The sequence below is a fragment of the Micromonospora sp. NPDC003197 genome (assembly GCF_053590565.1).
On the sequence record NZ_JBSFTE010000004.1, the window covers coordinates 230,687 to 333,063 of the forward strand.

Sequence of the window (102,377 nt, forward strand, 5' to 3'; positions counted from 1 at the left end):
GGAGCCGAACAGCGTCAGTGTCTATGTCAACAGCGTCACCGTACGGCTGCAGATAATCCACGCCGAGACCGGCTACGTTGGGCGCGTCACCCGTACGTTCAGCCGTGATGCCGACGGCTTTCTCTACGTCGAGCACAACTCGCTCAGGCTCTACGCGCAAGCGCAGGGGCAGGGCTTCGCCAGCCGGTTCAACCGTTTCCTGGAGGACTGGTACCGCTACTCCGGGGTTAGTCACATCGAGGTGCACGCCGCCGGGGAAATCGGCGGCTACGCCTGGGCCCGGGCCGGCTTCGACTGGGCACCGAACACGGAACACCGGGCCAACGCCATACTCGGCGAGCTCCGGGGCGAGGTCGGCATCCTCGACTCCGATGCCGCGCTCGTGGAACGCTGGCTGGCCGGCGACCATAGCGCCGACATCGGCCACCTCCGCCAAAAGTACGGAATCGACGATCCGCAGGCGCTGGCCACCGAGTTGCGTCGGCAGCAGGCGGAGGGGCAGCAGATCCTCGACCAGGCAGCCAACAACACGTTTGGCAGCACCAACTACCCGACGCCGAACGAGATCGCTCGAGCGGGTTGGAACGGCCAGACTGGACGGGACGCCAGTTGGGTCGGCAAACGGGCACTACTCGGCTCCGACTGGAAGGGTGTCAAGCCGATCAGCGATGGTGGGCCGCTGCATCCGCGCAGCGAGCACCCGCCGCCCGCCACACAGGACGGCCCGGTCGACGGGCACCACCTCCAGCGCCCCGACGACGGGACCGGTCACACGCACACAGCCAGCCCGATCGCGGGTACGGATTCCGTTTCTAAGGGCCAGCCCGCACACCAGCCTGGACCCCGGGAGCTACGCAGCGTAGCTGATGTGCTCCTTCAGGCCGTTGGCCAGGAGCCGAGCATCAGCCGGGTAGTGGATGAGGCCGCCGCCGCCGTTGGTGGTGTGGCGGAGTCGCGACCGGGACGGCCCGAGGCTGAGGGCAGGGTACGTAGCCGGGTGCGTTACTCGGTCGAGTTGTCGTCGGGAACTTACGTCGATGGTGTGCGTCGCACCTTAGAGGGCCTGATTGACCAGGGTTACCGGCCGATTCGGCTGAACAACGGGTGGGGCTCGGGTCGTGTGGGTGGGGTGGTCAGTCACTGGCGTGATCCGGGTACAGGTCAGGAGTTCCAGGTCCGGGTCGACACACCGGAGAGCCGGGCGGCGCATGACGCCGTACGAAATTGGCTGGAGGCACGTCGGTCCGGTGCTGATCAGGGTCGGTTGCAGGAGCTGTTCGACCACCGGCAGGACGCGTTGTCGCGGGTACGGACCCCGGAGGGCGCCGAGGGAATCCGGCTGCCCGAGGCGCACCGGGCTCCCGATCAGTCGTCGCCGGAAAGCACCGATGCGGCTCAACCGACCCATGACGAGCCGACAGCCTGGAGTGACGAACGGTTCGAACAACTGCCGTTGATAACCGGCACCCAAGCGATCCAGGCGGTTCGCGACTTCATGATGCGGACCCGTTCCGGGTTGGACTTCACCGGTGATCCGCAGATGCTGCAGTACTCGGAGGCGTTGCATCCGGAAGACGGCGTGGTCAAGATTGCCCTGCATGGGTTGCGTAACGGTCAGGTGATAGTTGGCCGCTATCGGATGTCGGCTGAGAATTTTGCACGTGGCCTCGCCGATCTTGATCAGCGTGGCCGGATCAACCTCGGCAACCGAAGAATCAAGCTGATTTCCTGTTATTCGGGTGCGGGGGACTATTCGCCAGCGGCGACGGTGGCGCGGATCCTGGGCCGGGAGGTTACCGGGGCCACCGAGAAGATGTGGACCTATCTCGACGGCACGGAGGTGGTGGCCAGGCCGGATCGGTTCAACGGGCGGGCACCGATGGTGTCGACGGATGGAGCGGAGCTGACGTTCGGTCCGGATGGCCGGGAGATCAGCAGCAGGCCAGCTGGTTTGCAGATGTATGTGGACCGTAAGGGCCGGCTGCATGTTTGGGGTGATCACTGGAAGAGTTACCGGACCCCGGATGGTCGGTTGCATCTGCACGAGGATCGGCCGCACACCTTCCGGGAGCCGGTCAACCATCGGTTGCATCATGAGTTGTTGGACCAGCCCGGCACCTACCGTGCCGAGTCGGACTTCTCGTTGCGCTCCGCGGAGACGCATCGGCTTATTGCTGACCCGTTGCTGCATCGGTCGCGGGAGGTGGAGCACACTGCGGTGGAGGGATCGCCCGAGACCCATCAGTCGCGGCAGTCGCCGGATGAGGTGACGCGGGCGGTCCAGCGGGCCGATGCGGCGCGGGCGGCGGTTGCCGACTTCCACGCCACGACGCTTCGGCCGTTGATGGACTCCTTGGGGATCTCCGAGCTGGAGGCCGTGCAAGGGTCCAATCTGGAGCAGACACTGGCGCAGCTCCGGGCTACGCACGCCGACGATCCGGTGATGTTGCAACGTATCCAGGAGCTGGACAATGCGGCGGCCGAGCACACCCGGTTGAACGGTGTCGTGCGGTCGGCGACCGCGGATGTACTACGGGCGGCGGCAGTGCATCTGTTGGTCGACCGGTTCGGGCTGCACGGTGACGAGGTCGCGGCCGGTAGGTCGGGGCAGGGCGTCCGGCGGGATAGTGAGTTCGCGGCGGCCGGGTTTGACCAGGCCAGTCACCGGTTCGTGATCGTGGAGACCGACCAGCTCGGCGGCTCCCGGCATCTGTTGCAGAACGGGAGCCTCGCTGAGCGGGGCACCCCGCAACATGTCCGGGATGTGTTGGAGACCAGCACACGATTGCACGATCAGTTGCGGCGGAATCAGCAGCTGTGGGACGAACTGCATCGGGCGTTGGCCCGGGGGGACCTGAAGGTGGAGTTCCACCGGGTCGAGGTCGACACCAGCAGCGGGCAGGTGTCGATCACGACGCGGCAGGCCGACCTGACCGGGTTGGATCTGACCGGGGTGGCGGACCGCCTGCCGCAGCCGTCGGGGGCGGCTGATCCGGCGCTCGGACAACGGCTGTATGAGTCGATGCAGCGATTGGCCGCGGTTTTCGATGGCTCCTCCGGGCATCACGGCGGGATCAACCAGGTGACCGTCATAGATGAACACGTGGTCGAGGTTCGGCCGGGCCGGGGCCAGCCGTACCGGGTCGATATCGGCACGATTGCGGACAGCGACACGCCAGCGATGATCGCTCGGGGTGATGATGGTGTGTACCGGGTGACGTTCGTGGCGAGTCAGCTCGACAATCTCGACGCGGCGACGTTGGACCTGGAGGTGGCACGAGCGCTCGGACATGTCCAGGGTGAGGTGCGGGCCACTACCAGCGGCCGGTTCGAACGGCTGCGGAACAGGCGTGGTGGCCGGTTGAACAGCGTGAATGCGTTGGTCAACGAGCCAAACCCGCGACGGCGACTACGCCTGAGTCACGCTGACATCGTGAGCCTGGGCGAGTTGGACGCGCTGGCCCAGCTGTATACGACGGAGACTCGTACACGGCGGGCGGAGATCGAGGACGTGCTGGCCCGGCTGCGTGCGGGGGCGGATGGTACGCAGCGGGCGGAGATCGAGACCGAGCTGGCCCGGCTGCGTGCGGGGGCGGATGGTACGCAGCGGGCGGAGATCGAGACCGAGCTGGCCCGGCTGCGTGCGGAGGTGGATGGTACGCAGCGGGCGGAGATCGAGACCAAGCTGGCCCGGCTGTATGCGAAGGTGGATAGTCCGCAGCAGGCCGCGATCAAGGACGAGGTGCGGACGTTCATCGAGTCCCGGGGCTTGCGTGACGGGGTGCCGGGTGCGGACGTACGCGCCGAGCTGGCCCGGCGGCATCTGTCCGAGCCGGCCAGCAAGCTGCTCGACGACCAGCGGCAGTGGTGGCACGACTCCGACCTAGTGGTCGCCGGAACCTGGAAACAACTGGAGTCTCCGCTGTCCGTCGATGCGGTGGTGGAGCTGCTGCTGGTGCCGGCTCGCACCACCATTTTTAGGGTTACCCCGAAGAATTGGGCTGACACCGGCCGGCTGTCGTTCACCTTTGAGGTGCAGTCTGGCACGGTGCCGGATGGGCAGGTGGTCGAGTTCCGGGGGGGTGGCAAGGAGCGGCATTTCGTCCTAGTGGTGGACCGGGCCTCGTTCGATCTGGCGGAGCCGGGTTCGGATCGGGAGCCGGCAGCCGCCGAGACCAGGTTTCGGGAACAGCTCGAAGCGGCCCTTAACGAGCTGATCGAGACGCACCATGCCCGGCCGGGTGAGGTGCGGTTCCGGCCGATTGACCGGCTGACGGCGAATGCCCCCACTATGGCGGAGGGCCTCACCTCGCTTGCGGTGGCTGTGGCGTTGGGTTTGCCGCAGCTGGCGACCCGGCGGAGTACCGTCTCATTGTTCGAGCTACTGACGAACAACCCGCTGTTGTGGCATGCCACCGTGGACAAGTTGGATGCCAAAAACAACCGCGCGTTGTCCCAGTTGCCGGACCAGACCGGGATTGCCGAGGGTGAGCTTCAGAAACTGATCGATGACAGCTATGCCCTGCTCGCGATGCTGGCCACAACGCTGGGTGACCCGTCGGCGGCCGAGCGGACGAAGTATCCCGATCCGGAGACGACGCCGGACACGCAGGCGGTTCCAGAGGCGAAGGCTCGGGTGATCCGTGATCAGGTCCGTTACCGGATCAGCGAGATCAACCGGCTTCTCGGCACTGAGCCGATCGAGTTTCTCAAGAGGGTCGTGCTGGTCAAGGGTGACTATTACACCCTCCGCGGTAAGCCGTACGAGATGTTCGAAGGTAACCTCTACGAGCCGTTCGACGGTGACCGGTACAAACTGGCGATGTACGGCGACGCCCCCAACGCTGTCTTGTACGTCGAGGTAGCCCACACGGCGGATCCGAACAAGATCGAGATTGAGTTCACCGACGAGCGGATCACCCTCAAGGTGTCGCCGGACCTTGACACGGCCACGATGGGTACCGCCGTGCGGGACGCGCTGACCAAGGTAGCAGAACGTGAGCACGAAATCACCCGGCACGAGGCTGGTTTTCAAGGACATCTGGGGAAGGCGCTTCAAGGCGAAGCCCCATCAGCTGCGCCGGTGTACCGTTTCGCTAACGTCGCAAATGACGGTTCGGGCACGATGCAGGTGCCGGCCGCGGCGGCGAAGGCGCTGGTGCAGGCGCTGGTCGACCGGTTCGGCGGGCTGCGCGAAGAGGAACTCCGAGACCTGATTGAGCGGTACGACCTGGAGCACTGGGGTCGGTTGACCGCAGCGCAACGGCGTAACGTCGCCGGCCAGATCCTTGAGCTGATGACCATCGGGGACAACCTGGTCCGCGCGGCTCTCGACCGGCTCGACGGCATACCGCACACGCCTACTCCGACACCACCGGCCGTGGCAGCTGGCCACGACGGAGCGGTCAGGGCGGTCGAGGAAAGCATCAACCGGTTGAACAACGGGCACGAGAGCACCTTCGTCGAACTTGACCGGGTCCTTGACGCCGACGGCAACCTCGTCGAAATGGTCTACCACTCAGAGCAGCCGGGCCGGGGCTACGACGTCGAGATGCGGTTCCGGTTCGACTCGGGCGAAGACAGCCGCCCGATCGTTCCCGACACCGACAGGATCGGTTGGGGCCGGTTCACCTTTGTCGTGAACATGGACGCCGACGCGACCCAGATCGTCGACGCCCTGACCCACATCGGGGACAACATTCTGTTCAACCGGGAGAATCGGCTACCCACCCGTCGCCGAATCCAGGAAGATCTGCTGCCGATGCTGGCCCAGGGCGGGACTGCGGTCGGCATCGGCCTCGCCATGGCGTCGATCACCTACGGCATAGTCGCCGGGGTCGCCGCACTCGGATACCTAACTACCCGCGAGGTGGCCCGGATCTTTAAGCTATACGAGAACGACCGAAAACTCATCCTAAAGCTGCACGAGGCTAAGCCGGGCACCGTTCCTGCCAAAGTCCTACGGGATCAGGGCGAGCAGCAGCGGCAACACGTCGAGGAACTCGAAGAGCGGGCCAGGCGAATACAGGAAGAAATGGCCGTCGATCCTCGTACGGCCCGCCTGATTGAAGAACTGCAGGAGTTGGACGGCAATCTGCCGACCGCCGACTCGGACCTGCTGCCTGAGATCGACCGGCAGGTGGCCGCCTTCACCGATCTGCCACGTGGCGGGCAGATCGTCCGTGTGGCCAGCACCGAACACACCTTCCGCCTCTTCTTCAAGGGCGCGCACAACCGCCCGGAGGAGTTGACCTTTGAGATCGGTACCCGCCTGGCTGATGATGGCGCCCCGGTCACCGCGTACCGGGTCGACTCCAACGTGACCTACGCGCTGCGGGTCGACCCGACCCAGACCCCGGACCAGATCGCCGATGCCGTCCAGAGATGGGCCCACCAGGAGATCCACCGCATCTCCCAACAACCCACCGGACTGCCGAGCGCCAAGGCCCGCTGGCTGGCCTTCGGCCGCGACGCGGTCGGCCAAGTCCTGGCCTCTGGCGTTGCACTGACTGCTGCCTCTGTGTTAACCGACGGAGCATTGTGGCCGCTTGTCGCCGGGCAGCTAGCGTTCAGTATCGCCAAAGTCGTTGCCACCGGCTCCAAGGAAGTGTCCAACATTTCCTTCGACGGGAATGAGGCAGTTACCTCACAAAACCGCAGCGAACTCATCAAGGAGGGCATCAGCACGGCAGGTCAGGAGCACCTAGCGGTCCTCCGAGCCGATACCGAAGCGCTAACAAAACGTACCCTGTGGGCGTCCGCCCGACTGCAGCACCTGGAACAGATCGCCGCCAACCTACCGCCAGCCGAACGGCCCACCGAGTTCCAGCATGGCCCCAGAATGCTGCCGGGCAATCCTGTCTCCTGGGGCGACGACGGACCCGCCTCAGCGAACGAAGATGCGAGTTCCGGCCCGGTCGGCGATCGGGCCGGACCGGACGCGGCTACCGACGATACCGGTACGTCGACCGCGGCAACCGGAACCGAGCAACCGGACGGGCACTTCGACAACAAGCTTGAAGAAAACCTGTCGGCCGAGCTGAACGCTGCCGAGGAGCTCGGTGTGCGGCCGATCAGCCCGACCGATCCCGGATTCGACTACCTCGTCAACGACGGCCCGGTGAAATGGGCGGTGCTAGCGGACGGAACCCTGCTCGTGCAGCCACACGACGTCTACCAGCAAGAAATCTCCCATGCTGTGCTCGGCCGAGGAGGATCGGTGCTGGCCGCCGGCACCGCAGACATCGTCGGGGATGCGGCAAGCGGATACCTCGGGTTACGGATCGACAATCACACCGGGCACTTCCGGCCATCTGCCGAGAGCCTTCGGGTCGGTGTCACCGCATTCCGGGACTTCGGCATCGAATTCTTGCCCGAGACACAAGAAACCCTCCAAGGGCAGGGGATAGCGGAAATGGTGCAGACCCCGCAGGAACTGCGGAGCGCACTGGCTGACGTGGACCGGATGACCGATCCGGAAGCCCTGCGACTTCTCACTGCCGGAACATTCGCTGCCCAACGGACCCTGTCAGCCGGAGAGCTGACCTTGGCTGCGGAGTGGACCGCAGCCACCATCGACCTGACCCGTGCGCTGGCGGGCCGAGGCCGCCTCGACCAGTGGGACGCGGTGACGAGAACCATCAACCTGGCTGCGGTCGCACTGCGTCATCTCCGTCAGCAGCAACCGGACAGAGCCCGGCTGCCGGCCGTGCTGTCCGACGCGGCCAGGCTGCTACCGCCGGATCCGACACAGGTGGCCGCGCGGGCTGCCGACTGGCGGCAACTACCCCGAGCCGAGATCCTCGAGCTGCGACGGTTGAAGAACCTGTTGACCGCACTGATCGGTCTCGGACGACACGCCCCTGAGGCGAACCAGCTACTCACTGGTTGGCGCAACGTCCTGCCCCTTCTGCCATAGACCCGCCACATCGGCGGCGAGCCACAGATCAGCGGTCTCCGATGCGCGATGCGCCGTAACATGACGCTGTCATATTCACATGTCGGGCTGTCGAGACTGAACGTCGTGGTGATGGTGTGCAGTTCCGAGTACTAGGCCCACTGGAGATTGTCCAGGACGGACGGCTGGTGCCGGCCGGCGCGCCGAAACAGCAGGCGCTGCTGATTTTGTTCCTGATGCGACCAAACCGGGTCGTCACCGCCGACTGGTTGATCGACGCGCTCTGGGACGGTCACCCACCGGCCAGCGCGGGCATGACGTTACGTAGTTACGTCGCCGGGCTGCGCCGGGCCGTGGACCCGCAGCGCCCGCACCGCGCGCCCAGCCAGATCCTGCGCGGCCACCCCAAGGGGTACGAGTTTCGCGTCGACCCCGACGCGATCGACGCAAACCGGTTCACCCGACTGGAGGAGACGGCCGCCGTCACGCTCGCCGCAGGGGACCCGGTAGCGGCGGAACGCGGCTACGCGACGGCACTGGCATTGTGGCGCGGTGAGGCGCTGGCCGGGGCTGCCGAGCTGAGCGCCATACGGCCGGAGGCGACGCGGCTGACCGAGTTACGGATCAGCGCCGAGGAGGGCCGGTTCACGGCGGCCGTGGCCGCCGGCCGGCATGCGAGCGTGCTGCCGGACCTGCACCAGTTCGTGGCGGCCAACCCGCTACGGGAGGCGGCCAGGGTGCAACTCATGCTCGCGCTGTACCGGTCCGGGCGACAGACCGAGGCGCTGGCCGTCTTCGAAGCGGGACGGCGCATCATGGCCCGGGAGTACGGACTCGATCCCGGTGCCCAGGCCCGCGAACTGCACCGGCTGATCCTCGAACAGGCCGTACCGCCGGCACCGACGTCGACATCATCGGCGGTGTCGAGCGGCAGCAGGACGGAACAACTGGTTGGTCGGCAGACGGAACTGGCGTTACTGGAAGACGCGCTGGCCGAGGCGAGCCATCGTGGTGGCCGGGTGGTCGCCGTGGTGGGCGAGCCGGGAATCGGTAAGACCAGCCTGGCCGCTGCCATCAGCGAACAGGCGACCGCCGACGGTGTCCCGGTGGTGTGGGGCCACTGTCCCAACGTCGGTCAGTCACCGCCGTTCTGGCTGTGGCGACAGGTGGTACGGGAGCTCGCCGCGATGCCGCAGGCAGGCGCTACCGGATCAGCGGCATCCCTGGACGGGTTCGCCACCGGACCGCTGCACGGTCTGGACGGTGTTGCCGACCCCGATCCGGCCGCCCGGTTCCACGCGTACGAGGCTGTCGCGGATCTGGTGCGCACGGTGGCTGACCGGAACGGGCTGTTCATCGTTCTGGACGATCTGCATGCCGCAGATCCCGACTCGTTACTGCTGCTGCGGTTCCTTGCCACCGTCCTGCCGAGCACCCGCGCCCTGGTCCTCGCCACCCTGCGGCCGTACGAGCACCATGTGATGCTGGCGGCGACCGTGGCGGAGCTGGCCCGGGGGCCTGGCTTCACTCAACTGCGGCTGGCGGGGCTCGCCGCCGGGTCAGTCGCCGACCTGGTCCGCCAGCGGACCGGGGTGTTGCCCGAGGATCGACTCGTGGCCCGCCTGGTGACCCGTACCAGCGGAAACCCGTTCTTCATCACCGAATTGCTCCGGTCGGGGGCCGACCCGGCCATCGGGGACCTCCCGCCGAGCATCCGGGACACGGTCCGGCTTCGGCTGGGTGAGCTGCCCGAGTCGGCCCGGAACTGTCTCGACCTGCTCGGCGTGGCAGATCGCCAGTTGGACGCGAACACGATGGTGGCGGTCCTGGAGATGACGGCCGAGCAGGTTACCGACGGGCTGGTGACGGCGTACACGGCGGCGCTGGTCATCGAGGCCGGACCGGCGTCCACCCGGTTCCGCCATCCGCTCTTCGCCGAAGTTACCTACGCCGAGCTGCCCCCGCCGCGCCGAGCCGCGTTGCACGCCCGACTGGCCATGGCGTACGAGCGGGCCGGTGATGTCGCCCCGGCCGAGCTGGCCCACCACTACGGCCAGGCGATCGGGCTCGGCCATGGCCCGGACCATCTGCGATGGTCGCTGGCGGCAGCTGATGACGCGACCCGGCGGTTCGCCTACGAGGATGCGCTCAGTCATCTGGACCGCGCCGCGCTTCAGTTGTCGCCGGGCTCCGCTGGCTCGTCGTCGTCGGCCCGGACCGAACTCGCCGTCCAGCTCCATCGGGCCGCCTTGCTGCAGATGACGGTGGGCATCGGTGCCGACGCGGTCGACGGCGTCTGCTCCCGTGCCCGGGACCTGCTGTCCCTGGTCGGACCGGAGGCGGACATCCGGCCGGCGCTGTGGGCACTGGGCGAGCTGGCGGCCAACCGGGCCGACTACGCGATCTGTGCCGAGTTGGCCGAGCGCTTGATCCGGGCCGAGGACGGCGAAACTGGACCTACCGTCGCGGCCGGCGAATACCTACTGGGCTCGGTCGGCTACTTCGCCGGGACCCTGGCGGCGGCCGACCAGCGGCTCACCTCGGCGATCGACTGGCTGCGGGCTGCCGATCCACGGCTGCTCGGCCAGCAGATCGGCCGCCGCCCCGCGTTGGCGGCGTACAACTTCCGTGCGCTGGTCCGGTCGCTGCGTGGTGACGCCGCCGCTGCCCGGGCGGACATCGCCAACGCCGACCAGCTCGCCGAGGAACTCGGCGACCCGTACGGGCGGGCGAATGCCGCCTTGTACGCCGCCTGGATGGCAATGCAGGAACATGATGTGGACACCGCCCTGGCTGCGGCCCGTCAGTGTCGCGACATCGGCGCGGCCAACGGCATGCCGCACTTCGTGGCGACCGGCACGTTCTTCTTCGAGTGGGCCGCGGCCCGAAGCGGGGACCGTGCGCGGTTGCCCGCGATGCGCGCCGCAGCCGAGGGCATCTACCGTCCCGGGTTGCGAGCCACCCGGACCGTCACCTTCAGTGCGATGGCCGAGGCGTACCTGGCTGCAGGCGAGTTGGCGACCGCGGCGGACCTGGCCGACGAGGGGTTGGCCGTGGCCGACCGGCTGGGGGAGTTCGTCTTCATCGCCGAACTGCATCGGATCCGGGGTATCGCGTGTGGCGATCCCGCCGAGTTGGTTGTCGGTGCCCGGATCGCTGCCGAACAGGGTGCCGGGCTGCTGCTGGCCCGCTTCACCACGCCGGACAACCCACTGACCTGACCTCGGTCTCCACGCGCTCTGCATACCTTCTCCACAGCCGCCTGATGTCGTGGTCACCGTCCTGGGACGGCTGGGCCGTCCCGCTGAGTCGTGATCGTTCCGGGGGGTACCTTCATGCGTCCAGATCAGCCGTCGGGTTACGGAACGGTGCAGGAAGTCGATGTCGTTGTCGTAGGGTGCGGCCCGGTCGGCGCACTGACGGCGAACCTGCTCGGTGCGCGGCGCATGCGTACGTTGGTGGTCGAGCGGGGCAGCGCTCCGCACGGCCAACCTCGGGCGTTCTCCTGCGACGACGAGGCACTGCGCATCTACCAGCAGGCCGGCCTGCTGGACGAGATTCGCGGTGACCTGCACCAGCCGTCGCGGGCAGACTACGTCAACCGGGCCGGCCAGACCTTCGCCACCATCGCCCTGTCCGAGGTCGACTTCGGCTTCGGACACGCGCCGCTGAACTTCTTCGACCAGCCGTTGCTGGAACAGGCGCTCCGCACCGGTCTGGGCCGGTTCGACCACGTCGACCTCGCCCTCGGTACGGAGCTGGTCACCCTGCAACAGGACGACGAGTGGGTGCACCTGGTGTTGCGCGACGTGACCACCGAGCAGTTCCGGCCGGTACGGGCCAGATACGTGCTCGGCTGCGACGGAGCCCGCAGCACCACCCGGTCGGCCGTCCGGATCCCACTGGTGGGGGCCAGCTACGCGGAGCCGTGGCTGGCCGTCTCCGGCGACATCGCTCCGGACGGCGTCCGACTGGGCCACACCGCGTTCGTGTGTGACTGGCAGCGGCCTGCGTTCGTATCGCCCGGAGCCCGGGGCAGTTACCGGATGGAGTTCATGCTGCGTCCCGGTGAAACCGAGGCCGACATGCTCCGACCGGAGACCCTTGCCCGGTTGATCGATCCGTACGTCGACCCGGCCCGGTTCAGCATCACCAGGGCGGTGGTCTACACCTTCCACCACCTTGTCGCACGGCAGTGGCGTCGGGGCCGGGTGTTTCTGCTGGGCGATGCGGCCCACCAGATGCCCCCGTTCCTCGGTCAGGGCCTGTGTAGTGGCCTGCGCGACGCGGCGAACCTGTCCTGGAAGCTCGCGATGGTGCTGTCCGGTGCCGCCGACCCGGCACTGCTCGACACGTACGAGGTGGAACGGCGCCCGCACACGGTGGCGATGGCGCAGACCAGCGTACGGATGGGACGGATTTTCCTGGCTCGTAGCCGCAGCACCGCCTGGCTCCGGGACACCGCGCTGCGGGCCGTCCAGGCGGTGCCCCGGGTGCGTCGATTCATCCGGCACTTCGAGTTCAAGCCGGTACCGGCGTATCAGCGGGGTCTGCTGGCTGGCGGCCGGCGGGACGGTGCGGTGGGGACAATGTTTCCCCAGCCACGGGTCGGTATCCCGGGTTCGGCCGAGCCACAGCTGCTCGACAAGGCGCTCGGCTCCGGTTTCGCGGCGCTCGGAGTTGGTGTGTCATCGGCTGCCCCAGACAACTCCCACTGGCACGGACTGCCAGTACGTTTCGTCGCCGTACACCCGGCCGGCACCCCGCTGGAGAACCTACCCACGCCAGGCGAGTCCGATCGGCGCGTGGACGTCGTCGATGTCGATGGAACGATCGGCAGTTGGCTGCGCGGTCACCGGGCAGACCTGGTGATCCTGCGGCCGGACCGGTTCGTCTTCACCCTCGCGACGGCCGACGATCTCGATCGCGCCGCGCGGGAACTCTCGGCCGCCCTCGCCGCCCCGGCCGGGGTACCCAGTGCCGATTACCGCTCGGAGGAAGAGACGGCTGCGGCAATCGCCTCCGCGACGCACTCGTAGTCCCTGACGAGTGGGCCGACCAAACGTGGTTCGGGCTCGACCGCCGCCACCAACCCGCGCACCAGGTCGCGAATTCGGGCTTCGTGCGATGGCGGACGGGCCCGAGGGTGCCGCCGGTGGTAACTGCGCCAACGTCGCAGGCCAATGTCGACGAGGCGTTCGCGGCCATCCGGTGCGGCGACGGGACATCCCTGACTCCACAGGTCGGCCAACGCTGCCAAAGCGACGGTACGAGCCGGCTCTGCCATCCGGTGGCGGATCATCGTGTCCTAGTGACTCCGTTGCCGCAGGTCGCTCCGGGTTCCATCGACGCGGTCTCCCGGTAGGTTCGGATGAATTCGTCGATCGCCTCGTCATCGACGTCGTTGACTCGGAGCTGGTAGCCCCAGGCCTGCAACGAGATCGGCGACTCCTGTCCCGGGTAGGGGCTGAGCATCAGGTACGTCTGCCCGCGTACCCGCTTGGCGAGCCGCTCCACGTCGGCCGCTGGCAGGCTCGGCAGGTAGGTGATCCACACCGCGCCGTGTTCGAGGCTGTGCACCGCGTTGCCGTCCACGATGGGTGCCGAGTAGACGTCACCGTTGCAGTTCTGCCACATGGAGAAGTGCGGGCCGCCGGCCGGTGGCGTCATCGGGTACCTGGGAGGTAGTGCGACGTGGTCCTGTGCCAACGCCTCCGGGTTCGTCTTGCGATAGTCGATTACCTCAGCCAGGGTGTTTTTGTTTTTGGTCTGCTGGTACCAGAGAAAGCCGCCCACCCCACAGACGAGCAGGGCCAGTACGACGACTCCGGCCACAATCCCGATGATCAGCCCGGTACGCCTGGCCGGTCGAGTTGGCGTCACCGGCCCGCCGGGGTGCGAATAGCCCGGCGGGCCATAGCTGGGCGGCTGGCCGTACCCGGGCGGTGGCGCCCCGTAGCCTGGCGGGTTCCCGTAGTCGGGCGGTGGCGCCCCGTAGCCTGGCGGGTTTTCGTAGCCGGGCTGCGGCGGTAGCGGCCCGGACGTTTGCGGCGGTACCGGTGGTGATCCCGACGGCGAGCCAAATTGCTGCTGCTGGGGCTGTTCCGGGTTGCCCATGTCTACTGTTGCCTCCGGGCCAGGATTGGGAACCCGATCCTACCGAGGGCCATGTACGCACCGCGAGAACGTCCGAGGAGGCCGGAAACCCGAGCCGTACGCCTCATGGCCAAGTGAGATCATTTCGTGGCATGCAGGTTCGGCGGTGTGGGCAGGACGACGGTACTGCGGAAGGCGGGGACGTGGACACCGAGGTCATCCAGCGGCCACCAGCGGAGATCCGGTACGCCGACCAGCTCGCGCGGCTGCGGGAGAGTGACCGGCACGAGCGGCCACCCGGCTGGGCGTTGAGCCTCGACGCGGCGCGTCGGTTCGTGGTGGGGGATGACCAGCTTGGCATCACCAGGAAGTTCGTCGGTGACCCGTCACTGATCGACCGGGCGCTGGTCACGTTGGCGACCAGCCGAGGGCTGATGCTCGTCGGAGAGCCGGGCACCGCCAAGTCACTGCTGTCGGAACTGCTGGCGGCGGCGGTCTGCGGCAGCTCCACCCTGACCATCCAGGGCGGGGCCGCGACGACCGAGGACCAGATCAGATACTCCTGGAACTATGCGCTGCTGGTCGCGGAGGGACCGTCGACTCGGGCACTGGTGCCGGCGCCACTGCTGCGCGGGATGGCCGAAGGCAAGATCGTCCGGTTCGAGGAGATCACCCGATGCCCGCTGGAGGTGCAGGACTGTCTGCTGTCGCCGCTCTCCGATCGGGCGCTGACCGTACCGGAGCTGATCGGACCGGATGCGATGGTCTTCGCTCGCGAAGGGTTCAACGTCATCGCCACGGCGAACACCCGGGATCGGGGCGTCAACGAGATGAGCGCCGCGCTCAAACGCCGGTTCAACTTCGAGACCGTCTTCCCGATCGCGGATCTCACCACCGAGCTCGACCTGGTCGAGGCCGAGGCCCGGTCGTTGCTGGAGCGCTCGGGTGTACGGACCCCGCCGCGTCGCGACGTACTGGAGGTGCTGGTCACCACGTTCCGGGAACTGCGCAGCGGTACGACCGACCGGGGGGACGCCATGGACCGTCTCTCCTCGGTGATGAGTACGGCTGAGGCGGTCTCGGTCGCGCACGCCGTCGGATTGCGTGGTTGGTTCCTGCGTCGGGACGCCGGCAGCGCCGCCGACATCGTCGCCTGTCTCGCCGGCACCGCCGCCAAGGACGATCCGGAGGATCTCGCGAGGCTGCGTCGCTACCTGGAGCAGCAGGCGTCCCGGCGGGACGGCCCGCAGTGGAAGGAATTCCACGAGGCCCGAAACCTGCTGCCCGGCTGATGTCGCCGACCTTCATCGGAGTCCGTCACCACAGTCCAGCGTGTGCCCGTCTCGTTGCCGCCACCATCCGGCGGCTGCGCCCGGCGTACGTGTTGGTCGAGGGGCCGGCCGATGTCAACGACCGGCTCGACGAACTGCTGCTGGGGCATGATCTGCCGATCGCGATCTTCAGCTCGTATCGGGACCGGGACCGGGACCGGGTCCACGCCGCGTGGACGCCGCTGTGCGAGTACTCCCCGGAGTGGGTGGCGCTCACCGTGGGGCGCGAGGTCGGTGCCGAGGTACGCCTCATCGACCTGCCGTCCTGGCACCCGGCGCTGACCGGACGGCGCAACCGGTACGCCGACGCGGAACAGCGGTACGCCGACGCGGTGGATCGGCTCTGTCGGGAGTTCGCCGTCGACAACGTCGACGGACTCTGGGACCACCTGTTCGAGTCCGTCGATCCCGGTGCCGCCGACGACCTGCTCGACGACCTGCTTGACGAGCTCAGCGAGCGGTTGGCCAGCTACTTCGACGTGGTGCGCGGGGACTCCGATGCTGGCCAGGAGGACACCGTACGCGAGGCGTACATGGCGGACTGGGTCGGTGCTGCGGTCGGGGCGGCCGGCGACCGGCCGGTCGTGGTGGTGACCGGTGGATTTCACCGTCCCGCCCTCGTCCGCCTGATTGCGCAACGCCAGTCCGAACAGAAGCTCGCCGAACAGAAGCCCGCCGAGCGGGAGCGGGCCATCACTCCCGCGTCGGGCTGGCCCGAGGTGCCAGGGCTGCCGGCGGATGCGCACGGTGGTAGCTACCTGGTGCCGTACTCGTTTCGGCGGCTGGATTCCTTCGACGGTCACCAAGCTGGGATGCCGTCTCCCGGGTACTACCAGCGGCTGTGGGCGGACGGTCTGGCCGGCGCGGCAGCGGGCACCATCGAAGCAGTGGTCGATCGGTTGCGCGAGCGGCGACAGGTGGTGTCGACCGCTGACCTCATCGTCGCTCGGGCGATGGTGGCCGGCCTGGCCCGGCTGCGCGGGCACTCTGAACCGACCCGGACCGATGTGCTCGACGGCCTGGTCAGCGCCCTGGTAAGTGAGCCGATGGACGTCCCGCCGCCGTGGGCCGGACGGAACTCGCGGACTGGGCAGGGACGATCAGCCGCCGGCACGCATCCCGCCGTGTTGGAGATGGTCACGGTGCTCGGCGGCGACCGGGTCGGCCGGCTGCACCCGGACACCCCGGCACCGCCGCTGGTCCATGACGTTACCGTCGAGCTGGAGCGGCACGGCCTGGCCGACCCCGGCGAGGTACACCTGGACCTGACCGTGGAGCGCGATCGGGTTCGTAGCCGGATCCTGCATCGGTTGCGAGTACTGGCAATCCCCGGATTCGATCATCGATCAGGCCCGAGAACCGGCGTCGACCCGGTGCTCACCGAGCACTGGGTGTGTGCCGCCAGTGCACTGCGGCTGCCGGCCCTGATCGAGGCGGGCGCGTACGGCGCGACGCTGCTCGACGCGGCGGCTGCCGTACTTGAGCAGCGAGCTGGGCAGGTGGGCGGCGTGATCGACGAGCTGGCGTCGGTGCTGTTCGACGCGGCGTTCTGCGGGGTCGGGGAGCTGTCCGCCCGGGTGCTGGGCACGATCACCGCGGCGCTCGGCACGGCCTCGGATGTCGGCCCGCTCGGCCGGGTCCTCGCCATCGTGCTCGACCTCTGGCGTCATGACCGGTTGCTGGGTACGGCGCACAGCCCGACCCTCGGTGCGGTGATCGTCGCGGCGGTTGCCCGGGTGCTGTGGCTGCTGGAAGGGATACCCGGTAAGGCGGCCGGCGCCGACCTGCCTCGGCTCGCGGCCGTTGTCGCCACCAGGGACGCGTTCGTGTACGCCGACACCGCTCTCGGCCTGGACCGGGGTGTGGCGATTGCAGTGATGTCGCGGGTCGCCCGGGACAACGCGGCGCCGCCGGACCTGCGCGGCGCCGGGTTCGGCTTCTGCTGGTCGCTGGGCGGGCCGGACCTGCTGCCGAAGGCGCCGGGGCAGGACGCGGCCCGCATGGTGCGCGGGGTCGCGACGCCGACGCTGCTGGGCGACTGGCTGGCCGGCCTCTTCGCGCTGGCCCGGGAGCGGGTGCTCGCCGGAGAGCACACTGTCCTGGAGATTCTTGACGACATCCTGGCGATGATGGCCGAACATGACTTCCTGCTTGCCCTGCCGGCGTTGCGGCAGGCGTTTGCGTTCTTTCCGCCCCGAGAGCAGGAAATGATCTCGCAGCAGCTCCTGGAGCGGCGGGGGTTGCGCGCCGCTGGTCGGTCGCTGCTGCGCGGCGATATCGGTGATCTCGGTGATGCGATCCTGCGGCGTGGCCGTGCGCTCGAAGCACAGGTCGACACGTTGCTGGCCCGAGACGCGTTGTTGGCCCGAGATGCGTTGCCGGCCCCGGAGGGGTTGCTGGACGGGGAGAGGGGAACACCGGCGTGACTATCGACCCCATGTCGGGCTCCGCGCAGCTGGACCCGACGTTGGAACGCTGGCGGCTGGTGCTCGGCACCGCCGGGCAGTCGTGTCTCGGCGGGCATCCGCTCGGTGCGGACGCCGCAGCCCGCGATGCCGCCCTGGACTGGCTCTACGGCAGAGACGCGGAACTGGCCCGCAGGGACATCCGCGGTGGCGGGGTGGGGCGAGCCGCAGGGGAGCGGGAGACGGCCGACCGGAGTGGCGGCAGCGGACCCTCGGCCCTGACCACCGTGGACTGGCTCGACGAGATCACCCGGCTCTTTCCGAAGGAGACGATCGAACGGCTGGAGCGGGACGCCGTGGAGCGGTACGACATCCACGACGTGGTGACCAATCCGGCCGTCCTCGAACGCATCGCACCGAATCCGACGCTGCTCAAGGCGGTGCTGCGGACCAAGTACCTGATGAGTCCGGACGTGCTGCTCCTGGCTCGGCGTCTGGTCGATGCGGTGGTCAGGGAGCTGATCGAGCGGCTGGCCACCGAGGTGCGCCGATCGTTCGCCGGGGCACGGTCCCGGCGAAGCAGCCGGTTCAAGTTGGCCCGCGACTTCGACCTCCGCCGCACCGTACGCGCCAATCTGGCCCACTATCAGCCGGAGGAGCGCAAGCTCTACGTCCAGACGCCGTACTTCGTCGCCCGCGATGAGCGCCGGCTGCGCCAGTGGCAGATCATCCTGCTGGTCGACCAATCCGGTTCGATGGCCGGATCGGTGATCCATTCGGCAGTGACCGCGGCGTGCCTGTGGGGACTGCCGGGTGTCAAGGTCCATCTCGTCGCCTTCGACACCGGGATCGTCGACCTGACCGCAGACGTGCAGGACCCGGTCGAACTGCTGATGCGGGTGCAACTCGGCGGGGGCACCGATATTGCCCGGGCGGTCGGATACGGCGCGGGTCTGGTCGACAACCCGCGCCGGACGATCGTCGCGCTGATCACGGACTTCTTCGAGGGCGGCGACGCCGGGAAACTGGTGCGCACGGTACGTCACATGGTGGAACAGGGGACGACGGTGCTCGGGCTCGCGGCGCTGGACGAGGAGGCGGAACCGGCCTACGACCGGGACCTGGCCCAGCGGCTCGCCGACGTCGGTGCCCATGTCGGCGCGATGACCCCGGGTCAACTGGCCACCTTCGTCGCGGAGAAGGTGGGACGGTGAGCCGTGCCGACCTGCTGGCGCTGACGCCGGACTCGCTCGCCGCGTTGACCAACCGGGGTCTGGTGAAGCGTGCGACCAGGGAGGTGGAGGACGCCACCGGACCGGCGCTGGAGGTCGGTGCCGACGGCACGGTCAGCGGCGCGTACCCCGATGGGGTCCGGGTCGTGCTGCCCGCCGGAGCAGGTTTGGAGAGCGCCACCTGTACCTGCGCGGCCACCGGTGGCTGCCGGCACATGGTCGCCCTGGTACTGACCTACCAGCGACAGGCCGGCGACGGCCCACCACGGAATGAACCAGCCGGGCCGGGGCAGCCGGCGCCCGTCTCGGCGGCGGCAACCGTCCCGGAGCCGGCAACCGCTTCGGATCCGGCGGTGACGATCTGGTCGCCGGGGGAGTTCACCGACGAGGCGTTGCGGGAGCTGGTCGGTACGCGAGCCTTCGACGCTGCCCGCCGCACCCTGCGGGCCGGGTTCACCGCTCGGGTACGGCGACCGACCCAGGCGGAGCCCGTGCCGTCGGTGGAGTTCGCGGCCTGTTCCATCCGATTCCTGGTACCCCATGAGCTTGCCTACGTGCACAGCGACGCGGCGGACGGAACACGGGACCGGTTCATTCCGCTGGCGGTATGGGCCTTCCAAGCTGCGGACGAGCAGGCACCCGATGCCGAGACGGTGCTGGTCGAGGTTGGCGGGAATCGCACCGGAACGCGAACCCCCTCCGGCCTCGGCCCCGCGCTGGCGCTCACCGAGGAGATCCTGCTCGACGGGATCGTCCACACCGGCACCGCCCAGGCAGCAACGATCGCGCACGTCCGGCGTGACCTGGACACCGCCGGTCTGCGGTGGCCGCTGCTCGCCGTCGACGAACTGGCGGAGCAACTCGACCGGTACCACTCGCGCAGCGCCCGGTACCGCCCCGAGACCGTGGCACAACTGATCGCCGAGCTGCACGCCCGGCACCGGGCCTCGACCGGCCGGGCGTCCCACCCCCCGGCCTGGGTGCTGGGTACGCGGGAGGCAGCGAGTACGACCCTGCGGCAGGTACGCCTGATCAGCCTCGGTTGCCGGGTCACCAACGGCGTGGGGCCGGACGATGAGCGGACAGTGGACGTGTACCTTGTCCATCCGGAGACCGCGTCCGTGCTCGTGCTGCGGCGTACCTGGAAGGTGCCAGACGACCAGCCGCTGACCGGTGCCCAGCTCGGCAACGAACGTATCGGCGGCGGCACACTGAGCCAGCTCGCCGCCGGCAGCGTGATCAGCGCGTCGGCCGTCCGCAGCGCCAGTCGGATGGTGCGGCTGGCCAGCAGCCGGGGATCCAGATCCACGGTCGTTCCATACGATGACGGGTGGGCCGAGCTGCCCTCCGCGCTGCTGGTCCGCGACCTCGCCGAGGAGTGTCGGAGGATGGGTGAACTGCCGCCCCGACTGATCCGGCCTCGGGTGGCGGCCGAGTTCGTCCGTCCGGTGACGATCGGCAAGGTGTGTTCGGTCGGCTATCTTCCCAGCGATCAGCGGCTCACCGCGACCATCGAAGACCCCGCAGGTACGCGCGCCACCATTTCGGCCAGCTACCGATCGGTGTGCCCGGGGGCTCTGGACGCACTCGCGGACGCCCTTGGCGGGGTTCACGGCCGGCCGCGTTACGTCAGCGGGATTCTGCGCCGTACGCGGGGCGAAATTGTCATCGACCCGTTGGCGGTGGCGGTCGACTCGAAGCTGGTCGTCCTCGACCTGGCCCCGGGGAACGGTTTCGGCGCGTTGGACACCGGCGAGTCGATTCAGCGCGCCGACCCGGTCGAGGTGGCGGTCGAGACCGCACTGTCCCTGCTGGCGGAGGCCGCGCATCATGGTCTTCGGCGACTGCCTCCGGCCTTCGCCAGCCGACTCGCCGCCGCATCCACCAACCTGGCCCGATCGGGTCTACCCCGGGCCGGTGCCTGCCTGAATGATCTGGTTGCCGCCCTCGGCCCAGATCCGGGCGGGGCGGCGACAGCTGCCTGGGTCGATGCCCAGATCCGGCTCAGCGTCACCGACGAATGCCTGTGACGCTGAGCCGGATCCGTTGTCCTTCGGGTGCCGCCCGCCGCCGGACCGGTCAGCGCGCCAGGAAGCGCAGGTCGCGTATGACCTCGGAGATACCGATCGGGCCGAGGTCGGCCAACTTGGCACCGTCCTCGGCCTGGTTACGGCCGGCTGCCCCGTCCGGCGAGATGCTGGTCGTCCAGACCCGGACGCGGGTCAGTTTCTGAGCCGCGTCCGGTTCCTGCCAGTGGAAGCCGGGCGAGTACTCGATCTCGACGGTGCGGTCGCCGGGCCAGTCCCGCAGCACCGCGCTGTGGTAGTCGTTCTCGTATCGCCGCCAGCCCTGGGCGGTCAATGCGAACAGTTTCCGCCCCTCGACGCTGGTGCCGACGAAGGAACTCAACTCGGCGTTCGCCTCGGCCTCCGAAAGGTCGATCATCTCGCGGGTGAGTTGGGGAAAGGGTTGGGTGATGGCGTAGTCGGCGAACACCGTGGTCCACGCCGCCCGGTCAGCGGTGAAGTGCCAGGGGTGTACCACCCCCACCGTTGCCGTCGGGTCGAGCGCGAAGGTCTTGTCGTCGATGTCGGCGAGGGTGCGGTCCTCAGCCGCGCGGAACGTGGTGACGACCGTTCCCTGCTCGTCGAAGGTGGCCCACAGCAGCCTATGGGTGAGTTGCCACATCAGCGGGTGCTGGACGAACAGGCGCTGGAACTCCTCTGGGGTCCAGCGGCGGCCCGTGACCATCGCCTCTTCGAGGGCGCGGGTCCGGTCGGTGGCGATGGTTTTGACGTCCTTCTTCAGCTCCGTGAACCGCCGCTGGGCGGCCGATGCCAGCGTCGGGTCGTCGGTGGCCGCTGGTCGGGGGAGGCGGGTGAGACGTTTGCCGTGTTGGTCGGTGATCGTGGGCTGAAGTTGCTCGTCGAGGCTGATGGTGAACCGTCGGGAGCCGTAGTCGAGGGTGGTCCGGGCGTCGGTGTCGAGGCCGAGGTCCGGCACGATCCGATCGGCGAGCTGCGCGGGCTGCAGCCCGCGGGCTTCGGCGGCGGCCTGTATGCGCTGCTCGGCGAAGCGGCGGAAGCCGGCGGTCTTGGCCTTGCGGGACAATCGCTGTAGAGCTGTCAGGGCGACGTCGGTGCCGATCGCGGCGAGTACGTCCATGCCGGTGCGTACGCGCAGGCTGCTGCCGGTCGCCCAGGCGGGGAAGAGTGACGTCAGGGGTGCCACGGTGGTGTCGTCACCGAGCAGGGCCAGGGCCACCATGGCGAGCTGGCTCTTTGCCGGATACTGCGCGGCCTGCCACTGCTCGAAGATCGTCCAGGCAAAGGCGGCGAGGCTGTGTGGCTCGCAGAGCGCGCGTACCTCGGCGATTCCGGGGTGGGGTGCGGCGATTTTCGAGACGGCGAGCAGCGCGCACAACTGGCGTACCGCGTCGGGGGACAGCACCTCGCCGCCCTCTTGTAGCCGCACTGCGGGAAGGGTCGCGATGACCAGCCAGTCCGGCAGGTCGGGAACCCGCATCGGCTTCCCGTCGGGCCGACGTGGGGGGCCGGCCAGCACTGGCAGCATCGCGCCCACCGCGACATCCGGAGTGTTGCCGGTGGGCGAGGTGTCCGCCGAGGGGTCCGCTGCGCTGGCAAGGATGGTCTTCACCCGGGCCTGTGTCGCCGTATCAAGGGTCGGCAGCGTGCTTGCGACCGCCTCCGGATAGGCGAGTACGTGGTTGCGCAGCAACTCCGACACGGTCGGCATGGCATCGGTGTCCACCGCGTCGGCGGACTTCGCCAGCAGCACTCGTAGTGCGAGTTGCGGGTCGCGTTTGGCGGCGGTCAGCAGCGCAGGGCGGAAGTACTTACGTTCGACCCGGTCCACCAGATGGCCGAACGCCTCCTCGGTCGGGATCGCGGCCAGCGCGGCGACCGCCCGTTTCTCGTCGTCGGCGCTGTCGAGATAGTTGTAGTACCGGGTCTGTTCGTGACGGTCCAGCAGGGCTGCCCAGCCCGCGCCGATTCCCGCGCCGCCGCTGGCCACGATCTCCTCGGCCCTGGCCCGCACCTCGGCTGGCAGCGTTGCGGCCGCAGCCGGCAGCAGCCGCGGATCGGCCAGCACCTGAGTGCCCAGCAGATCCGTGTACAGCGCCACCTCCTGCGGATTCGCAATCACCTGACGGTCGTACCGCTGCGTGTACGTCGGCGGCGCTGCTTCGAGCTCGCTGAGTATCCGTAGCGCCCGCACCGGATATCGCGACAGCACTCCGGTTTTCAGGAACGCGCCGGGGCGTACCGATTCCTCACCGAAGATCGCCCGGCACAGCAGTCGAAACGCGTCGTCGGTCGGGATCAGCGAGAGCATACGAACGCCCTCAACCCCCAGCCGTTCGCGACGTTTCCACTTGTCGTCTTCGAGCCGCAGCAGCCTGCGGTAGAACGAGTTGATGAGGATCGGGGCAGCGGCCGGTCCGACCCCGTCCAGGACCGTGCTCACCGGCCCGGCCGACCGGTCGAACCGGTGCATGACGAACGCCATGTCCCGGATGTTGCCGTCGAGTAGTTCGAGGTGGTGGACCGTGCTGGCCGCAAGGAGTAGTAACCCACTCAGATAGTGATAATTGTTTTGGCCGAGGCCTTCGTCGTCCGGATCAGTGGACCAGGCTGCGGCTGCGACGCAATCCTCGTCGACCCATGCCACCTGCGTCGGCACCAGGTAGGACGTCATGATCCGGCCGACCGGCGACGTCCGGTACTCGCCGAGGATTTCGCAGACCCGCTCGTATTCGGCATCGGTCGCCACGGCCAGGTGGGCCCGTACCGCATGGGCCATTGGGAAGAGACTGTTCCGGTCGTCTCCGCGCCACAAGGATTCATAGGTCTTCTCCGGACGAGGGTCGATCGTCCAGAGTGATCTGTCGACGATGAGCCTGGTCATTTCTCCGATGACCCGGGCAGCGAACTCGATCCCGTACCGGGACACCCACACATCAGCGGAACATGTCGGGGTCTCGTAGTCCCTGCCGATGAGCATGGTGGCTACTGCGGCTCCGACCAGGTTCGTCTCGTCGCCAGGATCGTCGAGCTCCCGCCAACTGCGCAGGTAGCGCTGGCCCTCGGCGAGCAGCGCCGGGTCGTACAACACATCGCGATCCGACGCCCTCGCCAGAGCCCTCGAGACCTCGTCTGACCTCAGCCGGGTGCGTAGCCGGACGTCTGCGTCGAGTGGGATGGCTCGCTCCGGTGCCGGGTGCCCACCTCGGCGAGGATCCAGCGCCTTGCGCCACGCATTGGGCAGCACCCAGGCGTCCTCGTCCGGCAGCACGAACTTCGGCATGAACCCTCCCTAATCAATCAACGGCATCCGAAGGCTAGACCACCGGTAGGACAGGGCCAGTCGCGTTCGTGGTCGGTACGTCAGATGGTGATGACCACCTTTGCCCGTGCGTGTTCACCTTCGAGGTATCGGATGGCTTGGGGTACCTCGTGCAGCGGATAGGTCCGGTCGATGACCGGGGTGAGGCGGCCGGCCTCGACGTGGGTGCGGAGCGTGTCGAGGTGTTGCTGGCTGGGCGTTGCGGTGAGTGTGACGATGCGGTGTCGCACGAAGGGAGCCAGTAGCCGCCCGCGCGTGATGAGCCCGACCGGTCCGATGAGGCTGCCGCCGCGGTAGACGCCGCCGCCGGAGAGCACCACCGTCCCGGTCGAGGTCAGCGGCCGTCGGAGCGCGCTGAGAGAGCGGTTGCCGACCAGGTCGAACACCAGGTCGTAGCGGCGGGCGTCGTGACTGAAGTCGTCGCGGGTGTAGTCGAGGACGTGGTCGGCACCGAGGGAGCGGACCAGGTCCACGTTGCGGGTGCTGCACACCGCGCTCACCGTCGCGCCGAGGACCTTGGCCAACTGGACGGCCAGGGTGCCGACGCCGCCGGAGGCACCGTTGATGAGGACACGGTGGCCGGGTGCGACCTGCCCGACGTCGCACAGTCCCATGAGCGCGGTGACACCGGCCAGGGGCAGGGCGGCTGCCTGCTGCGGTGTCAGGTTCGCCGGCTTCGGCGCGATCAGGTTCTCGGGCACGCGCACGTACTCGGCGAATGCGCCGTTGGCATCACCGAGGTCACCGAAGACGGCGTCGCCTGGGCGTACCTGTCGAACGTGGGCACCAACGGCCTCGACCCGGCCGGCGAAGTCGCGGCCACGGATGCGTGCGTGGGGCCGTGACCGACCCATGGCCAGTCGCGCTATCCGAGGATCGCCACGCATGGCATGCCAGTCGTAGGCGTTGAGTGCGGCGGCCTCGACCCGCACCAGCACCTCGTCGACCGAAGGTGTCGGCGTGTCGATGTCCGCGAGCCGGAGCGTTTCCGGCGGACCGTAGTGGTCTTGGACGATTGCTTTCATTTTTCCCTCCCTGGGTGTACGGCGTACACCTCATAGGAAGAAATCTAAGTGTACGCCGTACACCTGTCAATACCGTTATGGTGTCAACCGTTGCCGGAAGACGAGGATGAGATGGCTGAGCAGGCTGAAGTGCTGCGCCGGACGCCGCTGAGCCGGGATCGGATCCTGCACGCCGCCGTCGCGCTCGCCGACGCGGCCGGGATCGAGTCCCTCAGCATGCGCAACCTCGCCCAGGAACTGGGTGTCGTGCCGATGGCCCTCTACAAGCATGTGGCCAACAAGGACGAACTACTCGACGGCATGATCGACGTGGTCGTCGGCGAGATCGATCCGCTCGTGCCCCACGTCGACTGGAAGTACGTGGTCCGTGAGCGCATCCTCTCTGCACGGCAGATGCTGCGACGCCACCCCTGGGCGCCGCTCGCGATCGAGTCGCGGAACATGGCGACGCCGGCCGTCCTGGCCTACCTCGATTCGATGGTCGGGACACTTCGAGCCGGCGGGTTCTCCGCCGATCTGGCCCACCACGTGATGCACGCCATGGGCAGCCGAATCCTGGGCTTCAGTCAGGAGCTGTTCGACGTCTCCCGGCGCGCCGGCCGATCCGGCACGATCCAGCCAGAGCCGCCGGAGGGCCTACCACCGGAAGCCGCAGCCCGGTTTCCGCATCTCGCCGAGATCGCCACGGCAGCGCCCCACGACGACGCATCGGTCGTGGGGCAGGGCTGCGACGACCAGTTCGAGTTCGAGTTCGCGCTGGACCTGCTGCTGGACGGCATCGAACGGCTACAACAGCAGGGCTGGACGTCGTCGCGTCGACCCCGGTGAAGACGGCCAGGACGAGACACTATCCCGGCACCGTGCGGCGGCGCGGGGCACTGGGGTCAAGCTGCCCGGGACGGTAGCTGCTCGTCGTTGAGTTGTTCAGCGAAGTCGAGCCAGCCGCTGGCGCAGGCGCGTGCCACCGCGTGCAGCGAACGCTGGCAGTGGTCAGGGACCGCGTCGGTCATCGGGCCGGAGCGGTCGAGGAAGGCCAGCGTGGTCGACACCAGACGGAGCAGTGCCCGCCCTTGGTCCGTGTAGCGCAGCGCCGGCTCCCGGGTCAACCACTCCAACTGCTCACGAATCCTTGGCACGGCGGTGCGCCCGGCGTCCCCCGTAGCCCACTGTCGTTCCGGGCGCGGCGTCCCGCCGGCCTGGCTCACCAACGCGGGGCTTGTGGCGAGCAGACGCCGCCGTACGTCCAGGGCAGTGCCGACGGAGACACCGGCGCGGCGCGCTACCTCGCGCAGGCTCACGTCCGGCTCCTCGCGCATGATCTGCTCGGCGACGCGGCGTCCCTCCTGGGCGGACAACGGGTGCCGCCGGCCGTCGCGCCCGATCCGGGTGGTCAGCCGCTGCTGGTCGTCGGCCGACTCCTGTCGCAACCGGGCGACCGTACGCGGCGCGACCCCGCACATCGCGGCGATCCAGCGGTCTGAGCAGTGGGGATGCGTGCTGAGAATGCGCCGTACCGCCGCCGCGCGATCCTGCGTGCGCAGCGCCCGGCCGTGAATGGCGTTGAGCCGTACCGCGACGACAAAGGCCTCGTCGTAGCTTCCCTCGAAGTAGACCACGGGCACCTGCCGCTCGCCGTGACTGCGCGCCGCCGCCAGCCGGTGCAACCCGTCCATCACGCGCATCGTGGCCCGGTGCACCACCAGGGGCGGCAGCTCCTCCGGCAGCCCGGCCAGGTGCCGCACGTACGTGGTGTCGATCCCGTCGAGCCGGGGCGACAGCCCTCGCCGTAGCAGATCGATGTCCACCCATTCGACGTCGCTGCGGATGCGCCGGAGTACATCCTCAAGCCTGCTCTCCACCAGCGCGGTGTGCTGCACTGTGCCGTTGGTCATCGCCACCGCCCAGGACACGTCATCCTGCCCTCCGCTGGAATATGGCCATCCGAGAAACCGCGCTGGGCCGGATGGGCGGGCAGAACCTATCTCGATGTCGCCGGGGCTGGGCATAAACGGCGTACAAAGTCTGTACAGACCGCTGTTCGGGAGCCCTCGTCAGGGCGTCCGCAAGCTGGTGCGGGTGTTCGGAGGCGCAGCCCACGAACACCCGCACCACTCGTCGTTCAGTCCGTGATGGACGGCTCCGGCAGCGCGTGCCGGAGGAAGACCGGGCGCTCGGCCGGGGCGGTGGCGGTGGCCAGGCGGGCCCCGCTGACGCCAGCCGCCCAACTCGCCGGCTCATGAACGGTGTACAGCCGCAGCGTGCCGCTGGGGGTACGGGCCAGGTAGGCCACGTTCGGGCCGTTGGCGTTGGTGAAGCTGAACGCGGTCGGGTCCGTGGCGTAGGTCTCGAACGCGTCCTGGGCTGGAATCCAGACACCCCAGGTGCCGCTGCCCTGAGCGGATTCGGCGGCGTAGTGGATGTAACCGTCGGTGCCGCGCACGTAGACCCCGATCCGGCCGGTGACCGGGCTCAGCAACGCGCTGGGCGAGCCCGCTGGCGCGACACCCGTGCCGCCGACCGTCGTCCACGTCCCGGTGAACGTGCCGTCCGTGCCGCGCTCCGTCGCTACGATTCGCCCCTCGGCGTTCCGGGAGAAGATCCGCATTCGGTAGCCCGGCATCACCACCACGGCCGGGGTACCGGTCAGACCGGTCCCGCCGAGGTTGGTCCAGCCCTGCAGGGCACCGTCGACGTATCGGGCCGCCTGTAGCGTGCCGGTGTTGTCCGCGACGATGACCAGCGCGCTGGCGTCGGCCAGCGGCACCGCTACCGGAGTGCCGGTCAGGCCGCTGCCACCGAGCTTGCGCCAGGCGAGCAGGTCCGCGTGCACCGGGTCCTGCCAGCGGGCCCACAGGGCGCCGCCCGCGTCCACGGCGAACACCACCTCACGCTGATTGGAGAGCCGCACGACCGCAGGGCTGGAGGCCATCCGGCCGCCCAGGTCGGTCCAGGCGCTCCAACCAGGACTGCCGGCAGTGGACTGGGTACGCGTCCAGATGTCGCTGTTGATGTTGCGGGAGGTGATCCGGGCCAGATTCTGGGTGTTCTCGGAGAGTCCAGGAACCCCGCTGAACCCCTCGCTGCCGGAGATGGAGGTCATCTGCAGCGAGCTGAAGTTGTCCGGGCTCATCCGTCCGTGCAACAACCGGCCGATGTTGTCGGTGTGGGTGAGCTCGATGCTGTTCGAGGAGGCCTGGGTGACGGCGGCCGGGGCGTGTTGGGCCACCGGCACCGTCGGCCGGGCCGGCACGTGCGATACGGCCAGCGTGCAGGCGTTGGTGACGGCAGCGACGTTGAGGAAGTTGTGCCAGGAGGACCCGATCAGCCGCCCGTTGATGGTCCAGGCGCGGTTGTCCTCGCGGTAGCGGTACTGGTACAGGTTGCCGCTGCCGTTGATGGCGAAGAGGGTGTCACCACCGGCCGAGAAGACGCCCTTGGTGTACACCTGCCAGCCAGTGCCGACGAGTTGCTGGTACTCGATCCAGCGCTGGCTGTCGGGCTCGTAGCGGTAGCGGAAGAGCCGGCCGTCGGTGGCGTCCCGGGCGTACAGCACGCCCGGTCCGGCAGCGACGATCAGGTTGAACCGACCCCAGCCGGTGTCGAGCAGACGGTTGGAGAAGGTCCACGCGCCGGCGACATCGTCGTACCGGTAGGTCCGTAGCCGTCCCTCGGCGTCGATGGCGTAGAAGTCGCCTCGCTCGTCGACAGTGATCTTGTTGCGGGCGGCAGCGGCTGCGAACTGGGTGAAGCCGGTACTGATCCGCTGAGAGGCGCTACCGTTGATCATCTCCCAGTTGCTGCCCATCCAGCGGTAGCGGTGCAGTCCGCTGGAGTTGATGCCGTAGAGCCGTCCATCCGGACCGCCGAGGACGCGCCCATAGGTCTGCCAGCCGTTGCCGATTCCGACGTTGGTCGACCAGCTGGAACTCGCGCTGCCGGGCGCGTTGAGCGGATAGCGCCGGAGTGAACCGCCGCTGGCCACGGCGAAGACCGACGTCTGCGCGACACAGCTCACCGTGTCGACGGCCTGCGCCGGCGCAGGCGCCGGCGCGACCACCGCGACCAGCGCTGCGGCCAGCGCGGCGACCTGCAAGGCCGCCATCCGGCCCCGCCATCGTGATCGTTTCATTGCATACCTTTCCATCGAGCTGGCGTAGTGGGTTGCGGCGCTGGTTCTTTCCGCGAGCGACGAGCCGGTGCACGGTCAACTGGGCAATATCGAGCGGGGCCGTCGCTGGCGTGCCGGGTGGGCGCGGACCTGGCCGCGCCCACCCGTGCGATGTCAGGCCGGTGGGGCGGGGAGGGTGTGCGCGGCGAAGACGCCGCGCGTGGCCGAGGTGGAGGCGGTGTCCCCGGTCCGTTCCGCTGCTGCGGTCGAGCTACGGCTGGCTGTGGCGGCGAGACCCGTCACCGGTTGCCGCTCATAGATCCGACTCGCGTTGTTGGCGTTACGGAACAGGATCAACCACGTCTGTCCGGCGCTGTTGGTCACCGGCACGATCGTCGGATCCGTCGCCGCCGCCTCGAACAGGTCCGGGATCGCTGCGGACCAGTCGTTGAAGACACCCGAACCCTGCGTCGTCTCCCAGGCGAGCATCACCTGACCGGAGGGGCTGCGCGTGACCACCGCCGTACGACCCAGCACCGGGTCCAGCACCGCTGCCGGGGCACCCGCCGACACGTACGAGCCCAGCGACGTCCACGCCGTCGGGAACGTCCCCGCCGCGTCCTGGTACTTCGTCGCGATGGTGCCGTCGAGGGACTGCACGAAGACTCGCATCCGGTAGCCGGGGTAGACCACGACCGCCGGCGCGCTGGTGCCGGTGCCACCCAGGTTCGTCCAGGTGGAGAGGGTGCCGTCGACGTACTCCGCCGTCGCCACCGTCCCGGCGGTGGTGCGCAGGAACAGCCGTACGCCGGTGCGGGTCGCCGCGACGACCGGAGTGCCGACGAAGTCCTGATCGGTCAGCCCCTGCCAGCTGGGGATGGTGCCGGTCTGCTGATACACCCACAGCTTGCCGTCGACGTCGACGGCGAACGCGGCCATGGTTCCGGACGGCAGTCGGGTCACCGCCGGGGCGGCGGTCATCGAACCGCCGAAGTCCGCCCAGGCACTCCACGTCGCCGAACCCACCGCCGTCTGCGTACGCGTCCAGACGTCCGAGTCCGAGTAGTGGGCCGCCACCTGCACCCGGCCGTCACCCAGCACCCCCAGGCTCGGTCGACCGGAGAACGCCTCGTTACCGGAGAGCACGGTCCACTGCACCGAACCGAAGTTGTCCACATCGGTCTGGTGCCCGATCAGCACCCGACCGATGTTGTCCGTGTACGCGTACTCGACCATGCCCAGCGCCGCCCCCGACACCGGTCCGGCCTGCACACCCACCGAGGCCGCGTACGACTGCACCGGCACCGACGGGATCGGGTCGGTGAAGTACCCCTGGATGTCCACGATGATGCGGGCGGCTCCACCCAGGGTGTTCTTGATCCGGATCTGGCCGTTGCTGCCCGGCTTGACGATCATCAGGCCGGCCGCGGTGTACGGCTTACGCACATGCACCTGGCCGGTGTTGGGCTCGGTGTCGCCGGTCGGCCACACCTTGATGCCGCCGGTAGCGCTCGCTCCGGCAACCGTCACGTTGAGCGCCACCCCGGCGACCCCCCGGGTGGGCATGCCGAGCTTGCCGGTGACCTGGAGGTCGACCACACCACCGTTGGCGATCGTGCTTCCGCTGTCGTAGAGCCGGGTCGCCGCGAGGTGGCGGAAGCCGGCCCCCAGGCTGGGGCTGTTGGTGATGTAGCCGTATGGCGCGACGATCAGGTCGACGGCGGCCCCGCTCCGGTTGGTGAACGTGACCTGGCCGGCCGCGGAGAGCGGCAGCGAGACGAGGTGCGAGTGGTGCCCGGTCTCCTCGAAGTTGAGCGCCGAGTGGGCGGGCGCGCCGCCGCCGGCCGGCATCGCGCCGAGCCAGCCGGGTGCGGTCACGTTGACGGCGGCCACGTTGGCCAGCACGGCCGTTGCTGTGGTCGGGACCACGCCACCGGTCAGGGTCACCGTACGGGTGCCGTTCGCGGGGATTTTCGCCTGGGTGGTTCCGGTGCCGTCGCGGGTATCGACCAACTTGTTCTGAGACACCGGAACGAAGCCACCACCGCCACCGACAGCGGAACGGAAGTAACCCTGTGCCGTGGCGATGATGTGGACGTTGCCGACGTCGTTGCGGATGGCGATCCGGCCGTTGCTGCCCGGCTGCACGACCGCGGTGTTGGAGACCTGCTCGCCGGTGAAGTTGTTGAGCATCGAGACCCCGTTCGCGGTGGTGCCGTCGGGGTAGGCCCGCAGGTAGGTGTTTCCCGTGCCGTCCGTCGTCACCAGTCGAATCAGGACCGCGCTGACCCCGGAGGCGGGGACGCCGCCGACACCCAGCACCGGGAAGGTCACCACGCCGCCGGCCCCGACGACGCCGGTGCGCCCGCCGACTCCGGTACGGGTGTCGAGCAGTGCGCCGCCGCTGGGCAGTGGTACGTAGTCGCCACCCAACCCGGCCGCGTCTGCGGCCGCCGGCGACGGGCGCGAGACAGCCACGCCCAACGCCGCCACCAGCAGCACCAGCACGGTCAGCAGCCGAGCCGCCCGTAATCTGTACGTGCCTTCGGTAAACACGTCACTTCCTTTGTCGTAGTCGTTTGGGAGTGGTCATCGGTGCTCACGGTCGGTCTCCGGCGGCAGGACCGGAGGGCGGCCGATGCTCAGCCAACGCCTGGCGGGAGCCAGAGATCCTGGATCTCTGTGAAGAACTCGGTGGCTTTGTCGAAGAACTTCGCGTGGGCTTCTCTCTTCCCCCTGAAGGATTCGAGCTCCCTGCGCAGTTCATCTGGATCCTGGTCCCGCCGCGCAGCGGTGCCGTTGCGCAGGTCGGAACCGGCGTCGTCCAGCTTCGAGTCGTCGCAGTTGCACCTGCCCGGGGGGCGGTGGCCGGTGGTCGACTCCGGCAGGGCGGACGGTCCGTGGATCGGACACCCGGCGTCGGTGTTGTGCACCAGCAGGTCCAGTCCACCGGCGAGCACGTAGAACGTGTGCGTCGTGTCGACGGTGAGGTTGTAGACCCGGGTCCGCTCGGTCCGTTCGCGGGTGGCCAGCACGGTTGCGGTGCCGCCAGCGGAGGTCTGCAACCGTTTGCCGCCGGTCAGGTCATCGGCGTCGACCCAGGTGTTCCGCTCCGGTAGCCAGAACGGGTGGCCCTCGGTGGCGGTGACCGTGGCGCTGGCCGAACCGCCGGTGCCGTCGGTGTCCACCTCGACCTCGACCAGCTCCTTCTGGCCCTCGCCGACGATGACTCCGGTGACCGCGAAGGCTCCGGTGCGGCCGGTGGTGGGGTCGGTGGAGAGCACCTTCTCGCCCACCCTGACCTTGCTGATCGGTTTGGTCGAGCCGTCGGCCATCCGGACCAGCGTGTCGCCGGTGAAGCTGTTGCCGGTGGCGCAGGAGGCGATGTCGGCGACGTCGTCGGTGCGCCTGGCGGTAACCAGCTGCGATCCGCCGCGGACCACGTCGGCGACCTCGTCACCGTGCTTGGCGGCCAGGGTCGCTACCCGTGCCGCGCGGATTGCGCCGCCACCGGCACCACCGAGGGCGTAACCGGCGACGGTCGCCACGGTCCAGGCACACGCTTCCAGGTCACCCTTGCTGACACAGTCGACCAGGTCGGTGATGCCGACGGCGTCGGCGGCGAGGCTCAGCGCGTTCTTCACGTACGGGGCCGCGGCCTGGGCGAAGTCCACCACCGCCTCGGTCGCCTTGGACAACTCCTCGACGACCGTGCCGGCCACCTGTACGGCCGCCTGATAGAGGACCTTCGTCGCCTGGACCGTGTCGGCGACCACGTCCCGGACGGTGGCGACCACCGCGGCTGGGATGTGTGCGGCGGCCGACACCACCGTCTTGATGGCCGACACCACCGGCTTGAGCGCGGCGGCCACCGCCTTGATGGGATTGTGTTTGGCCACGTACTCGATGGCCCGCCGCGCGGTTTCGGTGACCTTCCGCTTCACCTCGTGGATTACCTGCCGAACCTGCTCGGCCTTCTGCTTTGCCCAGCTCCATCCCGCCGAGACGGCACCGGTGACCGTCTTCCACGCCCGGGACGCCTTGTCGGCCACCCAGGCACCGGCGGCTCTGATCTTCTGACCGACCCAGCTGACCGCCGAACTGGCCTTGTTGTAGAGCCACCGGGCACCGGCAGAGATCGCGGAGGCTACCTTCTTGATTCCCGAACCGACCCAGTTGGCTACCTTCTTCATCCCGGACCAGACGGCGCTCGCCCCCGCCTTCAGGCCGTTCCAGGCGGTGCTGGCCACCTTCTTCACTCCGGACCAGGCCTTGGCGGCGGTCTTCTTCACCCCGGACCAGGCGTTGGAGGCGGTCTTCTTGACCTTGTTGACCACGGACTTGCACCAACCGCACGACGGCCAGTACCCGTCCGGGTCGATGTGCGCCAGTGGGTCGCCCGCCGCGTAGGTGTACCGGTTGGCCAGGATCGAGTCGCCGACGCTGTAGTTGACCGTGTCGCGGGAGAGGAACGCGCCGGTGCCGGGCTCGTACCAGCGGGCGCCCATGTCCACCTGACCGGTGGTCGGATCGGTCCAGTCGCCCTGGAAGCCCAGGTCGCCCGTATCGCCCTCGGTGGCGGTGACCTGACCGAAGGGGTCGTACGCCGTCGAGTCGGCGAGTTCGGTCAGCGTTGTGTCCATGGGGTCGATACCGGCCACCACGTCGCCGTGCCCGTCGGTGAGGGCCAGCAGCTGTTGGTTGCCCTCGCCGACGGCGACGACCTCACCGGTCGGCCCCCGCGAGTAGCGGCCGGTGCCGTCGGTGACCACGTCGTCAGCCATGCCGGCGTAACCGAACGAGGTCGTGCCCCGGTTCGCCACCCGGTTGAACGCGTCGTACGTGTAGCTCACCGAACCGGCGGTGGTGAGCCGGTCGAACGCGTCGAAGGCGTACGACTCGGTCAGGCCGGAGCTGGTCCGGGAGGCGAGCGTGCCCCGCGCGGTGTAGGTGTAGGTGTAGTCCGAGTCGGACAGCAGGCGGTTGCGCTCGTCGTAGCTGGCGGTCTTCGTGCCGGCGCGGATCCGGTTGCCGGAGGCGTCCCAGGCGTACGCCACGGTGCCCTGCGGCCCGGTCCACGACACCAGGCGCCCGGCCAGGTCGTAGGCGTAGGTGTGGTTACCGGCCCCAGCCGTCCCGGTGGTCTTCTTGCCGACCAGCTTGTCGTCGACGTCGTAGGCGTAGCTGATGGAGCTGACCGACTGCCCGGTCGAGTTGCGGGTGACGTCGCTGGTGATGCGCGCCAGGTTGTCGTAGGCGAAGGTGCGGGTGCGGCCGGAGCCGTAGTCGATGCTGGTCGGCTGCCCGGTGGCGTCGTAGGTGTAGTTCTGGGTTACGCCGGTGATGCCGTCGCGGATCGCGGTCAGTCGCCTCTTGGTGTACGTGTAGGTGGCGCTGCCGGATGCGTCGGTCCGGTTGGTCAGCTGCCCGTCGGCGTCGTAGCTGAAGTTGGCGGAGCCGGACCGGCCGGCGGAGCTGAGCAGGTTGCCCCGGTCGTCGTAGCGGTACGTGTCGGTGCCGACCGGTGCGGTGGCCTGGACCAGCCGGCCGGCCAGGTCGTAGCCGAGGGAGCGCTCCGGGGTGCCCGCACCGGCCCCGGTTTCGCTGGTCAGCCGGCCCGCCGCGTCGTAGCTGCGGATCCGGGTCACCCCGCCGGGTGAGGTGAGCTTGGTCGGTTGCCCAGAAATGTTGTACGTCAGCGTCCAGGTGCGGTCGGCCGCGTTGGGGTGGGCGGTGGTGGCCGGCTCGATCTGTGACTCCAGCAGCCCCCAACTGTTGTACGTGGAGATGGTGCGGTTACCCCGGCCGTCGGTGTACCGGGTCGGGCTGCCGGCCACGTCGTAGCCGAAGCTGGTGGTGATCGAGGAGTTGGCGGTGGTCGGCTCCACCTGCCGGGTCAGCCGGCCGAGGGCGTCGTACTCGTAGCTGGTGGTCACCCCGCCGGGGCTGACCGCCGAGGTCAGCTTGCCGGCCGCGTCGTAGCCGTAGGTCTGGCTACGCAGGACCGAGCCGTCCGCCGCCAGGTCCGACTCGGCGGTGATCAACCCGAGCAGGTCGTAGTCGATCCGTTCGGTGCGGCCCAGCGCGTCGCTGACGCGTACCTGCCGGCCGGCGGAGTCGTAGCCGTAGCTGGTAACCACCCCGGCGGGGTCGGTCACCCGGGTGAGCTGGCCGAGCGCGTCGTACACGTTGGTGGTGGTGGCACCACTGGGCGACACGACCGAGGTGACGTTGCCATTGTCGTCGTAGCGGTAGCCCGTGGTGAGCGCGCGGACGGTCGGGTACCGCTCCAGCACCGTGGCGGTCACCTGCCGGTCGAGGTCGTCGTAGGTGGCCTCGATCCGGCTTCCGGTGGGGCCGGTCGTCGACAACACTTGACCGGTACGGGTGTAGGTGTACCGGGTCACCGCCCGGTCCGAGGCGCCGGTGGGCTCGTCCCGGCTGACCAGCCGCCCCAGCTGGTCGTACTGATAGCGGGTGGCGTTGCCCCGCGAGTCGACGGTCTCCACCACGTTGCCCGTCGGGTCGTAGCGGGTCGTGGTGTTCGGTTGCAGCGAACCCATCCCGACGGGTGGCCAGTACGTCGGAGCCGTCCGGCTGACCTGGCGACCCAGCCGGTTGTAGGCGTAGCTGGTGACGTTGCCCCGGGCGTCGGCCGTGTGCACCGTCTCGTCGAAGGTGTTGTAGCCGGTGACGGTGGTCGGCGTCACTGTGGTTGGCGCGCCGCCGTTCTCCTCGGCGGCCACCTGTGGGGCGATCACCCTGATCCGGCGGCCCAGTTCGTCGTAGCCGTACCGGATCGTCTGACCGAGCGGGTCGGTGGCCGTGGTCAGCAGCCCACGCTGGTCGTAGCTACTGGTGGTGACCCGGCTGGTGGTGCCGGCGACAACCGTCTGGCGGATCACGTTGCCGCTGTCGTCGTAGCCGTAGTCGACCTGCTCCGGCGTGGTCGACAGGGTCCACGGCACGTTGGACGCCCGGCCGGTGCGCGTCGTCCGGGTCACGTTGCCCATCGCGTCGTACGTGTACGACGTGGTCAGCGCGGCACCACCGGGGTTGACCACGACGGTGGCGACGTTGCCGGCCCGGGTGTACGTCTGCTGGGTCACCGAGGTGCCGTTGGCCGCTGTCTGCCGGGTCCGGTTGCCGGCACCGTCGTAGATGTTCTCCTCCACCACGTAGTCGCGGGTGCTGCCGTCGGTGTTGCGGAAGTTCTTCAGCACGATGCGGTGCAGTTGGTCGTCGCCGTAGTACTGGTATTCCAGCCGCCGGCCCATGGCGTCGGTGTCGCTGGCCATTCGGCCGGCGTAGTCGTACGTGTAGGTGTGCAACACCAGGTAGTCGCCGGTGGTGGGCCCCTCGTCCCCGGTGTACGCCCGCAGTCGGACCTCGGCCATCATGTTGCGCGCGGTGTAGGCGTAGTCGTACCGGTTGCCGTTGGCGTCCACGACGCTGGTCTCGTTGCCGAACCGGTCGTAGTTCTTGGTGGTCTCGTTGCCCTCGGCATCGGTGACCTTGATCGGCCGGTTGTGCTGGTCGTACTCCCAGGAGGTGGTACGGGTGGCGTCGGCGCCGGGTACGTCGGCGACCTCGACCCGGATCACGTTGCCGTCCACGTCGTACGTCGTCGTGGAGCGCTTCTGGTGTGCCTGGCCGGTGACCTTGTCGGTGGTGGCCGGCTCGGTGGTGCTGACCGGTCGGGACAACGCGTCGTAGGTGAAGCTGGTGACCACCCCGGCCGGGTAGGAGTCGGAGATCTCCGTGGTGGTGAGCGTGCGGCCGAGCGCGTCGTAGGTGGAGGTGGTGATCATCCCCGACGGCTGGGTGATCCGGTACAGGTCCCCGTTCTGGTAGTAGGCGTAGCGGGTGATCTTGCCCCGGGCGTCGGTGGTGGTCAGCAGCAGGCCGGCGGGCATGGTGCCTCCGCCGTACGCCGCCTCACCTCCGGTGGTGTAGGTGTGGCTGACGGTGCTGCCGTCCGGGTTGACCTGGGTGGCCAGCTCACCGGATGGGGTGTAGCTGTAGGTGGTGCGGTAGGTGTTGTCGGTGGCGTTGGCCGAGCGGCCGTCCCGCGCCTCGGTCGGCAGGTCGTTACGCGGGTCGAACCGGTCGGTCACGGTGGCCGGATAGGTCGTGTAGCTGGTGTGGCAGACACCAGCGGCCCGGCAGGTCTTCGTCGAGACGACGTTGCCGCGCTCGTCGTGCGTCATCCGCACGGCGTCGCCGTTCTCGTTCGTGACCACGCTCTGGTTGCCACGGTCGTCGTACTCGAAGGTACGGATCGCCATCCCTTCCAGCGGGTGCCGCACGAACACCGGCCCGCCCGCGCCACCCGGGATGACGGTGCAGAACGCCGGGTCCTCCGGGTCGGGGGTGGAACACACCTCGGTCGGTGGCGTCGTGGGGGAGGGGGTGGGCGAGCCGGGCCGGTCCTCCTCCCGGGTCTCCAGACCGAGCGGGGTGCCCGACCGCAGCAGCTGACCGGTGAGCCCGTCGTACTCGTACAGGTGCGGCCGGTTCGCCGGGTCCAGCACCTGCACGCTGCGCCGCAGGTCGGTGTCACCGCCGTACACCAGTGGAGCCCCGACGGTCCAGATACCGCCGTGCCGGTCGGTGTGCGTGGTGACCCGGTCAGCTGCGGTGTCGTACGTGAACTGCGCTGCGATCTTGCCGCTGGGCAGGGTCACCGACGTCAACTGGTTGGTGCCGGTGGCGTACTGGTAGTGCGCGGTGACCGCCGCCTGGCCCAGCGGGTGGGAGTAGACGGCCGCCTCGTCGATCGCACCGGTGAAGTACCGCCGCGCCGTCGTGCCCCAGCCCGGCCAGGATGCCGGCGTGGACGCGTACGCCGCGCCGAGCTGGTTGAAGGTGAGCAGCGAGTGTTCGACCGTCGTGCCGGTACGCTCGGCCACCTTGGCCCCGTCGAGATAGAGCGTCTGGACCCCGCCCATGACCGACAGCACCACGTGGTGCCAGCGCCCGTCGTTGACGGCAGCGGTCGAGGTCAGCGGTGCGATCGTGGGGCCGTTGAACTGGCCGCGAAGCAGGCCGTCGGTGCCCACGTACAGCACCGGCACCCCGGTGGTGGAGGCCTCGCCGAGCGCCTTGTCCTGGTAGCCCAGCAGCGGGCCGCCGCTGCCGGTGGTGCTGGCCTTGAACCAGAGTTCGACCGCGCCGTCGCGCGACTTCTTCACCGCGCCCTTGGGCAGCTCCACCGTCGAGGAGGTGCCGTTGAAGCTGGCCGCGGTGTTGCTGGTGCCGGTCAGCGCACCCGCCGTACCGAGGGTCACCCCCGTGTAGGTGCCGGCATCCTTGCCCAGGTTGACGGCGATCTCACTGCCGGCCGCCGTGCCCTTGGCCTCACCCAGCCGCCAGTACGACTCCGGCTTGGCATCGAGCACGCCGGTGCGGTAGTGCGAACCGGCCGCGTAGCTGTAGCGGGTGCAGGCGTTGCCGGGGGCGCAGACCGAGGTGAGCAGGTCACCGGTGTAGGTGTAGGTCCAGGTCGGTGCCGTGCCGTTGACCGCGTCGGCGGCGACGCTGACCACGTGCGCGCCCGACCAGGTGAAGGTCAGGGACCGTCCGGCGGTGTTGGTCTGGCTGTTGGCAACGTGGGCCCGGGCCAGTTTCCCGTCGGTGGTGCGGTAGGTGAGCACGATCGACCGCAGGGCGGCATCCGTGATCTTCGTCAGTCGGCCGGTCGAGGAGAACTGGTACGTCATCCGCGCCTTGTCGACCAGCGTCCAGATGGTGCCGTTCCAGGTCAACGACGCGGTACGGCCGGACGGGGCGGCGAAGGTGCCGTCCGGGTTCTTACCGAAGCGCACCTGCTGCCCGTCCGGGTAGGTGACGAGCATGTTGCCGGAGCCGTCCGCGTCGGCGACGATCCGCATGTCGTACCGGGTCGACCAGCCGGCACCGAACGTGCTGTCGCGTCGCGGGTCGAGGCTGTTGTAGGTGCGGACCAGGTTCAGCTCGGGACCGACCGTGGTGACCGTGGCATCCATCGCGGTGGTGGAGACGTTGCCGGTCTGGGCGTCGAACTCGCGGTCGTTCGCCGCCGTCGTCGCACCCGCGATCCGTGAGGTGATCTCCGGCTGCGGTACGGCGGTGAGCAGCGTCGAAGACGGTGACGAGACCTCGTTGCCGGCGTCGGAGACGATTACCCGCCACTGGTAGGTCTTGCTCCAGTACAGCCGGCCGGCCGGCACCGTCCATGCGGTCTTGGCCTGGAAGCCGGAGTCGAAGCAGCCGGTGGTGCCACCGGATGCCGTCTGCTCACACACCTCGAACTTGTAGGAGAGCGACGACCCCGGGGGCGCGTCGATGTCCAAGGCGCGGGCCCACAGTTGCGGGGCCAACGTCGACGCGGCGTAGCCGTTCGGCGGGTAGAGCTCCTGCACGACCGGCGGGATGTCGGTGACCTCCAGCACCATTCGGGCGGGTGGCACCTGGTGGTCGGTGAAGACCGCGCCGCCGGTACGCACCATGGTGAAGTCGAGGAAATACCGTCCCGGCGGCAGGGCCTTGATGGTCGCGTCGAGGGTCACCGTGGCGCCACGGGCCACCGGGGCGGTCAGGTTGGCCGCACGCTGCTGGGTCACCGCCGCGCCGGTCTGCGCGTGGTAGGCACGGTAGGCCAGGTAGTAGTTGCCCACCGCCCACGCCTCGGCGCTGCGGTTGGTCACCGTCACGGCGACCCGGCCGTCCTGGTTCTGCAACACCGGCGGGTTCGGCACCGGCTTCGGGATGGCGTACGAGGCGTTGTACGGGCTGTGCGTCACGTACAGCTTCGGCGGGTTGGCCGTCCCGGGGCCGGTGAACCGCTTGCCGCTGAGCGAATCGGTCGAGGCGCGTAGCGACAGACCGTGGTTGGTCTGCTCCCCGTTGACCCAGCGTTGTACCAGCTGAGCACCGGCACCGCCCAGGTCGATCGCCTCGGCCGCGATCGGACAGGCCGACCGGTCCGCGCCGAACTCGACATAGCCGTAGGCAAACGACTTGCTCGCCAGTGCCGCGCCGACCGCCGGGCCGGGGTAGGAGTAGCCGGGGCCAGCCGACCAGGCGGCGGTCACCGGGTGCACGGTCACCGGCCGGGGCCGGCACGAGTTGGAGTCGTAGTTGACCACCTGTAGCTGCGCGCCGTAGATGGTGTGGTAACGCAGCCGGTCCACCAGGCCACCGAACCTGAGGTACGACGCGGCGTTGGCGCCGTCCACCGCGCCGACCAGCAGTTCGCTGCTGCCCGAGGCAGAGCTGGAACCGTGCACGTACATGGCCGAGTCGGCCGCACCGCTGTCGACCGGTAGTTCGACCGTCGGGTCCAGGCGTACCGGGTAGACCCGGGCCGGGTCGCGCAGCCACTTGTCGTCCACCGAGACGCGCAGCGTCGGCTTGCCGCCGATGGTGAGCAGTTGATAGGTGACCGCGGTCGAGGTCACCGGAACGGGGGCGGCGTCGACGACGTAGCCCGGTGGGAAGACGGCGCGCACCGTGCCGGCCGCGTCGGTCAGCACCACCGTGTTGTCGCGCAGTGCCGCAGTCAGCCCGTCGAGGCGCAGCGGGAAGTCGTACACCCGGGGCGTGTCGACGGAGTGCAGTACCAGCGTCTCCTTCAGCGCCCCGGGTCGCGACTCCAACTCAAGGTCCACATTGGGCAGCACGCCACGGTAGGTGACCAGTGCGCCATCGGCCCGCCCGGGCACCGACGCGGCACCGGCCAGCCCGTACGACACGGCCTGCCCGTCAGCGACGGTGAAGCGGGCCAGCGTCGGGGAGTCGGCTTGGGCGGCGAGCCGGACCTGCACCGCATCGGCCGTGTTGCGCCAGCCTGAGCCGGCATCGGCGGTCAACCTCGGGTCGATCGGCGCCCAGGCGCCGCTGGCGGTCCGGTAGTTGATCGGTGCGGTGGAGAAGACGGTGGTCTGGGTGCCGTCGGTGTTGGTGTAGACCTGTCGATGGGCATCCCGCTGCTGCGGCAACTCCTGGCTGCTGGCCGGCTGGTAGCCCCGCGGCTGCGTCGTCAGCGGCTTCTGCTGGCTGGCGGTGTTGGCCGGGACGGTCGGCTGTTGGGGCAGCTTGTGCTGCGGATAGCGCGATTGTTGGGAGGCGGGAATCGTCGTGTTCACGCGTTGCTGCGGAGCCTGGCCCGCGCTCGATGCGCCATCCCACCGCTGCCGAGGTGCGGATTGCGCCCCGGTGCTCCCGTCTCGGGCCGCGCCAGCCGTGGTGGCCGAACTCGCATCCGGAGGTTCCGGCAGCCCTTCCACCCCGTCGGTGGCGACGATGAGCGCCAGCGTCGCGGCCAGCATGGCAGCCATCATCGGCTTCGGCGAGCGGCGCGTACGCCGCAGGCTGCGCAGCAGTTCCGAGGTTTGGCGATCCGATGCGTTCAGGTGGCTGTCCTGCATCCCAAACCTCCGCGGCACGCAAAGTCGTTTTAGGGCATCGCAGCTTGCGATGCCCGCAAATGGATATCGCGTCGGGAGGCGGGGATAGTTGACTATATGAACTTGTTATCCACGATGACTGTTCAACCGCTGCCGGCATGCACCTGAACTACCCGACAACCAGCGGCTGGGATGCCGGTCCGGATGCCAGCCCGCCGGGCACGTCATGGACGTACCCGGCGGGTGAGGGGATGGCGGTCATCGCCTGCCGGTGAGGGTGAAGGCGTCGAGGATGGTCTGCTCGATGGTGTTGCCGTCGGCGTCCGCCGCGCTGGCCCTGATGCTGACCGTGCCAGTGGTCTCCGCCAAGCGCGGGAGCTGGTAGCTCGCGATGTAGTTCCCGCCGCCCTTGGCGGTCGTCGAGAGCCGTTTCCAGGTGACTCCGCCATCGGTGCTGATGGAGAGCGCGACGCTCCGGACTGCCGGTGCGTTGGGCGCGTTGTGGTACGCGGCGACCTTGATCTGGTGTCGGCCGGGAGCGGTGACCGTGTCGGCCAGGTCCGAGTCGACGTCGTACCGCAGGAAGAGGAGCGGGTCGGCGTGGCAGGCGATGCCCGACCCCTCGACGCAGAAGAACCCCTTCGGTGGTTCGTTCCGGGTCGGCGCGGCGGACGTGAAGGTCCATGCCGTCGACGTCTTGCCGCCGCCGCTCTGGGCCGTCAGTCGGTATCGCCGTGCCTCGGCCGGAAGCTCGTAGGTGGCACCCCACACGAGCGAGCTGGCCTGCGGCAGCTTCTGGCCGTCGGCGTACATGTGTAGATTCTCCGGCTCGAAGACGTACGCACCGATCGCCTGGTCCGGGTTGGCCCCGGAGATCAGATAGGTGATCGGGTAGAACGTGTTGCCCTGCCGGCAGAAGGCGCATGCTTCGGTGGACCAGTCACCTTCCCACTTGCCCGGTTGGGACTGGAAGACCCGAGGTGACAGCTCCGGCGCGCCGGGCACGAGGGGCCGTGGCGCCCACCGCGCCGTGGTCGATCCCGCTCGGTCCGTGACGTCGATGGTGCGGGCCGCCGGCTGCGACCCGAAGGGGGTGTAGAACTGGTTCCGTACCAGGTCCGGCGACACCGGGCCGCGATAGGTGGTGAACTGGACGCTGTCGGTGAGGTAGTTGTAGGGGACCCCAGCGGCGACGGTCTCGTTCGGCCGGAAGGCCGAGTAGATCAGGCTGGCCGGCTCCGCCTGCGTGCCCTGGAGCGAGGTGTCGACCTTGGCGAGCTGCCGGTCGGTGACCTCGGTGTGCAGGGAGGCCGGAATCCGTCCCTCGTGGTAGGTGTGCAGTGTGTAGACGTACGGGCTGACCGAGTCGTAGCCGGAGACGTCGATCTTCACCGGGTTGCGGCGCAGCAGGGCACGAAGGCTCTCGGCCTCTGCCGGTGAGACCGTGGCGTACGGGATGTCGGCTACCTCCTCGGTGTTGTACCACCAGTCCGGCTCGACCGGAACCCAGCAGGTCATGGTCGGCCAGGGGCCGCCGGACGAGATCGGCTCGACGAGCACACCCGCGGCACCGGCAGCCCGCGCTCGGGTCAGTTGCCCGTTCCCTATGCGGCACTGCCCACCGGCCGGCTTGTCCGCGTCGATCTGCAGTAGGACGAGCTTGCCCTTGGCGTTGATCCGGGCGAAGTCCGCGTCCCGGCCCAGTCCACCGTCGACCAGTTGGAGGTTCTGCCGGCCGCTGAACCGCACCACCTCGAAGTCGGGACGCTTGTACCATTCCGCCGGCAGCGTGGCCTTGAGCTCGACACGCTTCGGTGCGGTGACGGCCATCGTCAGCATCGGCTTGCCGAGCACCCAGTTCACTCCGAGGTGGAAGGTGCCCACCTTCACCGGGGCGCTGGGAACAGCCCAGAACCTGGAGTTGCCGTACCCGGTGAAGCTGAGCGTGGCTCCGCCCGCACCGTTGGCGAAGGTACGGAAGGTGGTCCGGGAGGCGAGGAACACCTCGGTCGGCCGGGGGGTGCCCACCGTCAACTGCTGCGCGGCGTCGCCGTCGCGGGTGATGGTGGTGTCCCCGGTGACCTCAAACTCCGGCAGTTCCAGGTTGAGGTGCTGCTCGCGCCGGTCGAGCAGGAAGACGGCGTGGCCGCCGGCCTCGTAGGTGCCAGGCGGGACCTCGTACGTCGCCTCGAACGTGGTGCAGGGATCTTCGTCCAGGCAGCGGGCACTGACGGATTCGTACGCGGAGCCGACCGCAGCGCCGGCGACCTGGGCGAGCACGAAACCGCCGACCGGGCAGAGGGTCATCACCCGGGCGCCGCAGGAGTTGGCGTCGGCGTTCTTCCGTTTGAAGATCTGGGTGACCCGGTACTTCGGCTGCCCGGTGTCGGTCTGCGGCGTGGCCTTCACCGAGCGGAGCCCGGTGGGCCAGATCGCCACCGCCTCGCCGCCGAGCTGCGGGGTGGCACCGTCGAACAGGTAGTTGCTGAAGTCGCCCAGCTGGGAGTTGGGCTTGATGGCGGTCCAGAACTCGGCAGCCTGGCGCGGATCGATGCGAAGGTCGACTGTGCCGAGGTCCGGGCGCTTCCCGGCCGTCGTCACACCGGACAGGCGCGAAATCCGCTTGTCGAGACTCGCCGCGTCCAGCCGGTCACCGTATTTGACGGTGACGGCGAAGGAGGTGTCCCCGCCGCGTTCCTGGAGGGCTGCGAGCCAGGCCACATCGAAGATCATCTTATCGATGACGCCGCTGGCGACCAGCGTCTGCGCGTCGCTCGGCAGGGCGTGGATCCGGGTGGCGGTGCCATCGGTGGCAGTGCCGACCTTGACGTCGATCGTCGGGCGGGTGCCGTCGGCTCGGGTCGTCGGGACGGCGGTGACGGTGTATCGGTCGCCCTCCCGAGTCAACGTGACCTCGTCGCCGGTGATCAGTGTGATCGTGTAGGTCGACCTGGTCAGACCGGGGAGCGAGACGGCTCGCAGGCCCTCTTCGGCGGCGGTGGGCCCGGCGGGTGCCGGGACCGGATCCGTCGGCTCATAGGGGCGTGCGGCTGCGGCGCTGGCCGTACCCAGCACGGTCAGGACCGCCGCTGCGGCAGCGAACAGGCGTAGACGATCTCTTCTCCGGGTACGGAGATTTCTGCGTGATCTGGTCACGAATGGCTCCTTGCCTGAGGTGAACTGGCGGGATCGCGGTGCAGGGTGTCGCTTGGCATGTCAGCCACCTGCCCGTACCAGTGACCAGTCCTGGGTCACGATCGCGTCCTTGCGGACCGAGATCGTCGCGGTACCGCTCTGGTATCCGGACGCGGTCGCGGTGAATTCGGTGCGGCCGATCGCGGAGCTGAACACCCAGTACAGGCCGTCGCCGAGGGCCGGGTCCACCGGCGTGGTGACGCCCGTGCCGGACTCCTGTGGCTGCCCGGTACGCGCCACGGTGGCGAAGACCGGCGCACCGGTGTCACGGTCGCTGGCGAACCCGAGGACCAGTCCGCCTTCGTCCGGCCGGCAGGCGCGGGTGCCCACGAACACGTTGTCCACCGCCCACCACCATGCGTTGCGGCCCTGGTAGTGGAACCGGATCCGGACGTCCTTGCGGCCGGCTGCCTGCGGCAGCGCCAGGGTGACCTGCCCGAACGCATGGTTGCTGGTTTGCCGCCACACCGTCTTCCAGGTCCGGCCGCCGTCGGTGCTCACGTCGACGTCGGCCCGCTGGCTGGCGTCGTTCGGGTAGTAGGACGTGTGGAAGGTGAGCTGCGGGGAGGCGTCACCGGACAGGTCGAACACCGGGGAGGTCAGGCTGGTGTCGAACCGCTTTCCGTCGCCGGCCGCCGAGTCGGCGATGGCGAACCTGCCGTCACCGCCTTCGGGTACCGGCCGGTAGCCGGGGTTGTCGAACCGCCAGCTCGGCTTGCCCGAGGTCTGCCAGCCGTTCCGGGTGCCGGTGTCGGTCCAGTCGTTGAAGTCCTCGCCGACGCCACTCAAGCGATAGCCGGGTGCGGTGCAGGTCGACGCGTCGATGGTCAACGCCGCGTCCTGGACGATGTCCGCCTTGTCCAGCTCGAACGTCCGCTGGTCGGCCTGGTATCCGGGGTACTGGGCGGTGACCTGCATCGTGTACGGAGCTGAGCCGGGTAGCCGCACGTGGTACCGGCCGGTCACCGGGTCGGTGAAGATCGGCCCGAGCGGATAGCCGTCGATGACGATCTTCGCGTACAACGGCCAGCCGTGCCCCGATCCGTCGGTGATGGTGCCGCTGACCGCGTACATCGCCTGGGGCACCAGGGTGACGTCGGCCGTCGTGGTCGTTCCCTCGTGTACCTGCGCCTGCGCCGTGCCGGACGCGTAGCCGTACTTCCGTGCGCTGATGGTGTAGCTGCCGATGGGCAGCGCACCCGACTGGTACGCGCCGTTGGCGTCGGCGGTCACCTCGCGGCTGACCGGACCGGTGATCGTGAGGGTGGCACCGGGAACCGGCTTTCCGGTCTCGGTGTCGTTGACGGTGCCGCCCAGTCGACCGGTGATACCCCTCGGTGCCTGCTTCATCAGTGTGAGCGTGTCGAGTCGACCTTCGCCGAAGGCGTTGTTGTCGTCGTCGGTGCCACCACACTGACTGTTCGGGTTGTCCGTGGCCGTGCCGTCGAGCAGGGACTTGGTGCCGTCGACGTCGCCCACCAACGCCGCTGCCGCCGACCAGACCAGGGCGATTGCGCCCGCGACGTGCGGTGTCGCCATCGAGGTGCCGTTCATGGTGGCGTACGCGCTTCCCGGCATGCTGGATCGCACGTTCACGCCGGGCGCGGCGATGTTCGGCTTGATTTCACCGTCCTGACCGGCCCCGCGGGACGAGAAACCGGCGATGGTGTTGTCGACGTCGTACGCGCCAACCGAGTAGTTGATCTTACGGCTGCCCGGCGAGCCACTCGTCTGGCAGGCCGGTCCGTTGTTGCCGTTGGCCCACACGCCGAAGATGCCCGAGGCGGTCCAGGCCAGGCTGATGTCCTCCAGGAACGGGGCGTCCGACGGGGTGGTGGTGCCCCAGGAGTTGTTGATGATGTGCGGCCGCTTGCTGGCATCCGGGTTCTGCCCGCTCAGGTCCGTCGGTTCCAGCAGCCACTGACCAGAGCTGATCAATGCGGCGTCGGTCGGGCAGCAGCCGTTCGCCGTGATCCAGCGGGCCCTGGGGGCCACCCCCACCTGGTTCCCGGCACCGTCGTCGCCGACCATGGTGCCCAGCGTGTGCGTACCGTGTCCGTCGTTGTCACAGGGGGCGTTGCCGCAGGTACCCGCCGCGTCGAACCAGTTGTAGTTGTGGTCGAACACGCCGTCGCCCTTGTTGCCTCGGTACTGCCGCACCAGCGCCGGGTGGTCGAACTGGGCACCGGTGTCGATCGAGGCCACCGTGATGTCCTCGCCGCGTACGTCGAACTGGTTCCACACGTCGTCGGCGTTGATGTTGGCGACGCCCCACTCGACCGGGTCGACCGCCTGTCGGCTGACGCCCTTGGTGACCGCGGGAGGGTCGACCTTGAACGACGGCAGCAGCGAGCTGACCTCGTTCTTGGCAGCCAGTCGCTCGGCGAGGTCCGACCCGCCGGTCACCTTGATCGCGTTCGTCGCCCAGAAACTCTGGTACGCGACACCCGAAGCGGTGAGTTCCTTACGCACCGCCTGTTGGCTGTTGTCGGCGGCCTGCTTCAGTGCCCTGGCCACCGCCGTGCCGCGGGCGTTCCAGTCCTTGATCGCACTGGCCTTGGACAGGTCTGCCTTAGCATCGAAATAGACCCAGAAGTCCACGGGGGACTCCTGGGCGGTCAGCTGGGTCTGGAGCTGTGGACGGATCTTCGCCTCTGCGGCGGCGGATGCCTGCTGATCGGGCCCGGTTGACGGAAGCGCGGCGGCGGCACCGTTGAGGCCGAGCACCGTGGCCACGGCGGCCACCAGTACGGTCGTGATTCTTCGTCTCGATGGATGGGCAGAGCGCATAAGGGATCCTCGTCTGGGAATGCGGTGGGGACTGCGGTCGTGACTGGTCACAGCGGCAGGTACCGGTCGTCGTTCTCGGCGTCGGACGCGTCGACAGGTCCGGCCTCGGGAGGGTCCTCGACGGGCGGGTCCGCAGGGCGAACGGTCTCCGACGACGCCACCTCGGCGTCGTCGGGGTCATCTCGATGCGACATGCCAGCATCGTGGTCAACAGCCGGATGCCCTGCGATCCCTCAGGTGAGTGAAACAACCCGGGTAGCTTGCGGACTCAGTCGCTGGACGCTGTCCCGGGCTCGATCGCTGGACCGGCAGTTGGGCCCGGACGGGCATGGGCGATGCCCATCGCGATCGCTCGCGCCGAGAGCGCCGCCCGCGACGACACCCCGAGCTTGCGCATCGCCGACTTCAGCTGGCTGGCCACCGTGTGGTGGGAACGGTGCAGCGCATCGGCGATCTCCCGGTTCGTCCGCCCTTCGGTGGCGAGGGCGACGACCTCCAGTTCGCGAGGTGACAGATTGGACCCGTAACCCTTCCGGCCGCCACGCCACACGCGGGGCACCACCCGCCCGTGTGCGCGAAGGGTGCGGGCGACCCGGTCCACATCATGGCTCGCCGGCAGCGACGACAACGCGCCCAGGACATCGGTGAGCAGATCCAGCCCGTCAGCGACGGCATCGGCCCGGATCAGGCACCGCGCCTGCCGCTCCCGTGAGAGGGCCGCGTTGTACGGCCGGGGAAGTGCTGCCCAGGCCGTCGCAGCCTGCGCGAACAGGCCGGCGGCCGAGTCGTACTCGCCGCTGGCCTCGGCGAGCAGAGCACGGCAGTCCACCACAGCCGCCTGCGGGGCAGCCGGCAGTTGTCCTCCCCGCAGACCCTGTGCGAACGCGGCCACCAGGTCCTGGGCGTCCGTCACGGCTCCGACGGCGAGCAGGGCCTGGACCCGCGCCGGCACCACGTCGGTGCCCCAGAGCCAGACCCCCTTCTCCGCGATGACATCGCACGGGTCACGGGAAATGTCCAGGGCTTCGTCCAGGCGGCCCGCGCGCAGCCTGATCTGTACCAACGTCGCCACCGCCTCGGCAACGGTGTCCCATGCACCGGCATCCCGCGCACCAGCGACGGCAAGTTCGATCTCCCTGGCGGCCTGGACGAGGTCACCGGCCGCCATGCGGAGCAGGCCGCTGATCATGATGGGCTCGACCCGACTGACCGGATGGAAGTCGGCTTTGTTGGCCAGCGCCGCTGCTCGCTCCGCGAGGCCCTCCCAGGAACCGGTGAACCAGTCGACGTGCAGTTGAGTGGAATCGATGAGATCCCGGATCTTGAACTGTTCGTATTCGACCGCGAGCCGGTGCCCGTTGGTGAGCCAACGGCGGGAATCCGCGTACCGCCCCCACCGCATCGCCGCATCGCCAACGTTGAGGTGGCCGACGGTGACGATCCGACGGTCCCGGGCAGCGTGGGCTGCGGGTGGGATGTACGCGGCCTCCGCCCAGCCGCGCGGGTCACCGAGTTGCAGCAGCGCGGCTGCCCGGCCGGCCGCGACCCGTAGCCGGTCCGACGGCCCCAGCGACCGGGCGAACTCTGCCGCCCGGTCCAGCCAGGTCAGGTGTCGACTGGCTGGTGTGCGTCCGCGCGGCCAGCCGAGCACCATCATGGCGACAGCAGGGGCGGCGCGTCGCCGATCGAGGTGCGGTAGGGCCCGTTCCAACTCGGCGTGTGCCTCGTCGAACTCCTCCATGTCGTTTAGGATTCGGGCGAGCTGGAACCGTAGGTTCGCCGCCACGGTCGCATCGGCTACGCCCCGATCGAGGACCCGGCGTACGGCGGCGGCGAGGTCTCGCAGCCGATCCGATCCGGTGAACGACCCGAACGGCATCTTGTCCACCAGCACGCACATCTGCTCGGCCGGCACGGGGCCGTTGGTCAACACATCGTGCAGAAGTGTGCCCGCTGTCGTCTCGTCTCCGGTCTCCAACGCCACGTCTGCGGAAAGCTCCGCGTACCTGCTCCACCTCTCGCCGTCACCGGCGAGGCGGAAATGGTTGGCAAGCTGCGCCAACGGCCTTGGCGCGACGGTTTCGAGGACGTGCCCGGCCCGTGCGTGCAGCGATCGGCGTTCCCGTTCGGGGATGGCGTCGTAGATGGCCCGACCGGCCAGCACGTGTCGGAAGGACACCCGCAGACCTGTGCGCTGGTGGAGCAGGCGATGGGCGAGGGCCTCGGTCAGACCGGCGTTGAACTCCTCCGCCGGCAGTTCACTGATCTGGAGTAACAGTCCTTCGGAGATGGGGTCGGCGATCACCGAGGCGGCTCGCAACACCGACTGCGTGCGACCGTCGAGGCGACTGGCGTGTTCGAGCACGGTGTCACGTACCGTCGGTGGCACCACGATCTCGTCCAGCGGCAGCCGCTTCCAGCCACGGTCGCGGCGGACGAGATCGCCACGACGGGCCATGAGCCGTACCGACTCCTCGACGGCGAGCGGTAACCCTTCGGTGCGCGCGTGCAGGTGCTGGGCGAACTCGTCGGAGACCTGTTGGTTGGCCAACATCGACGAGGCAAGCGCCGCCGTCTCGGACTGGTCGAGCGGGTCGAGGACGAGCCGGAGTCGCGAGCGGTGCGGCCTGAGGCGTCCCGACAGGCGCAGTAGCCAGGGGTCTCCGATCAGATCCTCTGGGCGGTAGGCGACCACCAGGCTGGGGCCCTGCCCGTCCCGTTCGGCCAGGAACAGCAGGAACTCCCGGGTCGCATCGTCGGACCATTGCGCATCGTCGACGACGAGGAGGTTCACACCCAGTTTGTCGAGCAGCTCGGCGAGCGCCCGGAGTACCCGGTGACGTGAGACGCTGGCGTCCTCGGCCGGCTCAGGAGCCGGCGGAAGATGCTCGGCCCACTCGGGAAAGAGCGGCCGTAGGGCACCAGCCAGGCCGCTGAGGCGCAGATTCGCAACGGTGTCGACACCGGTGGCGAGCACCGCGTCGACGATTGGTCCCAACGTGTATGGCTCCCGAAGGGGCGGACAGACTGTCGTCAGCACGGAATGCGTGGTGCCGGTGGGGGAGGACAGGAACTCGTCCAGGAGCCGGCTCTTGCCGACGCCGGCCTCACCCTCGATCAGCACCAGCGCTGCGGCGTTCGTGAGGACCTGTCCCAGTCGGTCCAGCTCGTCTTCGCGGCCGATCAGGAGCGGCGCCGATATCCCGTCGACGTCTGGTTTTGCCGCACCGGAGCGGGGAGCGTCCTCGTCGACCACCACCGCCCCCAACCGCTCGCCCGTTGGCACATCGCACCGCTGTTAGCGATCATCGTTCAGCCAACAACCAGCAGCAAGCGGTGTCTTGCTCTGCGGCCAGCACCGGCCCCGGAACGAACTCGCAACCGACTACGCTGCGCCGCATGATTCTGTTGGTTCCGGCCAACCCCCTGCGACCGCGCCGTCCGGACGACCACTTCGTTGCTGAGGTGGAAGCCGCTCGTGCGGCCGGGCTAAGCATCGCGTTGATCGACCATGACGCTGTGGTACGCGGTGACGCGGCCCGCGCTGTCGCGGCGGTTCCGCGCGGAGACAGGGCGCTCTACCGCGGCTGGATGTTGAACAGCATGCAGTACGACTCCTTGTAGGGGATCCGCCGTCCTACGTGACTACACCAAGTCGATGAAGCATTACTGGCAGGAGGCGGTATTCATCCCCGACCTCACCGACGCCGCAACCGCGTGGCAGGTGGCCAGCCGATTCCTGGACCTCCGCGCGGACGACTTCACCGGTGGGTTCGTCCTGCGCTGCTTTGAACACTTCACCACCGCGGAGGTACGCACGTGGTGGATTGACGGGAGGTGCGCGATGGTCGGGGCACACCCAGACACCCCCGACGACCTGCCGCCGGCCGATGTCGACCTCACCGAGATCGCGCCGCTGGTCGCCGACCTGGACCTACCGTTCGTGACGGTGGACCTCGCCCACCGGGCCGACGGCCGGTGGCGCGTCATCGAGATGGGTGACGGGCAGGTCAGCGACCGCCCCGTCAGCATCGACCCCGGCACCTTCGTCACCGCACTGCTGGCAGACGTTTGTTGACGGGACTCTGCCCCGTCGTTGGATGCTCGGGAACGACAGGACGAGGCAGGTGCGGGTCGGCTGGGTCTCCGCTCTCCGCACCTGCCAACCGGCCTCGGCCGACGACTCAGACCCGGGTGACGCGTACCGCGTCTGCCACTACGTATCCGGTGGCGTTGGTCCAGCGGCTCACCCCGACCAGGTTACGGTCGCCCGCGGCGAGACTGAAGGTGCCGAGGGAGCGCCAGGCACCGCCGTTGGAACGCTGGTCCACGTTCACCGTCTGGTTCCCGGAGGCGGTGACGATGACGTGCGGGGTCGCGCTGTTGTAGCCCGCGTCGGCCGGGTAGCGCACCTCGACCCGGTAGTTGCCGGCCTGTGGGATGTTCACCTTGAACCACGCCGCGTCGCTGGCGAGCACCGGGTCGGCGAACCGGTAGTCGGCACCGTAGCGCTGGCTGGAGTACGACGACGTACCCCAACTGTCGCTCGCGGTGAAGCGGCCGGCGGTGGCGTTGTCCACGATGGTGCTGTAGCTCGGCGGCGGGGTGCTGGTGAGCCCCAGGTAGTTGGCGATGCCCTGGGCGTGTCCCCGGGCGACGGCGGTGATGAAGTCGGCCCGCTTGAGCAGGTTCGCGTCGGCGAGGGTGTCGATGAACATGTTCTCGGTGAGGATCGCCGGCATGGTGGTCTCGCGCAGCACGTGGAAGTTGGCTGTCTTCTTGCCACGGTCGGTGATCGTGCCGATCGTTCGCATGGCGGACAGGACCTGTGGGTGTGTCGCGTTGTGCAGGTTGACGGTCGCGCTGTCCGCCGACGGGTAGCGGTAGCTCTCGAAGCCGGTGCCGCCACCGGAGTTGATGTGGATGCTCACGAACAGGTTGGCGCCCCAGGAGTTGGCGTCATCCGTGCGATAGGTGAGGCTGCGGGTGAGGTCTGTGGTGCGTGACATCCGGATGTCGACGCCGCTCCAGTTCGCCAGCAGGATGTCGCGGGTCTGCAGGGCGATGGCCAGGGTGAGGTCCTTCTCCTGTAGGCCGTTACCAATGGCACCGGGGTCCGTGCCGCCGTGCCCCGGGTCGAGGTAGAGGCGCGTGTTCGCGGCCATGGCTCGGCCGGCGAGGGAGACCGGCGCCACCATGGCACCAGCCGCAGCGGCTGCGGCGGCCAGCAGGGTACGACGTCGTGCGGTCGGGTTGTTGAGCATGAACACCTCACGAATTGGGGGTTGGGTGGGGGTGATACCGGCCGACCGCAGCTGTGCTTGGAGTTGGCCGGTACGGAGGTGCCGCGCCGTGGGTCGTACGCGGGGTTGGCGCACTCACGGCGTTGTGCGGGAGGGTGCCGGCTCACGGATGGGGCGTAGGTGTGCCGACGGCGGAGATCCGATCAGGCGTGGGACGTCGTTGTCACAGTCCTGGCGGGGCGGGACGACCGGCTACTGGCGGTCTGCCGGAGCGGAGCGAGGCGTGTGCTCGCTGGGGGAGGAGCTCGGCGGACGTTGTAGCAGCGACGCGGTGCTGGCCGTCGCCGCAGGCAGAGCGCAGGTGGTCTGCAGTTGGATCATGGCCGAGACTATAACGAATGTCGATGCTGCGTGAAAGATTCTGACGAAAATACTTGCTCATCCTGAAGGTTTCGTACGCATCCCGTGGTCGCAGCGCTCCCGCCGGGCCGCAGTCATGCACGCAAGGCATTGATAATCTTGCATGCATCTATTGGCTCGTGTATGAAGTCTGAAAGGGCGGCGCAGTGCCGCCCGCTTGGGGAGGAGCGACGATGAACCAATCCCGGCGCCGCCTACGAACGGCGGCAGTCGCGCTCGCCGCCTGCACGCTCGGGCTGAGCCTGGTGTCAGCGCCCGCCGTCGCGGCGGATTCGGATCAGCCGCTCGCACCGCAGTCCGAGCGGGCGCCCGAGTCGGAGCAGTTCTCGGCGGAGGGCGTCACCACGGTTGGTGAACTCCGTACGGTCGACAGCTCACTGACGTACGCTCGCGACGGCCGTACGCAGATCATCCAGCATCCCGGCGCGACCTACGTCAAGGTGCACTTCAGCTCGCTACGACTGGCGAAGGGCGACTACGTCACGGTGTCCAGCCCGGACGGCCGGGAGAGCTACCGGTACGACGGTTCGATGAGCCGGTCGACCGGGTCCGACTACACCACCGACGGGCAGTCGGGCTTCTGGGCCATGTCGGTGGACGGCGACACCGCGGTGGTGACGCTGCACAGCAACCGACGCTGGGGCGGGGCAGCCGCGACCATCGACCAGCTCTGGCGCGGCTACGACAAGGCGGAGATTGGCCAGCACAACTTCTCCACGCAGTCGGTCTGTAGCACCGACGCCCGCCGCGACGTGGTGTGTTACCAGAGCAGCCACCCCACCGAGTTCGCCCGGGGCAACGCCGTGGCCCGGCTGCTGATCAGCGGTGGTGGGATGTGCACCACCTGGCGGGTCGGCAACACCAACCGGATGCTGACCAACAAGCACTGCTTCTCCACCCAGGCCCAGGTCAGCGGCAGCGAGATGCAGTTCAACTACCAGTGCGCCACCTGCGGCGGTAACAACCCGGGCGCGGGCACCAAGGTCAGCGGCGCCACGCTGTACGCGGTGAGCGCCGGCGGGTCCAGCCAGCTGGACTACACCCTGTACTCGGTGAACAACTTCGCCAGCATCCAGGGGTTCGGCACGCTGTACCTGGCGACGACCGCCACCACCACCGGTACGCGGATGTACATCCCGGGTCACGGCGACGGCAGCCCCAAGCGGCTGTCGATCTACGAGGACACTCAGGGCGGCACGCTGTGCACCGTGAAGAACGCCAACTACAACACGTATAACATCAGCTACAGCTGTGACACCTCGGGTGGTAACTCGGGCTCTCCGGTGTTGAACGGTAGCCACCGGGTGATCGCCCTGCACCACCTCGGCGGATGTCCGTCGAACCAGGGCGCCAAGGCGCACCTGATCTACAACGAGATCAGCAGCCTGATCGACAACGGCTGACCGATGTCGGGCCGCCGGAGCGCACATCGCGCTCTGGCGGCTACCGTCGTCCGGTCGTTCACCACTGCGGGTGGGGTCAGGCGGCGATTTGGATCTTGCGGCCAACGCCGGCCCGGAACTGCGCCAACGCCTCGGCGTACGAGGCCAACGGGAACCGGTGACTGATCATGACCTCCGGCCGGAGTGCCCCGGCGGCAAACAGCTCTCCGGCCCGCTCGAAGCTGTGTAGTACCGCCATCGACCCGGTGATCGTGATCTCCCGGTTGTAGATCTTGTACGGCTCGATGGTGGCCCGGGCGGCGTACTCGGCGACGCCGAACTGGAGAAAAGTCCCCCCGCGCCCGACCCGACCCAGCCCGTCGGTGATCGCCGCCTCCACCCCGGTGCAGTCGATGACGACGTCCCAGCCACGCGGCGCGGTCAGTTCGTCGGCTGAGCCCACCGTCGCCGAACAGCCCAGCAACTCGGCCGTCGACAATCGCTCCGCGTTGAGATCCACCATGGACACACTCGCGGCACCGGCCCGCTTGGCCAGCTCCATCATCATCAACCCCATCGTGCCCGCACCGTAGATGAGGTAGTGGTCGCCGAGCCGGCGCGGCAGTACGTCGAAGCCGCGTACCGCGCAGGAGAGCGGTTCGATCAGCGCCGCGTCAGCCGGGCTGATCCCGTCCGGCAGCCGAAAGCAGTTCTTCGCCGGTGCGAGGGCAAACTCGGCAGCGCCACCAGAGCGGGTGACGCCGATCGCGTTCCAGTTCTCGCAGAGATTGCCACGGGCCCGCCGGCAGTAGTAACACTCACCGCAGTGCAGCGACGGGTCCACCGCCACCTGGTCACCAACCCGTACGTCGGTCACGTCCCGGCCGACCTCGACCACCTCGCCGGCGAATTCGTGCCCGGGGACGATCGGAAAGGCGGGAGCGAATTCACCATCCATGATGTGCAGGTCGGTGCCGCAGATACCACAGCCGGCCACCCGTACCACCACGTCGCGGGGCCCCGGAGTCGGATCGGGTACGGACTCCAGCGCGACCTCGCCGGGTTGCACGATAACGGCGGCTTTCACTTGACTGCTCCCATCGATAGGCCTCGTACGAGCTTGTTCTGCGCCAACCAACCAGCCAGCACCACCGGCAGGGACACGAGCGTGGCGGCGGCGCAGAGTCGGGCCAGGAACAACCCCTCGGAGGAGATGAAGCCGACCAGGAAGATCGGCGCGGTACCGGCCCGGGTCGCGGTCAGATTGACCGCGAAGAAGAACTCGTTCCAACTGAAGATGAAGCAGATCAACGCGGTCGCGGCGACCCCGGGAGTGACCATCGGCAGGATCACCCGCCGGATGGTCGTCAGTAGGCCGGCACCGTCCATGGCGGCCGCCTCGATGACCTCCCGGGGTAACTCCAGGAGAAACGACCGCATCATCCAGATCGCCAATGGCAGATTCATCGCGGTGTACAGCAGGACCATCGTCCAGACGTTGTCCAACATGCCCAACTGCTGAACGACCAGATAGATCGGCAGCAGCGCGGCGACCGCCGGCAACATCTTGGTGCTGATGAAGAAGAACAGCACGTCCCGCCACTTCTCCACCGGCCGCAGCGACAACGCGTACGCGGCCGGCATCGCCAACAGCAACACCAGGACGGTGGCGAAGCCGCTGGCCATCAGCGAGTTGAGCAGGTAAGGCGTGATGTCCCGCTCGAACACCTGTCGATAGCCGTCCAGCGTCGGGCTGAACAACCAACTCGGCGGGTTGCTGGCCGCATCGACTTCCCGTTTGAAGCCGGTCAGCACCATCCAGAGGACCGGAAGGAAGAAGACCAGCCCGGCCAGCCAGGCCGCAGACGTCCAGACCACCTGCCCGCCCCGACGCCGGGCGATACCCGGGGCTCGCGGGGCTCGCGGGGCTCGCAAAATCGGCTCGCTCCTCGCGCTCACCGGGATTCCTCCATTCGGAACAGGCCGGAAAGCACCCTCAGCGCGAACGTGGCGACCATCATGGTGGCGATCACCACGACGACGCCGGCCGCCGCCGCCTCGCCGTACTCGAACTTGCGGAACGTGGTCAGATAGATCTCGTACGGGAGGTTGGTGGTTGCCGTGCCGGGGCCGCCCTGGGTGATGGTGAAGACCGCGTCGAAGGTCTGCACCAGGTAGATCGACCCGAGTAGGGCCCCCAGTTCGAGGTACGGCCGCAGGTGCGGCAGGGTGATCCGGGCGAAGGTCTGCCCAGGCCCGGCCCCGTCGACCCGGGCCGCCTCCAACGTCTCGGTGGACTGGGCCTGCAGCCCGGCCAGGATGATCAGCATCATGAACGGAGTCCACTGCCAGACCAGGGAGGCCACCACCGCCGTCATCGGATACTGCGACACCCAGTCCGTGTCACCCCCCAACACGCCGTTGACCAGGCCGTACGCCGGGTTGTAGATGGCGTGCTTCCAGAGCAGCGCGGCAGCCATCGGCATCACCAGGAACGGCGTGATCAGCAGCGTTCGTACGATGCCCCGGCCCGGGAACTTCCGGTCCAGCAGGATGGCCAGACCAAGCCCAAGCAGGACGGACACCAGCACCGCGCTGGCGGTCAGTACCACCGTGTTGACCAGCGCGGCGCGCAGCCGACCATCGGTGAGTACGGTCAGGTAGTTGTCCAGCCCGACGAAGCGACGCTCGCCGGGGCGTAGCGCGTTCCAGCCCTGTGTCGAAAGGTAGAGCGTGACCAGGAACGGCACCTGAGTCACCACGATCGCGAAGATCAGCGCGGGAAGCAGCGGCCCTCGTCGGGACCATCGGTCCCGGGCGCTACCCGGGACCGATCCGCCCGATCGCGGTCGGCGCGATTTGGCCGGGGCACCCGCGGTCAGCACTTGCGTCATCTGGTTCGTACCTCCGTCGACGGCACTCGCCTGCCCGCTACTTCCGGTACTTCTTGGCAACCTCTTCGGCGAGTTTCTGGCCGTTGGCGAGAGCGTTTTCCACCGTGGTACTGCCAGCTATCGCGGCGGCGACCTCCTGGGAGACCTTCGTGCCGAGATCGGCGAATTCCGGGATGCCGACGAACTGGACACCGACGGCTGGCCGTGGCTGCACGCCCGGGTTCTGGGGGTCGGCTTCCTCGATGGAGCGCAAAGTGACATCGGCAAACGCCTTTGCCGACTGCTGGTACTGCGGGATGGCGTACGTCGAGGTGCGCTTGCCGGCCGGCAAGCGGGACCAGCCGAGCTTTTCGCCGACCAGCTTCTCGTATTCCTTGCTGGTCGCCCAGGAAATGAACTCCCAGGCCGCGTCGGCCCGCTTGGTGGTGGTCGGCATCGCCCAGGCCCACGCCCACAGCCAGCTCGAGGCCTTCGTCTTTGCTACGGGCGCGTGCACGTAGCCGACCTTGCCGGCCACGGCGCTGGCGGCGGTGTCCTCCAGGGTGCCGGCGGCAGCGGTGGCGTCGTACCACATCGCGGCCTTGCCCTGGCCGAACAGGTTGAGGCACTCGGTATAGCCGGCCTGGGATGCCCCGGCCTGGCCGTGTGTGCGGAGCAGGTCGACGTAGAACTTGACCGCCTCGGTGAACTCCGGAGCATTTACCTTCGGCGTCCAGTCCTTCTCGAACCAGGTGCCGCCGAACGTGTTGACCACGGTGGTCAGCGGAGCGAACAACTCACCCCAACCGGGCAGCCCGCGCAGGCAGATCCCAGTGGTTCCCTTGGCGTCGTCGTCCAGCTTGGCGGCGAAGTCGGCCACCTGCTGCCAGGTGGGGCGCTCCGGCATGGTCAGGCCCTTGGCCGCGAAAAGCTCCTTGTTGTACATCAGGAACGAGGACTCGCCATAGAAGGGTGCTGCGTAGAGTTTTCCGTCCTCGCCGGAGAGGGACTCGACGATCGGATCGAGCAGGTCGGCGGCGTCGTACTCCGGGTCCTTGGCGGTGAAGCTGTCCAGTTCGTGCAGCCAGCCGTTCTTTGCCCAGATCGGTGTCTCGTACGCGCCGATGGTGGCCACGTCGTACTGGCCGCCCTGGGTGGCGACGTCCTGGGTCACCTTGTCGCGCAGTTCGTTCTCGGGCAGGATTGTGAACTTCACCGTTATCCCGGTGGCCTTCGTGAAGTTCTCCTCCGTCAGCTTGGCGATGTCCTCCATCTGCGGGTTGCCCACCATCAGCACCGTGATGGTCTTGCCGTCGCCGGAGTCTCCTGAGCCGGACCCACCCGCTCCAGAACAGCCGGTCAGCAGCAATGCGGCCGTAGTAGCGGCCGCCAGTGCGGGTGCGGCCCGCCCGGCAGCTCTCGAAATAGGCATGGTAAACCTCCAGTAGGGGGCGAGATGTTTGGTGTTGGGATAGATCTGTGTCTTCGTGGTCGGCTTCAGCCAGCCGGCTCAGGTACGCAGAACCACCGGGCCGAGCAGTGAGTAGCGATGTGCTTCGGTAGCCGACAGACCCGAGTCAGTGACGATCGTTTCGACGTCGGCAACGTCGGCGAAGCGGCAGAAGCTGCTCACGCCGAACTTCGTGTGCACGCCGACGAACACCTTGCGGCGGGAGACCCGCATTGCTTGCGCCTTGACATCGGCGACGGCGGGGTCAGGTGTGGTCAGGCCATGCTCCCGGGAGATGCCGTTGGCCCCGATGAAGGCGAGGTCCACGACGAAGCCATCCAGCATCTGGGTGGTCCAGTGGCCGACCGCCGCCAGGGTGTGGCCACGCACCCGGCCACCGAGCAGCAGCACGGTGGCCGCAGTGGAGGCGGACAGCGCTGCGGCTGTGTTCAACGATGCGGTCACCACGGTGAGTGACCGGTCGATCGGCAGCGCCTCCGCGATCAACTGTGGGGTGAACCCCTCGTCGATGAAGATCGTCTCGGCGTCACCCAGCAATCCGACAGCGGCTGCGGCGATCCGCCGCTTCTCCGGTACCTGCCGACTCGTCCGGGCCGCGAGGCTGGTTTCGAACTGAGCGGTCTCGACCGGGTGTGCTCCGCCGTGGGTACGTCGAACCAGCCCGTGTTGCTCGAGTTGGCGCAGGTCGCGGCGGATGGTTTCCGGCGAGACAACCAGTTCGACGGCGAGCTTGGCCACGCTCACCTCGCCCTGGCGCCTGGCCAGCGCCAGGATCCGATGCTGCCGTCCCGCTGTGCTCACCTGACACCTCCTCTGCGGCTGCTGAGGATCGTGAATATCTGTCCTGAATTTGTAACACCGCCGAAGCAGGGCGGTCCGACTCGCATTCGTGAAAGTCGAGCCCGGATTTGCCCGAGCGGGCAAGCGATCCTTGGGGAGCATCTCGGCATTTGTCGGATATCTTCGCCAATGCGCATGACCGAATATGTGCGTAGGCCGCCCGTTTGCCGCCCGCACCGGTCACCGAACTGCCCGATCCGACGGGTATGCGCTCAGGGGCCAACGTGACCTTTGGATACGCGGGATCTTCCACAGCCGGCTACGCAGGCCACACGCCTCGCCGGGTTTGCCGCAGTGGTTGGCGTGACCAGCCTGTGGCCTGTCCGTCACCTGTCGGGCGTCGAGACCGGCGAAGCCAGGTGCAGCAGGGTCGGCACTCGGTTTCCAGTGGCGAGGTAACCGCGGCCCGCCGGGCCGATGAGGTACTGGTCCGGTTCCAGTGCGATGTTGTGCGCCAGAGCGGCGGCTCGGTTCTCTGGAGTGAGCAGCAGCCGGACGCCCGTGGCCAGGATCGTGTTGAACAGTCGGGAGACCGGGCTGGGGAAGCCGGTCAGGACAGGCGCCGCGTCCCCAGTGACGATGAGTGCCTGTCGGCCACGAGCGGCCGGCAGCGTGATCTCGTCCAGCAGGGTCGACATGTTGGTGAACCCCTGCTCGGTCGGCAGCACGGTGATGTGGTCGGCGTCATCGATAATGACCGCGTACGGGCTTTCGCCGAAGGCCGCAGCTGTTTCGCGTAGCTCGACGTCCTTGACGGTCACCCCGGTCAGCAGCCGCACGCCCTCGTCGTCGGGCAGTAACCGGGGCAGCGGAGACCCTGGCGAGGCGATGGCGAGTACGCCGATGCCCAGTCGGCGCAGGCCGTGGGCCGCCGTCGCGGCGGCGGTGGTACGACCAGACCCGGACGACCCGGAGACAAGAAGCAGGTGAGGACCGGTCTCGAACAGGTCGACGCCGATCGTGACGTTGTCGTCGCCGCCGATGCCGAGAGGAAACCAGGCCGAGGCGGGGGGAGATTCGGGCATGACGAGTTCGCGGAGCGTGATCCGGGTGGGCAGCGCCGGGAATGTCCGGGGAAGTGCGGCCACATCGACGTCCTCGGCGGTACCGTGCGGGCCGGTGACGAGTTGCGCAGGGGCCAGCGCCGGCTGGCAGATCTGTACGTGCCGGCCACTGCTGGCTTCGATCGCCCGCCCCGGCAGCACAGGCGGACTGGCCATTCCGCTGGTCAGATGGGCCCGCCGGGTGTCCTCCTTCGGGAAGGGCAGTAGTAACCGTCGGGTGTAGAAGGTGGGCAGCTTGTGGTTGAGCATGTCCTGGCCACCCAGGGCAATGATGTGTACGCCGAGGGGAGCGCCTGCGGCGATGACGCCGCGCAGCGTGGTGACCAGCGTGGTATCCACGAAGGCCGGATCGCTGTGGTCTTCGAAGTGCTCCCAGCCGTCGATGACGACCACGACGTACGGTCGCGACATGTTGGCGGAGGCGAGCCGGGCGACGGTACGGCGCTGGACCTCCTGCGCCAGCCAGGTAATCAGACGGCGGATGCGGTCCGGCTCCGCCGGGCTGAAGACCCCACCGCAGTGCGGCAGTGCGTCGTATTCGGCCAGCCCGGCCGGCCGGTGCTCGATGACGTACAGGTGGGCCTGGTCGGGCCGGAACCGCGTGGCGAGGCTGGTGATCAGCGTGCGGGCGAAGGTGGTCCGGCCGGACTGCGGGCCGCCGGCGACGAGCAGCCGGTCCGAGCTGGCGAGGTCAAGGAACTCCGCAGGTTGGCTCTGCAGCTTTGGCTCGTCGGCCAGACCGAACGGTACGGTGGTTTCGGGCGGACTGGAGGTGTACCACCGGTCCAGTTCGTCGAGCGCCAGCGCCGTGGGCAGCGCGGGCAGCAGCGGCCGAAAGGGGGCGGTGAGGTTGGCCCGCCGGGCAGCCTGCTCCACCGCAGCGATGGCCAGGTGCTGATCCGTGGCCGCATCGCCGACGTGCCGCCGTTCGGCAGGCCGTGGTGCGCCGAGGTCGGACCAGCCGACGGTACGGACGACGGCCGGACCGGTGCCCGAGGTCGGCGGGTCGCCCAGGTAACCAGACTGGAACTCCTGCGGGACACGGGCTTCGTCGGTGGTACAGAGGATCATGCCGCGCCCCCGTAGGGACCCGGGAATCGCGGCGGCATCCGGTATCCCCAGCACCTCGGTGCTGTCGGCAGGCTCGTTCTGCCGCAGGCTGATCCGCAACGAGACGTTGTTCTTCAGCTCGGGTGACAGTTTGCCCTGTAACGACTGAGTGGCCAGCACGAGGTGCATGCCCAGGCTGCGGCCCTTCGCGGCGACGTTGACGAGCTCCTTGATGAAGTCCGGGGCGGCGTCCAGCACCCGGCCGAACTCGTCGAAGATCATTACTAGGCGGGGTAGCGGCGGCAGGTCGGGAAGGTTCTGACGCTTCTGCCAGTACCGGTCGATCTCCCCGTCGTACCGGGCCAGTAGGGATTCACGCCGGCTCACCTCGGCCCGGATCGATGCGAGGACCCGGCTGGCAGCCGCGTCGTCGAAGATGTCGTTGGCGGTCTCGCCGGTGGACCGGATGAGGGCGACGACATGGGGACACCGTTGGAACGGCAGGAACGCGCTTCCGCCCTTGAAGTCCACCAGCACCAGATTCAGCTCGTCCGGCCGGTTGGCCAGCAGCAGCGAGGTGACCAGAGTCTGTAGCAGGATGCTCTTACCGGCCCCGGTAGCACCGCCGAGCATGGTGTGTGGGCCCTGCCGCGCGATGTCGACGTACACCGTGCCGTGGTCGCCCGCACCCAGCGGGATGCGGGTACGGGGCCCCTGCCCGTCGCCCCAGAGTCCGAGTACGTCGTCGGCGGTGGGCACACCCATTTCCAGCAGGTCGAGCAGGCGTACCCGGTCGGGGATCGCATGTTGGGCCGCCGCCAGCGTTGCCCGATCACGCATCGGAGCCAGCGCGCGGGCAAGCTGCTCGGCGGTCGCGGCGTCGAGACGGTCGGGTGTGGCCGTGACCCGCTGGGCGTCGGGACTGCGGGTAAGCCGCACCGATGTGGGGTTCACCTCGCAGATGCCGTGGCACTCGCTCATGTCGCGCCGGTCCGCGCAGATGGCGTATACCCCAACCGCCGGGCCGTCGCGTAACACCTCGTTCATGCCGGGTAGGTCCCGCAGCGCCAGGGCGCCATCCAGTACGACGACCACCTCCTCGCCGAACCAGACCTTCGACGATCCGCCGCGCTCGGCGCGCCTCATGGCGATCAGTCGCCGTAGTTCCTCCACCCGGGCGGTTCGGGTCTGCGGCGTGTTGCCGACCAGGCAAGACATCGGGGCTCCGGTGCCCGCATCGACGTGCGGCAACCATCGCATCCACGACAGTTGGTCACCCGTCCCCGCCGTGATCAGAACCATCCGGAGGTCGTCGGGAGCACGCAGGGTGGCCAGCTGAATCACCAACCACCGCAGCATGGCCATGACCTGTTCGTCGCCCCCAACCACGCCGAGGGTGCCGGTGGTCCGTAGATCAACGGTGACCGGTACGGCACGCAGCATCGGAGTTTTGAAATCCGGCCACGGCTCGCCGCGCAATGTCACCGCTGCCTCTTGGTCGGCGGTGCCGACTCGCAGTGTCAGCCCGTGTGCGGCGTCCGACCTTCGCGACCACAGGTCGGGCCGGGCTCCGGTGGCCGCGCCGATGACCTCCTCGGGGCTGGGAGCGAGCAGGTGACGTACCTGTTGTTCCGTGCCGACCTGGGAGTCGATCCTCTCCTGAGCCGCGCGCTTCGCTTCGGTGAAGGTCTTGTCTCGTTCTGCCTTCTGCTTATCTTCCTGGGAACTCGTGAAGAAGTAGGCGACACCCGCGATGACCGCGCCGAGCAACAGTATGGGAGTCTGTGTGAAGTAGGCCATCGCGACGGCACCCAGTGCGCCGATCCCCATCATCGTGGCGGTGCCCTGGCTGGATGTCTGCCGGACTGGCAGGGGCACTTCGATGTTCGGTACCGCTGGCACACTGGCGAATGCGCGGTCGAAATCCAGCCTTCCGTCCGGGGCTCGGGTCACCCGCAGCGCGCGGGTGGAGGAGGGCACCCAGCGCAGCTCGTTGGCACCCATTTGCAGCGCCGGTCCGGGCATCAGCCGCGTCGGATGGAGGATCCGGACACCGTTGATGTAGGTGCCGTTGCTCGACCCCAGGTCCACGACGATGAGCGCGCCGTCGGGGGCGACATCCAGCGAAGCGTGACCCACGCGCGACACCTCGGTGTCTCGAAGCACAACGGAGGCCTTCGAGCTTCGCGCCACCGTGTGTCGTCCAGGCCCCAGTGCGACACGCAGCCCCGCGTCCGGACCGCGTATGACCTCCAACAGACCCACCACATCACCATCTGTGACGGATCGGCTGACCGGGCCGGGTGTCCCTATGCTGATGATCGATCCTTGGATCAGGGGGCTGTCTGCCAGGGTGGCATGCGGATCCAGGGCAGCGGCACCGACGAAGCACCGCCGGACGTCGACCGGCACCGGTAGTGCGGACAGCAGCGAACCCACCCTGGCCCCGGGCTGGGCGACCACCTCGATGTCGTGGCTCACTGCCGCGCCGGCCTTCCACAGGGTCATTCGGAGGATCACTGCGGACTCCTCACTGCAGACTCCTTACACGGCTCGGGTGTTGGCTTCGGTTCAACCGTCTGCCCCGTACGTCCATAGCCATAGCCCGTCATAGCCCCCGATCGCGAGCGTCTTGCCGTCACCGCTGAACGCCAGCGCGTCGGCGTCGGGAACGCTCTCGAAGAACGGAAAGCTCGAGTCGAGTACGTGCAACTCACGTCCGGTAACCGCGTTCCATATCCGGACATCGTCGTAACTGCCGGTGGCGAATATATTCCCCGGACCGAATGCCATGGCAGTGACGCTCGCCGTGTTTCCGCTCAACGTCGACACGATTCTTTCAGAGGTGGCATCCCGGATCTGGACCATGGTGTCGTCCGCGAGGGTCGCGTAGGGGCCGAAGGTCCCACCAGTACGGGTGACTCGGCCGGTTGCCGTCTCCCAAATGTGCGCGGTGCCGTCATCGTCGATGCCGAGCAGAGTGCGACTGTCCTCGCTGAATCTGAACACAGTGATACGCGAGTCGTCTTCGACAAAGCCGTTGATGCGGACAGGGTCAGTGTGAGCAGCGAGGCGCCATGCCGCCAGATCTCCACCGCTGCTGAGCACTGCGACAGTGGTGCTGTCGGGGCTGAACCTGATTAACTCGATCGATCCCTCATATTCGGGAAATTCTAGAGTGGCGGTGTCTTGATGAGTGGCGGCGTTCCACAGCTTTGCCTTGCCCTCAGTGTCACCGCTGGCGAGCAGGGAGCCGTTATGGTTATAGGTCACCACCTTGATCGACGTGTCGTGCCCGGCCAGCACTGCAACCGACTTCCGTGTGGCAACGTTCCAGAGCGTGATCGTTCCGCTAGTCCCGTCCGTGCTGGCCAGGACGGTCCCGTCCGGGCTGAAGGCAACCTCGCTGGAACTACCTTTGGCGAGGTTTGCCAGGTCAGGTCGTTGGTGAAGGTAGTAGTACGTGCCCGCGATGACGAGGGCGAGTGTCAGGATCCAAAAGATTACGCCGCGAAGCCTCGGACCAACGTAACGCATGCTTGCCGTTAACGCGGTCGCGACATCGGCATCCTGGTCCACTGCTGTCACTGCGACATGGGTGGGGATGGCTGCCGAGAAACTGGCTGCCACGTCCATTCGGTCTGCCGCAATGTTGCCCATCGTCCAGATTAGGCCCTGACCAGCCTGTGGATGAAGGAAGCCGCTAGCAATTCGTGCGTCAGATGTGAGATAGAGGGTGACCCGAGTGAGTCTCCTTGAATGCTCCGCGATGGTGGTCAAGACGACGTTCTTTACTTGTGCCCATGGCAGAATTCGGTTGTTGGCCGCCGCGTTCTTTGGTGCCCATGATTTGTTGAAGGCGAGGCCGTCTTCTGTGATGCTGAGCTTCCCCTGCCAGGGGTGAAGTATGCTGAAAATGGTGATCTCGATGAGAATTGGGATTGCTAATAGGAACGGCCATGCGGTGGCGACGACCAAGACGCCACTCTCCCACGCTATCAGTGTAAAAAGGATAGCTCGCGCGATTCCATTCTGTCTCCGGATTGTCGCGGGTGCCGACACCTGGTAGCTCGTCTTTGGGGCACCTTGCCAGCTGCTGCTGTGCCCTGGGGGGCGACCGGCGTGCGGATGAATGGAGGTGGGCTGTTGTTCCCAGGAATTCTCAGCCAAACCACTGTGGACTAGGGTGTCGAATGGAGGTGCGGCGTCCGAACGGGGGATGGTGGCGGTGGTGAGCAGTTCGCGGGCTTGTTGCAGGCGGAGTCGCTGGCCCGGGTCACGGGTAAGTAGACCAGTGATGACCGTCGTCAGGGGCGGACCACAGCTGATACCCGGCAGGTTGTCGTAGAGCACGGCGTGGATGGTCGCGGCGGTGGATTCGCGGCCGAACGGCCCCTGGCCGTTGACGGTTTGTAGCAGGGTCACCCCCAGGGCCCAGAGATCACCCGCCGCTGACGGAGGTGCACCGTGGAACAGCTCCGGTGCCATGTACTCGGTCGACCCCATCACACCGGTCCGAGTCAGGCGGCTCTCCTCTGCCGCCTGGGCAATACCGAAGTCCACAAGCTTCACATCATCGCCGGGCAACAACATGATGTTGCCCGGCTTGACGTCCCGGTGAACTACCCCGACAGAGTGCGCGGCATCCAGTGCGTCCAGGATCCGGACGGCGATCACAGTGGCTCGGCTCTGCGGCAGGGCTCCGTCGCGGTTCAGGACGTCAGCCAGACTGGTGGCTTCCACTAACTCCGTCACGATGTAGACCGCATCGTCGTCAGCACTGGCCGGTACGACGTCGTGGATGGCGACCACGCCCGGATGATGGATCCGGCCAGCGGTCCGGGCCTCCCGGAGCGCCCGCTCTCCGAACAATGCACGCTCATCCGCCGGAAGTCCGGGTGGCGCGCGTAACTCCTTGACCGCGACCACACGCCCGATCAGCTCGTCGGTGGCGCGCCAGACGACGCCCATCCCACCCCGGCCGAGCACGTCGATCAGCCGATACCGCCCCGCGACCAGCCGTTGCGGAGCTTGGGAATCAGGCACTCTGGTGCTCCTTGCCGCCCCGGTCTACAGTCGACTCGCATGGTACCGCGAGGCCAAGATCATTAAAGTACCTGAGTCGGCAAAGATCAATGCAGATTGCTCTGGCGTGGACCGGCCGCCCACGCGAGCGCTGCACCGGTGCGACCGCCAGCAGAAGGGTAAACCGGCACGATGACCGCAGGGTTCAGCTTTGATTCCGATGCGGTGGCACGTGTGTCAAGGGAGCTTGCCGGAATCCGATCTGATATGCAGCCTGATTGGCAGGCATCGGGCGGTGTGGAACTGTCTGAGCCAAAGATGATCGAGGCGGCGTTGCAGGAGTTTGTCGCCACCACCAGGAGGGCCCTCGCCACAGTGGGCGAGTCGGTGACGCAGGTTGCGAAATCGTTTGACGACCTGGTCGCCGATCAGGCGCAGGTGGACAAGCGGTTGGCGGATGGCACTAATTCCGGTCAATGACGGACGAGGGGTGACAGATGGTTGATGTGAACATTGGTTACGACGGTCTGCAACGAGCAGGGGCCCAGTTGCGGACTGGGCAGAGTGAGATGACCCAGCGACTCCAGGCTATGAAGTCGATGATTGATCAGCTCGTCTCCAGTGAATTTCGTACCCAACTCGCCTCTGGACGATTTCAGGAGTCCTACCAGCAGTGGTCGAGCGGGGCGCAAAACATGATCGATGGCCTCGAAGGGATGGCCGCCTTCCTCAATAGCGCAATCCAGGAGTACCAGGACCTAGACAACCGGCTGGCCGGCGGCCTCGGCGGCTGACCACTTTGCAAACATGGACAACTGGCAGATCCTCGATCTGACCTCCGACCCCATCCCCGGTTCGCCAGATCAGATCCGAGCCGTGGCCGCGCAACTACGTCGGCGAGCTGCCTCCGCTGACCGTTACGCCAACCGACTCCGGGTTATCTCCAGCAACAGCGGTCTGTTGAAGTTGCAGGGCAACTTTGCTGCCATCTACCGTGACAGCTTGGCTAGCTTGCCAGCCGAAGCCAGCAAGATTTCTCCAGCCTATTCGGCGTGCGCCGACATCCTGTCCGCCTTTGCAAATCTAATGGATCAGGCGAAAGCCTCCGCCCGGACCGCTCTGTCCCAGGGTATGCAAGCCGACGCTCAGTATCGGTCCCTGTTGGCGCAGTTCTACGCGCTTACGTCGGGAGTTTCTTCGGCCGGGGGCATCTGGCGTGGCTTGAACGAGTCGTCCGCATTGGCTTTGACGGCTGGCCGCGATGTTGCCGTGCGCGAATTTGCCCGGCGCATCGGGTATAACGCGGGGCTGTGCGAACAGCAGCGGCAGAACCTTAGGCGGTTCGTCCTTCAGCTGGCTCATGCCCACCATCAAGCCGGAATCCGGTGCGCGGCACTGATCCGTGCGGTCGCACCAGCCGTGCGAAGCCTCCGGAAGGGACCTGTCACGCAAGGCAGAGGACCCAAGTCGACAACAGTCGGCTCAGCTCCGCTAGTGCCGATGGGGCTCGCAGGCGATGTTGCCGGCCGCCGCTGGTGGGAAAACCCCGGGACGACCCTTCGCGGCAGCGGATATTTCACACCGAGGACGCCAGGGCTGGTCGAGTTGATCAACCCGGGCGGTGGCAGGATGAACTGCCGGGCCTGCGTCGTGGCGGTGGACGCGACCCTCAGTGGAGCCCCCACTTCCGCGATACCGAACATCCCCGCAGGGCCTATCAGCGTCTTGGAGCAGCACTTCGGGGCGAAGTTCCGGCACGTGAAGCTGAGCGGGCTCGTCGAAGAGATGACGAAGGCCGGGCACGGGGCGCGCGGTATCGTCTATGGCTATGGTGGGGGGCCGGTAGGGCATGTATTTAATGTTATGAATGATAATGGGAAGATTGTTTTCCTGGACGGGCAGAGCGGGATCGTTGACCACGTCGCCAGGTGGCGGCACCACCAGCTCATGAGGACGAACTGATGCTGACCGACCAGCGGGCGATCGACCTCGCCCTCGCGTACATCGCCAACAACCATCTCGTCGATGTCGACGTGCAGCTCGCTGTAAAGCCTGAGTGGGTTAAGAGGCTCCCCGGGGCGGTTGTGGTCGGCTATAACTCCGTTGAGTTCGCCGGGGCCGACGACCCGACTGTGAGCCTGGTGGGCAATATGCCGATTCGGGTAGAGGAGTCCAGCTGTGAGTGTCGGGAGCTAAGCATGGAGGAGTATCTCGCACTCTACGAGAGTGACAAGCGCGATATCCTCAAATAGGATTTTACGGCGTTGTGCTTCTTATTGACTCCGTATTCGAAAGTTGGTGGTTGCTCGCCGTTGCGACGTTTTCCGGAACGCCAGGAGTCGATTGTCTTGCCTTTTGCGTTGAGTGTGGTTGCGGCCAGCTGGTTGCAATTAAAAGCTTGCCGTCCAGGATCATGTGACCAACCCTCGTGGGCGATCCGGCGAAGGGGCGTGTTGGTGTCGCTACCTGGCAAGGGTCGAAAGGGCGGGGGCGTACTGCCTCGGGTGAGGTGGCCTGGGCTGGCGTGGAGGCCGGTGGTTTTGCCGATGCGGACAGCCGACCCGAGGCAAGAAACTGTTGAACGTCGATATAGCTCCTCGTGGAGGGAGTACAGACGTGTCAGCAACCACCAGTCCCACCCAGCACCGCCGCCCGGTGCGGGCCCTGTTCGGCCTGGCCATGGCCGTCGGTCTGGTTGTCAGCGCGGTCGTTGTCGGGCCGGCGGCACAGGCCGCCGACAACCCGTACGAGCGAGGCCCGGACCCGACCGACTCCAGCGTCGAAGCGGCCCGTGGCCCGTACGCCACCTCGTCAACCAGCGTCTCCTCGCTGGTGGTGACCGGTTTCGGCGGCGGCGAGATCTACTACCCGACCACCACCAGCGACGGTACGTTCGGCGCGGTCGCTATCTCGCCCGGCTTCACCGCGTACTGGTCGAGCCTGGACTGGCTCGGACCTCGGCTGGCCTCGCACGGCTTCGTGGTCTTCGGCATCGAGACCAACACGACGCTGGACCAGCCGGACAGTCGGGGTCGGCAGCTGCTCGCTGCCCTCGACTACCTGGTCAACCGCAGTTCCGTGCGGAGCCGAGTGGACGCCTCCCGGCTGGCGGTCGCCGGTCATTCGATGGGGGGTGGCGGCACGCTGGAAGCGGCGCGGACTCGTCCTGCGCTGAAGGCGGCCATTCCGCTGGCGCCGTGGCACACCACCAAGAGTTGGTCGAGCGTACAGGTGCCGACGCTGATCATCGGTGGTGAGTCGGACAGCGTGGCCGCGGTGGCGACCCACTCCGAACCCTTCTACACCAGCATGTCGTCGACGCCGGAGAAGGCGTACCTGGAGCTGAACAACGCCAGCCACTTCTTTCCGCAGACCTCCAACACGCCCATGGCCAAGCAGATGATCTCCTGGCTGAAGCGGTTCGTGGATGAGGACACCCGCTACTCGCAGTTCCTCTGCCCAGGCCCGAGTGGCTTGTCGATCGAGGAATATCGCAACACCTGCCCGACCTGATGGGCGGCGTGAACTGAGCGCCCGCCGGCCCCAGCGGTGACCGCACTGGCGGCGGCGACGACCTGATGACGACCGACCGGCGGGAGCATCCTTCCGCCGGTCGGTCGTGCCGGGCAGTGGACGCGACAAGGATCGCAGCCATATATTGCACCGACAGTGCATCTATCCTCATGGGAGGTAGGCGTGTGGGAGGACCGGTTGTCCGGCCTGGTAGCTGAGTTTCTGGCCAGGCACGACCCCGAGGTGGTCGGCCGTACCGAATTTCTCCGAGCCCGGTTCGATGCCGGCCTGGCCTGGGTCCACTACCCGGTTGGCTTGGGTGGCCTCGACGCACCCCGCGAGCTGCAGCCGCTGGTCAACGAGGCGTTCGCCGCAGCCGGTGCACCCGACAACTCGCCGCACCGCAACGGGATCGGCCTCGGCATGGCAGCGCCCACCATCCTCCGGCACGGCACCCCCGCCCTCCGGAAGCGACTCCTGCGTCCGCTCTGGACCGGGGAGGAGATCTGGTGTCAGCTCTTCAGCGAGCCCGGGGCCGGCTCCGACCTCGCCGCCGTAGCCACTCGCGCGGTACGTGAGCCCGACGGCGGCAACGGTGCAGATGCCGCCGACAGGCACGGTGCCAGCTGGATCATCAATGGGCAGAAGTGCTGGACCTCGCTGGCGCATCAGGCCCGCTGGGGGCTGCTGCTCGCCCGTACCGACCCGGATCTGCCCAAACATCAAGGGTTGAGCTACTTCGTCTGTGACATGACCACCCCCGGCGTGGAGGTTCGACCGCTGCGTCAGCTGACCGGGGAGGCCGAGTTCAATGAGGTCTTCCTGACCGACGTACGACTCCCGGACGAACTGCGCCTCGGCGAGGTCGGTCAGGGCTGGCAGGTGGCCCGGACCACGCTGATGAACGAGCGGGTCACCATTGGCGGCCGGCCGACACCGCGCGAAGGCGGCATGATCGGCGTACTCGCCGAGGCCTGGCGAAACCGGCCGGACCGGCGTACCCCGGGCCTGCACGACGAGCTGCTCCGTCTCTGGGTCCGGGCCGAGGCGGTCCGGTTGACCGGGATGCTGGTGCGGCAACAGTTGGCCGCCGGGGATCCCGGCCCGGAAGGGTCGGTGGTGAAGCTCGCCTACGCCGCCCTTACCCAGGCGGCCTCCAGCCTGGAACTCGAACTGCTTGGCGTGGACGGGCTGCGCTACGACGACTGGAGCCTGCGGCACCCGGACCGGGTCGACATGCTCGGCCGTACGCCGGGCTACCGCTACCTGCGGGCCCGGGGCAACTCCATCGAGGGCGGCACCTCCGAGATCCTGCGCAACATCATCGCCGAGCGCGTCCTCGGCCTGCCCGCCGAGCCCCGTACCGATCGGAACATCGCCTGGAAGGATCTGCCCCGATGAGCGTCGACCTGCGCTACAGCGAGGTGGAGGGGGAGCTTCGCGACAGCGTACGGGCGATGCTCGCCGTGCGTTGTCCATGGCAGACGGTGCTGGCCAACCCCGACTCGGATCCGAAGCTCTGGTCACTGCTCGCCACCGAGATGGGGCTGGCCGGACTGGCGGTCCCCGAACATCTAGGCGGCGGCGGTGCCGGGCTGCGGGAGAACGGAGTCGTCTGCGAGGAGTTGGGCCGGGCAGTGGCTCCCGTGCCGTACCTGGCCAGCGCGGTGGTCGCTACCCAGACCCTGCTTGCCTGCACTGCGCAGCGATGGCTGACGCAGCTCGCCGACGGGTCTCGCCGGGCGGTACTGGCGGTGCCGATGGACACCCCGCCGGGGCCGGGTGCCGTCCGTCCCGTACCGGTCGGCCGTGATTCTGGTGCCGACGTCCGAGCAGACGAGCATCGGCTCACCGGTACGGTGGCCGGCGTTGCCGATGCTGCCACCGCCGATCTGCTGCTGGTCCCGACCCGCGACGAACTCTGGATTGTCGAGGCCACCGCCGTCGGGGTCAGCCGGTCACCGGTGGTCTCGCTGGATCAGACCCGAGCCTTGACCGATCTCACCCTCGACGCCGTGCCGGCGTGCCGGATCGCGGCCGGGCGTCCGGCGGCCGCCGCGCTGCACTGGGGGTTGACCGCCGGTGCGGTGCTGCTCGCCGCCGAGCAGTACGGCCTTGCCCAGTGGTGCCTGGAGGCGGCTGTTGACCAGCTGAAGACGCGGTATCAGTTTGGCCGGCCGATCGGCGAGTTTCAGGCGCTCAAGCACCGGCTCGCCGATGCCTGGGTCGAGGTCGCCCAGGCCAGGGCGGTGAGCCGGTACGCCGTCGGGGTGCTCGCGGACGCCGATCCGAGCGCCGGTCCGAGCACGGAGGCGCAGGTGGCGGCGGCGCTGGCCCAGGCGCATTGCGGCCCGATCGCGGTACGCCTCGCGGAGGAGTGCGTGCAGTTGCACGGCGGGATCGGGTTCACCTGGGAACACCCTGCCCACCTCTACCTGAAGCGGGCCCGGACGGCGGCGGTCGCCTTTGGCGCGGCTGACCGGCACCGGAGTGCGTTGGCCGGACTGGTCGATCTGCCACCGGCCTGACCCGGAGAGGTCACCGGTTCGTAACAAGGTATTGACGAAGCCCGCTTGAAAAGTACACTCCCAGTGTAAATAGCAGTGGGAGTGCAAATAGTTTACTGAAGCGGGGGCCGGGGAGCGGTACCCGAGCTGTGAAGGAGGGCCGATGGCCGGAACCGCAGCGACACCGCCGATCCCCGGCGGGGGCCTGACACTAAACGGCATCGGAGTACGCTTCGGCGGCCTCGTCGCCCTCGACGACGTCTCCCTGCGGGTGCCACCCGGCCAGGTTGTCGGCATCATCGGCCCGAACGGTGCCGGCAAGACCACCCTCTTCAACGTGATCTGCGGCTTCGTCCGCCCGGCCACCGGATCGCTGACCCTGGACGGGCGACCACTACGCCCCCGACCCGATCAGCTCACCCGGCTCGGCATCGCCCGCACCCTGCAGGGCGTCGGACTCTTCACCGGCCTTACCGTCGCCGAGAACGTGATGGCCGGTGCCACCAACTCCGCCCGAGCCGGTTTCCTTTCTGCCCTGTTCGGCCTCGGCCGCAGCGACCGCGACGAGCGTCGGCTGCGCGCCGAGGCGCTCGGCCTGCTCGACGAACTCGGCATCGCCGAGCACGCCGACGCGTCGCCAGCGACCCTTCCGTACGGGGTGCGCAAACGGGTCGCTCTGGCCCGAGCCTTGGCCGCCCGGCCGCAACTGCTCCTCCTCGACGAGCCGGCCGGTGGCCTCGGGGTAGAGGAGATCACTGAACTCGGTGAGCTCATCGTCAACCTGCCCCGACGCGCCGACCGGGCCGGTGGGACCGGTGGGGCCGGAGGAGACGAGTCCTGCTCGGTGCTCCTGGTCGAGCACCACATGGACCTGGTGATGTCGGTCTGCGACCAGATCGTGGTGCTCGACTTCGGCCGGGTCATCGCCACCGGTACCCCGGAGCAGATCCGCGACAACCCGGCCGTAGCGGAGGCGTACCTCGGCGTCGACGAGATCGAGCCAACCAGCGCGGAGGCGACGGCATGAGCGAGCGGAGCGAGCGAATCAGCAGCTCAGAGTCGGCTCATGCCGACGGTGAGCGGAGCGAGGCGACGGCATGACTGATGTTCCGCTGCTTCGGGTGCAGGGCGTGACCGCCGGATACGGTGCCGCGCCGGTGTTGCACGGCATCGACCTGACGATTCCCGCCGGCACCATCACCGCCGTGCTCGGTGCCAATGGTGCCGGAAAGACCACTTTGTTGCGTACCCTCTCCGGGCTTGTTCCCCCCACCGCCGGCCAAATCATGCTCGCCGGCGAGGAGATCGGTGGTACGCCGGTCGAGCGGCTGGTCCGCCGGGGGATGGCCCATGTTCCCGAAGGTCGGGGCGTGGTCACCGAGCTGACCGTCGAGGAGAACCTGCGCCTCGGTGGGCTCTGGCGCCGCGACCGGGCCGACGCGAAACGTGCCCTCGACGAGGTCTACCAACTCTTCGAACCGTTGGCCCGGCGGCGGCGGGCCAACGGTCATCAGCTTTCCGGCGGCGAGCGGCAGATGCTGGCCCTGGGGCGGGCCCTGGTCGCCCGGCCCAAACTGCTGCTGCTCGACGAACCCTCGCTCGGCCTCGCGCCGAGAGTCACCGGTCAGATCATGGCGTTGCTGCGCGACCTACGTGACCGGACCGGTCTGACCGTGCTCCTGGTCGAACAGAACGTACGCAGCGCGCTCTCCGTCGCGGACACCGGTGTCGTCCTCTCGCTCGGTCGGGTGGTGGTCACCGCCGATGCCGCCCGGCTCCACGACGACGAAGACCTACGACACGCGTACCTGGGCTTCTAGGAAGGCCACACCATGGAACGTTTCGTCTTCCTCACCGTCGACGGGCTCAGCCGGGGCGCGATCTACGCCGCCTTCGCGCTCGCCCTGGTGCTGATCTGGCGGGCTGCCCGGGTGGTCAACTTCGCCCAGGGGGCGATGGCGGTCGCCACCGGCTACGTCGCGTACAGCGTCACCGCCGCGACCGGGTCGTACTGGCTCGGTTTCCTCGCCGCCCTCGGCGGTGGGCTGCTTCTCGGTGCTGTCGTCGAACGCGGCGTGATGCGGTTCGTCGACCACCGGGCCCCGCTGAACGCGGTCATCGTCGCGCTCGGTCTGATCCTGTTCATCCAGGCGGTCCTGGGGATGCTCTACGGCAACGAGTTCCGCCCGGTCGCCACCCCGTTCTCCCGCGACCCGCTCACCCTCGGCGACCTGGCCCTGCTGTCCCGCTACGACCTCTTCGTCTTCGGCGCGGTCGGAGTCATGGTGCTCGGCCTCGCCCTGCTCTTCAACTACACCCCGGTTGGCCTGCGGATGCGCGCCTCGGCCTTCGCACCCGAGGTTTCCCGGCTGCTCGGTGTCAACGTCGCCGGGATGCTCACCCTCGGCTGGGCGCTCGCCGCTGCGGTGGGTGCGCTGGCCGGGCTGCTGGTCTTCCCGACCGAGTTGGGGCTGAATCCGCACGCGATGGACCTGGTCTTCGTCTCGGCCTTCACCGCCGCGGTGGTCGGTGGCCTGGACAGCCCCCCGGGCGCAGTCGTCGGAGGCCTCGCGGTTGGTCTGATCCTTTCCTATGTCAGCGGGTACGTCGGTAGCGACATCACCCCGCTCGCGGTCCTGGTACTGCTTCTCGCCGTGCTGTTGCTTCGCCCAGCCGGCCTCTTCACCATCGGCAAAGCGAGGCAGGTATGACCACTTCCCAACTGCGGGCCAGGTTGTCGATGCCGGGCCCGATGCGGTACGCGAATCCGCTGATTCGCTCCACCCTGCTGCGGCATCTGCTCTTTGCCGTCGTGGCCGGAGCTGGGCTCTTCGCTCTTACCGGAGCCTTGGGGCCGTTCCGTAACTACCAGTTGGCGACCGTCGCCGCCTACCTCTGCGCGACCGCCGGACTCACCGTGCTGACCGGACTCAACGGCCAACTCTCCCTCGGGCACGGTGCGTTGATGGCCACCGGTGCCTACACCGTCGCCCTGACCCAGAACGCGCTGGCCGACGCCGGGCGGCTCAGCGGGGGATACCTTATTCTCTCGCTCGCCCTCGGGGTGGTGGTGACGGTCGTCGCCGGTACGGTGATCGGTGCCGCCGCTGCCCGGCTTCGCGGTCCCTACCTGGCCGGGGTCACTCTCGCCGTCGCGGTCGTCGTGCCGGCGCTGACCACCACCTTCCGGGGCGTCTTCAACAGTGAGCAGGGGTTGCCGGTCTATCTGGCACCAGCGCCGGAGTCGCTCGGGCTCTACTTTCCCTACGAACGATGGCAGGCCTGGATTGCGATCATCGGTGCCCTGCTGACCCTGCTGCTGCTCGGGAACCTGATCCACAGCCGGTTCGGGCGCAACCTACGGGCGGTCCGCGACGACGAGGTGGCCGCCCGACTGGCCGGCATCCACGTTGGCCGTACCCAGGTCCTGGCCTTCGTGGTCAGCGCCGGCTGCGCCGGCCTCGGCGGTGGGCTGCTGGCCGTGTTGGCGCAGAGCGTATCGCCCGGCGCCTTCTCCCTGACCCTTTCGCTCTATCTGCTGATGGCCATCGTGATCGGTGGGCTCGGCAGTCTGGCCGGCGCGCTCTGGGGTGCCCTGCTCCTGGTGGCCCTGCCGGCCCTGACCAGCACGATCACCAATCTGGCCAACCCGTCGCCAGCAGCCGCCCAGCGGCTGGACGGAAACCTCTCCCTGGCGATCTTCGGAGTCACGTTGATCGTCGTGGTGATTGCCGCGCCGGGCGGGGTGCAGGGTCTGCTGCGCCGTGTCGGCCGGCTCGTCGGAGCCCGGTGGCGGGTGCCGGCCGGGCGGTAATCCGATGCGCCACCGCACCCGCTCCACCACCACATATCCCTCGTCACCGGTCCAGCGGATCACCGCCGGACCGAGAAAGGTCCGACGATGCAGCGCATCGCGCACCGCGCACTCGCGATCGCCACCTCCGCCGTACTGGCCATGGCACTGGCGGCCTGTGGGAGCGACGAAGACGGCCCGGCCGGGGGGAACGTCCCCGGCGTCACCGACACCGAGATCCTGGTCGGCACGCACATGCCGCTGACCGGTCCGGCCTCGGCCGGCTACTCGAAGATCGCGCCGGCGACCAAGGCGTACTTCGACCATGTCAACGCCAACGGCGGCGTCTACGGCCGCAAGATCACCTACAAGATCATGGATGACGGCTACAACCCGGCCACCACCCAGCAGGTGGTCCGCGAGCTGGTCCTGCAGGACAAGGTATTCGCCATCCTCAACGGACTGGGCACCCCACCGCACAGCGGCGTGCTGGACTTCCTGAACAACAGCAAGGTGCCGGATCTCTTCGTCGCCTCCGGCAGCCGGGCCTGGAACGCGCCGCAACGGTACCCGTACACCTTCGGGTTCAACACCGACTACACCGTCGAGGGCAAGATCCTCGCCACCTACATCAAGAACAACCTCGCCGGTCAGAAGGTCTGCTTCTTCGGTCAGGGCGACGACTTCGGTCAGGACAGCCTGGCCGGCGTGGAGCAGGTCCTCGGCGGGCCCACCGTGGAGGTCAAGAAGACCTACATCACCAGCAACACCAACGTGGCACCGCAGATCGGTGAGTTGAAGGCCGGCGGCTGCCAGGTCGTCGTACTGGCCACCGTGCCGGGCTTCACCTCGCTGGCGATCGGTACCGGGGCGCGGCTCGGGTTCAAGCCGACGTGGCTGGTCTCCGGGGTGGGCGGCGACTACCCGACGCTGGCCGCGCAGCTCGGTGAGAACAAGGGGCTGCTGGAGGGGATGCTAGGGCTCAACTATCTGCCCTCGGCCGCCGCCAGCGACGACCCGTGGACCGCGCTCTTCCGCAAGATCAACGATGAGCGCAACGGTGGCGCGGCCTTCGACGGCAACATCGTCTACGGCATGTCGGTCGGCTATCTCTTCGTGCAGGCGCTTCTCGCCGCCGGTAAGAACCTGACCCGGCAGGGCCTGGTCGACGCGATCGAGCGGGGTGGCTTCAAGGGGCCCGGTCTGGCTCCGCTCCGCTTCTCCAAGGAGAACCACTCCGGGTACGGCGGCATGCGAATGGTCAAGGTGGAGCAGGGAAAGCAGGACTACTTCGGGCCCACCTACGAGACCGACTCGGCCAGTGGCCCGGTCAACGAATATCCGGACGCCCCGCAGGCACCGCCGGCGAACGGGATCCCGACCTCCTGAGTTCATCGGTCGACCAGCTCGGTTGCTCCGGCGCGACGCCGAGGCAACCGAGCTGGTCCGCCGGTTACGCGTTCGATGAACGACCCCGGCTCGACCGCTCAGCGCAGTCGCTCGACGATCATCGCCATGCCCTGGCCGCCGCCGACGCACATGGTTTCCAGCCCGATCGTCTTGTCGTGCCAGCGCAGCGAGTTGAGCAGGGTGGTGGTGATCCGGGCACCGGTCATCCCGAACGGGTGGCCGACGGCGATCGCCCCGCCGTTGACGTTCAGCCGGTCCGGGTCGATGCCCAGCTCGTCCGCGCTCGCCACCACCTGCGCCGCGAACGCCTCATTGATCTCCACCAGGTCGATGTCCGAGATGGACATGCCGGCTCGGGCCAGTGCCTGGCGGGACGCCTCGACCGGGCCGAGTCCCATGATCTCCGGGGAGAGGGCCGAGAGCCCGGTGGAGACGATCCGGGCCAGCGGCTCGATGCCCAGTTCCCGGGCGCGGACGTCGGACATGATCACCAGGGCGGCCGCGCCGTCGTTCAGTGGGCAGGCGTTGCCGGCGGTCACCGTACCGTCCGGGCGGAAGACCGGTTTCAGCGCGGCCACCGCCGCCAGGGTGACTCCCGGACGCGGGCCGTCGTCGGCGGTGACGACCGTGCCGTCCGGGCGGGTGATCGGGGTGATTTCCCGGGCCCAGAAGCCGTCGGTGATTGCCTGCTCGGCGCGGTTTTGCGAGCGGACCGCGAACTCGTCCTGTCGGGCGCGGCTCACGCCGCGGAGTTGGGCCACGTTTTCCGCGGTCTGTCCCATCGCGAGGTAGACGTCCGGCAGGTCGCCGTGCTCCCGGGGATCACGCCACGGCTCGGCGCCCGGCATGCTGCCCCGGAGCGCACTCCGTTCCCGGGCGTCGGCGAAGCGTGGGTTGGTGGTTCCGGGTAGCCCGTCGCTGCGGCCCTGGGCGTACCGGGAGACGGACTCGACCCCAGCGGAGATGAAGGCATCCCCCTCGCCGGCCCGGATTGCGTGGAACGCCATCCGGGTGGTCTGTAGCGAGGAGGAGCAGTACCGGTTGACCGTGGTGCCGGGCAGGTGGTCGAAACCGAGCAGGGTGGCGACCACCCGGGCCAGGTTGTAGCCCTGCTCACCGGCGGGCTGACCGGTGCCGAGCATGAGGTCGTCGATCTGGTGTGGATCGAGCTGTGGGACCGTGTCCAGCGCGGTCCGCACGATCGTTGTGGCCAGGTCATCGGGACGTACGTCGGTCAGCGAGCCCTTGTTGGCGCGGCCGATGGGGGAGCGGGCGGCGGCGACGATGACAGCTTCGGGCATGGTGTCAGGGTGTCCTCTCGTCAGCATTAATGTGCACTAAGAGTGCGCTTACCGTGAGGTGGCTGTCCATCGAATCTCTGGTGGGAATCGTCACCGCCATTGACGGGTGTGATGGAGCGCCCCTAAAATTCGCACTGTGACTGCAAATTTTTGGTGTCCCGGCATCGGTCACCTCGTGGGTCGGGCCGCCGGATGAGTCCCATCGGGCTCGACCTCGACGGAGCCGTGGTCGTGGTCACCGGTGCCGGCTCCGGCATCGGGGCCGCCCTCGCCGAACGCTTCGTCACCGCCGGGGCGCGGGTCGTCGTCAACGACCTGGACGCAGCCGCCGCCGAAACTGTATCGGCTCGAATCGGTGCCCTGGCCATCGCGGGTGACGCCGCCGACGCTGACTTCGTGGACCAACTGGTCGAACGGGTCTGGGCCGAATTTGGCGCGCTGGACCTCTTCTGCGCCAACGCCGGCATCGTCCCGGACGGGGGCCTCGACGCGCCCGACGAGGCATGGGCGACGGCGTGGCAGGTCAACGTCCTCTCCCACGTCTACGCCGCCCGCGCGCTGCTACCCAACTGGCTTGCCGACGGACAGGGTCGGCTGCTGCTCACCGTCTCCGCCGCCGGGCTGCTGACCATGCTCGGCAACGCGCCGTACTCGGTCACCAAACACGCCGCGCTCAGCTTCGCCGAATGGCTCCGGGCCAGCTACGAACACCGGGGCATCACCGTGCAGGCGCTCTGCCCGCAGGGCGTACGAACCCCGATGCTCGCCCGGTCCGGGGCCCTGGGCAACGCCCTGCTCGGCGATGGTGCGCTCACCGCCGACGAGGTCGCCGACTCGGTGCTGGAGGCAATGACCGACGATCGGTTCCTGGTGCTACCGCATGCCGAAGTGAAAGACTTCTACCTTCGGCGAGCCAGCGACCCGGACCGATGGCTGCGCTCGATGAACCGTCTACAGCAGCGACACGAGACAGTGCACGCCCGACCGCGTCCCGAGGAGGCGGTCCCGGCGCCGCCACCGAGGGAGTCGTCATGAGCGAGCGAAAGCGACTGGGCGTCACGAGCGAGCGGGTGTCATGAGCCTGCCAGGTCTGGACCTCGAACAGCTTCGGAAATACCTGGATGAGCAGGCCCCGGGCCTGGTTGCCGGGGAACTCCGGGCCGATCTGCTGGTCGGTGGCCGATCCAACCTGACCTACGCGGTGACCGACGGGGTGTCCCGTTGGGTGCTGCGCCGTCCACCGCTCGGGCACGTTCTCGCCACCGCCCACGACATGAACCGGGAATATCGGGTGCTGACGGCGCTCGGTCCGGTTGGTTTCCCGGTGCCGTCGACCGTGCTGATCTGCCCGGACGCGACGGTTCTGGGCGCTCCCTTCTATCTGATGGAGCAGGTCGACGGCGTGATCTACCGGGACCCGGACGAGTTGGCAGGGCTCGGTCCGGACCGGGTGCGGAGCCTCGTGTTCTCCCTGGTGGATACCCTCGCCGACCTGCATGCGGTCCGACCGGAGGAGGTCGGGCTGGCCGACTTCGGCCGGGTGGCGGGCTACAACGACCGGCAGGTCCGGCGCTGGAAGCGGCAACTCGACGCCTCGCGCAGTCGGGACATACCGGGGATTGAGCACCTCTACGACCGGCTGGCTGCGGCCGTACCCGAATGTTCGGCTGGCGCGATCGTGCACGGCGACTTCCGGTTGGACAACGTGCTGGTCGGCCCGGCCGGCGAGATCCGGGCGGTGCTCGACTGGGAGATGTCCACCCTCGGCGACCCGCTGAGCGACCTTGCGTTGATGTTGGTCTACGCCGGCCGGCCAATGCTCGTCGTCACTGGTTCGGCACGTCCGGCGCTCGCCGTCGCCGGCCATCCGGACACCGCCGAGATCATCGAGCACTATGCGCGGCGCTCCGGCCGCGACACCAGCGACCTGCGCTGGTACGTCGCGTTCGCCGCCTTCAAGCTCGCGGTGATCCTGGAAGGCGTGCACTACCGGTACGTACAGGGCCAGACGGTTGGCCCCGGCTTCGATCGGATCGGGGCGCAGGTCGCGCCGCTGGTCCAGCAGGCACACGAAACTTTGGACGCAGCGGCATGAGTGCGCGAGATCTGGGCGCGGCGGCATGAGCGAGCGAAACGAGTGGACGGCATGAGCGAGCGGAGCGAGTAGGCGTATGGACTTCGAATTCGACGGGCGCACCGAGGAGCTGCGGGCGCAGCTGCTCGACTTCATGGCCGAGTGGGTCTACCCGGCCGAGTCGGTCTTTGCCGATCAGGCCCGGGAGTCGGGCTGGTCGCACCCATCGATCCTCGACGACCTGCGGGCCGAGGCCCGCCGTCGCGGGCTCTGGAACCTCTTCCTTCCTGGCGCGTACGGCGCCGGCCTGACCAACCTGCAGTACGCCCCGCTCGCGGAGATCACCGGGCACAGTCCCAGCGTGGCGCCGGCGGCGTTGAACTGCGCGGCTCCGGACACCGGGAACATGGAGGTGCTGGCGGAGTTCGGCACCGAGGAGCAGCGTAAGCAGTGGCTGGAGCCGCTGCTCGAGGCGCGGATCCGGTCGGCGTTCGCGATGACCGAGCCGGAGGTTGCCTCCTCGGACGCGACCAACATCGCGACCCGGATCGAACGCGACGGCGACGACTATGTGATCAACGGTCGGAAGTGGTTCATCACCGGGGCGATGAGCCCGCTCTGTCAGATCTTCATTGTGATGGGCAAGACCGACCCGGATGCGCCACCGCACCGCCAGCAGAGCCAGATCCTGGTGCCCCGGGACACCCCGGGGGTCACCATTCGCCGGGGCATGGAGACATTCGGGCTGGATGACGCCGACCATGGTGGACACGCCGAGATCGACTTCGTCGACGTACGGGTTCCGGCGGAGAACCTGATCTCCACCGAGGGGTCCGGGTTCGCCATCGCCCAGGCACGGCTCGGCCCCGGCCGGATCCACCACTGCATGCGGCTGATCGGCATGGCCGAACGGGCTCTTGAACTGATGTGTCGTCGGGTCAGTAACCGGCAGGCGTTCGGCGGTCCGCTGGCCGACCAGGGGGTGATCCAGGACTGGATCGCCGAATCCCGGGTCCGGATCGAACAGGCCCGACTGCTGGCGCTCAAGACCGCCTGGCTGATGGACACGGTGGGCAACAAGGGGGCCCGGACCGAGATCCAGGCCATCAAGGTCGTGGTGCCGGAGATGGCCCAGTGGGTGGTGGACCGGGCCATCCAGGCGCATGGTGCCGCTGGCGTCAGCCAGGACACCCCGCTGGCTCGGCTCTGGGTGGCGGCCCGGACCATTCGACTGGCCGACGGTCCGGACGAGGTGCACCGCCGGTCCCTGGCTCGGCGCGAACTCCGCCGGCACCAGCCAGTGGACAGCTGATCGCTATTACACTGCTGATGCACATTCTGGCAGTCGGCAGGGAGCACAGGCGATGAGCGACACCGACGTACCGGTGCGGGTGGATGGCCGCACCGCACGGGCCGAACGCACCCGGGCGGCCATCGTCGATGCGCACCTGGCGTTGATCGGTGAGGGCGATCTGCGGCCGACCGGCGAGCGGATCGCCGAGCGGGCCGGGGTGTCCCTGCGGGCACTCTGGACCAACTTCAAGGACATGGAGACCCTCTTCGAGGCCAGCGGTGAGCGGGTCCTCGCCGAGCAGAAGGCGGCCCACCAGCCGATCCCGGTGCACCTGCCGCTGGCCAAGCGGGTGGACGCCTTCTGTCGGCAACGCGCCCGGCTGCTCCAGTTGATCGCGCCCTCGGCTCGGGCTTCACAGTTGCGGGAGCTGACCTCGGCACAGCTGCGCCGCAATCGGGCCAAGCACATCGAGCGGCTCCGGGACGAGCTGACCGAGTTGTTCGCCGTCGAGCTCGACGCGGCGGGCCAGGGGCGGACGCAACTGCTCAACGCGTTGATCGCGGCGAGCATGTGGCCGGCGTGGTCGATGCTGCGCGACGGGTTGGGCCTCGGCGTCGACGAGGCCCGTCGGACGATGACCCGTACCGTCCTGGCGCTGCTGACCGCGTCGTACTGAGTCCGGTGATCACTGTCGCTTGAGTCGTCACAGGGCTGGTGTGCCCATTGAGAGTTCGTGGCCTGACCAAGCTCGCCGGCCTGCTTCGCTGGTACCTCCGGTTTTCGCGTCGAGCGCGGGTTGCGGTCCGCAGTAAAACCGTGTCTACTGGATACAGTTTTCGGTGGACGCAATTTATCGAGCTTCCGCCCGGACTCCGTTGTGAACCCGGCTCCGCAGCGCCGGCTTCGCCGCCGCGCCGCCGTAACTAATCTCAGCGCCATCCGCCGTTGACTGCCCGCGAGTAGTCGTAAGGAAGGGCTTTCCCCATGGAAGAAAAGCCACTTCTGCGGCACCTGGTCTCTCGTCGTGGCATGCTCGCGGCGGGGTTCGGCGCTGCGGTTGGTGCCGTCGGTTCAAGCCCGTCGACTCCCACCTTCGCCGAGTCCAGGCCGACTGATGACGGCGCTTCGATCGCGCTGACCCATGTCACGGTCATCGACGCCACCGGTGCCCGGCCCTGCCCGGACATGACCGTAGTTGTCCGAGGTGGACGGATTGCTGCACTGGGCAGGAGTTCCGAGGTTCGAGTGCCCACTGGTACGAGGGTCGTGGATCTAACGGGAAAGTTCGTCATTCCGGGGCTGTGTGACATGCATGTCCACTCCCTCTTTCCGGAGGGGATCCTACCCCAGTTGTATGTTGCGACCGGAGTCACCACGGTCCGCGAGATGATGGGCCTGCCTTGGGCCCATCAATGGCGAGATCAGATCGAGGCAGGCGAACTGATCGGGCCACGGTGGGTCATTGGCAGCCGCATTCTCGACGGCAGGCCGTCAATCTGGTCTGGCAACGACGGCGGCGTCTACGACGAAATCATCAATGAGCGACAAGCGCATAACGCAGTACGCCAGGCCAAGCTCGAGGGTGCCGACTTTATCAAGATCTACAGTCGGCTGAACCACCAGAGCTTCCACGCTATCGCCAGCGAGGCTCGGCGGCAACGGATCCCGCTTGCCGGACATGCGTCGGACATTGTCCCGATCGCCGAGGCCGCCAGAGCTGGGCAGCGCAGCTTCGAGCACTTCTTTCCGGCGCTACTCGGAACATCTGGCTCGGAGGCAGAAATCCGCCGACTGCTCGCCGCCATTCCGATCGCGGGCGATGGCAACGGTCACCGTGACTGGTTTCGAGGGATCCGCGCTGCGGAATGGCTTGCGGTCAACACGTACGACCCGCGCCGGGCCGCCGACGTCTGCGCCCGGTTGAAGGGCGAAGGTGTCGCGGTGACACCAACCATGATCATGCATCGCACCATGGACCTGGCCGATGACGTCGTTCCCAACCACGAACGGCTGAGATACCTGCCCCCTGGGACGTTGGAGCTCTGGAAGCTCCAACTCAAGGAGTTTTCCCAGGATGGGCGCACCCCGCAGGAGTCCAACCAGAGTCGAGTGCTGTTCCAACACCGACTCCGGCTACTCAACGAGATGCACCGAGCTGGTGTCCAAATCCTAGTCGGCACTGACGCTAGCGGAATCCCTTTTGGCTATCCAGGTTTCACGGTGCATGACGAATTGGTTCTACTCGTGCAAGCAGGATTCACTCCGATGGAGGCGCTGCAGGCAGCGACCCGTGAGCCGGCCCGCTACCTCGGCTTACAGAACTCTTTGGGAACCATCCGCCAAGGGCACCTCGCCGATCTCGTGATCCTGGACGCCAATCCTCTTCACGACATCCGCAATACCCAGAGGATCCATGCTCTGATGACCCGCGGCCGATTCATTTCCTCCAGCGAACGGCAGGGCCTGCTCGCCGATATCGAGGCAGCAGCCGGTACGGCATCGAGATTGTCAGCATTCACGGGATGCTGCGGCTGACCCTGCCTCTCGCTGCTCGTGCTTAGTCGGCGCGTTGTGTGATCAGGGTGTCGAGACCGTCGAAAATCAGGTTCAGCCCGAACTCGAAGGCCTGATCGTGCCCACCGTCGGCGGCTGCCATGGCCATTGTTGCGACCAGTGCCGGGAAGCGGTCGCCGTGTCGGCTGAGCTGCTCGTCGAGCAAAACAGTGATGTCCCCTTCGGGTTGCCGACTCACCATGGCCTGCTGGACGATCGAGCGGACATGCCCGGAGAGCACCGCGATCACATCGAGACGCTCACTTCCGGTCAGGTCGGTCGCGGTCAGGATGCTCACCGCGCTCTCCATCCAGCCCAGTTCATTGGGGCCGAGGGGGCGAGGGCCGAGGATCGCCTCCAGCATCCAGGGATGCCGCAGGTATGCCGTGAGCAGATGATGGGCCCACTCCTTCAGAGCAACCCGCCAGCCGGTCGTGCTGATGGCTGGTGGTTCGCCGATGGCGCGCTCGACCATGAGAGCCACGAGCGTTGCTTTGCTCGCCACGTATCGGTAGAGGGACATCTTGGTGAAGCCCAGGTCTGCGGCGATTCGCTGCATGGTGACGGCCCCGAGTCCTTCGGCGTCTGCGATCGTGATCCCAGCGTCGGCGATGTGCTTCAGACTCAATGCCGGTTTGGGGCCGCGGGACGGCTGCGCGCGGCCGTCCCACAGGGAGCCGAGCGTCATTTGTCCTCCATGGGGGTCTCGTCATGTGCAGAAACTGTCTCTACGGTACGCAGTAATGCTGCTGTTCGCCGAGATCAACGAACTCGGCGGCATCGGCAGGCTCGGTCCGTACGGACGGGCCGCCCCGGGGGCGACTCCTCTTGGGTCTTGATGGAGGGGAATTGTTCATCCCCTTCCGATCTCGTTACCAATAGGTAACACTCGATACATGATTGATGCATTGCTAGTGCAAAAATCTGGCCTGCGTGGACGGGCCACGCAATGCCGGGCGATCATCAACCTGATCGACGAGGCTGCCAGCGGCACCGGCGGGGCCCTGCTGCTGCACGGTGAACTCGGCCTGGGCAAGACCACGCTGCTGGATCAGGGCAGCGAGACGGCCACCGCCCATCCCGCCGGATTCACCGTCCTCGCCGCCAAAGGTCTGCCCGACGAGGCCACCCTGCCGTACGCCGTACTGCACCGACTCCTCGAACCGCTCGCCGGGCAGCTCCACCTCCTGCCCACCCGGCAAACCCAGGTGCTCACCCGGGCACTCACCGGAGAAGGCTGCCCCGAGCCGGACCGGCTGGTCCTCTGTCAGGCGGTACTCGGGCTGCTCGGCGTGGCCAGCGCCGAACAGCCCGTGTTCTGCCGCCTCGACGACGCACCCGCCGTCGACCCTCCGTCACTCGACGTGCTCGCCTTCGCCGCCCGCCGGCTGCGCCCCTACCGAGTCGCCATGCTGTTCACCAGCGAGGTATCGGCCACCATCTCCGACGTACCGGCGCTCCAACTGACTCCGCTAGACCCGGCCGACAGCCTGGCCCGATTGGCCGACCTGATCCCCGACGGGCTGCCGGGCGACGCGGCCACCACTTTGGCCCGGCTCGCGCGGGGCAACCCGCAGGCCCTCACCGACTTGGCCGTCGCGCTCACCCCCGCCCAGCGGTACGGCGAGGAGCCGCTGCCCACAGCCCTGCCGCTCGACGGCGTGCTCGGCCGGTCGTACCGGGACCGGTTGCGCCGGCTCCCCGCCGAGACCCGCTGGCTGCTCCTGCTCGCCGCCGCCGACGACGCAGTGGACCAGTCCGGACTCGTCCGAGCCGCGGTTGCCTCCGGTACGGCACTCGCCGCCCTCGCGCCAGCGGAACTCGCCGGCCTGATCCGAGTCGACGACCAGGGCGTCAACTTCTCGCCACAGCTGCTCCGGGCCCTGGTCTATCGGCAGGCACCGCTGGCGCGCCGACGCGCCGCGCATCTGCTTCTCGCCCGGATCATCGACACCGGGCCGGAGCAACGCCTACGCCGTGCCGTACACCTGGCCGCTGCCGCCGATGGGCCGGATGAACCGCTCGCCACCGAACTGGAGCAGGCCGCCGCAGTGGGGGCCTATGCGACCGCTTCAGCGGCGCTGGAACGCGCCGCCCAGCTCAGCGACGCCCGTACCAGTGCTGGGCGAGGTAGCGCGGAGAACCGGTTGATGACCGCAGCCCGCTACGCCTGGTTGGCCGGCAACCCGCAGCGAGCCCACCGGTTGCTCTTCCGGGTCCGGGCGAGCGGCTCGGACCGGGCGGTGCAGGGACGGGCCTGGCTGCTCAGCGGAGAGATGGCACTGCGTGCCGGTACCGCCGGGGACGCATTGGACTGCCTGCTGACCGCCGCTGAATCATTGGCCCCGACTGACCGTCAGTTGGCCCTGGAGGCACTGCTGCGGGCCGGGGAGGCGGTCAGCTTCTCCGGTGACTACCACCGGTACGCCGAGATCGCTCGTCGGGCGGCCGCGCTACGTCAGCCCGGCGCCCCGGACGCCGTCCTGCTGGCCCAGGAGCACATCGCCGGTTCCGCCGCGACCTTCCAGGGACACCACCACGCCGCAGCGGCGCACCTGCGGCGGGTGGTCACCATCGCGACCCGGTCGGCCGATCCGGCCGGGCTCACCGTAGCCAGCGTCGCCAGCCTGCTCACTGCCGACGACGTCGCGGCCCGCAACCTTGCCTCCCGGGCGGTGGCGCGGTCGAGGGCCAGCGGCGATGTCTCGATGCTGCCGCGGGCGTTGGAACTACTCAGTTACGCCCACTACTGGTGCGACCCGACCGGGACAGCAGCCGTAACAGCAGCTCAGGAAGGTTTGGCAACAGCCTGGGAAAGCGGGCAGGAGAACAGCGCCGACAACCACCGAGGCATGCTCGCGGTCCTGGCCGCGATCCGGGGTGACCGGGCTGGGGCGCTGCGGCACGGCCAGTTCCCCGCCGGAACACAGCCGGAACGGCAGCGGCCCTGGGCGCTACGCCAGTGGGCGCTGGCGGTGCTCGACCTCATCGAGGGCCGGAGCCCGGATGCCGCTGCCCGGCTGCATTCCCTGGCCCGGCCCGGCACCGGCAGAGGGCAACTCGTCGTACAGGTGATGGCCACGCCGTACCTGGTCGAGGCGGTTGCCCACAGCGGTGCCGCCGCAGCGGTGGCACCGTCGGTAGCGGTGGTGCCCGGGTTGACCACGGGATCCTCGACGGCGGTGCGGGCACGGGCGGTACGGGCGTTGGCGGTCTTCGACCGCTGGGCCAGCGGCACGGGAAATCCGGGTCGGCGGGCCGTGTCGGCCCGCTGTCATGCGTTGCTGGCAACGCGGGGAAGCGGGGCGGCCGAGGACTACTTCCGGGAGGCGTTGCGTCTGCACGCGGCGGGTGGGGCGGAGTTCGAACGGGCCCGTACCGAACTCCTCTTCGGTCAGGAGCTGCGTCGCTCGCGCCGACCCCGTGCCGCCCGGGAACATCTCCATCAGGCGGCGGAGACATTCCTGCGGCTCGGCGTCCCGGTCTGGACCCAGCAGGCGATGGCGGAGCTGCGGGCTGCCGGTGCGACCGTCCCGGCCCCCACAGCGGATGTGCGGACGTTGACCGCCCAGCAGCTGCGAATCGCCCGGCTGGTGGTGGAGGGGGCGACCAACCGGGAGGTGGCCGCCCGCCTGCACCTCAGCCCGCGCACCATCGACCATCACATGCGCAACATTTTCCACCGGCTCGGTCTCCGCTCCCGGATGGAGCTGGCTCGCGCTCTGCGGTGAACCGGTCAGGTTTGCCGACTCACCCGGCTGGGGCGCCGGCGATCAGTCGAAGTGCACGACGGTACGGGCACCTTCGCCCCGGGCCATCCGGGCGAAGGCGGCCGGAGCCTCGGAAAGTTCACATCGGTCGGTGACCAGTGGGCCGAGGTCGAGTGACCCGTCGAGCACCGAGGCGGCCAGCTCCGGCACGTCGCGGTCCGGGTCGGAGGAGCCGTAGACCGACGATCGCAGGGTACGGGCGGAGTGGAAGATGTCCAGCGCGCTGAGCTCGACCAGATCGTCCTTCGCGCCCATCCCCACCACGGTTACCTGGCCGCCGCGTCGGGTGGCCCGCCAGGCGGTGCGGATCGTGGTGGCCCGCCCGACGCATTCGAAGGCATGGTCGACGCCACGCCCGTCGGTCAGCGTCCGGATGTGCTTGCCTATCGTGTCGTCGGCGATCAGGAAATCGGTGGCCCCAGCGGCGATGGCCAGCTCGCGCTTGGCCTCGGCCAGGTCGGCGGCGATGATCCGACCGGCGCCTGCGGCCCGGGCGGCGGTCACCGTCGCCAGCCCTACTCCGCCCAATCCGAGGACCAGCACCGACTCACCCGGTGCGACGGTAGCGGTCCGGGTGACCGCGCCGACGCCGGTCAGTACCGCGCAGCCAAGCAGAGCGGCCGACTCGAACGGCAATTCGGCCGGAACGCCGATCACCGCCCGCTCGCTGACGACGACCTCCTCGGCGAGGGCACCGAGGCCGAGCGTGACGTGCATCGGAACACCGTCGGCGGTACGACCCCGGGCCACCGCTGGCGCGCCTGCGTTGGCGCAGAGCCACGGCTCGCCGTGTTGACACGACCAGCACTGTCGGCAGGGCGGTGCCCAGTTCAGTACCACGTGGTCGCCGACACCGACCCGATGTACGGCGTCGCCGACCTCGGTCACCACCCCGGCGGCCTCGTGCCCGAGCACCAGCGGATACGCCGCAGTGATCGTTCCGTTCATCATGGACAGGTCGGAGTGACAGACTCCGGCGGCGCGGATGCGGACCCGTACCTCGCCAGGACCGGGGTCGGGCAGCTCGATGTCGGTGACCGTCGGCTCGGTGCCGACGCCGGTGACGACCAGCGCCCTCATCGCTGGCTCGTCTCTGCCTGGCTCGTCCGCTGCGGGTCTGCCGCTGCCGGGACCGTCCGCTGCTGGATCGCCTTGAGCTGGGTGAACTCGGTGAGCCCGTGCACGCCCAGCTCCCGGCCGATGCCGGACTGCTTGTAGCCGCCGAACGGGGCGAGCGGATTGAACGAGCCGCCGTTGATCTCCACCGCGCCGGTACGGATGCGGCGTGCGACGGCGAGGGCCCGCTCGTCGTCGCCGGCGAAGACCGCACCGGCGAGGCCGTACCGGGAGTTGTTCGCAAGCGCCACGGCCTGGTCGGTGTCGTCGAACGGGATGACCGAGAGCACCGGCCCGAAGATCTCCTCCTGGGCCAGTGCACTGTCCGGGTCCACGTCGGCGATGACGGTCGGCGCGACGAAGTAGCCCCGCTCCGGGACCGGGGCGTCCAGCCCGCCGATGACCAGGCGACCGCCGTCGGCGAGGCCGCGCTCGATGTGTCCGCGTACCCGGTCACGCTGGGCGGCGGAGACCAGCGGCCCGAGCCGGGTGGCCGGTTCGTAGGGGCCACCGAGCTGGTATCCGGCGGCAATCTCGGTGGCGAGTTCGAGGGCCTCGGCGTACCGGCTGCGATGCACCAGCATTCGGGTCCAGGCGGTGCAGGTCTGGCCGGAGTTGATGAAGCAGTTGGCGATGCCGGCCCCGACCGCGGTGGTGAGGTCGGCGTCGTCCAGGATGATGTTCGCCGACTTGCCGCCGAGTTCGAGCGCCACCCGAGCGATCCGGTCGGCGGCCAGGTGGGAGATCCGCCGGCCGACCGCGGTGGACCCGGTGAAGGAGACCATGTCCACGTCGGGATGCCCGGCGAGCGCCTCCCCGACCACCGGGCCGGTCCCGGTGACCAGGTTGACCACCCCCGGCGGCAGGCCGGCCTCGTTGATCGCGTCGAAGAGTTGGTAGGCCACCAGCGGGGTCAGCTCGCTCGGTTTCAGCACCACGGTGCAGCCGGTGGCGAGCGCGGGGGCCAGTTTGGCGATCACCTGGTGCAGCGGGTAGTTCCACGGGGTGATGGCACCGACGACGCCGACCGGCTCGCGGAGCACCAGCGAGTTGCCGATGGTCTCCGCCGGGGCGGGCTGTCGGGCCAGGTCGACGTAGCTCTTCAGCACCGTCAGCGGGAGGCCGACCTGGACCCGGGTGGCGAACTTCTGCGGGGTGCCGAGTTCGAGACTGATGGTTTCGGCGAGAGTGCTGGCGCGGGAGGCGAGCGCGGCGTAGAGCCGGTCCAATGTGGTGGCCCGGTCGATCGGGTCGGTGCCGGCCCAACCGTCGAAGGCGGCCCGGGCGGCGGCGACGGCCCGGTCGACGTCGGTGGCGGTACCGGCTGGAATCTCGGCGATCACCTCTTCGGTGACCGGGTTCTCTACGGGGATCTTCTCGGTCCCGTCCGGCCGTACCCATCGACCGTCGAGATAGATTTCGGCGCGGCTGAGCTGCATCGGAGGTACCTCTCACGTCGGTGAGCGGGTGGCGGGATGACGGGGCTACGGGGATGGCGAAGCGCCCGAGGCGATAACTAGCGCTGCAAGTTTTCTCGACTGTAACGCCCGTCGCTTCATCGATCCATAGTCTGGGCGAGTTTCTCGTAACTGCGGGCAAGGCCATCGATGAGCGCGTCCAGCCCGAGCGCGAATGCTCCATCGTCGACGCTGCGCTGGTGCTCGGCAAGGCGGTGCGCCTGGCCCAGATGTGGGTGCGCGTCGTAGAGGGCCGGATCCTCGACGAATCCCTTGGCGAAGGAGCCGAGGGTGGAGCCGGTGACCAGGTAGCGCATCAGGGCGCCGATGTGGGTGGCCTTCGCCGGTGGCCAGCCGGCGTCGACCAGGCCGCCGTAGACGGTGTCGGCCATCCGCAACGACGCTGGTCGCCGGCCCGGCCCCTGCGCCAGATACGGCACGATGTTCGGGTGCGCGGCCAGCGCCGCCCGGTAGGAGAGGGCCCAGAGACGCAGCGCCTCCCGCCAGTCATGGGTACGGAAGAACGAGACGTCGACCTGGGCGATGATCGTGTCGGCGACCGCGTCCAGGATCTCGTCCTTGGTGGCGAAGTGGTTGTAGAGCGATGGTCCGCGTACCCCGAGTTCGGTGGCGAGTCGGCGGGTGGAGAGCGCGGCCAGCCCTTCGGCGTCGATGAGCGCGGCGGCGGTGGCCACGATTCGTTCCCGGCTGAGCAGGGCTCTACTGGGCCGTGGCATTGGCGGATTCCCTCCGGATGTGCACGGTCGGAACTCTTTCACATCGGGGTCTGGACGAGTTAAAACTTGCACCGCTAGTTTAATGCCCATGGATCTGAGCCTTTCGGCGGAGCAGACCGCCGTGCGTCAACTCGCGGCCGAGTTCGTCGATCGGGAAGTGGCCCCGTACGCCGCCGCAGCCGACCGGGCCGAAGCCCTCGACCCGGGCATCGTCAAGAAACTGGGCGACCTCGGCTTCCTCGGCCTGACCATCGACGAGACCGACGGCGGGTCCGGCGGCAACCACCTGACGTACTGCCTGGTGCTGGAGGAACTCGGCCGAGGCGACTCGTCGGTGCGCGGCATCGTCACGACCTCCCTCGGACTGGTCGCCAAGTCCATCGCGGCCCACGGCACGCCCGAGCAGAAGACCCGCTGGCTGCCTGGACTCTGTGCCGGCGAAATCCTGGGCAGCTTCGCGCTCACCGAACCCGACAGTGGATCCGACGCCGCCGCACTGCGGACCCGGGCGGTTCGCGACGGTGCCGACTGGCTGATCAGTGGTGCGAAGATGTTCATTACCAACGGCACCATCGCCGACGTACTGCTGCTCTTCGCCCGTACCGGCGGCCCCGGGGCCGGGGGAATCACCGCCTTCCTGATCCCCACCGAGAGCGCCGGACTGACCCGCCGCAAGATCCACGGCAAGCTCGGGCTCCGCAGCCAGGACACCGCCGAACTGGTCCTCGACCAGGTACGGGTGCCCGACAGTGCGCGACTCGGTGCCGAAGGTGTCGGCTTCAAACTCGCCCTCAGCACCCTGGCCAAGGGGCGGGTGTCGGTCGCCGCCGGCTGCGTGGGAATTGCCCAGGCCAGCCTCGACGCCGCGCTGGCCTACGCGAACCAGCGGGAGCAGTTCGGCAGGCCGATCGCCGGACACCAACTGGTACAGCAGTTGCTCGCCGAGATCGCCGTCGACACCGCCGCCGCCCGGCTGCTTGTCTGGCAGGCCGCCAACCTGATCGACCGAGGGCAGCCCTTCGCCACCGAAGCGTCGATGGCGAAACTCTTTGCCAGCGAGGCCGCCGTCCGGGCCGCGAACAACGCGCTTCAGGTCTTCGGCGGACACGGCTACATCAACGAACATCCGGTCGAGCGGTATCTGCGCGACGCCCGGGTCGCCACCCTCTACGAGGGCACCAGCCAGATCCAGCAACTGCTCATCGGTCGGGCGCTGACCGGCGTCAAGGCCTTCAACTGATTACAGGGGAGAGAGCATGAACAGATTTGTCGACCGGGTCGCCATCGTCACCGGGGCGGCGCAGGGCATCGGTGCCGCCACCGCCCACCGGCTCGCCGCAGAGGGGGCCGCCGTCGCGGTTGTCGACCTCGACGCCGAGCGGAGCAAACTCGTTGCCGACGAACTCACCGCCGCCGGCGGCCGGGCGATCGGTATCGGCTGCGACGTCACCGACGCTGACGCGGTCGAGGCGATGACCGAGCAGGTGGTCGCCGAACTCGGCGGACTGCACATCCTGGTCAACAACGCCGGCATCACCCGGGACAACCTGCTGTTCAAGATGACGGCCGCCGAGTGGAACGCGGTGCTGAACACCAACCTGACCAGCATGTTCCACTGCTGCCAGGCGGCCCAGAAGCGGATGGTCGCCGCCCGCTACGGCCGAATCGTCAACCTGAGCAGCCGCTCCGCCCTGGGTAACCGGGGGCAGGTCAACTACGCCGCGGCCAAGGCCGGTGTACAGGGACTCACCGCCACCCTCGCCATCGAACTGGGCCCGTACAACGTCACCGTCAACGCGGTCGCCCCCGGATACGTGGCCACCGCGATGACCGCCGCCACCGCCGTTCGGGTCGGGTCCAACCCGGAGGACCACCAGAAGATGGTCGCCGAGTTGACCCCGCTGCGTCGGGTCGGCCAGCCGGCAGAGATCGCCTCGGTGGTCGCCTTCCTGGCCAGCGACGACGCCTCGTACGTCAGTGGCCAGACCCTCTACGTCAACGGCGGTGCTCGCTGAGCGTCGGCGCCCCGACGAGCAGACCCAGAGGAGGAGGAGATCGTGGACTTCGCACTGAGTGATGAGGAGCGGGCGATCCGGGACACCGCCCGGGAGTTCATCACCCGTGAGGTCGTACCGCTGGAGCCGGAGGTGCTCCGCCGCGAGCGCGCCCACCAGCCCAGCCTGGAGCCCGACCAGCTACGCGAGTTGCAGCTCAAAGCCCGCAAGTTCGGCTTCTGGGGCCTGGACACCCCGGACGAGTACGGCGGAATGGGCCTGCCGGCCGTCACCCAGTCACTGATCTGGACCGAGGTGGGTCGCAGCTTCGTGCCGTTCCGGTTCGGCGGGGAGGCGGACAACATCCTCTTCCACGCCAACGACGAGCAGCAGCGCGAATACCTGCTGCCGACCATCGAGGGCGAACGTCGTTCCTGTTTCGCCATCACCGAACCCGGCGCCGGCTCGGACGCGGCCAACATCCGGTTCGCTGCCCGCCGCGACGGCGACGACTGGGTGCTCAACGGCGAGAAGACCTTCATCACCGGCGGCAACGAGGCCGACTTCGCCATCGTCATCGCCGTGACGGACCGGGACAAGGACGTCCGCAAGGGAGGCAGCACCGCCTTCCTGGTGGACCGGACGATGGGCTGGCGTTCGGAATTCATCCAGACGATGGGGGAGGGCGGGCCGGCGTCGCTGATCTTCGAGGACGTCCGGGTACCGCACCGGAACGTCCTCGGTGAGGTCGGGCAGGGCTTCCCGCTCGCCATGCAGTGGATCGGCAAGGGGCGCTACGTCATCCCGTCGCACGCGCTCGGCATCGCCGAACGGGCCCTGGGCATGGCGATCGAGTACGCGAACACCCGGCACACCTTCGGCCGACCGATCGGCGAAAACCAGGCCATCAGCTGGATGCTGGCCGACTCGGAGACCGAGTTGGAGGCGGCCCGCTGGCTGGTGCTCCGCGCGGCCTGGACCATCGACGCCGGACTCGACCCGAGGCACGCCTCATCGATGGCGAAGCTCTACGGCGCCGGCATGGTCAACCGGGTGGTGGACCGGGTGATGCAGATCCACGGTGGCATGGGCTACACCCGGGAACTGCCGATCGAACGGTGGTACCGGCAGGTCCGGCTGCTGCGCATCTTCGAGGGCACCGACGAGATGCAACGCCTGATCATCTCCCGCGACCTGCTGCGCGGCTACACGAAGCTCGGGGGAAATCTGGCATGACGACCTTCGAATCCGGCGTACGGACCTTCACCACCCCCAGTGAACTCGTCGCTGCGACCGGGCAGATTCTCGGCCCGGGGCAGTGGCATCCAGTGGAGCAGGGCCGGGTGGACCTCTTCGCCGACGCCACCGACGACCACCAGTGGATCCACGTCGACGCGGAGCGGGCCGTGTCCGGCCCCTTCGGCGGCACCGTCGCGCACGGCTACCTCACCCTGTCCCTGCTGCCGGCGCTGGTTCGGGACGTCTACCGGGTCGAGGGACTCCGGATGGGAGTCAACTACGGCTTGAACCGGGTACGGTTCCCGGCCCCGCTGCGTACCAGCAGCAGGATTCGGGCCACGGTCCGGATCGACGAGGTGACCGAGGTGGCCGACGGAGTTCAGCTGGTCAATACGGTCACCGTGGAGAGCGACAGTGGTGGCAAACCGGTCTGCGTGGCCGAGACGGTCAGTCGTCTCTACTTCGCCCGGGAGGCGTGATGACCAGCCTGTCGCTCGCCGCCGTACTCGCCGAATCCGCCCGGCGGTACCCGACGAGGGTCGCGGTCGTGGATGGCGAGACCCGAGTCACCTACGCGCAGCTGTGGCAGGAGGCCCGGTCGTCCGCTGCGGGTCTGCGCGAGCTGGGCGTGCGACCCGGCGGTACGGTCGCGCTGCTCGCGCCGAACGTGATCGACTTCCCACGCGCCTACTACGCGGCGCTGGCGGTCGGCGCGACAGTGGTTCCGGTCCACCTGCTACTCACTGCGGACGAGGCGGCCTACGTCCTCCGGGACAGTCGGACTGACCTGCTGATCTGCCACAGCAGCCAACTGGCGATGGGCGCGGCAGCCGCCGAGCGGGCCGGCATCCCGCTGGTCACCGTCGGGGCGGTGCCGTCGGATCCGACAGCGCCGCCGCAGGCGTCGGTCCAGCGACTGGAAGAGATCTGCGCCGAGTTGGAGCCGCTGCGGTCGTACGCCTCGCGCAGCGCGGAGGATCCGGCGGTGATCCTCTACACCAGTGGCACTACCGGTGAGCCGAAGGGCGCCGTGCTGACCCACCTCAACCTGGTGATGAACGCGATGGTGAACGTCTTCGACGCCAACGATGCCCGCCCCACCGATGTGGTGCTGGGTTGTCTGCCGCTGTTCCACAGCTTCGGGCAGACGGTGGCGATGAACGGCACCTTCCGGATCGGCGGCACGCTGGTGCTGCTCACCCGGTTCACCGGGCCGGCCGCACTGGAGTTGATGGTCAAAGAACGGGTGGACGTCTTCCACGGCGTACCGACGATGTATATCGCGTTGCTGACGGCTGCCGTCGGACGTACCGAGCTGCCTCGGCTGCGGCTCTGCATCTCCGGTGGCGCGTCGCTGCCGGTCGCCGTACTCGACCGGTTCAACGAGGCGTTCGACACCACCATCTTCGAGGGGTACGGCCTTTCGGAGACCTCACCGACCGCGACCACCAACCAGCCGCACTTCGGCACCCGAGTCGGTACGGTCGGCCATCCGGTCTGGGGGGTCGAGGTGGAGATCGCCCGGCCAGAGGTCCCGGAGCGGATCGAGCTGCTGGGTGTCGGTGAGCTGGGCGAGATCGTGGTCCGTGGGCACAATGTCTTCGCTCACTACCTCGGTCGCCCGGAGGCGACCGGCGAGGCGGTGGTCGATGGCTGGTTCCGTACCGGTGACCTCGGGATACGGGACTCCGATGGCTTCGTCACCATCGTGGACCGGACCAAGGACGTGGTCATCCGGGGCGGATTCAACGTCTACCCGCGCGAGGTGGAAGAGGTGCTGGCCCGGCACCCGGCGGTTGCCCAGGTCGCCGTGATCGGCGTACCAGATCCGGTGCACGGCGAGGAGATCTGCGCGGTGGTGGTGCGGGATCCCTCGGTCGACCCGCCGGACGTCGAGGAGCTCATCGGCTGGGCGCGGGAGCGGCTCGGCCGGCACAAGTATCCCCGCCGGATCCGGTTTGTCGCGGAGCTACCGCTCGGGCCAAGTCACAAGGTGCTCAAACGGGAGTTGCGTCGCACCATCGCGGAGTAGGGAGGGCTACCGCGCGCGTTGTGAACCCCACGAGATGGTTGCGCGTTCAACAAAATCCGACCACGATGGGGGCATCACTCATCGATGAGTTGGAGATTTTTTCGATGCGCAAAAGGTCAACCAGGCTCGCTGCGACTCTGGCCATGTCGGCAACCATGACCATCGGGCTCGGAGTCGTGGCGTCGCCCGCCTCGGCACAGGACTCCGGTCTCACCTTCTACAGTGGGCACCTGAAGGACAAGGTCGCGAACTTCCCCGCCGGGCCCGTCAAGTGCACCGCGATGCCGGCCACCGCGGACAGTCACATCGGCTGGAGTGGATTCGAGAACGTCGTCGCCTTTACGACCTCGGACTGCACGGGAGTGGGCTGGGGCCTGGGCACACTCCGCACCTACGAAGCCGGGCGTTGGCTGTCCTTCTACGCCTACTAGCCCGGCACGGGGACGGGCGGGGTGGCACATCCCGCCCGTCCACCCAGGCAACTCTGCCGAACCGCCCACCGGGGGCCGAATCGTCGGTATCCGCGTTCACGCTGTCGCCGCTGCGGAGCACTGGCCCGCATCCCGGTAGCATTGCCGCGTCCTCAGGAGGCTGCTGAAGCGAGGCGACATGCGGTGGTTGCGGTTTGTGCTGGGCAGGAAGCAGATCCAGCATGATCCAGTCCGGCAGGAGTCGCTGTTCCAAGAAGTACGGCAGCGGTTCGGCCCCGGTGTCCAGGTCCGGTTCTCCGATCAGGCAGACGCGGTGACGCGGCTGCTGGACGGGCCCGACGGCCTGGCGGTGGCGGCCAGGATCATTCACGAATTCGCCGACGAGGCCCACACGGCGCTGCTCGCCCAGGTTGCTGACCTCTATCGGCATACCGGTCGTCGGTTCATCGTCGACCGCCGTAACTACCGGCCGCTGTGGAAGGCGGCGGGGCCGCAGCTGCGGTGGCCGCTGTTCGCATTGCCGTGCGGCTTCCACCCGTACGTGCAGGTGGCTGCGGCTGTCACGGCGGTCGGCAACCAGGCGGCCCAGTTCGTACGGGCGACCGACCCGAACCCGCTGTTGACTCGCGTGTTCGAGGTGCTCGACCTCACCGCCGACGGCTGGGAGTACGGCCGCGTTCCGGTGGATGTGGATGCGGCCGCGCTGGCCCATCGGCTGATCGCCACCGCTCGGCAGGTTCGGGCGGAGATGGAGAAGCCGCCGCCGTTGCCGCCGCCGGCCCGGGAACTGATGCGCCGTAACAACACCATCGACGTGTACGACCCCAGCCGTACCCGGGTGGTTGGCGGGATCAACCTGGGCGCGGAGATGCGGCCAGCCCTACTGAGCTGAGGGCGCCGCAGCCAGGCAGATGCTATTGCCTCCCCTGAGTGGCGGGCGGAGGTGGCTGGGGCCGATCAGGGCAGCGCCCGAGGGCTCTGCCGTGTTTCCCACCGCGTGCCGCGTCAACAGCGGGGGCCTTTCTCTGCGGACGAGTCCACCGATCTGGTCGTCGGTACTGTCGCGGCATTTCGACGGTGACGACATGAGTTTGTGTGACCTGAACGGGTGTCAGCCAGTCTCCACGTCGTACGAGGATGTCTCGGAAGGCGAGGTTGTGAGCGTGACCGATCACGCGTACTCGAACAGGACCGACATGTCGGCGGTGGTGGACGTGGCACGCCACGGCGATCAGACGGCGATGGACGAGCTGGTCTCGCACTATCTGCCGCTGGTGTACAACATCGTGGGCCGGGCACTGAATCGATCGGCGGATGTTGACGATGTGGTGCAGGACACGATGTTGAGCGTCGTGCGAGGGCTGGCGGGCGTGCGCGATCCGCGGCGTTTCCGGTCGTGGCTGGTGGCCGTCACCATGAACCAGGTCCGTTCCTACCATCAGTACCGGCACGCCACACCGACCCCGCCGGAGGACATCGACAATCTGATCGATCCGGGTTCCGACTTCGAGGACCTGACCATTACCCAGCTACGCCTCTCCGATCAGCGCCGGGAGGTCGCCGTGGCCACGCGCTGGCTGGACGACGACCACCGCCACCTGCTGTCCCTGTGGTGGCTGGCCGAGGCCGGTCACCTTTCCCGCGCCGACCTGGTCGATGCCTTGCAACTGGACCCACACCACGTGACCGTCCGGGTGGCCCGGATGAAGGCGCAGTTGGACACCGCTCGGCTGGTGGTGCGAGCCCTCGCCGTCCGGCCCGGCTGTGCCGGCCTGCTCGACACGGCCTCCGACTGGGGCGGTCGACCGGCGCCGGTGTGGCGCAAGCGGTTGGCGCGACACATTCGGGCCTGCGCGTATTGCCCGGACGTCACGTCGGACCTGGTCCCGGCCGAGCGGCTGCTGGTGGGACTGGCGCTCACGCCGCTTCCGGCCGGCCTCACCTCGTACGTCATGCATCAGGTGCACACCGCAACCGAGTCGTCGCAGGGCGTCGCGTCGATCGGGGCGCCCGTGAAAACCGCCGGGGTGCTGCAGCAGGCCCGCGTCGCGGCCCTGTCCCTGCCCAAGACCCTGGTCGGCGTCGTCGCGGCCGCCGTCATAGTTGGCGGGGGAGGGGCCATCCTCGCCGGTTACCCGGCCGGGCCGAGCCAGCAGTCGGCGAGCGCGACAGGCACGCAGTCCCCGACCGCGATCACCGGATCCGCCGCCGAGACGACCCCATCCGCGCTCGCGTCGCCTTCCCCGGCAGTGCCCGACGGGTCCCCGACTCCCTTGCGGTCAAGCCCCACCCCCACCAAGTCGCCCACGTCGACCAAGCCACCGACGCCGACCAAGTCGACGGCCAAACCTGCCAGCACGTCCACCGGCGTGTCCGCAACGGAACAGCGTCTGCTGGTGCTGCTCAACGAGCGGCGCCGCGCGCTCGGGTTGTCCGAGGTCAAGCTGGGCACGACGCAGCAACGCGCCGCGGAAAGCTGCGTGAAGCAGAACCTGGATGCGGGCACCTTCGAGCACTGCGGCCATGAGGTCCTGTTCGCGTCCTCGGGCAACTCCTCACCCGAGCAGATGATCGAGGCCTGGTTCAACAGCCCCGGGCACAAAACGGCGTTGACCTACCCCAGCTCCCGCTTTGCCGGCCCCGCCATCATCTGGAATGGCAGCCGCCAGATCGCCGCCATCAACATCGACTACTGAAGTTTTCCGCACGTACGTGCGAGTGGCGCAGCATCGACGGCGCGACCGGCCTGACGCCAATCGGCGCCGGGCCGGTCGCCCGGCCGGCTTAGACGCCGCGTTGGCAGGTCAGCTCAGCACCCGCTATGCCCTCACAGTCCCTTCGTGTCCAACCTGCGCACGTGGACATCAGCTCGCGGGGAGGCTGCCTGAGCAGCGGCAACCGTTCATACCACCGCCCGGGAGCACCCACCCATCCGCGCGGCCTGTTAGCGCGTTGAGTTGCCGCGCCCGGGGTGGTACCCGCCGAACGATCCCCAGATCTGGCGGCGAGCCGGTATCCGGTTCGCCGCCTGCTCGATATCCTGATCTTCAGCGGTTGGTCGATCACCGCCGGGGTCGGTCCGGCGGGCCATCTCAGCCCGGCCCCGGCGGCCACCCCGGATGCGGTGCTGACCGGGGTGGAGTCGACCGCCGCCGGCGGCACTGCCCGGCACCGACCTGATAGGAGCCCTTTCGTGATCCTGCTCTCCGACCAGCGAATCTCCGCCATCCCGCTCGGCGACAACCGGGAGGCCCTGGTCGATCTGCGGGAAATCCCGGAATTTCGGGTGGACGGCCGGCTGGCCGATGCGGCCGGAGCGTACGCACACCTGCGGGAAGCCACGGTCGAGAAGCTGCTGGCCGCCCAGCGATCGCTTCCGGAGGGGTTGCGGCTGCTGATCGTTGAGGGCTACCGGCCACTGTGGCTCCAGACCAAGTACTTCCAGGACTATCTCGACGAGTTGCGCGTGCGGTATCCGGACTGGGGTGCTGAGCGGCTGCACGTCGAGGCCAGTAAGTACATCTCACCGCCCGAGGTTGCCCCACACAGCACCGGCGGCACCGTCGACCTCACCTTGTGCACGGAGGAGGGGCACGAACTCGACATGGGAACGGCCCTGAACGCCACTCCCGTGCAGAGTGCCGACGCCTGCTTCACCGCGTCCCCGGACATTTCAGCGGAGGCTCGCCGCAATCGCGACATCCTCGGCGCGGCACTACGGTCGGTCGGCATGGTCAACTACCCGACCGAGTGGTGGCACTGGTCGTACGGCGACCGCTACTGGGCACTGAACACCGGTGCCGGTCAAACCCGCTACGGCCCGGTCGACCTGGCGTGAACGGTCGCTATCGAAAGCTTTCCGTCTGCCCGGTCAGAGGGTGGTTTCGCCGTTGAGGCCGAAGTAGTCGTGCCATTTGGTGCTGGTGGCGAATGATGTGCCGGTGGAGAGTCCG

62 protein-coding genes (1 of these 62 cut by a window edge) are annotated in these 102,377 nt (G+C 68.2%); 38 read left to right on the forward strand and 24 right to left on the reverse strand.

Annotated elements, in window-relative coordinates:
- From ACWDV4_RS06605 to ACWDV4_RS06615, 3 genes are all read left to right on the forward strand, one after another.
- On the forward strand, positions 1–7,918 hold the 3' portion of the coding sequence (locus tag ACWDV4_RS06605; protein ID WP_449975506.1) for a hypothetical protein. The gene continues 794 nt to the left of window position 1, outside the view; the window shows 7,918 of its 8,712 coding nt (coding positions 795–8,712); its start codon lies beyond the left edge, outside the window; the stop codon is at positions 7,916–7,918.
- A gap of 116 nt (positions 7,919–8,034) precedes the next feature.
- Positions 8,035–11,118 carry a BTAD domain-containing putative transcriptional regulator gene (locus tag ACWDV4_RS06610; RefSeq protein ID WP_449975416.1) on the forward strand — a complete coding sequence of 1,028 codons (3,084 nt, stop codon included), beginning with the start codon at positions 8,035–8,037 and terminating at the stop codon, positions 11,116–11,118.
- A 147-nt stretch (positions 11,119–11,265) separates the two neighbouring features.
- A complete protein-coding gene (locus ACWDV4_RS06615) occupies positions 11,266–12,936 on the forward strand; it encodes a bifunctional 3-(3-hydroxy-phenyl)propionate/3-hydroxycinnamic acid hydroxylase (protein ID WP_449975417.1) in 1,671 nt (556 codons plus the stop codon).
- Between the two features lie 259 nt (positions 12,937–13,195).
- On the opposite strand, the gene ACWDV4_RS06620 is transcribed toward ACWDV4_RS06615, so the two are convergent.
- Positions 13,196–13,780, reverse strand: coding sequence for a DUF3105 domain-containing protein (locus tag ACWDV4_RS06620; RefSeq protein ID WP_449975419.1), 585 nt, complete (start codon positions 13,778–13,780; stop codon positions 13,196–13,198).
- A 365-nt stretch (positions 13,781–14,145) separates the two neighbouring features.
- Between ACWDV4_RS06620 and ACWDV4_RS06625 the strand changes: the two genes are divergently transcribed.
- From ACWDV4_RS06625 to ACWDV4_RS06640, 4 genes are read left to right on the forward strand one after another with little or no spacing between them, the layout of a single operon-like run.
- Positions 14,146–15,285 (forward strand): ATP-binding protein, encoded by a 1,140-nt coding sequence (locus tag ACWDV4_RS06625; RefSeq protein ID WP_449975421.1) that lies wholly within the window; start codon positions 14,146–14,148, stop codon positions 15,283–15,285.
- The gene (locus ACWDV4_RS06630) at positions 15,285–17,750 is read left to right on the forward strand and encodes a DUF5682 family protein (RefSeq protein ID WP_449975423.1); all 2,466 of its coding nucleotides are present in this window, start codon (positions 15,285–15,287) and stop codon (positions 17,748–17,750) included. Before ACWDV4_RS06625 ends, ACWDV4_RS06630 begins: the two co-directional genes overlap by 1 nt.
- Before the next feature lie 11 nt (positions 17,751–17,761).
- Positions 17,762–18,943 (forward strand): VWA domain-containing protein, encoded by a 1,182-nt coding sequence (locus ACWDV4_RS06635; protein ID WP_449975504.1) that lies wholly within the window; start codon positions 17,762–17,764, stop codon positions 18,941–18,943.
- Entirely contained in the window at positions 18,940–20,991 is a 2,052-nt protein-coding gene (locus ACWDV4_RS06640) for a hypothetical protein (protein ID WP_449975424.1), read from the forward strand. The genes ACWDV4_RS06635 and ACWDV4_RS06640 overlap by 4 nt, the downstream gene beginning before the upstream one ends.
- A 49-nt stretch (positions 20,992–21,040) precedes the next feature.
- Here ACWDV4_RS06640 and ACWDV4_RS06645 read toward each other — a convergent pair whose 3' ends face one another.
- The gene (locus tag ACWDV4_RS06645) at positions 21,041–24,289 is read right to left on the reverse strand and encodes a DUF4132 domain-containing protein (protein ID WP_449975426.1); all 3,249 of its coding nucleotides are present in this window, start codon (positions 24,287–24,289) and stop codon (positions 21,041–21,043) included.
- An 80-nt stretch (positions 24,290–24,369) separates the two neighbouring features.
- Positions 24,370–25,353, reverse strand: coding sequence for an NAD(P)-dependent alcohol dehydrogenase (locus ACWDV4_RS06650; RefSeq protein WP_449975428.1), 984 nt, complete (start codon positions 25,351–25,353; stop codon positions 24,370–24,372).
- 111 nt (positions 25,354–25,464) lie between these two features.
- Here ACWDV4_RS06650 and ACWDV4_RS06655 point away from each other — a divergent pair, with 111 nt between their 5' ends.
- On the forward strand, positions 25,465–26,181 hold the full coding sequence (locus ACWDV4_RS06655) for a TetR/AcrR family transcriptional regulator (RefSeq protein ID WP_449975430.1): 717 nt from the start codon (positions 25,465–25,467) through the stop codon (positions 26,179–26,181).
- A gap of 56 nt (positions 26,182–26,237) precedes the next feature.
- On the opposite strand, the gene ACWDV4_RS06660 is transcribed toward ACWDV4_RS06655, so the two are convergent.
- From ACWDV4_RS06660 to ACWDV4_RS06695, 8 genes are all read right to left on the reverse strand, one after another.
- Positions 26,238–27,263 carry a ParB/RepB/Spo0J family partition protein gene (locus ACWDV4_RS06660; RefSeq protein ID WP_449975432.1) on the reverse strand — a complete coding sequence of 342 codons (1,026 nt, stop codon included), beginning with the start codon at positions 27,261–27,263 and terminating at the stop codon, positions 26,238–26,240.
- A 209-nt stretch (positions 27,264–27,472) separates the two neighbouring features.
- The gene (locus tag ACWDV4_RS06665) at positions 27,473–29,482 is read right to left on the reverse strand and encodes a tachylectin-related carbohydrate-binding protein (protein ID WP_449975433.1); all 2,010 of its coding nucleotides are present in this window, start codon (positions 29,480–29,482) and stop codon (positions 27,473–27,475) included.
- Positions 29,483–29,635: 153 nt separating this feature from the next.
- On the reverse strand, positions 29,636–32,017 hold the full coding sequence (locus ACWDV4_RS06670; protein WP_449975434.1) for a hypothetical protein: 2,382 nt from the start codon (positions 32,015–32,017) through the stop codon (positions 29,636–29,638).
- Between the two features lie 86 nt (positions 32,018–32,103).
- Entirely contained in the window at positions 32,104–41,871 is a 9,768-nt protein-coding gene (locus tag ACWDV4_RS06675; protein WP_449975435.1) for a polymorphic toxin-type HINT domain-containing protein, read from the reverse strand.
- Positions 41,872–42,108: 237 nt separating this feature from the next.
- A complete protein-coding gene (locus tag ACWDV4_RS06680; RefSeq protein WP_449975436.1) occupies positions 42,109–45,006 on the reverse strand; it encodes a hypothetical protein in 2,898 nt (965 codons plus the stop codon).
- Positions 45,007–45,066: 60 nt separating this feature from the next.
- Positions 45,067–47,790 (reverse strand): S8 family serine peptidase, encoded by a 2,724-nt coding sequence (locus ACWDV4_RS06685; RefSeq protein ID WP_449975438.1) that lies wholly within the window; start codon positions 47,788–47,790, stop codon positions 45,067–45,069.
- 92 nt (positions 47,791–47,882) lie between these two features.
- A complete protein-coding gene (locus ACWDV4_RS06690) occupies positions 47,883–48,029 on the reverse strand; it encodes a hypothetical protein (protein WP_449975440.1) in 147 nt (48 codons plus the stop codon).
- A 74-nt stretch (positions 48,030–48,103) separates the two neighbouring features.
- Positions 48,104–51,121 carry an AAA family ATPase gene (locus tag ACWDV4_RS06695; protein WP_449975442.1) on the reverse strand — a complete coding sequence of 1,006 codons (3,018 nt, stop codon included), beginning with the start codon at positions 51,119–51,121 and terminating at the stop codon, positions 48,104–48,106.
- 113 nt (positions 51,122–51,234) lie between these two features.
- Here ACWDV4_RS06695 and ACWDV4_RS06700 point away from each other — a divergent pair, with 113 nt between their 5' ends.
- The gene (locus ACWDV4_RS06700) at positions 51,235–51,459 is read left to right on the forward strand and encodes a hypothetical protein (protein WP_449975443.1); all 225 of its coding nucleotides are present in this window, start codon (positions 51,235–51,237) and stop codon (positions 51,457–51,459) included.
- Positions 51,460–51,493: 34 nt separating this feature from the next.
- The gene (locus tag ACWDV4_RS06705) at positions 51,494–51,913 is read left to right on the forward strand and encodes an ATP-grasp domain-containing protein (RefSeq protein ID WP_449975444.1); all 420 of its coding nucleotides are present in this window, start codon (positions 51,494–51,496) and stop codon (positions 51,911–51,913) included.
- A gap of 106 nt (positions 51,914–52,019) precedes the next feature.
- On the opposite strand, the gene ACWDV4_RS06710 is transcribed toward ACWDV4_RS06705, so the two are convergent.
- Positions 52,020–53,213: a golvesin C-terminal-like domain-containing protein gene (locus ACWDV4_RS06710; RefSeq protein WP_449975445.1), complete on the reverse strand. Its 1,194-nt coding sequence runs from the start codon at positions 53,211–53,213 to the stop codon at positions 52,020–52,022.
- Between the two features lie 458 nt (positions 53,214–53,671).
- On the opposite strand from ACWDV4_RS06710, the gene ACWDV4_RS06715 reads away from it, so the two are divergent.
- Positions 53,672–54,901 (forward strand): trypsin-like serine peptidase, encoded by a 1,230-nt coding sequence (locus ACWDV4_RS06715; RefSeq protein WP_449975446.1) that lies wholly within the window; start codon positions 53,672–53,674, stop codon positions 54,899–54,901.
- A 76-nt stretch (positions 54,902–54,977) separates the two neighbouring features.
- On the opposite strand, the gene ACWDV4_RS06720 is transcribed toward ACWDV4_RS06715, so the two are convergent.
- From ACWDV4_RS06720 to ACWDV4_RS06750, 7 genes are all read right to left on the reverse strand, one after another.
- Positions 54,978–55,967, reverse strand: coding sequence for a zinc-dependent alcohol dehydrogenase family protein (locus ACWDV4_RS06720; protein WP_449975447.1), 990 nt, complete (start codon positions 55,965–55,967; stop codon positions 54,978–54,980).
- Positions 55,964–56,839, reverse strand: coding sequence for a carbohydrate ABC transporter permease (locus tag ACWDV4_RS06725; RefSeq protein WP_449975448.1), 876 nt, complete (start codon positions 56,837–56,839; stop codon positions 55,964–55,966). Before ACWDV4_RS06725 ends, ACWDV4_RS06720 begins: the two co-directional genes overlap by 4 nt.
- Positions 56,836–57,774 carry a carbohydrate ABC transporter permease gene (locus tag ACWDV4_RS06730; RefSeq protein ID WP_449975449.1) on the reverse strand — a complete coding sequence of 313 codons (939 nt, stop codon included), beginning with the start codon at positions 57,772–57,774 and terminating at the stop codon, positions 56,836–56,838. The genes ACWDV4_RS06725 and ACWDV4_RS06730 overlap by 4 nt, the downstream gene beginning before the upstream one ends.
- Positions 57,775–57,811: 37 nt before the next feature.
- Positions 57,812–59,185: an ABC transporter substrate-binding protein gene (locus ACWDV4_RS06735; RefSeq protein ID WP_449975450.1), complete on the reverse strand. Its 1,374-nt coding sequence runs from the start codon at positions 59,183–59,185 to the stop codon at positions 57,812–57,814.
- 78 nt (positions 59,186–59,263) lie between these two features.
- Positions 59,264–60,025, reverse strand: a complete 762-nt coding sequence (locus ACWDV4_RS06740; protein ID WP_449975451.1) for a DeoR/GlpR family DNA-binding transcription regulator — start codon at positions 60,023–60,025, stop codon at positions 59,264–59,266.
- Between the two features lie 365 nt (positions 60,026–60,390).
- Positions 60,391–64,698, reverse strand: coding sequence for an FtsK/SpoIIIE domain-containing protein (locus tag ACWDV4_RS06745; protein ID WP_449975453.1), 4,308 nt, complete (start codon positions 64,696–64,698; stop codon positions 60,391–60,393).
- 51 nt (positions 64,699–64,749) lie between these two features.
- Entirely contained in the window at positions 64,750–67,224 is a 2,475-nt protein-coding gene (locus ACWDV4_RS06750; RefSeq protein WP_449975454.1) for a WD40 repeat domain-containing serine/threonine protein kinase, read from the reverse strand.
- A gap of 171 nt (positions 67,225–67,395) precedes the next feature.
- Between ACWDV4_RS06750 and ACWDV4_RS06755 the strand changes: the two genes are divergently transcribed.
- The 12 genes from ACWDV4_RS06755 to ACWDV4_RS06810 all read left to right on the forward strand — a co-directional run bounded on the left by ACWDV4_RS06755 (position 67,396) and on the right by ACWDV4_RS06810 (position 78,405).
- Positions 67,396–67,683 (forward strand): hypothetical protein, encoded by a 288-nt coding sequence (locus ACWDV4_RS06755; RefSeq protein ID WP_449975455.1) that lies wholly within the window; start codon positions 67,396–67,398, stop codon positions 67,681–67,683.
- Between the two features lie 17 nt (positions 67,684–67,700).
- Positions 67,701–67,997, forward strand: coding sequence for a WXG100 family type VII secretion target (locus tag ACWDV4_RS06760; RefSeq protein ID WP_449975457.1), 297 nt, complete (start codon positions 67,701–67,703; stop codon positions 67,995–67,997).
- A gap of 13 nt (positions 67,998–68,010) precedes the next feature.
- Positions 68,011–69,165, forward strand: a complete 1,155-nt coding sequence (locus ACWDV4_RS06765) for a toxin glutamine deamidase domain-containing protein (RefSeq protein WP_449975458.1) — start codon at positions 68,011–68,013, stop codon at positions 69,163–69,165.
- Positions 69,165–69,455, forward strand: coding sequence for a hypothetical protein (locus ACWDV4_RS06770; protein ID WP_449975460.1), 291 nt, complete (start codon positions 69,165–69,167; stop codon positions 69,453–69,455). The genes ACWDV4_RS06765 and ACWDV4_RS06770 overlap by 1 nt, the downstream gene beginning before the upstream one ends.
- Positions 69,456–69,882: 427 nt before the next feature.
- Positions 69,883–70,716, forward strand: a complete 834-nt coding sequence (locus tag ACWDV4_RS06775; RefSeq protein ID WP_449975505.1) for an alpha/beta hydrolase family protein — start codon at positions 69,883–69,885, stop codon at positions 70,714–70,716.
- A gap of 183 nt (positions 70,717–70,899) precedes the next feature.
- Positions 70,900–72,117, forward strand: coding sequence for an acyl-CoA dehydrogenase family protein (locus ACWDV4_RS06780; RefSeq protein WP_449975461.1), 1,218 nt, complete (start codon positions 70,900–70,902; stop codon positions 72,115–72,117).
- Positions 72,114–73,244, forward strand: a complete 1,131-nt coding sequence (locus tag ACWDV4_RS06785; protein ID WP_449975462.1) for an acyl-CoA dehydrogenase family protein — start codon at positions 72,114–72,116, stop codon at positions 73,242–73,244. Before ACWDV4_RS06780 ends, ACWDV4_RS06785 begins: the two co-directional genes overlap by 4 nt.
- A gap of 142 nt (positions 73,245–73,386) precedes the next feature.
- Positions 73,387–74,250, forward strand: a complete 864-nt coding sequence (locus ACWDV4_RS06790; protein ID WP_449975463.1) for an ABC transporter ATP-binding protein — start codon at positions 73,387–73,389, stop codon at positions 74,248–74,250.
- 70 nt (positions 74,251–74,320) lie between these two features.
- Entirely contained in the window at positions 74,321–75,043 is a 723-nt protein-coding gene (locus ACWDV4_RS06795) for an ABC transporter ATP-binding protein (RefSeq protein ID WP_449975464.1), read from the forward strand.
- 12 nt (positions 75,044–75,055) lie between these two features.
- Complete coding sequence (locus ACWDV4_RS06800; RefSeq protein WP_449975465.1) at positions 75,056–75,934, forward strand: branched-chain amino acid ABC transporter permease; 879 nt, start codon at positions 75,056–75,058, stop codon at positions 75,932–75,934.
- Positions 75,931–77,037 (forward strand): branched-chain amino acid ABC transporter permease, encoded by a 1,107-nt coding sequence (locus tag ACWDV4_RS06805; protein ID WP_449975467.1) that lies wholly within the window; start codon positions 75,931–75,933, stop codon positions 77,035–77,037. Before ACWDV4_RS06800 ends, ACWDV4_RS06805 begins: the two co-directional genes overlap by 4 nt.
- An 87-nt stretch (positions 77,038–77,124) precedes the next feature.
- Positions 77,125–78,405 (forward strand): ABC transporter substrate-binding protein, encoded by a 1,281-nt coding sequence (locus tag ACWDV4_RS06810; RefSeq protein ID WP_449975468.1) that lies wholly within the window; start codon positions 77,125–77,127, stop codon positions 78,403–78,405.
- A gap of 98 nt (positions 78,406–78,503) precedes the next feature.
- Here ACWDV4_RS06810 and ACWDV4_RS06815 read toward each other — a convergent pair whose 3' ends face one another.
- The gene (locus ACWDV4_RS06815; protein WP_449975470.1) at positions 78,504–79,727 is read right to left on the reverse strand and encodes an acetyl-CoA C-acetyltransferase; all 1,224 of its coding nucleotides are present in this window, start codon (positions 79,725–79,727) and stop codon (positions 78,504–78,506) included.
- Positions 79,728–79,919: 192 nt separating this feature from the next.
- On the opposite strand from ACWDV4_RS06815, the gene ACWDV4_RS06820 reads away from it, so the two are divergent.
- The 5 genes from ACWDV4_RS06820 to ACWDV4_RS06840 all read left to right on the forward strand — a co-directional run bounded on the left by ACWDV4_RS06820 (position 79,920) and on the right by ACWDV4_RS06840 (position 85,630).
- On the forward strand, positions 79,920–80,762 hold the full coding sequence (locus tag ACWDV4_RS06820) for an SDR family NAD(P)-dependent oxidoreductase (protein ID WP_449975471.1): 843 nt from the start codon (positions 79,920–79,922) through the stop codon (positions 80,760–80,762).
- 40 nt (positions 80,763–80,802) lie between these two features.
- Positions 80,803–81,822 (forward strand): phosphotransferase family protein, encoded by a 1,020-nt coding sequence (locus ACWDV4_RS06825; RefSeq protein ID WP_449975472.1) that lies wholly within the window; start codon positions 80,803–80,805, stop codon positions 81,820–81,822.
- Positions 81,823–81,898: 76 nt separating this feature from the next.
- The gene (locus tag ACWDV4_RS06830) at positions 81,899–83,113 is read left to right on the forward strand and encodes an acyl-CoA dehydrogenase family protein (RefSeq protein ID WP_449975474.1); all 1,215 of its coding nucleotides are present in this window, start codon (positions 81,899–81,901) and stop codon (positions 83,111–83,113) included.
- 52 nt (positions 83,114–83,165) lie between these two features.
- Positions 83,166–83,771, forward strand: a complete 606-nt coding sequence (locus ACWDV4_RS06835; protein ID WP_449975475.1) for a TetR/AcrR family transcriptional regulator — start codon at positions 83,166–83,168, stop codon at positions 83,769–83,771.
- Between the two features lie 308 nt (positions 83,772–84,079).
- Positions 84,080–85,630 (forward strand): amidohydrolase family protein, encoded by a 1,551-nt coding sequence (locus tag ACWDV4_RS06840; RefSeq protein ID WP_449975476.1) that lies wholly within the window; start codon positions 84,080–84,082, stop codon positions 85,628–85,630.
- Positions 85,631–85,652: 22 nt separating this feature from the next.
- Here the strand turns inward: ACWDV4_RS06840 and ACWDV4_RS06845 are convergent, their stop codons facing one another.
- Complete coding sequence (locus ACWDV4_RS06845; RefSeq protein ID WP_449975477.1) at positions 85,653–86,336, reverse strand: TetR/AcrR family transcriptional regulator; 684 nt, start codon at positions 86,334–86,336, stop codon at positions 85,653–85,655.
- A 208-nt stretch (positions 86,337–86,544) separates the two neighbouring features.
- Here ACWDV4_RS06845 and ACWDV4_RS06850 point away from each other — a divergent pair, with 208 nt between their 5' ends.
- Entirely contained in the window at positions 86,545–89,379 is a 2,835-nt protein-coding gene (locus tag ACWDV4_RS06850; protein WP_449975479.1) for a LuxR C-terminal-related transcriptional regulator, read from the forward strand.
- A 42-nt stretch (positions 89,380–89,421) separates the two neighbouring features.
- On the opposite strand, the gene ACWDV4_RS06855 is transcribed toward ACWDV4_RS06850, so the two are convergent.
- The 3 genes from ACWDV4_RS06855 to ACWDV4_RS06865 all read right to left on the reverse strand — a co-directional run bounded on the left by ACWDV4_RS06855 (position 89,422) and on the right by ACWDV4_RS06865 (position 92,728).
- Complete coding sequence (locus ACWDV4_RS06855; protein ID WP_449975480.1) at positions 89,422–90,498, reverse strand: alcohol dehydrogenase catalytic domain-containing protein; 1,077 nt, start codon at positions 90,496–90,498, stop codon at positions 89,422–89,424.
- The gene (locus ACWDV4_RS06860) at positions 90,495–91,973 is read right to left on the reverse strand and encodes an aldehyde dehydrogenase family protein (protein ID WP_449975482.1); all 1,479 of its coding nucleotides are present in this window, start codon (positions 91,971–91,973) and stop codon (positions 90,495–90,497) included. The genes ACWDV4_RS06855 and ACWDV4_RS06860 overlap by 4 nt, the downstream gene beginning before the upstream one ends.
- Before the next feature lie 116 nt (positions 91,974–92,089).
- On the reverse strand, positions 92,090–92,728 hold the full coding sequence (locus tag ACWDV4_RS06865) for a TetR family transcriptional regulator (protein ID WP_449975483.1): 639 nt from the start codon (positions 92,726–92,728) through the stop codon (positions 92,090–92,092).
- Between the two features lie 88 nt (positions 92,729–92,816).
- On the opposite strand from ACWDV4_RS06865, the gene ACWDV4_RS06870 reads away from it, so the two are divergent.
- The 9 genes from ACWDV4_RS06870 (at position 92,817) to ACWDV4_RS06910 (ending at position 102,262) form a co-directional block, all read left to right on the forward strand.
- Positions 92,817–93,968 carry an acyl-CoA dehydrogenase family protein gene (locus ACWDV4_RS06870; RefSeq protein ID WP_449975485.1) on the forward strand — a complete coding sequence of 384 codons (1,152 nt, stop codon included), beginning with the start codon at positions 92,817–92,819 and terminating at the stop codon, positions 93,966–93,968.
- 16 nt (positions 93,969–93,984) lie between these two features.
- The gene (fabG, locus tag ACWDV4_RS06875) at positions 93,985–94,743 is read left to right on the forward strand and encodes a 3-oxoacyl-ACP reductase FabG (protein ID WP_449975486.1); all 759 of its coding nucleotides are present in this window, start codon (positions 93,985–93,987) and stop codon (positions 94,741–94,743) included.
- Between the two features lie 42 nt (positions 94,744–94,785).
- Complete coding sequence (locus ACWDV4_RS06880; RefSeq protein ID WP_449975488.1) at positions 94,786–95,958, forward strand: acyl-CoA dehydrogenase family protein; 1,173 nt, start codon at positions 94,786–94,788, stop codon at positions 95,956–95,958.
- Entirely contained in the window at positions 95,955–96,440 is a 486-nt protein-coding gene (locus ACWDV4_RS06885; protein ID WP_449975490.1) for a MaoC family dehydratase, read from the forward strand. The genes ACWDV4_RS06880 and ACWDV4_RS06885 overlap by 4 nt, the downstream gene beginning before the upstream one ends.
- Entirely contained in the window at positions 96,440–97,993 is a 1,554-nt protein-coding gene (locus ACWDV4_RS06890; protein WP_449975492.1) for a long-chain-fatty-acid--CoA ligase, read from the forward strand. The genes ACWDV4_RS06885 and ACWDV4_RS06890 overlap by 1 nt, the downstream gene beginning before the upstream one ends.
- Before the next feature lie 143 nt (positions 97,994–98,136).
- A complete protein-coding gene (locus tag ACWDV4_RS06895) occupies positions 98,137–98,424 on the forward strand; it encodes a hypothetical protein (protein WP_449975494.1) in 288 nt (95 codons plus the stop codon).
- Positions 98,425–98,602: 178 nt separating this feature from the next.
- The gene (locus ACWDV4_RS06900) at positions 98,603–99,316 is read left to right on the forward strand and encodes a hypothetical protein (RefSeq protein WP_449975496.1); all 714 of its coding nucleotides are present in this window, start codon (positions 98,603–98,605) and stop codon (positions 99,314–99,316) included.
- Positions 99,317–99,587: 271 nt separating this feature from the next.
- Entirely contained in the window at positions 99,588–101,120 is a 1,533-nt protein-coding gene (locus tag ACWDV4_RS06905) for a sigma-70 family RNA polymerase sigma factor (protein WP_449975497.1), read from the forward strand.
- 275 nt (positions 101,121–101,395) lie between these two features.
- Complete coding sequence (locus ACWDV4_RS06910) at positions 101,396–102,262, forward strand: M15 family metallopeptidase (RefSeq protein ID WP_449975499.1); 867 nt, start codon at positions 101,396–101,398, stop codon at positions 102,260–102,262.
- Positions 102,263–102,377 lie beyond the last annotated feature (115 nt).

Excerpts from the sequence above, each read along its gene's own strand:
- ACWDV4_RS06625 (WP_449975421.1), top strand. The coding sequence starts at position 14,146 with ATGCAGGTTCGGCGGTGTGGGCAGGACGACGGTACTGCGGAAGGCGGG.
- ACWDV4_RS06630 (WP_449975423.1), top strand. The coding sequence starts at position 15,285 with ATGTCGCCGACCTTCATCGGAGTCCGTCACCACAGTCCAGCGTGTGCC.
- ACWDV4_RS06635 (WP_449975504.1), top strand. The coding sequence starts at position 17,762 with ATGTCGGGCTCCGCGCAGCTGGACCCGACGTTGGAACGCTGGCGGCTG.
- ACWDV4_RS06645 (WP_449975426.1), bottom strand. The coding sequence starts at position 24,289 with ATGCCGAAGTTCGTGCTGCCGGACGAGGACGCCTGGGTGCTGCCCAAT.
- ACWDV4_RS06650 (WP_449975428.1), bottom strand. The coding sequence starts at position 25,353 with ATGAAAGCAATCGTCCAAGACCACTACGGTCCGCCGGAAACGCTCCGG.
- ACWDV4_RS06655 (WP_449975430.1), top strand. The coding sequence starts at position 25,465 with ATGGCTGAGCAGGCTGAAGTGCTGCGCCGGACGCCGCTGAGCCGGGAT.
- ACWDV4_RS06665 (WP_449975433.1), bottom strand. The coding sequence starts at position 29,482 with ATGAAACGATCACGATGGCGGGGCCGGATGGCGGCCTTGCAGGTCGCC.
- ACWDV4_RS06675 (WP_449975435.1), bottom strand. The coding sequence starts at position 41,871 with ATGCAGGACAGCCACCTGAACGCATCGGATCGCCAAACCTCGGAACTG.
- ACWDV4_RS06690 (WP_449975440.1), bottom strand. The coding sequence starts at position 48,029 with ATGTCGCATCGAGATGACCCCGACGACGCCGAGGTGGCGTCGTCGGAG.
- ACWDV4_RS06700 (WP_449975443.1), top strand. The coding sequence starts at position 51,235 with ATGATTCTGTTGGTTCCGGCCAACCCCCTGCGACCGCGCCGTCCGGAC.
- ACWDV4_RS06705 (WP_449975444.1), top strand. The coding sequence starts at position 51,494 with ATGAAGCATTACTGGCAGGAGGCGGTATTCATCCCCGACCTCACCGAC.
- ACWDV4_RS06715 (WP_449975446.1), top strand. The coding sequence starts at position 53,672 with ATGAACCAATCCCGGCGCCGCCTACGAACGGCGGCAGTCGCGCTCGCC.
- ACWDV4_RS06730 (WP_449975449.1), bottom strand. The coding sequence starts at position 57,774 with ATGACGCAAGTGCTGACCGCGGGTGCCCCGGCCAAATCGCGCCGACCG.
- ACWDV4_RS06735 (WP_449975450.1), bottom strand. The coding sequence starts at position 59,185 with ATGCCTATTTCGAGAGCTGCCGGGCGGGCCGCACCCGCACTGGCGGCC.
- ACWDV4_RS06755 (WP_449975455.1), top strand. The coding sequence starts at position 67,396 with ATGACCGCAGGGTTCAGCTTTGATTCCGATGCGGTGGCACGTGTGTCA.
- ACWDV4_RS06760 (WP_449975457.1), top strand. The coding sequence starts at position 67,701 with ATGGTTGATGTGAACATTGGTTACGACGGTCTGCAACGAGCAGGGGCC.
- ACWDV4_RS06765 (WP_449975458.1), top strand. The coding sequence starts at position 68,011 with ATGGACAACTGGCAGATCCTCGATCTGACCTCCGACCCCATCCCCGGT.
- ACWDV4_RS06770 (WP_449975460.1), top strand. The coding sequence starts at position 69,165 with ATGCTGACCGACCAGCGGGCGATCGACCTCGCCCTCGCGTACATCGCC.
- ACWDV4_RS06775 (WP_449975505.1), top strand. The coding sequence starts at position 69,883 with ATGGCCGTCGGTCTGGTTGTCAGCGCGGTCGTTGTCGGGCCGGCGGCA.
- ACWDV4_RS06785 (WP_449975462.1), top strand. The coding sequence starts at position 72,114 with ATGAGCGTCGACCTGCGCTACAGCGAGGTGGAGGGGGAGCTTCGCGAC.
- ACWDV4_RS06790 (WP_449975463.1), top strand. The coding sequence starts at position 73,387 with ATGGCCGGAACCGCAGCGACACCGCCGATCCCCGGCGGGGGCCTGACA.
- ACWDV4_RS06795 (WP_449975464.1), top strand. The coding sequence starts at position 74,321 with ATGACTGATGTTCCGCTGCTTCGGGTGCAGGGCGTGACCGCCGGATAC.
- ACWDV4_RS06800 (WP_449975465.1), top strand. The coding sequence starts at position 75,056 with ATGGAACGTTTCGTCTTCCTCACCGTCGACGGGCTCAGCCGGGGCGCG.
- ACWDV4_RS06805 (WP_449975467.1), top strand. The coding sequence starts at position 75,931 with ATGACCACTTCCCAACTGCGGGCCAGGTTGTCGATGCCGGGCCCGATG.
- ACWDV4_RS06810 (WP_449975468.1), top strand. The coding sequence starts at position 77,125 with ATGCAGCGCATCGCGCACCGCGCACTCGCGATCGCCACCTCCGCCGTA.
- ACWDV4_RS06815 (WP_449975470.1), bottom strand. The coding sequence starts at position 79,727 with ATGCCCGAAGCTGTCATCGTCGCCGCCGCCCGCTCCCCCATCGGCCGC.
- ACWDV4_RS06820 (WP_449975471.1), top strand. The coding sequence starts at position 79,920 with ATGAGTCCCATCGGGCTCGACCTCGACGGAGCCGTGGTCGTGGTCACC.
- ACWDV4_RS06825 (WP_449975472.1), top strand. The coding sequence starts at position 80,803 with ATGAGCCTGCCAGGTCTGGACCTCGAACAGCTTCGGAAATACCTGGAT.
- ACWDV4_RS06830 (WP_449975474.1), top strand. The coding sequence starts at position 81,899 with ATGGACTTCGAATTCGACGGGCGCACCGAGGAGCTGCGGGCGCAGCTG.
- ACWDV4_RS06835 (WP_449975475.1), top strand. The coding sequence starts at position 83,166 with ATGAGCGACACCGACGTACCGGTGCGGGTGGATGGCCGCACCGCACGG.
- ACWDV4_RS06840 (WP_449975476.1), top strand. The coding sequence starts at position 84,080 with ATGGAAGAAAAGCCACTTCTGCGGCACCTGGTCTCTCGTCGTGGCATG.
- ACWDV4_RS06845 (WP_449975477.1), bottom strand. The coding sequence starts at position 86,336 with ATGACGCTCGGCTCCCTGTGGGACGGCCGCGCGCAGCCGTCCCGCGGC.
- ACWDV4_RS06850 (WP_449975479.1), top strand. The coding sequence starts at position 86,545 with ATGATTGATGCATTGCTAGTGCAAAAATCTGGCCTGCGTGGACGGGCC.
- ACWDV4_RS06855 (WP_449975480.1), bottom strand. The coding sequence starts at position 90,498 with ATGAGGGCGCTGGTCGTCACCGGCGTCGGCACCGAGCCGACGGTCACC.
- ACWDV4_RS06860 (WP_449975482.1), bottom strand. The coding sequence starts at position 91,973 with ATGCAGCTCAGCCGCGCCGAAATCTATCTCGACGGTCGATGGGTACGG.
- ACWDV4_RS06865 (WP_449975483.1), bottom strand. The coding sequence starts at position 92,728 with ATGCCACGGCCCAGTAGAGCCCTGCTCAGCCGGGAACGAATCGTGGCC.
- ACWDV4_RS06870 (WP_449975485.1), top strand. The coding sequence starts at position 92,817 with ATGGATCTGAGCCTTTCGGCGGAGCAGACCGCCGTGCGTCAACTCGCG.
- fabG (WP_449975486.1), top strand. The coding sequence starts at position 93,985 with ATGAACAGATTTGTCGACCGGGTCGCCATCGTCACCGGGGCGGCGCAG.
- ACWDV4_RS06885 (WP_449975490.1), top strand. The coding sequence starts at position 95,955 with ATGACGACCTTCGAATCCGGCGTACGGACCTTCACCACCCCCAGTGAA.
- ACWDV4_RS06890 (WP_449975492.1), top strand. The coding sequence starts at position 96,440 with ATGACCAGCCTGTCGCTCGCCGCCGTACTCGCCGAATCCGCCCGGCGG.
- ACWDV4_RS06895 (WP_449975494.1), top strand. The coding sequence starts at position 98,137 with ATGTCGGCAACCATGACCATCGGGCTCGGAGTCGTGGCGTCGCCCGCC.
- ACWDV4_RS06900 (WP_449975496.1), top strand. The coding sequence starts at position 98,603 with ATGCGGTGGTTGCGGTTTGTGCTGGGCAGGAAGCAGATCCAGCATGAT.